The 115,343-nt window shown below is 39.8% G+C and carries 93 protein-coding genes, 4 pseudogenes, 1 CRISPR repeat array and 3 riboswitches; of the genes and pseudogenes, 76 read left to right on the top strand and 21 right to left on the bottom strand.

Annotation, left to right across the window (positions count from 1 at the left end):
- Positions 1-43: 43 nt before the first annotated feature.
- The 28 genes and pseudogenes from NSR00_RS11155 to NSR00_RS11020 all read left to right on the top strand — a co-directional run bounded on the left by NSR00_RS11155 (position 44) and on the right by NSR00_RS11020 (position 35,444).
- The gene (locus NSR00_RS11155; RefSeq protein ID WP_082829641.1) at positions 44-211 is read left to right on the top strand and encodes an aspartyl-phosphate phosphatase Spo0E family protein; all 168 of its coding nucleotides are present in this window, start codon (positions 44-46) and stop codon (positions 209-211) included.
- A gap of 273 nt (positions 212-484) precedes the next feature.
- A complete protein-coding gene (locus tag NSR00_RS11150; protein ID WP_340788782.1) occupies positions 485-1,201 on the top strand; it encodes a 5-formyltetrahydrofolate cyclo-ligase in 717 nt (238 codons plus the stop codon).
- Positions 1,202-1,451: 250 nt separating this feature from the next.
- A complete protein-coding gene (locus NSR00_RS11145) occupies positions 1,452-2,405 on the top strand; it encodes an AAA family ATPase (protein WP_063388834.1) in 954 nt (317 codons plus the stop codon).
- Between the two features lie 5 nt (positions 2,406-2,410).
- Positions 2,411-3,613, top strand: coding sequence for a DUF58 domain-containing protein (locus NSR00_RS11140; RefSeq protein ID WP_063388917.1), 1,203 nt, complete (start codon positions 2,411-2,413; stop codon positions 3,611-3,613).
- On the top strand, positions 3,613-5,778 hold the full coding sequence (locus NSR00_RS11135) for a DUF4129 domain-containing transglutaminase family protein (RefSeq protein WP_340788780.1): 2,166 nt from the start codon (positions 3,613-3,615) through the stop codon (positions 5,776-5,778). The genes NSR00_RS11140 and NSR00_RS11135 overlap by 1 nt, the downstream gene beginning before the upstream one ends.
- Before the next feature lie 33 nt (positions 5,779-5,811).
- A riboswitch (purine riboswitch) is annotated at positions 5,812-5,913 on the top strand.
- A gap of 115 nt (positions 5,914-6,028) precedes the next feature.
- The gene (guaA, locus tag NSR00_RS11130) at positions 6,029-7,549 is read left to right on the top strand and encodes a glutamine-hydrolyzing GMP synthase (RefSeq protein ID WP_340789228.1); all 1,521 of its coding nucleotides are present in this window, start codon (positions 6,029-6,031) and stop codon (positions 7,547-7,549) included.
- Positions 7,550-7,587: 38 nt separating this feature from the next.
- Positions 7,588-7,689, top strand: a riboswitch (purine riboswitch).
- Positions 7,690-7,826: 137 nt separating this feature from the next.
- Entirely contained in the window at positions 7,827-9,152 is a 1,326-nt protein-coding gene (locus NSR00_RS11125) for an NCS2 family permease (RefSeq protein WP_340788777.1), read from the top strand.
- Positions 9,153-9,975: 823 nt separating this feature from the next.
- Positions 9,976-10,077, top strand: a riboswitch (purine riboswitch).
- A 164-nt stretch (positions 10,078-10,241) separates the two neighbouring features.
- A complete protein-coding gene (gene purE, locus NSR00_RS11120) occupies positions 10,242-10,730 on the top strand; it encodes a 5-(carboxyamino)imidazole ribonucleotide mutase (RefSeq protein WP_066252098.1) in 489 nt (162 codons plus the stop codon).
- Positions 10,723-11,844, top strand: a complete 1,122-nt coding sequence (purK, locus tag NSR00_RS11115; protein ID WP_186439341.1) for a 5-(carboxyamino)imidazole ribonucleotide synthase — start codon at positions 10,723-10,725, stop codon at positions 11,842-11,844. The genes purE and purK overlap by 8 nt, the downstream gene beginning before the upstream one ends.
- A 47-nt stretch (positions 11,845-11,891) precedes the next feature.
- Positions 11,892-13,190 (top strand): adenylosuccinate lyase, encoded by a 1,299-nt coding sequence (gene purB / locus NSR00_RS11110; protein WP_340788774.1) that lies wholly within the window; start codon positions 11,892-11,894, stop codon positions 13,188-13,190.
- 90 nt (positions 13,191-13,280) lie between these two features.
- Positions 13,281-14,012 (top strand): phosphoribosylaminoimidazolesuccinocarboxamide synthase, encoded by a 732-nt coding sequence (gene purC / locus NSR00_RS11105; RefSeq protein WP_094244364.1) that lies wholly within the window; start codon positions 13,281-13,283, stop codon positions 14,010-14,012.
- The gene (gene purS, locus NSR00_RS11100; protein WP_063388826.1) at positions 14,000-14,254 is read left to right on the top strand and encodes a phosphoribosylformylglycinamidine synthase subunit PurS; all 255 of its coding nucleotides are present in this window, start codon (positions 14,000-14,002) and stop codon (positions 14,252-14,254) included. The genes purC and purS overlap by 13 nt, the downstream gene beginning before the upstream one ends.
- Complete coding sequence (purQ, locus tag NSR00_RS11095) at positions 14,251-14,934, top strand: phosphoribosylformylglycinamidine synthase subunit PurQ (RefSeq protein ID WP_063388825.1); 684 nt, start codon at positions 14,251-14,253, stop codon at positions 14,932-14,934. Before purS ends, purQ begins: the two co-directional genes overlap by 4 nt.
- Entirely contained in the window at positions 14,918-17,134 is a 2,217-nt protein-coding gene (gene purL, locus NSR00_RS11090; protein WP_340788771.1) for a phosphoribosylformylglycinamidine synthase subunit PurL, read from the top strand. The genes purQ and purL overlap by 17 nt, the downstream gene beginning before the upstream one ends.
- Entirely contained in the window at positions 17,119-18,528 is a 1,410-nt protein-coding gene (gene purF, locus NSR00_RS11085) for an amidophosphoribosyltransferase (RefSeq protein ID WP_340788770.1), read from the top strand. Before purL ends, purF begins: the two co-directional genes overlap by 16 nt.
- Before the next feature lie 26 nt (positions 18,529-18,554).
- Complete coding sequence (purM, locus tag NSR00_RS11080; RefSeq protein ID WP_339210487.1) at positions 18,555-19,595, top strand: phosphoribosylformylglycinamidine cyclo-ligase; 1,041 nt, start codon at positions 18,555-18,557, stop codon at positions 19,593-19,595.
- Complete coding sequence (gene purN, locus NSR00_RS11075; protein ID WP_340788768.1) at positions 19,592-20,173, top strand: phosphoribosylglycinamide formyltransferase; 582 nt, start codon at positions 19,592-19,594, stop codon at positions 20,171-20,173. The genes purM and purN overlap by 4 nt, the downstream gene beginning before the upstream one ends.
- Positions 20,170-21,708 (top strand): bifunctional phosphoribosylaminoimidazolecarboxamide formyltransferase/IMP cyclohydrolase, encoded by a 1,539-nt coding sequence (gene purH / locus NSR00_RS11070; RefSeq protein WP_340788764.1) that lies wholly within the window; start codon positions 20,170-20,172, stop codon positions 21,706-21,708. Before purN ends, purH begins: the two co-directional genes overlap by 4 nt.
- 18 nt (positions 21,709-21,726) lie before the next feature.
- Positions 21,727-22,977, top strand: a complete 1,251-nt coding sequence (purD, locus tag NSR00_RS11065; protein ID WP_340789226.1) for a phosphoribosylamine--glycine ligase — start codon at positions 21,727-21,729, stop codon at positions 22,975-22,977.
- A gap of 372 nt (positions 22,978-23,349) precedes the next feature.
- Positions 23,350-25,089: an adenine deaminase C-terminal domain-containing protein gene (locus NSR00_RS11060; protein ID WP_340788762.1), complete on the top strand. Its 1,740-nt coding sequence runs from the start codon at positions 23,350-23,352 to the stop codon at positions 25,087-25,089.
- 37 nt (positions 25,090-25,126) lie between these two features.
- Positions 25,127-26,164: a DUF3048 domain-containing protein gene (locus NSR00_RS11055; protein WP_340788759.1), complete on the top strand. Its 1,038-nt coding sequence runs from the start codon at positions 25,127-25,129 to the stop codon at positions 26,162-26,164.
- Between the two features lie 3 nt (positions 26,165-26,167).
- The gene (locus tag NSR00_RS11050; protein ID WP_063388817.1) at positions 26,168-26,473 is read left to right on the top strand and encodes a YerC/YecD family TrpR-related protein; all 306 of its coding nucleotides are present in this window, start codon (positions 26,168-26,170) and stop codon (positions 26,471-26,473) included.
- 205 nt (positions 26,474-26,678) lie between these two features.
- On the top strand, positions 26,679-27,365 hold the full coding sequence (locus NSR00_RS11045) for a heptaprenylglyceryl phosphate synthase (protein ID WP_340788756.1): 687 nt from the start codon (positions 26,679-26,681) through the stop codon (positions 27,363-27,365).
- A gap of 27 nt (positions 27,366-27,392) precedes the next feature.
- Positions 27,393-28,076 (top strand): annotated as a pseudogene (locus NSR00_RS11040) (UvrD-helicase domain-containing protein); the annotation flags it as partial.
- A 698-nt stretch (positions 28,077-28,774) separates the two neighbouring features.
- Positions 28,775-30,646 carry a group II intron reverse transcriptase/maturase gene (ltrA, locus tag NSR00_RS11035; RefSeq protein WP_445659579.1) on the top strand — a complete coding sequence of 624 codons (1,872 nt, stop codon included), beginning with the start codon at positions 28,775-28,777 and terminating at the stop codon, positions 30,644-30,646.
- A gap of 101 nt (positions 30,647-30,747) precedes the next feature.
- Positions 30,748-32,247 (top strand): annotated as a pseudogene (locus NSR00_RS11030) (3'-5' exonuclease); the annotation flags it as partial.
- A 26-nt stretch (positions 32,248-32,273) separates the two neighbouring features.
- Positions 32,274-34,277 carry an NAD-dependent DNA ligase LigA gene (gene ligA / locus NSR00_RS11025; RefSeq protein ID WP_340788750.1) on the top strand — a complete coding sequence of 668 codons (2,004 nt, stop codon included), beginning with the start codon at positions 32,274-32,276 and terminating at the stop codon, positions 34,275-34,277.
- Positions 34,278-34,292: 15 nt separating this feature from the next.
- Positions 34,293-35,444 carry a CamS family sex pheromone protein gene (locus NSR00_RS11020; protein WP_340788748.1) on the top strand — a complete coding sequence of 384 codons (1,152 nt, stop codon included), beginning with the start codon at positions 34,293-34,295 and terminating at the stop codon, positions 35,442-35,444.
- An 84-nt stretch (positions 35,445-35,528) separates the two neighbouring features.
- On the opposite strand, the gene NSR00_RS11015 is transcribed toward NSR00_RS11020, so the two are convergent.
- Positions 35,529-35,687 (bottom strand): YjcZ family sporulation protein, encoded by a 159-nt coding sequence (locus NSR00_RS11015; RefSeq protein WP_082829587.1) that lies wholly within the window; start codon positions 35,685-35,687, stop codon positions 35,529-35,531.
- A 273-nt stretch (positions 35,688-35,960) separates the two neighbouring features.
- Here NSR00_RS11015 and gatC point away from each other — a divergent pair, with 273 nt between their 5' ends.
- The 4 genes from gatC to NSR00_RS10995 all read left to right on the top strand — a co-directional run bounded on the left by gatC (position 35,961) and on the right by NSR00_RS10995 (position 40,368).
- Positions 35,961-36,251, top strand: a complete 291-nt coding sequence (gene gatC / locus NSR00_RS11010) for an Asp-tRNA(Asn)/Glu-tRNA(Gln) amidotransferase subunit GatC (protein WP_063388808.1) — start codon at positions 35,961-35,963, stop codon at positions 36,249-36,251.
- A 16-nt stretch (positions 36,252-36,267) separates the two neighbouring features.
- A complete protein-coding gene (gene gatA / locus NSR00_RS11005) occupies positions 36,268-37,725 on the top strand; it encodes an Asp-tRNA(Asn)/Glu-tRNA(Gln) amidotransferase subunit GatA (RefSeq protein ID WP_066250781.1) in 1,458 nt (485 codons plus the stop codon).
- A gap of 13 nt (positions 37,726-37,738) precedes the next feature.
- Positions 37,739-39,169: an Asp-tRNA(Asn)/Glu-tRNA(Gln) amidotransferase subunit GatB gene (gatB, locus tag NSR00_RS11000; protein WP_063388806.1), complete on the top strand. Its 1,431-nt coding sequence runs from the start codon at positions 37,739-37,741 to the stop codon at positions 39,167-39,169.
- A gap of 269 nt (positions 39,170-39,438) precedes the next feature.
- A complete protein-coding gene (locus NSR00_RS10995; RefSeq protein WP_063388805.1) occupies positions 39,439-40,368 on the top strand; it encodes a diacylglycerol kinase in 930 nt (309 codons plus the stop codon).
- 196 nt (positions 40,369-40,564) lie between these two features.
- On the opposite strand, the gene NSR00_RS10990 is transcribed toward NSR00_RS10995, so the two are convergent.
- A complete protein-coding gene (locus NSR00_RS10990; RefSeq protein WP_082829588.1) occupies positions 40,565-40,720 on the bottom strand; it encodes a Fur-regulated basic protein FbpA in 156 nt (51 codons plus the stop codon).
- Between the two features lie 180 nt (positions 40,721-40,900).
- On the opposite strand from NSR00_RS10990, the gene rlmD reads away from it, so the two are divergent.
- The 4 genes from rlmD to NSR00_RS10970 all read left to right on the top strand — a co-directional run bounded on the left by rlmD (position 40,901) and on the right by NSR00_RS10970 (position 45,071).
- Positions 40,901-42,274 carry a 23S rRNA (uracil(1939)-C(5))-methyltransferase RlmD gene (rlmD, locus tag NSR00_RS10985; RefSeq protein WP_340788745.1) on the top strand — a complete coding sequence of 458 codons (1,374 nt, stop codon included), beginning with the start codon at positions 40,901-40,903 and terminating at the stop codon, positions 42,272-42,274.
- A gap of 678 nt (positions 42,275-42,952) precedes the next feature.
- Positions 42,953-43,078: a hypothetical protein gene (locus tag NSR00_RS10980; protein ID WP_340788743.1), complete on the top strand. Its 126-nt coding sequence runs from the start codon at positions 42,953-42,955 to the stop codon at positions 43,076-43,078.
- A gap of 26 nt (positions 43,079-43,104) precedes the next feature.
- Positions 43,105-43,746: a hypothetical protein gene (locus NSR00_RS10975; RefSeq protein ID WP_340788741.1), complete on the top strand. Its 642-nt coding sequence runs from the start codon at positions 43,105-43,107 to the stop codon at positions 43,744-43,746.
- A 143-nt stretch (positions 43,747-43,889) separates the two neighbouring features.
- On the top strand, positions 43,890-45,071 hold the full coding sequence (locus tag NSR00_RS10970; protein WP_340786448.1) for an IS701 family transposase: 1,182 nt from the start codon (positions 43,890-43,892) through the stop codon (positions 45,069-45,071).
- Positions 45,072-45,104: 33 nt separating this feature from the next.
- Here the strand turns inward: NSR00_RS10970 and NSR00_RS10965 are convergent, their stop codons facing one another.
- The 3 genes from NSR00_RS10965 to NSR00_RS10955 form a co-directional block, all read right to left on the bottom strand.
- Positions 45,105-46,217 carry a recombinase family protein gene (locus NSR00_RS10965; RefSeq protein WP_340788739.1) on the bottom strand — a complete coding sequence of 371 codons (1,113 nt, stop codon included), beginning with the start codon at positions 46,215-46,217 and terminating at the stop codon, positions 45,105-45,107.
- A 249-nt stretch (positions 46,218-46,466) separates the two neighbouring features.
- Complete coding sequence (locus tag NSR00_RS10960; RefSeq protein WP_340786714.1) at positions 46,467-47,717, bottom strand: IS4 family transposase; 1,251 nt, start codon at positions 47,715-47,717, stop codon at positions 46,467-46,469.
- Positions 47,718-48,291: 574 nt separating this feature from the next.
- Positions 48,292-49,407 carry an IS4 family transposase gene (locus NSR00_RS10955; protein ID WP_340786703.1) on the bottom strand — a complete coding sequence of 372 codons (1,116 nt, stop codon included), beginning with the start codon at positions 49,405-49,407 and terminating at the stop codon, positions 48,292-48,294.
- A 261-nt stretch (positions 49,408-49,668) separates the two neighbouring features.
- Between NSR00_RS10955 and NSR00_RS10950 the strand changes: the two genes are divergently transcribed.
- The 11 genes and pseudogenes from NSR00_RS10950 to NSR00_RS10905 all read left to right on the top strand — a co-directional run.
- Entirely contained in the window at positions 49,669-50,868 is a 1,200-nt protein-coding gene (locus tag NSR00_RS10950; protein WP_327848416.1) for an NAD(P)/FAD-dependent oxidoreductase, read from the top strand.
- A gap of 27 nt (positions 50,869-50,895) precedes the next feature.
- On the top strand, positions 50,896-51,456 hold the full coding sequence (locus tag NSR00_RS10945) for a hypothetical protein (protein ID WP_327848414.1): 561 nt from the start codon (positions 50,896-50,898) through the stop codon (positions 51,454-51,456).
- 15 nt (positions 51,457-51,471) lie between these two features.
- Positions 51,472-52,878 carry an MBL fold metallo-hydrolase gene (locus tag NSR00_RS10940; RefSeq protein WP_327848413.1) on the top strand — a complete coding sequence of 469 codons (1,407 nt, stop codon included), beginning with the start codon at positions 51,472-51,474 and terminating at the stop codon, positions 52,876-52,878.
- 321 nt (positions 52,879-53,199) lie between these two features.
- A complete protein-coding gene (locus NSR00_RS10935) occupies positions 53,200-54,240 on the top strand; it encodes a sensor histidine kinase (protein WP_327848411.1) in 1,041 nt (346 codons plus the stop codon).
- Positions 54,221-54,853 carry a response regulator transcription factor gene (locus NSR00_RS10930; protein WP_327848409.1) on the top strand — a complete coding sequence of 211 codons (633 nt, stop codon included), beginning with the start codon at positions 54,221-54,223 and terminating at the stop codon, positions 54,851-54,853. Before NSR00_RS10935 ends, NSR00_RS10930 begins: the two co-directional genes overlap by 20 nt.
- Before the next feature lie 18 nt (positions 54,854-54,871).
- Positions 54,872-55,660, top strand: coding sequence for a sulfite exporter TauE/SafE family protein (locus NSR00_RS10925; RefSeq protein WP_340788730.1), 789 nt, complete (start codon positions 54,872-54,874; stop codon positions 55,658-55,660).
- Between the two features lie 1,360 nt (positions 55,661-57,020).
- The gene (locus NSR00_RS10920; protein WP_327848784.1) at positions 57,021-58,370 is read left to right on the top strand and encodes a cytochrome ubiquinol oxidase subunit I; all 1,350 of its coding nucleotides are present in this window, start codon (positions 57,021-57,023) and stop codon (positions 58,368-58,370) included.
- Positions 58,367-59,380, top strand: coding sequence for a cytochrome d ubiquinol oxidase subunit II (locus tag NSR00_RS10915; RefSeq protein WP_327848785.1), 1,014 nt, complete (start codon positions 58,367-58,369; stop codon positions 59,378-59,380). Before NSR00_RS10920 ends, NSR00_RS10915 begins: the two co-directional genes overlap by 4 nt.
- Before the next feature lie 12 nt (positions 59,381-59,392).
- On the top strand, positions 59,393-59,491 hold the full coding sequence (gene cydS, locus NSR00_RS18095; RefSeq protein WP_412674473.1) for a cytochrome bd oxidase small subunit CydS: 99 nt from the start codon (positions 59,393-59,395) through the stop codon (positions 59,489-59,491).
- A gap of 125 nt (positions 59,492-59,616) precedes the next feature.
- Positions 59,617-59,745 (top strand): hypothetical protein, encoded by a 129-nt coding sequence (locus NSR00_RS10910; RefSeq protein ID WP_327848786.1) that lies wholly within the window; start codon positions 59,617-59,619, stop codon positions 59,743-59,745.
- Positions 59,746-60,020: 275 nt separating this feature from the next.
- Positions 60,021-60,215 (top strand): annotated as a pseudogene (locus tag NSR00_RS10905) (IS1380 family transposase); the annotation flags it as partial.
- Between the two features lie 206 nt (positions 60,216-60,421).
- Here NSR00_RS10905 and NSR00_RS10900 read toward each other — a convergent pair.
- From NSR00_RS10900 to NSR00_RS10885, 4 genes are all read right to left on the bottom strand, one after another.
- Complete coding sequence (locus NSR00_RS10900) at positions 60,422-61,222, bottom strand: ExeA family protein (protein ID WP_340787332.1); 801 nt, start codon at positions 61,220-61,222, stop codon at positions 60,422-60,424.
- The gene (locus tag NSR00_RS10895) at positions 61,215-62,468 is read right to left on the bottom strand and encodes an IS481 family transposase (protein ID WP_021292743.1); all 1,254 of its coding nucleotides are present in this window, start codon (positions 62,466-62,468) and stop codon (positions 61,215-61,217) included. Before NSR00_RS10895 ends, NSR00_RS10900 begins: the two co-directional genes overlap by 8 nt.
- Before the next feature lie 138 nt (positions 62,469-62,606).
- Positions 62,607-63,164, bottom strand: a complete 558-nt coding sequence (locus NSR00_RS10890) for a DUF6431 domain-containing protein (RefSeq protein ID WP_014195999.1) — start codon at positions 63,162-63,164, stop codon at positions 62,607-62,609.
- A gap of 235 nt (positions 63,165-63,399) precedes the next feature.
- Positions 63,400-63,663, bottom strand: a complete 264-nt coding sequence (locus tag NSR00_RS10885) for a hypothetical protein (RefSeq protein ID WP_340788714.1) — start codon at positions 63,661-63,663, stop codon at positions 63,400-63,402.
- 733 nt (positions 63,664-64,396) lie between these two features.
- Here NSR00_RS10885 and NSR00_RS10880 point away from each other — a divergent pair.
- From NSR00_RS10880 to NSR00_RS10860, 6 genes are all read left to right on the top strand, one after another.
- The gene (locus tag NSR00_RS10880) at positions 64,397-64,573 is read left to right on the top strand and encodes a hypothetical protein (RefSeq protein ID WP_340788712.1); all 177 of its coding nucleotides are present in this window, start codon (positions 64,397-64,399) and stop codon (positions 64,571-64,573) included.
- A 551-nt stretch (positions 64,574-65,124) separates the two neighbouring features.
- Entirely contained in the window at positions 65,125-65,391 is a 267-nt protein-coding gene (locus NSR00_RS18090; protein WP_395994390.1) for a hypothetical protein, read from the top strand.
- Between the two features lie 49 nt (positions 65,392-65,440).
- A complete protein-coding gene (locus NSR00_RS10875; RefSeq protein WP_314736878.1) occupies positions 65,441-65,632 on the top strand; it encodes a cyclic-phosphate processing receiver domain-containing protein in 192 nt (63 codons plus the stop codon).
- A gap of 191 nt (positions 65,633-65,823) precedes the next feature.
- A complete protein-coding gene (locus tag NSR00_RS10870) occupies positions 65,824-66,213 on the top strand; it encodes a hypothetical protein (RefSeq protein WP_235600474.1) in 390 nt (129 codons plus the stop codon).
- Positions 66,200-66,571, top strand: a complete 372-nt coding sequence (locus NSR00_RS10865) for a hypothetical protein (protein WP_063388777.1) — start codon at positions 66,200-66,202, stop codon at positions 66,569-66,571. Before NSR00_RS10870 ends, NSR00_RS10865 begins: the two co-directional genes overlap by 14 nt.
- Before the next feature lie 931 nt (positions 66,572-67,502).
- The gene (locus tag NSR00_RS10860) at positions 67,503-67,685 is read left to right on the top strand and encodes a hypothetical protein (RefSeq protein ID WP_340788705.1); all 183 of its coding nucleotides are present in this window, start codon (positions 67,503-67,505) and stop codon (positions 67,683-67,685) included.
- Positions 67,686-67,795: 110 nt separating this feature from the next.
- Here the strand turns inward: NSR00_RS10860 and NSR00_RS10855 are convergent, their stop codons facing one another.
- On the bottom strand, positions 67,796-69,118 hold the full coding sequence (locus NSR00_RS10855) for a short-chain fatty acid transporter (protein WP_340788704.1): 1,323 nt from the start codon (positions 69,116-69,118) through the stop codon (positions 67,796-67,798).
- Between the two features lie 215 nt (positions 69,119-69,333).
- Between NSR00_RS10855 and NSR00_RS10850 the strand changes: the two are divergent.
- A pseudogene (locus NSR00_RS10850) lies at positions 69,334-70,211 on the top strand (LysR family transcriptional regulator).
- A gap of 545 nt (positions 70,212-70,756) precedes the next feature.
- Here the strand turns inward: NSR00_RS10850 and NSR00_RS10845 are convergent.
- A complete protein-coding gene (locus NSR00_RS10845) occupies positions 70,757-72,064 on the bottom strand; it encodes an MFS transporter (protein ID WP_144598291.1) in 1,308 nt (435 codons plus the stop codon).
- A gap of 170 nt (positions 72,065-72,234) precedes the next feature.
- Positions 72,235-73,794, bottom strand: coding sequence for an AMP-binding protein (locus NSR00_RS10840; RefSeq protein WP_340788701.1), 1,560 nt, complete (start codon positions 73,792-73,794; stop codon positions 72,235-72,237).
- Positions 73,795-73,983: 189 nt separating this feature from the next.
- Here NSR00_RS10840 and NSR00_RS10835 point away from each other — a divergent pair, with 189 nt between their 5' ends.
- From NSR00_RS10835 to NSR00_RS10825, 3 genes are all read left to right on the top strand, one after another.
- Positions 73,984-74,574, top strand: a complete 591-nt coding sequence (locus NSR00_RS10835) for a TetR/AcrR family transcriptional regulator (RefSeq protein ID WP_063388770.1) — start codon at positions 73,984-73,986, stop codon at positions 74,572-74,574.
- Between the two features lie 900 nt (positions 74,575-75,474).
- Entirely contained in the window at positions 75,475-77,004 is a 1,530-nt protein-coding gene (locus NSR00_RS10830; protein ID WP_340788698.1) for a malate:quinone oxidoreductase, read from the top strand.
- Positions 77,005-77,963: 959 nt separating this feature from the next.
- Complete coding sequence (locus tag NSR00_RS10825) at positions 77,964-78,296, top strand: antibiotic biosynthesis monooxygenase family protein (RefSeq protein WP_340788696.1); 333 nt, start codon at positions 77,964-77,966, stop codon at positions 78,294-78,296.
- Between the two features lie 458 nt (positions 78,297-78,754).
- Here the strand turns inward: NSR00_RS10825 and ald are convergent, their stop codons facing one another.
- The 3 genes from ald to NSR00_RS10810 all read right to left on the bottom strand — a co-directional run bounded on the left by ald (position 78,755) and on the right by NSR00_RS10810 (position 83,476).
- Positions 78,755-79,885 (bottom strand): alanine dehydrogenase, encoded by a 1,131-nt coding sequence (gene ald, locus NSR00_RS10820; protein ID WP_130157539.1) that lies wholly within the window; start codon positions 79,883-79,885, stop codon positions 78,755-78,757.
- A 112-nt stretch (positions 79,886-79,997) separates the two neighbouring features.
- Positions 79,998-81,248, bottom strand: a complete 1,251-nt coding sequence (locus NSR00_RS10815; RefSeq protein ID WP_340788694.1) for a PucR family transcriptional regulator — start codon at positions 81,246-81,248, stop codon at positions 79,998-80,000.
- 1,472 nt (positions 81,249-82,720) lie between these two features.
- Positions 82,721-83,476 carry an amino acid ABC transporter ATP-binding protein gene (locus tag NSR00_RS10810; protein ID WP_340788691.1) on the bottom strand — a complete coding sequence of 252 codons (756 nt, stop codon included), beginning with the start codon at positions 83,474-83,476 and terminating at the stop codon, positions 82,721-82,723.
- 1,462 nt (positions 83,477-84,938) lie between these two features.
- Between NSR00_RS10810 and isdC the strand changes: the two genes are divergently transcribed.
- From isdC to NSR00_RS10760, 10 genes are all read left to right on the top strand, one after another.
- On the top strand, positions 84,939-85,616 hold the full coding sequence (isdC, locus tag NSR00_RS10805) for a heme uptake protein IsdC (RefSeq protein WP_066250113.1): 678 nt from the start codon (positions 84,939-84,941) through the stop codon (positions 85,614-85,616).
- 15 nt (positions 85,617-85,631) lie between these two features.
- Positions 85,632-88,406: an NEAT domain-containing protein gene (locus NSR00_RS10800; protein ID WP_340788688.1), complete on the top strand. Its 2,775-nt coding sequence runs from the start codon at positions 85,632-85,634 to the stop codon at positions 88,404-88,406.
- 127 nt (positions 88,407-88,533) lie between these two features.
- Positions 88,534-89,415 carry a heme ABC transporter substrate-binding protein IsdE gene (isdE, locus tag NSR00_RS10795; RefSeq protein WP_340789224.1) on the top strand — a complete coding sequence of 294 codons (882 nt, stop codon included), beginning with the start codon at positions 88,534-88,536 and terminating at the stop codon, positions 89,413-89,415.
- A 29-nt stretch (positions 89,416-89,444) separates the two neighbouring features.
- Complete coding sequence (locus NSR00_RS10790) at positions 89,445-90,425, top strand: FecCD family ABC transporter permease (protein ID WP_063387712.1); 981 nt, start codon at positions 89,445-89,447, stop codon at positions 90,423-90,425.
- Positions 90,415-91,212 (top strand): ABC transporter ATP-binding protein, encoded by a 798-nt coding sequence (locus tag NSR00_RS10785; RefSeq protein WP_339197621.1) that lies wholly within the window; start codon positions 90,415-90,417, stop codon positions 91,210-91,212. Before NSR00_RS10790 ends, NSR00_RS10785 begins: the two co-directional genes overlap by 11 nt.
- Positions 91,209-91,976, top strand: a complete 768-nt coding sequence (gene srtB / locus NSR00_RS10780; RefSeq protein ID WP_340788686.1) for a class B sortase — start codon at positions 91,209-91,211, stop codon at positions 91,974-91,976. Before NSR00_RS10785 ends, srtB begins: the two co-directional genes overlap by 4 nt.
- 74 nt (positions 91,977-92,050) lie before the next feature.
- Complete coding sequence (locus NSR00_RS10775; RefSeq protein WP_340788684.1) at positions 92,051-92,998, top strand: ABC transporter substrate-binding protein; 948 nt, start codon at positions 92,051-92,053, stop codon at positions 92,996-92,998.
- Complete coding sequence (locus NSR00_RS10770; RefSeq protein ID WP_066250106.1) at positions 92,995-93,990, top strand: FecCD family ABC transporter permease; 996 nt, start codon at positions 92,995-92,997, stop codon at positions 93,988-93,990. The genes NSR00_RS10775 and NSR00_RS10770 overlap by 4 nt, the downstream gene beginning before the upstream one ends.
- Positions 93,977-94,792, top strand: a complete 816-nt coding sequence (locus NSR00_RS10765) for an ABC transporter ATP-binding protein (protein ID WP_340788681.1) — start codon at positions 93,977-93,979, stop codon at positions 94,790-94,792. Before NSR00_RS10770 ends, NSR00_RS10765 begins: the two co-directional genes overlap by 14 nt.
- The gene (locus NSR00_RS10760; RefSeq protein WP_063387718.1) at positions 94,762-95,094 is read left to right on the top strand and encodes an antibiotic biosynthesis monooxygenase; all 333 of its coding nucleotides are present in this window, start codon (positions 94,762-94,764) and stop codon (positions 95,092-95,094) included. The genes NSR00_RS10765 and NSR00_RS10760 overlap by 31 nt, the downstream gene beginning before the upstream one ends.
- 425 nt (positions 95,095-95,519) lie before the next feature.
- On the opposite strand, the gene NSR00_RS10755 is transcribed toward NSR00_RS10760, so the two are convergent.
- The 5 genes from NSR00_RS10755 to NSR00_RS10735 are packed head-to-tail and all read right to left on the bottom strand — an operon-like array spanning position 95,520 to position 98,856.
- Positions 95,520-95,948, bottom strand: coding sequence for an OsmC family protein (locus NSR00_RS10755; protein WP_063387719.1), 429 nt, complete (start codon positions 95,946-95,948; stop codon positions 95,520-95,522).
- Between the two features lie 19 nt (positions 95,949-95,967).
- The gene (locus NSR00_RS10750; RefSeq protein ID WP_339193389.1) at positions 95,968-96,714 is read right to left on the bottom strand and encodes an amino acid ABC transporter ATP-binding protein; all 747 of its coding nucleotides are present in this window, start codon (positions 96,712-96,714) and stop codon (positions 95,968-95,970) included.
- Between the two features lie 12 nt (positions 96,715-96,726).
- A complete protein-coding gene (locus NSR00_RS10745) occupies positions 96,727-97,368 on the bottom strand; it encodes an amino acid ABC transporter permease (protein WP_130157528.1) in 642 nt (213 codons plus the stop codon).
- An 18-nt stretch (positions 97,369-97,386) separates the two neighbouring features.
- Entirely contained in the window at positions 97,387-98,217 is an 831-nt protein-coding gene (locus tag NSR00_RS10740; RefSeq protein WP_063387722.1) for a substrate-binding periplasmic protein, read from the bottom strand.
- Positions 98,218-98,232: 15 nt separating this feature from the next.
- A complete protein-coding gene (locus NSR00_RS10735; RefSeq protein WP_232515597.1) occupies positions 98,233-98,856 on the bottom strand; it encodes a TetR/AcrR family transcriptional regulator in 624 nt (207 codons plus the stop codon).
- A gap of 879 nt (positions 98,857-99,735) precedes the next feature.
- Between NSR00_RS10735 and NSR00_RS10730 the strand changes: the two genes are divergently transcribed.
- The 9 genes from NSR00_RS10730 (at position 99,736) to NSR00_RS10690 (ending at position 114,382) form a co-directional block, all read left to right on the top strand.
- Positions 99,736-100,683, top strand: coding sequence for a helix-turn-helix transcriptional regulator (locus tag NSR00_RS10730; protein WP_327848719.1), 948 nt, complete (start codon positions 99,736-99,738; stop codon positions 100,681-100,683).
- Positions 100,684-100,866: 183 nt separating this feature from the next.
- Positions 100,867-103,293, top strand: a complete 2,427-nt coding sequence (gene cas3, locus NSR00_RS10725; RefSeq protein WP_340788679.1) for a CRISPR-associated helicase Cas3' — start codon at positions 100,867-100,869, stop codon at positions 103,291-103,293.
- A gap of 254 nt (positions 103,294-103,547) precedes the next feature.
- Entirely contained in the window at positions 103,548-104,264 is a 717-nt protein-coding gene (cas5c, locus tag NSR00_RS10720; RefSeq protein ID WP_340788677.1) for a type I-C CRISPR-associated protein Cas5c, read from the top strand.
- Positions 104,265-106,157: a type I-C CRISPR-associated protein Cas8c/Csd1 gene (cas8c, locus tag NSR00_RS10715; protein ID WP_340788674.1), complete on the top strand. Its 1,893-nt coding sequence runs from the start codon at positions 104,265-104,267 to the stop codon at positions 106,155-106,157.
- A gap of 1 nt (position 106,158) precedes the next feature.
- Complete coding sequence (cas7c, locus tag NSR00_RS10710; RefSeq protein WP_094244424.1) at positions 106,159-107,010, top strand: type I-C CRISPR-associated protein Cas7/Csd2; 852 nt, start codon at positions 106,159-106,161, stop codon at positions 107,008-107,010.
- A complete protein-coding gene (cas4, locus tag NSR00_RS10705; protein WP_130158742.1) occupies positions 107,000-107,659 on the top strand; it encodes a CRISPR-associated protein Cas4 in 660 nt (219 codons plus the stop codon). The genes cas7c and cas4 overlap by 11 nt, the downstream gene beginning before the upstream one ends.
- The gene (gene cas1c, locus NSR00_RS10700; protein WP_094244426.1) at positions 107,656-108,687 is read left to right on the top strand and encodes a type I-C CRISPR-associated endonuclease Cas1c; all 1,032 of its coding nucleotides are present in this window, start codon (positions 107,656-107,658) and stop codon (positions 108,685-108,687) included. The genes cas4 and cas1c overlap by 4 nt, the downstream gene beginning before the upstream one ends.
- Positions 108,688-108,696: 9 nt before the next feature.
- On the top strand, positions 108,697-108,987 hold the full coding sequence (cas2, locus tag NSR00_RS10695; protein ID WP_094244427.1) for a CRISPR-associated endonuclease Cas2: 291 nt from the start codon (positions 108,697-108,699) through the stop codon (positions 108,985-108,987).
- Between the two features lie 167 nt (positions 108,988-109,154).
- A CRISPR array of direct repeats spans positions 109,155-112,052; the repeat unit is 32 nt; unit sequence GTCGCATCCTTTATGGATGCGTGGATTGAAAT.
- A 626-nt stretch (positions 112,053-112,678) separates the two neighbouring features.
- Positions 112,679-114,382: a methyl-accepting chemotaxis protein gene (locus NSR00_RS10690; protein WP_340788669.1), complete on the top strand. Its 1,704-nt coding sequence runs from the start codon at positions 112,679-112,681 to the stop codon at positions 114,380-114,382.
- Positions 114,383-114,498: 116 nt separating this feature from the next.
- On the opposite strand, the gene NSR00_RS10685 is transcribed toward NSR00_RS10690, so the two are convergent.
- Entirely contained in the window at positions 114,499-114,828 is a 330-nt protein-coding gene (locus tag NSR00_RS10685) for a CHY zinc finger protein (RefSeq protein WP_340788667.1), read from the bottom strand.
- Positions 114,829-115,343 lie beyond the last annotated feature (515 nt).

Here is a 115,343-nt window from a genome sequence, read left to right as displayed (position 1 = left end):
TATTAATACTACTAAAACTCGTAAAAAATGGGGTTACTGAAAAATGAATAAAATGAATATTCTATCTATTAAAATAGAAAATGAACGAGCATATATGATTTCATTGGCTGAGAAATATGGATATACATCTGAGGTTGTGTTAAAAATCAGCCAGGAACTTGATAAGCTGATTCATCAATACCAAATCGAGCTCTTAAAAAAAACGAAGTGAACTTGGCAGTATATTGATAAAATGATCTCCCATCTTGAAATGGTATCTACCTTTCAGCTTTCAAATTGGGCAATCGTAAGAATGGCAGCTCTTTTGATTTTCCGACATATATTTTAGATTCCAGGAGTATACCGCTGTTCTTGTTCTATGAGCCCCAAGATAGAATATGAAAACATCATCTTTTCGTTTGTCAATTGGCTGTTTTTACAAAGTTTCACCACTGCTTTTTTATTTGTAAAGGTTAAATCACGGCGCAGGAAGAAGGTTTAGAAGATGGATAAACAGGCCGTCAGGGAAAAAATATGGACTCAGCTTGAAAAAGAGAAGCTTGGACGCTTTCCGTTTCCGCTGAAAAATAGAATTCCAAATTTCAAAGGAGCTGAACAAGCTGCAAAAATTGTTGCTTCGATGCCTGAATATAGATCGGCAAACGTCGTAAAGGTGAACCCTGATGCTCCGCAGCTTCCAATTCGGACGAAAGTGCTAATTGATGGAAAGACTCTTCTTATGCCAACTCCAAGATTAAAATCCGGTTTTATCATGGTGAAGCCTGAATGGGTGCCAAAAGGAGAAGAGAGAAAAGCCGCCAGCTTGAAACATATGAATACGTTCGGAAGGGAGATCTCTCTCGATCAGCTGCCAACTATTGATTTCATCGTGGTTGGATCGGTTGCAGTCCATAGGGACGGGCGCAGAATTGGAAAAGGCGAAGGATATGCCGATCGCGAATATGCCATTATTCGGGAGCTTGGGCAGCCTTCTGTTCCTGTCGTCACGACTGTTCATAGCATTCAGCTGGTAGAAGACGATTTTCCTATTGATCCGTATGATTTGACGGTTGATTGGATTGCTACAGAAAAAGAATTGATCAAAACGAACACTCCTTATTCAAAGCCGGAAGGAATCATTTGGGAACAAGTAAGTGAAGAAGAGAAAGAACAAATGCCTGTTTTAAAAGAAATTTGGGCAATGCTATACAAGCGTTCTTAACGATCATTCCCTTGCATTTACTTTATTTAGCATGACGTCATCCCATTTATTTAGAAGCAGGAAAACTAGGAATACTCCACATAAAATTTGTGAAAATTCTAAAATTTATATTCCTGCTTCTTTTCTCAGAAGAAAACGGAACAATGTACAATAAATTTTAAACAGTTTGAAAACGAATCGTTTTTTTCTGCTATTAGGCAATTGTATAATAGAGTTAGAAGTGCAGATATGATGATTGGGAGGCCTATAAATGCAAGGGGAGACGATGCATCCAAAATTAGAAAAAATTGTCGAAAATGTTGAAAAAGTTATTGTAGGAAAGAGTGAACTGGTCATTTTAAGTTTGTCGGCATTGCTTGCTGGAGGGCATGTGCTTCTCGAAGATGTACCCGGAGTTGGAAAAACGATGATGGTGAAGGCATTGGCAAAGTCTGTTGGGGCTGATTTTAAAAGAATTCAGTTTACACCTGATTTACTGCCTTCAGACGTTACTGGAGTATCGATATATAATCCGAAAACGATTGAATTTGAATACCGACCAGGACCGATTATGGCTAATATTATTTTGGCCGATGAAATAAATCGAAGCTCACCAAAGACCCAATCCGCCTTGCTTGAAGGCATGGAGGAAGGGAGTGTCACCATTGATGGCGTGACAATGCCGCTTGAAAAACCTTTTTTCGTTATGGCGACACAAAATCCCGTTGAGTATGAAGGAACTTATCCGTTGCCGGAGGCTCAATTGGATCGATTTTTGCTAAAACTGAAAATGGGCTATCCTTCCGTTACAGAAGAAGTAGAAGTGTTGACAAGAGCCGAAAAAGGACAGCCGCTTGATGAACTAACGTCAGTCATCACCAAAGACGAACTAACGGCACTTCAGGAAGAAATCAAACAAGTATATGTAGATGATACGATTAAACATTATATTGTAGACATCGTAAATAAGACGCGGAACCATGATTCCGTCTATTTAGGAGTCAGTCCCCGTGGTTCTGTTGCGCTTATGAAGGCATCTCAGGCGTATGCGTTTATTCATGCCCGAGATTATGTGATCCCCGATGATGTTCAGTATTTATCCGTGCATGTCCTGCCCCATCGCATTATTTTGACATCTGAAGCGCGTTATGAAGGGAAAACAGCTGAACAAATCATTGAAGATATTCTTGCCGAAATCCCTGTGCCTGTAGTGAGGTCGCTGTGAAATCAATGAAAGGCTTGCTAAAAGGCACACGGCTGGCGTGGAGCCTTGCTTTTTTAATATTGCTCGTGGCGGCTTCCTTTGCATATGCCATGTTTCAAGGAGGATTTGTAAGCTGGTTTTTATTGTATTCATTGCTGCCGTTTGTTGTTTATTCTGTTGCGTTGGCTCTTTATCCGCTGAAGAAGCTGCGAGTTCGGCGCAAATTAAATAAAACGGAATTTCAAGCAGGCGAACCGCTTGTTTGTACTATCGAAATTGAACAGCCGTTTCCCTTCCCTTTTTTCTTTGGAATCGTTGAGGATGTCCTTCCTGAAAAGCTGAAAAATTCGGGATCAGCGAAGATTGTATTGTTTCCTTGGTGGAAAAAACGTTTTTCATTCCAATATTCGTTATCTAATCTTCCGAGGGGATCCCATCATTTTGAAACAGTGCGATTTAAAACAGGAGATTTGTTTGGAATCATTGAAAGAGAAAACATTTATTCGGCAAAAAATAACATTGTGGTCTATCCGCCATTTTTTGAGTTTCAGTACCGTCCCCAACAACTTTCACTTGAAAAGGATGCAGGTTTTGCAAGAACACGATATATAAAAGATGTTTCGATTGTTGCTGGGGTAAGGGAATATGAACCAGGAGACAAATTATCTTGGATAGACTGGAAGGCGACAGCGAGACGCCATTCGATCATGACAAAGGAATTTGAGCAGCTGAATAGCCAACAAATTGTTTGCTTCATCGATCGAACAAAGTCATCGTCATTTGAAGAGCTTATCTCATTTACAGCTTCGTTCTCTAAAGCAGTGCTCAAAAACGGTTCCAAACTCGGGGTAGTTTCGGTTGGGAAAACGAAGAAAGTTTTTCCTATATCAAATCATGAGCATCATTGGAAGCATATCCTGTATCATTTAGCAGTAGCGGATTGCGATGGTGAGGACGAGTTTATCAACCAGCTTTTAGAGGAATTGAACAAATGGGGACAGCATTCATCTATCATGATTATGACAAGTCATTTACACCCTTCCTTGATTGACAAGCTTCTAGCGTTTCCGAAGCCGCGTCATGTCACCATTTGGCATGTGACAAAAGCGGTTGAAAAGCCGAGAAGAGATCAAGAACTAATAGATAAATTGCGGCGGCATTCGATAACTGTCCGCACTGTTGACGCCGGCATGTTCCGAGATGCAGCGCAAAGGGTGGGAAGCCGATAATGAAACAGCAAATCGTTAACTTTTGTTTATATTTGCTATCGTTTATTTTGCTGTGGGAATGGCTGCGGCCGCTTGAATATTCGACTGATTCTATCTATACCGTTATTTTCGTTATATTTATCGGAATTTCTCTCTTTTTTACATTTATGCAGCTAAAATGGTATATCTCGTATCCGGTTAAATTATGTTATATTTTCTTTTTTATTCATCAGCTGTTTTACAACGGCTCTGTTTTTGAAATAGGATGGATATTAGAATTTATTCATGATCTTCGCTATAACTTAAACTTGATCACCGAAAGGTATTTCGGCGGAATGACTCCTCCATTCCGGACGTTTCTTTTCTTTGTATTATTGTGGCTGCTTGTCTATTTATTAAACTATTGGATTATTCAGAGAAAAAGAATTTTATTATTTTTAATTTTAACTATTACGTATGTGGCAGTATTAGATACGTTTTCGCCATATGATGCAACTTATGCGATTATACGGTTAGCGGTGGTTGGATTTTTCCTTTTAGGTCTTCTTTATTTTGAAAGGATGATTTTTTCGGAGAAAATTCCGTTTAGGTCTATTTTGTATTGGAAATGGATTGTGCCGCTTTTGGCAATGATTGTTGTTTCCGCTGCGATCGGGTGGCTCGCTCCGAAAGCGGCCCCCCAATGGCCAGACCCTTTGCCGTATTTTTCGAAGTATAAACAGGACGGAGAAGGGGAGCATTTGTCAAATTCGGTTGTCAAAAAAATCGGTTATGGTACCAATGATGAGCAATTGGGCGGTCCGTTCATTCCAAACGATGCACCTGCTTTTCGGGCGTATGTAGAAAGACAGCATTATTGGCGAGTTGAAACAAAAGATGTTTATACAGGAAAAGGCTGGATGACAAGCGACAGACAATTTTCCATTGCGAATGGATTTATCGGTCCGTATTTAAACTTGACGAGTAGTCAGGTTCAAACGGAACAGCTTGTTTCGACTGTAGAAATTGAGCGCGAATATCCATATCAGCATATTATTTATCCGCTTGGATTGCAGGAAATTTCCAGTGATGCTGATCAATACCGCATCGAACATGTTACGGAGAATATATTCCCAATGTTTAATGAATCGGGGGAACGGCTTTCCAGTTATTCTTTGAAATATTCTTATCCCTTGTTTGAAATGGAAAAATTGCAGGCTGTTCACTCGAATGAAGGTGCTCCAAAAGAATTGGTCGAACGATATACGCAGCTTCCCGCAAGCCTTCCGGAACGCGTGAAAAATCTCGCTGTGGAGATTACAAAAGATAAAAACAACTTTTATGATAAAGCCAAGGCGGTTGAACAGTATTTTTTGAAAGAACCGTTTGTATATGAAACGAATGATGTGGCTGTCCCGGAATTGGATGAAGATTATGTCGATCAGTTTTTATTTGAAACGAAGAAAGGATATTGCGACAATTTTTCGACATCTATGGTTGTTCTTCTTCGGTCTGTCGGAATTCCGGCGCGCTGGGTAAAGGGATATACCCCAGGGCAGTTTGTGGAAACGACAAGCGAAGGATTGGAAGTGTATGAAGTAACTAGCAACAATGCCCATTCGTGGGTAGAGGTTTATTTTTCTGGAATTGGCTGGGTCCCTTTTGAACCGACGATCAGTTTTTCCAATCCGCAGGAATTTGCACATCAATCAGATGAAAATCAACAAGAATCATCCGCTGCCGAACAAGAACAAAGTCAGCCGCTTGAGGAAGAAAGTCAAGAACAAATCGATACGGATGATACTAAGCAGCCAAAGAAATTCCCTTTTTCGCTATCACCAGCTGTTATTGTCTCCATCGGTTTCATCTTGTTTATAGCGGCATGTGTGTTAATACTTTTCAAAACGAGAAATAAATGGATGACCAGTTGGATGACTAGCTTCTATAAACGGAATCATGATGAGAAAGATTTTTTGAAAGCATACAGACTTTTGCTTAAATCTCTGGAAAGATGCGGCTACAAACGGGAAAACGGGCAAACGTTAAGAGAATATGCAAAACAGATTGATCAAATGTTTGGAACAAATAGTATGTCGCAATTAACTTACATTTATGAGCGGGCGCTGTATCGGGGCGATGATCCAAGCAAGGAATGGGAGCAATCGAAAGAATTATGGGAAGATTTAATCAAAAAAACAACTTCTTGACCGGGTCTTGATCACTTGGTATGATAAGAAAAAATTCATAGCGGGAAGCTCCTTCGTATATCCTCGATAATATGGTTCGAGAGTCTCTACCGGGTTACCGTAAATAACCCGACTATGAAGGCAGAAGTTAGTAGATGTACTAGAATTCTGCCTTTTTTTCGGTAGAATTCTATTTTTTTGAAGTCAGATGTGAAACAATATATTGATCCATCAAAATAATGAGGTGAACACGTTGGAGAACATCCAAGACATGATCTTAGTGTTAGATTTCGGCAGCCAATACAATCAATTAATTACGCGCAGAATTCGCGAATTTGGTGTTTACAGCGAGCTTCATCCGCATACGCTGTCGATAGAAGATATCAAAAAAATGAATCCGAAAGGAATTATTTTGTCAGGGGGTCCAAACAGCGTATATGACGAAAAGTCTTTTCGCTGCGACGAGCGGATTTTTGAACTCGGGGTTCCAGTGCTCGGAATTTGCTATGGCATGCAATTAATGACCTATTTGCTCGGGGGAAAAGTGGAAAAGGCGAAGCACCGGGAATATGGGAAAGCAGCTTTACAAGTAAAGGAAAAATCGCCGTTGTTTGAAGGCTTGCCTGATGATCAAATCGTTTGGATGAGTCACGGGGATCTTGTGGCCGATATTCCGAACGGCTTTAAAGTAGACGCCACTAGCCCATCATGTCCATTTGCCGCAATCAGCAATGATGAGCGGAACATGTACGGGGTTCAATTTCATCCCGAAGTGCGCCATACAGAATTTGGAAACGACCTATTGAAAAATTTCGTTTTCCGCATTTGCGGGTGCACAAATTCGTGGACGATGGAAAACTTTATTGAAATGCAAATAGAGAACATCCGCAAAACTGTCGGAAATAAGAAAGTGCTGTGCGCGCTAAGCGGCGGGGTGGACTCATCTGTTGTAGCCGTTTTAATCCATAAAGCGATCGGCAATCAATTAACGTGCATTTTTGTTGACCACGGACTCCTTCGCAAAGGGGAAGCGGAAAGCGTCATGAAGACGTTTAGCGAAGGGTTTAACATGAATGTCATTAAAGTAGATGCAAAAGACCGCTTTTTAGAAAAATTGAAGGGTGTTACTGACCCGGAAAAGAAAAGAAAAATCATCGGCAACGAGTTTATCTATGTTTTTGATGATGAAGCGGCAAAATTGGAGGGCATTGAGTTTCTTGCTCAAGGAACACTTTATACAGACATTATCGAAAGCGGTACGCAGACGGCGCAAACGATCAAATCGCATCACAATGTCGGCGGACTTCCGGAGGATATGAAATTTCAACTGATTGAACCATTGAATACACTCTTTAAAGACGAAGTTCGCGCACTTGGAACAGAGCTTGGTATTCCAGATGAAATCGTTTGGCGCCAGCCGTTCCCGGGACCAGGATTAGCGATTCGGGTTTTAGGAGAAGTAACGGAAGAAAAGCTAGAGATTGTTCGGGAATCCGATGCTATTTTACGAGAAGAAATTAAAAAATCCGGATTAGAGCGGGACATTTGGCAATATTTCACCGTTTTGCCTAACATCCGCAGCGTAGGTGTGATGGGCGATGCCCGCACGTACGATCATACAATTGGAATCCGTGCTGTCACTTCAATTGACGGCATGACTTCAGATTGGGCTCGTATTCCGTGGGAAGTGCTGGAAGTGATCTCTACGCGGATTGTCAATGAAGTGCCGCACGTGAACCGAGTTGTCTACGATATTACAAGCAAGCCGCCGGCAACAATTGAATGGGAATAAATCTGACCAACTTGTATAAATCGGAATTATCATTTTTATATAATAAATATAAACATTCTCGTATAATTTCGGGAATATGGCCCGAAAGTTTCTACCAAGCTACCGTAAATAGCTTGACTACGAGGTGTTGACGGTTCGATGGCTGGAGGAGGAGAGGATTCTTTTCCTTTCTCACATTGGGCTTTCAGCAACCTCATGGTCAAGCGCATCCTTGGAATGGAGCGCTTATTTTTTTGCTTAAAGTTTTTTATACAGCCAATGGTAGGAGGACTTTATAATGAAAAAATATTTTCAATTTGATGAGCTTGGCACTAATTACCGCAGGGAAATTATTGGCGGAATTACAACTTTTCTTTCAATGGCCTATATTTTGTTTGTCAATCCAGCAACGCTTTCATTAAGCTCTGTCGCTGATTTTCCCAATGAATTGAGAATGGATCAAGGAGCTGTCTTCACTGCGACCGCGTTGGCTGCAGCCATCGGGACGCTCATCATGGGTATTGTGGCACGGTATCCGGTTGCTCTTGCTCCCGGTATGGGATTGAACGCGTTCTTTGCTTTTACTGTTGTTTTGACGTACGGCATCCCTTGGCAAACAGCCCTTTCAGGTGTTCTTGTTTCAGGTCTCTTTCTTGTCTTGCTGACGCTTAGCGGATTGCGGGAAAAAATTATTGATTCCATTCCGTCGGAGCTGAAGCATGCAGTCGGTGCGGGAATCGGATTGTTTATCACATTTATCGGTTTTCAAAATGCAGGCATAATTGTTAATGATGACGCTGTTCTTGTCGGCTTGGGAGACTTGCGGAATGGAAATACTCTTCTATCTATTTTTGGATTAACTATTACGATTATTTTAATGGTTCGGCAAGTGAAAGGCGGCGTGTTTTACGGCATGGTGATTACGGCCGTTGTCGGAATGATTTTTGGCCTCGTACCAAAACCGGATAAAATTATTGGGGAAATTCCGAGCTTGGCTCCGACGTTTGGAGTAGCTTTAGGACATTTAGGAGATATTTTTTCTTTACAAATGCTTGTCGTAATCTTAACGTTTATGTTTGTTGACTTTTTTGATACGGCAGGAACGCTGGTTGCGGTTGCCAATCAAGCAGGGTTATTGAAAAACAATAAACTTCCGCGAATCGGTAGAGCTTTAGTATCTGATTCAATGGGAACAGTTGTCGGAGCGATTTTAGGAACATCTTCAACCACTTCTTATGTAGAATCATCAGCGGGGGTTGCGGCAGGCGCGCGAACAGGTTTTGCTTCCATTATAACGGCAGGATGTTTCCTATTAGCTTTATTTTTCTCGCCGCTATTGAGCGTTATTACATCTTCTGTTACGGCTCCAGCGCTCATTATTGTCGGAGTTTTAATGGTATCATCTTTAGGGCATATAAAATGGGATCAGTTTGAAATTGCTGTTCCGGCGTTTTTAATCTTGATTACAATGCCATTAACGTACAGCATCGCAACCGGCATTGCTATCGGCTTTATTTTCTATCCGATCACGATGATTCTAAAAGGAAGAGGAAAAGAGATTCATCCGATTTTGTATGGTTTATCGATTGTATTTCTGCTTTATTTCATCTTTCTTGTCAATTAATAAGAAGTCGAAGGATCAGACTGAAATGCTGTCTGATCCTTTTCTTGTGCGCCCGGCATGGGTGTAATCTATAGGGTGAAAGTCCCGAGCTGCGAAGGCAGAAGTAGCAGTTAGCTTAACGCAAGGGTGTCCGTGGTGACGCGGAATCTGAAGGAAGCTGGAGGCAAAACACCGGTCCGAGGAACACGAACCTCATATAAGGCTAGGTATGATTGAGTGAGTTTGCAAGACAAAACAAAGCCCTTTCTGCCGAAGGTGATACAGAGTAAATGAAGCAGATGGATGGAAGGAAAGATTACACTTTTATCCGGGGAGGTCTGGCTGGCACGCCAAGTAACCTTGGTAACCTATCTAGTGATAGATAGCTGAACAGTCAGAAGTCAGCAGAGGTCATAGTATTAGTTGGTCTAGAACAACTAAGAAGGACCGAACAATTAAGAGAGAATAGCCCTTGGCATTCAGTGAGTCATGATGAACACAGAAAACGTAGTACCTCACTTGAGGGAGGAAGCGGTGAATCCCGTGGGAGATCTCTTGGAGGGTGGAGTGACCACTGGCATAAAGAGAACAGCTATTCACGGAAGTTATAAAGACTTGCGTCAATTATCTTAATGGAACCGCCGTATACGGAACCGTACGTACGGTGGTGTGAGAGGACGGGAGTTAATCGCTCCCTCCTACTCGATTGTTTCAAAAGGCAGCAAAACGGCACAGATCATGATCAAGGTTCATCAAAATCCGAACATTCGGTGTTTAAAGAAAAATAATGTTCGATTTTATCGTTGACATAATGATTTTTCATTGTTAAGATGGAGTCGAAAACAGCATATGAAAACTAAAACCTCATATAATCTTGGGAATATGGCCCAAAAGTTTCTACCCAACAACCGTAAATTGTTGGACTATGAGGGAAAGTAATCGACAAGATTTTTCAACTGAGCATACATATTGCTTATGCCCGGTTTGTGTTACTTTCCCTTACTGATAGGGAAAATGCAGAAGCGGGCTTTTTTTATGCCTTTCAATTATTGTCAAGATTTTTAACGAAGGTGGCAACCTATAATTAAAAATAAAGAGGGGAGCATCGCCATGAATCCTGTCGTTGGAGTGATAATGGGAAGCACTTCAGATTGGGAAACGATGAAGCATGCCTGTGAAATATTAGATGAGCTGAATATTCCTTATGAAAAAAAGGTTGTTTCTGCCCATCGCACACCTGATTGGATGTTTCAATATGCAAGCACTGCCAGGGATCGCGGAATTCAAGTGATCATTGCAGGCGCAGGCGGAGCAGCACACTTGCCGGGAATGGTTGCAGCGAAAACAACTCTCCCTGTCATCGGAGTTCCGGTTAAAACAAACGCGTTAAACGGACTGGATTCGCTGCTCTCGATCGTGCAAATGCCCGGCGGCGTGCCTGTTGCAACAGTGGCGATAGGAAAAGCGGGCGCGGTGAACGCTGGTCTGTTAGCGGCGCAAATTTTGTCAATCAATGATGCTGATGTTCAGCAAAAGCTTGAACAACGGCGAGAATATATAAGAAAAAACGTCATGGAAAGCAGTGATCAGCTTGTATAAAAAACTTTTGCCTCAAAGTACAATTGGAATCATTGGAGGCGGTCAACTAGGCAAATTTATGGCTATCGCTGCCAAAAATATGGGATATCGTGTGGCGGTGCTTGATCCAACACCGAATTCTCCATGCGGCCAAGTGAGCGACATGGAAATCACAGCCCGTTACGATGATTTGGATGCAATCAAAGAGCTTGCGAAGGTGAGCGATTGTATAACGTATGAATTTGAAAATATTGATTACGAGGCGTTAACTTGGCTTGAGCAAAACGCCTACTTGCCACAAGGAAGCAGACTGCTCGCCATTACACAAGATCGCCAGACGGAAAAGGAAGCTGTGGCGAACGCTGGTGTGAAAGTTGCGCCGTATGAAGTCGTTGAATCAGAAGATGATTTTTATCAAGCCGTATCCAACATAGGCATCCCGAGTGTTTTAAAGACATGCCGCGGAGGATATGATGGGAAAGGCCAATTTGTACTAAAGCAAGAAGAAGATATAGAAGAAGCAAAAGCTTTGTTGAAGAACGGACGCTGTGTATTGGAAAAATGGATCGCGTTCGACAAAGAAATTTCGGTTATTGTCACTAGAAGCGTGACAGGTGAAGTCAGCACATTGCCTGTTGCCGAAAACATTCATGTTAACAATATTTTGCACGAAAGCATTGTACCTGCAAGAATTTCTGATTCGTTGAAGGAACAGGCGGAGGAAACAGCAAAAACATTGGCGGCGAAGCTTGGGCTGATTGGAACGCTGGCAGTTGAAATGTTTGTGGCAAACGATGAAATTTATATAAATGAGCTCGCCCCCCGGCCTCATAATTCAGGTCATTATTCATTAAATTTATGTGAAACATCGCAGTTTGAACAGCATATTCGCGCGATTTGCGGATTGCCTCTCGGAAACACGAAGCTCATTCATCAAGGAATTATGGTGAATATACTGGGCCAGCATCTAGAGCCTGTGTTGAAAAACGAAGAGCTGCTGAAAAAAGGGAAATTATTTTTATATGGAAAAGCGGAGGCAAAAATCAACAGAAAAATGGGACATATTACGTTCTTCAGTGATGAAATTGAGGAACTATTGACATATATCGAATCCACTCAAATTTGGAATGTTTGACAAGCTATTCATAAACAAGACGGAGAGATCAATAGGAGGTTGCAGGAATGATTGAACGATACACACGTCCTGAAATGGGCGCGATTTGGACGGAAGAAAACCGCTTTAAAGCTTGGCTTGAAGTGGAGATTTTAGCATGTGAAGCGTGGGCGAAGCTTGGTGTGATCCCGAAGGAAGATGTAAAAAAACTGCGTGAACGTGCTTCATTTGATGTGAACCGAATTAAGCAAATTGAAGAGGAAACAAGGCACGACGTAGTGGCGTTTACCCGTGCTGTATCAGAAACGCTTGGCGACGAACGAAAATGGGTGCATTACGGATTGACCTCCACTGATGTCGTGGATACCGCTTTATCTTATTTGCTAAAGCAAGCGAACGAAATTTTACAAAAAGACTTGGAAAATTTCATCGCTATTTTAAGAGATAAAGCGTTGGAGCATAAATACACCGTCATGATGGGGCGTACGCACGGGGTGCATGCAGAACCGACAACGTTTGGTTTGAAATTGGCGCTATGGTATGAAGAAATGAAGCGAAATCTAGAGCGGTTTAAACGCGCAAGAGAAGAGATTGAAGTCGGCAAAATTTCCGGAGCAGTCGGCACTTATGCCAACATTGATCCGTTTGTGGAGCAGTATGTGTGTGAAAAACTCGGTTTAAAGCCGGCGCCGATTTCGACGCAAACATTGCAGCGTGATCGACATGCCGAGTACATGGCTACGCTTGCTTTAATTGCTACATCGATTGAAAAGTTTGCAGTTGAGATTCGCGGCTTGCAAAAGAGCGAAACCCGCGAGGTGGAGGAGTTTTTTGCCAAAGGACAGAAAGGTTCATCTGCGATGCCGCATAAGCGCAATCCGATCGGATCGGAAAACATGACAGGAATGGCAAGGGTCATTCGCGGAATGATGCTGACGGCTTACGAAAATGTTCCATTGTGGCATGAGCGCGACATCTCTCATTCTTCGGCAGAGCGCATCATTTTGCCAGATGCTACGATCGCGTTGAACTACATGTTAAATCGATTTGGCAATATTGTGAAAAACTTGACGGTCTTCCCTGAAAATATGAAGCGCAATATGGAGAAAACGCTGGGATTGATCTACTCACAGCGGGTTTTGCTTGCGCTAATCAATAAAGGTATGACACGTGAAGAAGCATACGATTTAGTTCAACCGAAAGCGATGGAAGCGTGGGAGCGCCAAGTTCCGTTTAGAGAGCTGATCGAAGCGGAAAAACAAATTACAACAAAGCTTTCGAAAGAAGAAATCGATGACTGCTTCGATTACAATTACCATTTGAAAAATGTGGATTACATTTTTAAACGCTGCGGGTTAGAACAGTAGATGTCCAAATGGGGCGCGGCAAATCGCAAAAACTGCCCTGCCCCTTGACATAAAATGGAAGGCCAATATTCCGCATTAGGAGGCATGATCATGACCGTTCAAAAGCGCTCATTGCTGTACGAAGGAAAAGCGAAAAAAATTTATGAAACAGACGATCCCAACATTTTTCTTGTTTATTATAAAGATTCCGCTACCGCGTTTAATGGGGAGAAAAAAGCTGAGATTGTAGGCAAAGGACAGCTAAACAATGAAATTTCAAGTTTGCTGTTTGAAAAGTTAAATGAACACGGCATTCCGACCCACTTTGTTCAAAAAATTTCGTCAAATGAACAGCTTGTCAAACGGGTGACAATCATTCCGATTGAAGTAGTTGTACGAAATATTGTGGCAGGAAGCTTGTCCAAAAGATTGGGCATTGCCGAAGGAACTGAGATTAAAAAGCCGATCATTGAGTTCTACTATAAAAATGATGACCTGGGAGACCCTTTAATTAACAGTTTCCATATTGAACTACTAGAGCTTGCGGATAAAGAGCAGCTGGATGAAATAAAAACATTAGCTTTCAAAGTAAACGATATTTTATTGAAGCATTTTCATGAAAGAAACGTGAGACTAGTAGATTTTAAGCTTGAATTTGGCTTGCTAAACGACGGAACGCTTGTTGTTGCAGATGAAATTTCCCCTGATACGTGCCGACTTTGGGACAAACATACAAATGAAAAGCTTGATAAAGATGTGTTCCGCCGGGATATCGGCAATTTGACAGATGCTTATAAAGAAATTTTAAAACGTTTAGGAGGTACAGTTCCATGTACAGAGTAAAAGTATATGTTACATTGCGTGAAAGTGTGCTTGATCCTCAAGGAAATGCGGTGAAAAATGCCCTGCATTCAATGAATTTCAACGAAGTGGAAGATGTTCGTATCGGGAAGTACATGGAGCTAGCAATCGGAAAAACGGATCGAAATGTCGAAGAGATTGTCGACGAAATGTGTAAAAAGCTTTTAGCAAATCCTGTGATTGAAGACTACCGTTATGAAATAGAGGAGGTAGCCGTCAAGTGAAATTTGCCGTGATCGTTTTTCCGGGTTCCAATTGTGACGTTGACATGTACCATGCCATTAAAGACGAACTGGGAGAGGAAGTCGAATACGTTTGGCATGACGCTCAAGATTTAAGTGGCTTCGATGGCATTCTCCTTCCCGGCGGCTTCTCATACGGCGATTATTTGCGCAGCGGAGCCATTGCCCGTTTTGCCAATGTCATGAAGGAAGTTGTGAAAGCTGCAGATGAAGGGAAGCCTGTACTTGGCGTTTGCAACGGGTTTCAGATTTTGCTAGAGGCTGGTCTTCTTCCGGGTGCCATGAGACGGAACGAGAAGCTGAAATTTATTTGCCGCCCTGTGAAATTAAAGGTGGAAAACAACGAAACGATGTTTTCGAACAAATATGATAAAGGCGAAATTATCACCATTCCGATCGCACATGGGGAAGGAAATTATTATTGTGATGAAAAAACTCTTGAAGAGTTAATCGCAAACAAGCAAATTGTTTTTACGTATCAAGATAATCCGAACGGAAGCTTAAATAACATTGCAGGCATCGTAAATAAACGCGGCAATGTCCTTGGAATGATGCCGCATCCGGAACGGGCAGTCAGCGAACTTTTAGGAAATACAGACGGGTTGAAATTGTTTCAATCGATTGTAAGAAGTTGGAGGGAAGCTCATGTCACAAATTCTTGAACCAAGTCCAGAAATGATAAAAAACGACAAAATTTATAAGCAAATGGGAGTTAGTGATGAGGAGTTTGCCCTCATTGAAAAAATATTAGGACGATTGCCGAATTACACAGAAATTGGAATTTTTTCTGTTATGTGGTCAGAGCATTGCAGTTACAAAAATTCAAAACCAGTATTAAAAAAGTTTCCAACAAAAGGAGAACGTGTGCTGCAAGGACCTGGTGAAGGAGCAGGGATTGTTGATATCGGCGACAATCAAGCCGTCGTCTTTAAAATAGAAAGCCATAACCACCCTTCTGCAATCGAACCGTATCAAGGTGCAGCAACAGGAGTCGGTGGCATTATTCGCGATGTTTTCTCGATGGGAGCCAGACCAATCGCTCTCCTTAACTCTCTTCGCTTTGGGGAACTTACAAGCCCGCGTGTCAAATATTTGTTTGAAGAAGTTGTCGCTGGCATTGCCGGATACGGTAACTGTATCGGAATTCCAACCGTTGGAGGAGAAGTGCAGTTTGACGCTTCCTATGAAGGAAATCCGCTGGTCAATGCGATGTGTGTCGGACTCATAAACCATGAAGATATCAAAAAAGGGCAAGCAACTGGTGTCGGCAATACAGTGATGTACGTCGGAGCCAAAACCGGAAGAGACGGCATTCACGGTGCAACATTTGCTTCCGAAGAATTGTCGGAAGCTTCCGAAGAAAAGCGTCCGGCTGTTCAAGTTGGAGATCCTTTCATGGAAAAACTGCTTTTGGAAGCTTGCCTTGAAGTAATCAAATCTGATGCACTTGTCGGCATTCAAGATATGGGGGCAGCGGGGCTTACAAGCTCATCGGCAGAAATGGCGAGCAAGGCGGGCTCAGGAATAGAAATGAACTTGGATCTTGTTCCTCAGCGGGAAGCAGGAATGACTCCTTATGAGATGATGTTATCCGAATCACAGGAAAGAATGCTTCTCGTAATTAAAAAAGGGCGGGAGCAGGAAATCATTGATCTGTTTAAAAAATATGATCTGGAGGCTGCACCGATTGGAAAAGTTACAGATGACAAGATGCTGCGCCTTATTCATAAAGGAGAAATCGTTGCGGAAATTCCTGTTGATGCGCTTGCGGAAGATGCGCCTGTTTACTATAAACCGTCTAAAGAACCTGAATATTATCGCCAGTTTCAAAGCATGCCGCCCTATGTTCCAAAAGTTGACGATTACAAAGAAACCCTTCTTGCATTGCTGAAACAGCCAACGATAGCCAGCAAGGAGTGGGTATATGACCAATACGATTATATGGTGCGGACGAACACTGTCGTGGCGCCCGGTTCTGATGCGGCTGTCCTAAGAATCAGAGGGACGAAAAAAGCTTTGGCGATGACAACCGATTGCAACTCACGCTATTTATATTTAGATCCAGAAGTCGGCGGAAAAATTGCAGTTAGTGAAGCAGCAAGAAACATCGTATGTTCAGGAGCGGTGCCGCTCGCTATTACAGACTGTTTAAACTTCGGCAGTCCGGAAAAACCGGAGATTTTTTGGCAGCTTGAAAAAGCGGTGGACGGCATGAGCGAAGCGTGCTTAGCTTTAAATACACCTGTCATTGGCGGAAATGTTTCCTTGTACAATGAAACGAACGGAACAGCTATTTATCCAACTCCGGTTGTCGGGATGGTCGGACTTATTGAAGATACAGATCATATTACAACGCAATCATTTAAAGAGGCGGGCAGCATCGTTTATTTGCTCGGTGAGACAAAGCTGGAATTTTCCGGAAGTGAACTGCAAAAAATGCTTGAAGGCAAGATCTTTGGCAAAGCGCCGGAAATTGACCTGGAAGAAGAGAAGCAACGTTTAGATCAGCTGTTAGCTGCCATTCGCGAAGGGCTTGTCCAGTCGGCTCATGACGTTGCCGAAGGAGGCCTGGCCGTTGCGCTAAGTGAATGCTTAATCGGAACGGGCCTTGGGGCGGAAATAACGATCAACGGTGATGCATTGGCAGGGCTGTTCAGCGAATCCCAGTCCCGCATCGTCGTTTCCGTAAAAACGGAAAACAAAGAGGCGTTTGAAAAGATTGTTCAAGCTGAAGCTATCGGAACGGTCACAAACAGCGGAATTCTTAAAATTGTCAACGGCAATGGAGAAACATTGATTCAAGCATCAGTGGAAGAGTTAGAACAAGCTTGGAAAGGAGCTATCCCATGCTTGCTGAAATAAAGGGGCTAAATGAAGAATGCGGTGTATTCGGCATATGGGGTCATAAGGACGCTGCTCAAATCACTTATTACGGTCTGCACAGCCTTCAGCATCGCGGACAAGAGGGGGCAGGGATTGTCGTAACAGACGGCGAAAAACTGACAGGGTTTAAAGGGGAAGGACTTGTCACAGAAGTGTTTGCCAATGGGGTAGACAATTTAAAAGGAACAGGAGCTATTGGCCATGTTCGCTATGCGACGGCTGGAGGAGGCGGTTATGAAAACGTCCAGCCGTTCCTTTTTCGATCGGAGCAAGGCGGTCTCGCATTAGCTCACAACGGAAATTTAGTGAATGCTTCCGGATTGAAGCATCAGCTTGAAAATCAAGGAAGCATCTTTCAAACAACGTCAGATACAGAAGTTCTTGCTCATTTAATTAAAAGAAGCGGCTATTTAGAGCTAAAAGATAAAGTGAAAAACGCGCTTACGATGATTAAAGGGGCATACGCCTTTTTAATCATGACGGAAACAGAGCTGATGATTGCCCTTGATCCGAACGGACTCCGTCCTTTATCTATCGGACGTCTCGGTGATGCATATGTTGTCGCTTCGGAAACCTGCGCTTTTGATGCTGTTGGAGCACAGCTAGAAAGGAACGTTGAGCCTGGCGAGCTTATCATCATCAATGGTGAAGGACTGAAAAGCGAACGTTTTTCCAAAACGATTAACCGTGCGATTTGTACGATGGAATACGTTTATTTTTCACGCCCTGACAGTAATGTGGAAGGAATAAATGTTCATACTGCAAGAAAAAATCTTGGCAAACGGCTTGCGATAGAAGCGCCTGTAGAGGCGGACGTAGTGACTGGAGTTCCGGATTCCAGCATATCTGCGGCGATCGGCTATGCCGAGGCATCCGGTATACCGTACGAGCTCGGTTTAATTAAAAACCGATATGTCGGCCGTACGTTTATTCAGCCGTCCCAATCATTGCGGGAGCAAGGGGTGAAAATGAAGCTTTCCCCTGTCCGCGGGGTAGTGGAAGGCAAACGGGTTGTCATGGTGGATGACTCAATCGTAAGAGGAACGACATCGAAGCGTATTGTCAAGATGCTGCGGGAAGCAGGGGCAACGGAAGTGCATGTCCGCATCAGTTCACCGCCGATTGCCAACCCTTGCTATTACGGTATTGACACCTCCACTCATGAGGAGCTGATCGCTTCTTCTCATACTGTAGAAGAAATTCGCAGCATCATTGGTGCCGATAGTCTTGCTTTCTTAAGCACAGAAGGGATGCTGGATGCGATCGGAAGGAAATATGAAGGTGAATTTCGCGGGCAATGTATGGCATGTTTTACAGGAAAATATCCGACAGACATTTATGAAGATACGATTCTTCCTCATGAGAAAGGCTAATATGACAGACCGAAGGAGGATAATTCATGTCCAAAGCGTATAGAGAAGCAGGTGTGGACATTCATGCGGGCTATGAAGCAGTTCGCCGCATGAAAAAGCATGTGGAAAAAACGAAGCGTCCCGGTGTTTTAGGAGGGATCGGCAGTTTTGGCGGAATGTTTGATCTGGCAAGCTTAGGATATAAAGAGCCGGTGCTTGTTTCTGGAACAGACGGAGTGGGAACGAAGCTGAAGCTTGCCTTTATGGCGGATAAACATGATACGATTGGAATAGACGCTGTGGCTATGTGTGTAAACGACATTTTGGCACAAGGTGCGGAGCCGCTTTTTTTCCTGGACTATTTGGGGCTCGGGAAAGCAGACCCTGAAAAAATTGAAAAAATTGTTAAAGGTGTTGCCGATGGCTGCCTGCAGGCGGGTTGTGCGCTCATCGGTGGTGAAACAGCGGAAATGCCCGGCGTATATGATGAAGATGAATACGACATTGCCGGCTTTGCTGTCGGTGTTGTCGAGAAAGAAAACATTGTCACAGGCGAACGGATCAAGCCTGGGCACTTTCTCATCGGCCTTTCATCAAACGGCATCCATTCAAACGGTTATTCACTCGTTCGCAAAGTGCTTTTGGAAGAAAATAAGCTTGATTTACATGAAATATACGAGCCTCTAACCGAAACGCTCGGAGAAGAATTGCTAAAGCCGACAAAAATTTATGTTTCTTCTGTCCTGCCGCTTGTGAAAGCATATAAAGTTGACGGCATGGCCCATATTACCGGAGGAGGGTTTATTGAAAACATCCCGAGAATGCTTCCGGAAGGGCTTGGAGCAGAAATCGATTTCGGTTCATGGCCGATTCATCCGATTTTTACCTTTATTCAACAGCAAGGAAATATCGATTTGTCTGAAATGTTTGAAGTGTTCAATATGGGAATCGGCTTTGTTCTGGCGGTCGAAGAAGATGTTGTTCAGCAGTGCCTCAATAAGCTTGAAAAGCTGGGAGAAAAGGCTTTTCTCATCGGCCGGGTAAAAGAAGGAAGCGGAATTCGGCTGAAAGGAGGGCCTTTTTCATGAAGCGGATCGCGGTGTTTGCATCCGGGAGCGGCTCTAATTTCCAAGCGATTGTAGACCATGTAAAGAGCGGGAAGCTAAAAGCAAATGTGATGCTTTTAGTTTGTGATAAACCCGGTGCTAAAGTAGTGGAGCGGGCAGAAAAGGAGCAGATTCCTGCTTTTGTTTTTGATCCGAAGCAATATGAGTCGAAGGAACAGTTTGAAGAAGATATTTTACAGCAATTGAGGCACTATCAAGTGGACTTTATCGTGCTGGCCGGCTACATGCGTTTAATCGGCCACACTCTTCTTGACGCTTTTGCGGGGAGAATTGTGAATATACATCCTTCCTTGCTTCCTGCATTTCCGGGAAAACATGCAATTGAACAAGCGCTCCGTGCCGGCGTAAAAATTACGGGTGTCACCATCCATTATGTTGATGAAGGAATGGATACAGGCCTGATCATCGCTCAGCGTGCGGTTGAAATCAGCGAAGATGATGATGCTAATACACTTGCAGAGAAAATCCATAAAATCGAGCATTCATTTTATCCTGAAACAATAGGAAAAATTTTAGAAAAATTAGAGGTGAAAGCATGACAATCAGACGGGCAATTGTCAGTGTATCTAATAAAGCAAACATCATTCCGTTTGTGCAAGAGCTTGTCAATCTTGGGATCGAAGTAATCTCCACTGGCGGAACGAAAAAGCTTCTTGAGGAAAATGGAATAGATGTCATTGGAATTCAGGAAGTAACCGGTTTTCCGGAAATTATGGACGGAAGAGTTAAAACGCTGCATCCTGTTATTCACGGGGGGCTGCTAGCGGTTCGCAGCAATGATATCCATATGAAGCAGATGGAGGAAAACGGTATTCAACCGATTGACTTAGTCGTTGTGAATTTATATCCGTTTAAAGAGACAATTGCCAAAGATGGCGTGACTTTTGAGGAAGCGATCGAGAACATTGACATCGGCGGGCCGACGATGCTTCGGGCTGCTGCAAAAAATCACCAAGATGTAGTGGTTGTCGTTGATCCTGAAGATTATCCCGTCATTTTAACCGAACTGAAAGAGAACGGAGAAGTAAGCATAGAAACAAAACGGAAGCTGGCTGCCAAAGTATTCCGGCATACTGCTGCATACGATGCACTGATTGCGGAATATTTAACAGAGCAGGCAGGAGAAGAAGAGCCTGAATCGATTACTGTGACATTTGAAAGGAAGCAATCCCTTCGTTATGGGGAAAATCCTCACCAACAGGCAACGTTCTATAAAAAGCCGATCACGCCTCCATCATCTATTGCCGAAGCCATCCAGCTCCATGGAAAGGAATTGTCGTATAACAACATTAAAGATGCGGATGCGGCACTTAGCATTGTCAAAGAATTTGATGGACCGGCAGCGGTCGCTGTTAAGCATATGAATCCGTGCGGCGTCGGCGCAGGTGAAACCATTTTTGAAGCTTATAATCGGGCATATGAGGCGGACCCGACTTCAATTTTCGGCGGCATTGTTGCACTGAATCGTGAAGTTGATCAGAAAACGGCTGAAAAAATGAGCGAAATTTTTTTGGAAATTATCATTGCCCCTTCGTTTAGCCAAGAAGCTCTTGAAATATTAACGAAAAAGAAAAATATTCGATTGTTAACGATCGACTTTTCGAAAAAATTCCAACCGGAGAAGGAGCTGACATCTGTTTACGGCGGCCTTCTTGTTCAAGATCAAGATATTTATACGCTCGATGACGCGAACATTTCAATCCCAACAAAAAGACAACCGACTGAACAAGAATGGAAGGACTTAAAGCTTGGTTGGAAAGTCGTGAAGCACGTCAAGTCAAATGCGATTGTTTTGGCAAAAGATGAAATGACCGTTGGTGTTGGTGCAGGCCAAATGAACCGGGTTGGTGCTGCAAAAATTGCGATTGCACAGGCTGGCGAGAAAGCGAAAGGCAGTGCACTTGCATCAGATGCGTTCTTCCCAATGCCTGACACCGTTGAAGAAGCAGCGAAAGCAGGGGTTACAGCAATCATACAACCAGGCGGATCCATTCGCGATGAAGATTCGATAAAAAAAGCGGATGAATACGGAATTGCAATGGTCTTTACTGGAGTCCGTCATTTCAAACATTAAGAAAGGGGATGACTGATGATGAAAGTACTTGTTATTGGAAAAGGGGGCCGTGAGCATGCGATCGCTTGGAAAGCGGCCAAAAGCCCTCTCGTTGAAAAAGTGTATGTCGCGCCTGGCAATGATGGTATGAAAGACGTTGCAATAAGAGTTCCGATTTCAGAAGAACAAACAGACGAATTGATCCAATTTGCCAAAACAAACAACATTGATTTAACCATTGTTGGTCCTGAAATTCCTTTAATGAACGGTATTGTCAACGAATTTGAAGACGCTGGATTAACTGTATTCGGACCGAGGAAAGAAGCGGCAATTATTGAAGGAAGCAAATCATTTGCAAAAAATTTAATGAAAAAATATAACATTCCGACTGCCAATTATGAAACGTTCTCTGATTTTGCCAAAGCGAAGCAATATGTAGAAGAAAAAGGCGCCCCGATTGTGATTAAAGCGGATGGGCTTGCGGCGGGAAAAGGTGTCGTTGTTGCGATGACAAATGAAGAAGCAATTGACACGCTGTCCGGCTATTTAAAGGAAAATAAGCTGGGAGAAGCAGGAAAATCCGTTGTAATTGAAGAATTTTTGACAGGTGAAGAGTTTTCCCTTATGGCTTTCGTAAACGGGGAAAACATTTACCCGATGGTGATTGCGCAGGATCATAAGCGGGCCTTTGACGGAGACAAAGGACCGAATACAGGTGGAATGGGGGCTTATTCTCCTGTCCCGCAGATTTCTGATGATGTTGTTCAAGAGTCTGTAGAGAAAATTTTAAAGCCGGTAGCGAAAGCTTTGAAAAATGAAGGAGCGGCATTTACCGGTATTCTTTATGCCGGCCTCATGCTGACAAAAGACGGTCCGAAGGTGATTGAATTCAATGCGCGTTTTGGAGATCCAGAAACACAGGTAGTTCTTCCTCGGCTCAAATCAGACCTTATCGATGTGATGTTGAAAGTGTTAAAAGGAGAACCGGTTGAACTTGAATGGACAGATCAAGCGGTGTTGGGAGTCGTTGTGGCGGCGGAAGGCTATCCGGGCAGCTATAAGAAAGGAACACCGATCGGTTTGTTAAAGGTTGGTACGGATGCCCTTTTATTCCATGCCGGAACAAAAGAGGAAGGCGGCCAATTTGTAACAGACGGGGGTCGTGTATACCTTGTGGCGTCATTTGGAGATAATTTAAAAAATGCGCAAGAAAAAGTGTACAAGCAATTAAAAGAGCTTGAGACGGAAGGTTTGTTTTATCGTAAAGACATCGGCTATCGCGCACTATAACGAATTTGGCTTTCAATATTCCGAACCGATGAATACTAATAAATAAAAGACATATCTACCACATATTTTATAAACCTTTCCAATGGGACAGGAGGTTGTTCCTGTCCTTTTCATTTTATAAAGGAATGTAATCGGCATTTTTGACATAGCTTCTTCTTAAACAACTTCCTATTTTGACCGCTCATTATGAAAAATAAACCAGCGTTTCTTCTATTAGGAAACGATCAATCAAGAAAGCCTCTGCACCGTTATCCCAAGTTCAAAATTTTGTAAGAAACTTTAGTGCTTTAATATTTTTCATATGTTAATATATAAAGTAACAGAGTCACTATTTTGAGTAATTACTTTTAATTGAGGAGGACTGAGCAGATCATGCGATCTGGTGCTTTTTGGAAAGCCCATGAAATTCGTGAACATATAGATGTCGTTTCAAATAGATTAGCACCAACCTTGTGGTTGAAAAATGCAGTATTTTTACATCCATATTTAAACCAGTGGGTGAAGTCAAATATTTGGATTTATAAAGACCGCATTATTTATGTCGGCAATGAGGAGCCGGAAAAAACAGCAAATACGGAAATATTTGATTGCAAAGGACTTTATTTAGTTCCTGGCTATATTGAACCGCACGCCCATCCGTTTCAATTATATAATCCTCATTCGCTTGCACAACATGTATCGCAAACGGGAACTACAACACTAATATGCGATAACCTATTTTTGCTATTACAATTCCCAAAAAAGAAAGCGTTTTCTTTTGTTGAAGATATGCAATCTTCTCCAGTTCAGTTTTTTTGGTGGGCCCGCTATGACTTGCAAACGGAATGCAGAGAAGAAGATCAACTTATTCCGCCAGATGTCGTGAAACAATGGATCGAGCATCCAGCCGTTATTCAAGGAGGAGAATTGACAGGCTGGCCAAAGCTTCTTTTAGGGGATGACTTGTTTTTACACTGGATTCATGAGACAAAAAAGGTCGGGAAGCGTGTAGAAGGCCATTTTCCAGGGGCTTCTCGAAAAACATTGACAAAAATGAAATTATTTGGTGTCGATTCCGATCACGAATCTATTAGCGGAGAAGAAGTATATAATCGATTGTTATGCGGATACAGCGTGCCGCTCCGCTATTCTTCAATACGGCCGGATTTGCCGAAATTGTTGGAAGAGCTGCTTGCATTTGGAGTTAATCGTTTTGACGAAATGTTTTTTACAACGGATGGTTCAACGCCTGCTTTTTATGAAAATGGAATGATTAATCAGACCATTCAAATAGCGCTGGAGGCCGGAATTCCAGAGTTTGAGGCTTATAAAATGGCAACGTACAATGTTGCTAGATATTATATGCTTGATTCAAAATTGGGAGTAATCGGTCCTGGCAGGTTAGCCTCCATAAATTTTCTGGAAGCGAAAAATAACCCGAACCCAGTGGCTGTTTTGGCGAAAGGGAAATGGATTTATAAGGACGGTCAGGTGTTTGATCATTTCCCTCAAGTAGACTGGAACAAATATGAAGTTGCACCGCTTGAACTTGATTGGGATTTGACAATGGATGATCTTCAATTTTCTATGCCGATGGGATTAAAAATGAGAAACACGGTTATTATTGAGCCGTATTCCATCACTATTGACAACTTCGTTGATGAACTTCCGCTAGATCATGACGAAAGCTTCCTCGCTGTCATCGATAAAAAAGGGAAGTGGCGGATCAATACAATGTTAAAAGGCTTCGCAAAGGGGATAAAAGGCTTTGCAAGCACTTATTCAACGACTGGAGATGTGGTGTTGATAGGGAAAAACAAACAAGATATGATGCATGCATTTTCCAGATTGAAAGAAATCGGCGGTGGAATAGTATTAACGGAAAATGGCCAAGTGATTTATGAAATGCCTCTTAACATTAACGGCGCTGCGTCATCGAAAGAATTTAAAGAGGTCATTAAGGAAGAAAATGGTTTGGTCCAGATTATGAGAGAAAAGGGCTATAAATTTTTAGACCCGATTCACAGCCTGCTCTTTTTATCTTCCACACATTTACCATATATTCGGATTACACAGGAAGGAATTTATGATGTTATGAAAAAAACAATACTCTTTCCGACAATAATACGTTAAAATATAAAAGGGATAAATTAGTTAAGGTTGTGGATGAATGAAAAGAACATTGATTTTATTTACGATGCTTTTCTTTGTCTTTATAACAGCTTGCACAAATGAAAAAGAAAAAGAGAAAACAAATGACGAACCGTCATCATCTGAAAATCAGCCAGTTGAAAAAGAAACAGCCGTAAGCCCTTTGACAGGAAATGCTGCGACCGGAAACATTGACAGCCGCCCAATTGCTGTCACGATTAACAACCATCCGAAAGCGAGGCCTCAATCAGGATTAAATAAAGCGGATATTGTTTACGAGGCTTTAGCTGAAGGCACGATCACGCGCTTTTTAGCCATTTATCAAAGCGAGAAGCCAAAAATTATCGGTCCAGTCAGAAGTGCGCGGGAATATTTTGTCGATTTGAGTAAAGGGTATGAAGCAATTTATATCAGTCACGGCTGGAGTCCCACTGCTAAAGAAATGCTGGAGTCAGAGCATCTAGACTATTTAAACGGTCTGTTTTATGATGGTACGCTGTTTTGGCGGGATTCAACTCGGAAAGCTCCTCATAACTCGTATATTTCTTTTGAAAATGTCGTAAAAGGAGCAAAAGAAAACGGGTATTCAATGACGAAGGAAGTTGCCCCGTTGCCTTTTCTTTCAGATGAGGAAATAAGCGGCATTTCTGGAGAAGAAATGTTAGAAGCTGTTGTTTCCTATGGTTCTAAACCGGAATGGCGCATTAAATATGTATTCGATCAGCAGCTAGGCCGGTATAAGCGGTATTCCGGGGACGAACTGACAGTCGATCGCGAAACGGAAGAACCTGTTCTTTTAGACAACATTTTTATTGTCCAAACGGATCATCGTTTTCTTGATGATTACGGTCGCAGAACGATTGATTTAAACTCTGGGGGCGAGGGAATTCTTTTGCAAAAAGGTATGATGAAAAGGGTCGATTGGAAAAATGTGAACGGACGCATCCTTCCTTATGAAAATGAAGAACAAGTAAAATTAGTTCCCGGCCATACTTGGATCAATATCGTGCCAGATTTGGATAAGGCTTTTCAAAATTCAGCTGAGAAAGGAGAATGATGCATGCAAATTGACAAGCTGCGGGGGAGAGAGCTAGACCAATTGTTCCGGGCTATCCTTTCTTTAAGAGATTTGGAGGAATGCTACCGTTTTTTTGATGACCTTTGCACCGTCAATGAAATCCAATCGCTTGCCCAACGGTTTGAAGTTGCAAGAATGCTTCAGGAAGGCTATACGTATCATAAAATTGAAACAGAAACAGGTGCATCGACAGCGACAATCTCCCGGGTAAAGCGGTGCTTGAATTACGGAAATGATGCTTATGCAATGGCGCTTGAAAGAATTAAAGATGACAACGCTTCGTCATAAATTTGGGCTGCTGGGTGAAATAAGCAGCTCTTTTTTAGTTTAGAACTTTTAAAACTCTGAAAGGCTTCTTCAATTTAGCTTGAAAATCCCCTCCCATTAAAAAAACTCTTTCTAAACATCTACAGACTTTCATTGATTCCCCATTTTTTTGTCCTATTATAATTTGATATAATAAGGAAATGGTATATGAAATGGAGGATTATGTATGTATGATGTGAACGAGTGGAGGCATGTGTTTAAGCTCGATCCGAATAAAGCCATTTCCGATGAACAGCTTGAAAAAATTTGTGAATCAAAAACGGACGCTGTTATCATTGGAGGAAGCGACAATGTAACGGAAGATAATGTTCTTTCTTTGCTTTCGCGGGTGCGGCGTTTTCTCGTTCCATGCGTGCTGGAAGTATCGAATTTAGAATCGATTGTTCCAGGATTTGATTTGTATTTTATTCCGACGGTTTTAAACAGCCGAAATACTACATGGATTACGGAGCTGCATCACCAAGCAATGAAAGAGTTTGGTGACATTATGAACTGGAATGATATTTTAATGGAAGGTTATTGCATTTTAAATGGAGAGTGCAAAGCGGCAAAATTGACCGAAGCAAAGACGGAGCTTGATTTGGATGATATTAAAGCGTATGCGAGAATGGCGGAGAACATGTTTCATCTTCCGCTCTTTTATTTAGAATATAGCGGAACGTACGGCAATGTTGAAGCAGTAAAAGCAGCGAAATCGGTTTTAACGAATACTAGGCTTATTTATGGGGGCGGCATTCAAAATGCTGCGCAAGCAAAAGAAATGGCCGAGCACGCTGACATCATCGTTGTCGGGAATGCCATTTATGAAAATTTACAATCAGCGCTTGAAACCGTCCGCGCTGTCAAAGGGTAAAGAAAGTGAAAATGAGGTGAGTGTTGAATGCATTTTTTGACTGAGCAGCTCCTCTCAGGTTTGAATGAACAGCAGCAAAAAGCGACGAAGCATACGGAAGGTCCTCTTTTAATCATGGCGGGTGCAGGCAGCGGCAAGACAAGGGTTCTCACCCACCGGATCGCTTATTTAATGGCAGAAAAAGGAGTAGCACCTTGGAATATTCTTGCTATTACCTTCACAAATAAAGCAGCGAGGGAAATGAAAGACCGGATTGAACAACTGCTTGGCCCTGGTGCTGAGGAAATATGGATTTCCACTTTTCACTCGATGTGCGTGCGAATCCTTCGCCGAGATATTGACCGGATCGGCGTCAATCGCAATTTTACGATATTGGATACATCAGACCAATTGTCTGTCATCAAAGGGATTTTAAAAGAACGAAACATTGATCCTAAAAAATATGATCCTCGAGCTATTCTCGGCACTATCAGCAGCGCGAAAAACGATCTCATTTCCCCGGAGGAATTTGCTCGTCAAGCAGGAGATGTGTGGGAGCAAATTGTCAGCGATATCTATATCGACTACCAAAAAAAATTGTTGAAAAACCAAGCTCTTGATTTTGATGACCTCATTATGTCAACGATACTGCTTTTTCAACGTGTTCCAGAAGTACTCGAATATTATCAGCGGAAATTTCAATACATTCATGTTGATGAATATCAAGATAGTGCGACACGTTCCTAACTGAAAAGGTTAGGCACTAGCTTTGAAGCTAGGAGAACTGATGGTTCGAAGAGTCGAATGAGAGGGTAACGCCTCGAAAGGCTCTCCCTAATACTCCGAATAGCGACAAGATGGGTAAGCATCTTGTGGTTATAAGCTCGGTGAAGTCGGCTGAACGCTGCCGTAACAAGTAAGGTTGACGAAAGCTCTCCAGAGGTGGAGGGTGCAGCGGATAGGCCGGGGGTCTATAAAGCACTCATGGTGAGAATGTTGGTGCACAAAAACCAACTGACGAAAATCCGAATGTACGGCTCTAGAGGTATAGGTACCAGAAATGGTATCGCCACGGTTTGTGGTGCTGGTGAGGTGGAGTAAGAATTGTCTTTATGAAACACCTTACAGCGTTACAGGCGCTGTCCAGCCAGCAGGGCCAGAGGATTCACCTAAAAGTGCATATGTACAGATAGAACCATCGGAACGTGGAAAGCTGGCAACGTGGAGGTCTTACCCACCAATGAAACGGTGATGAGGAAAGGCGGAAAGCTATAACTCATCTTTATGCCAGTGAGAGCGGTGGCACAGTACCGAAGAAGTGATGGAAACATCATGGAGGGATAGCCACTAGTCAATCGGTTGCCATAGCTACATTCATCGTCTTATCAGGTTCGAGTATGACTAAGAGAAACGAAACCTACCATTTTATCATGAATGGTGGTGATTCGTTGACTGATAACAACCAACGTAGGAAGAAGAAACAGAAACTAAGGAACAATGAATATTATGACTTTCAAGAAGTATTAGATACTTTGTATGCCCGAAGTAAAAGCGGTTATCGATTTCACCGTTTATACGAACTCATCATTGACGAAAGGAACATAAAGTTAGCTTATCGAAATATCAAGAAAAACCATGGAAGTAAAACGAGTGGAACAAATGGAAATACCATTCTTGATATGGCAGAAAGGAATCCACAACATCTTATTAACTACGTAAGATATAGACTAGCTAACTTTCAACCACATTCCATTCGTCGTGTGGAAATTCCAAAACAAGATGGTTCGATGAGACCTCTAGGAATACCAACCATCGAAGACCGAATCATACAACAATGCATAAAGCAAATTTTAGAGCCAATTTGCGAAGCAAAGTTTCATAAACATAGTTACGGTTTTCGTCCTAACAGAAGTGCAAGTCATGCATTATCAAGAGCCGTTAGCCTAGTGAATAAAAACAAACTACATTACGTTGTTGATATTGATATTAAAGGCTTCTTTGACAATGTGAATCATGGAAAACTGCTCAAGCAGATGTGGACACTAGGTATACGGGATAAGAGAGTATTAAGTATCATATCAAAAATGCTTAAAGCAGAAATTAAGGGTGTTGGTATTCCACAAAGAGGAACTCCACAAGGCGGAATTATCTCGCCATTGTTATCTAATATCGTTCTAAACGAATTGGATTGGTGGATTAGTAGTCAATGGGAGACTTTCAAGACAAAAAAGAACTATAACCGTGAGAGGCTCATTGGTGGAAGGTTAGTCTACGACCAAAGCGCAAAATACAGGGCACTAAAACAGACAAAACTAAAAGAAATGTTTATTGTAAGATATGCCGATGATTTTAAAATCTTCTGCCGAAATCATAAGGACGCCTTTTTGATATTCGAAGCCGTTAAGAAATGGTTAAAAGAACGACTAGGTCTTGAAATTAACCATGAAAAATCAAAAGTCATCAACTTACGAAAAAGACACTCAGAATTTCTCGGTTTTAAAATAAAAGCAATAGCCAAGAAGAAAAAATTTGTCGCCAAAACCAACATAAGCGACAAAGCGAAAAAGAAAGCCGTTCAAAAACTGCGGGAACAAATCAAGAAATTAGAACATGGGCAAAACGAAGTATCTAAACTCAATGCCATGATTGTCGGTATTCAAAATTACTACCAATACGCAACGCATGTTCAGCTAGATTTTAGACAAATCGGTTTCTCGGTCAGAAGAACCTTATATAACCGAACAAAAACCATCCTGAGCTATAAAGGTACAAAATCAACCACTTTTAAAAGATTATATCCTAAATACACAGGAAAAGTGGTTTTTATACATGGAATTAATGTATTTCCTATTGACCATATAAGAACAAAGCCACCGTCGAATTTTAGTCAAAATATTTGTCCTTATACGTCAGAAGGAAGAAAGCAAGTTCATGATGCATTAAAAGGATATAATCAGACCGTTATGTACCATCTCATACGCAACCCTGTACCTAATCAAAGTATGGAATACAACGACAATCGAATTTCGTTGTACGTGGGGCAGTATGGGCGATGTGGAGTAACAAATGTACCATTAGAAATTGGAGATATGGAGGTTCACCATAAAATCCCGAAAAAACTAGGCGGGAGCGATGAATACAACAATCTAATCTTTGTGAGGAAAGATGTTCACAAGTTGATTCACGCAGTAGAAGAACAAACCATTCAGACATATCTCCAAAAATTGAATTTAGATAAGGATGGTTTAGATAAAATCAACAAACTTCGCAAATTGGTTGGAAACGATGAAATAGTAGCTTAGATGACAACCGATTGATGGAACGCCGTATGAGGGGAAACTCTCACGTACGGTGTGAATGGGGGGAAAAGCTGGAGATAACTTCAAAGGCTTACCTATCCATATCCAACCGCGCACAATACACGCTTGTAAAGATGCTAGCATCCCGTTTTCAAAATATTTGTGTTGTCGGCGATTCGGATCAATCGATTTATCGCTGGCGAGGGGCGGACATCGGAAACATTTTATCGTTTGAAAAAGATTATCCGAACGCTAAAGTGATTTTGCTTGAACAAAATTATCGTTCTACTAAGCGTATTTTGCATGCGGCTAATGAAGTCATTAAAAATAATATGAACAGAAAGCCGAAAAATTTATGGACGGAAAACCCTGAGGGGAAAAAAATTATTTACTACCGGGCTGATCACGAAATTGGGGAGGCCCAGTTTGTCGCCAAGCAAATTCAAGAGCTCGTCCAATCAGGCAAAAGAAAACTTTCCGATATTGCTGTATTGTACCGTACAAATGCACAGTCCCGTGTCATAGAGGAAGTGCTGTTAAAATCGAATATTGATTATAAAATTGTCGGCGGCATAAAGTTCTATGACCGGAAAGAAATCAAGGATATTCTTGCATACATGCGTCTAGTGGCAAACCAGAATGATGATATTAGTTTGGTGCGAATCATCAATGTTCCGAAACGGGGCATCGGTGCATCAACCGTTGAAAAAATAATGAATTATGCAGCCCAGCAAGGCATCTCGATGTTTGCTGCTTTAGAAGAAATGGAACATATCGGGGTCAGCACTCGTGCTATGAAAGTGTTGACGGAATTCCGTGAATTGATCCAGCAGCTGTCACAAATGCAAGACTATGTGTCTGTTACTGAGCTTGTGGAAGAGATTCTTGACAGAACCGGCTACAGGGAGATGCTTAAGCAGGAAAAAACATTGGAAGCCCAAGGTCGTTTAGAGAACATTGATGAATTTTTATCTGTAACTCAAAACTTTGAAAAGCAAAATGAGGACAAAAGCCTTGTCGCCTTTTTAACGGATTTGGCCTTGATTGCGGACATTGACCGCATTGATGAAGAGCAATCGGAGCAGAAAGATTCCGTGTTATTGATGACGATCCATTCGGCAAAAGGTTTAGAGTTTCCGGTTGTATTTATGATCGGGATGGAAGAAGGTGTATTTCCTCACAGCCGAGCCTTGATGGAAGAGGCGGAAATGGAGGAAGAGCGCCGGCTGGCATACGTCGGGATAACGCGGGCAGAGGAAGAATTGTATGTAACAAATGCGAAAATGAGAACCCTTTTTGGAAGAACAAACATGAACCCGGAATCTCGTTTTATTGAAGAGATGCCGAAAGAGGTTTTAGAAGACTTAAATGAAAAGAAATCTCCAAAGCCGAAACTAAATAGAACAATCGGAGCGAAATCAACGGGAGGAGATGTAAAGGCTTGGTCAGTAGGTGATAAAGCCGTGCACGGAAAATGGGGTGTCGGTGTTGTCGTCCGAGTGAAAGGCGATGGGGAGGATCAAGAACTTGACGTGGCATTTCCAAGTCCTGTCGGCATAAAACGGTTGCTTGCTAAATTTGCACCAATTGAAAAAGTACATTAACTATTTGAAGGAAGGAATTGACACATATGGACAAACGTACGGCAGAAAACCGTGTAAAAGAATTGCACAAGCTTTTGAATCAATATAATTATGAATATCACGTTCTTGACAATCCGTCTGTTCCTGACGCAAAGTATGACCGCCTCATGAGAGAACTAATAGAACTTGAAGAAAAATATCCAGAGCTGAAAACCCCTGATTCTCCCTCCCAGCGGGTGGGGGGCGCTGTTTTAGATGCTTTCCGAAAAGTGGCGCACCGCGTGCCGATGCTAAGTTTGGCAAACGCTTTTAATGAGCAGGACTTGCGTGACTTTGACAGGCGAGTCCGCCAAGCAGTTGGGGATGTCGAATATGTAGTGGAGCTGAAAATTGACGGGCTTGCGGTTTCCCTTCGATATGAAAACGGCCTGTTTGTACAAGGATCAACACGAGGAGACGGCACGACGGGGGAAGATATCACGGAAAATTTAAAAACGATCCGCTCGATCCCTTTGAGACTAAAGAAAAATTTATCGATGGAAGTGCGCGGGGAAGCATTTATGCCGAAAGCATCATTTGAGAAATTAAATGAGGAGCGGATTGCAAAAGGGGAAGTTCCGTTTGCCAATCCGAGAAACGCTGCGGCTGGTTCCTTGCGCCAGCTAGACCCAAAAATTGCCGCGAAACGAAATTTAGATATTTTCGTCTATAACATAGCAGAGCTTGGCGATACCGGAGTGTCTTCTCATAGTGAAGCATTGGACTTGCTTGATGAACTCGGCTTTAAAACAAATCGTGAACGCAGAAAATGCAAAAACATCGACGAAGTGATCGAGCTGCTTGATCAATTGTTGGAAAAGCGCTCTCAGCTTCCGTATGATATTGACGGAGTTGTAATTAAGGTTGATAGTTTGCGTCAGCAGGAAGCGCTTGGGGCAACTGCGAAAAGCCCGAGATGGGCGATTGCCTATAAGTTTCCGGCAGAAGAGGTGGTGACGAAGCTGCTGGATATTGAACTCGCTGTCGGACGCACCGGCGTCATTACCCCAACAGCGATCTTAGAGCCTGTAAAGGTTGCCGGGACAACCGTCAAACGAGCTTCCCTTCATAATGAAGATTTGATTCGGGAAAAAGATATTAAGCTTGGGGACTTCGTCGTCGTGAAAAAAGCCGGGGACATCATTCCTGAAATTGTAAATGTTCTTGTTGACAGAAGAACAGGCAATGAACAGGATTTTCGGATGCCTTCGCACTGTCCAGAATGCAATAGCGAGCTGGTCCGGTTGGAAGGAGAAGTTGCGCTTAGATGCATTAATCCAAAATGTCCGGCGCAAATTCGCGAAGGTCTCATCCATTTTGTTTCCCGAAATGCGATGAATATTGAAGGACTAGGGGAGCGCGTCATCACCCAATTGTTTAAAGAAGGCTTGATTCAAGATGTAGCGGATTTATACAAATTAACAAAACCCCAATTGCTTCAGCTTGAACGGATGGGTGAAAAATCAACGGATAATTTGTTGCACGCGATTGAACGGTCGAAGGAAAATTCGCTGGAGCGCCTTTTATTCGGTTTAGGCATTCGCTATGTCGGCGAAAAAGCCGCCAAGATTTTAGCAGAGCATTTTGAAACAATGGAGCGGCTGCAAAGCGCGACAAGAGAACAATTAATCAACATACCGGAAATCGGAGAAAAAATGGCTGATTCCATCGCTACTTTTTTTGAACAGCCTGAAGTAAAAGAATTGATTGAAGAATTAAAGTCGTTCGGCGTCAATATGACGTATAAAGGTCCGAAACGGACAAATTCAGATGAAGGGGATTCGTATTTTGCCGGTAAGACAATCGTTTTAACAGGGAAGCTTGCTGAAATGTCCCGCAATGAAGCAAAAGAACAAATTGAAGCAAGAGGCGGAAAAGTTACTGGCAGTGTGAGCAAAAAAACAGATCTTGTAATCGCTGGTGAAGATGCCGGCAGCAAGCTTGCAAAAGCTCGCGAATTAAACATAGAGGTTTGGGATGAGTCTCGTTTACTTGAAGAACTAAGGAAATAGGAGAGGGAAGGTACCTTGAAAAAACTTTTGATCATAGCGGCAGCGTGCATGGCTGTGCTCAGTGCATGCTCGCAGGACATTGGAGAACCGGAGCAAATTGTACAAGAGACGGAAGAATCAACGGAAGAAAAAGCAATTATTCCGAAATACAGAATTTCGGAAGATTATTATAAGATGCTCGTGCCTTTTAAAACGAGTGAAGCGCGAGGGCTTGTGGCAAGCAATCTCAATACAAGATTTGATGTTGATGAATTTGAAACTGGTCTTATGCGGATGGCCAGCGACAAGTTTCCAACGGATAAATATGTGTTTCAAGAAGGACAATATTTAGACAAAAAAACTGTCCAAAACTGGCTTAGCCGCAAGCTGGAAGGAAAAGATTTGGAAGAAGCGAAAAAAAAGGATAAATCTTTCAAAAATGAAGGTTTAAATCCGCCAGAAAGCTCCGAAAAAAGCCCCATTTATGTAACGCATATACTTGAACATAATTACCTTGTAAAAAAAGATGAAAAAACACTTGAGCTTGGCGGAGTGTCGATCGGTTTGGCCTTGAATTCTGTTTATTATTATCGCACGGAAGACGGTATCCAAAAAGAAAATAAAATAGACAAGGCCACCATTGAAAAGAAAGGGAAGGAAATCGCACAAGTGGTTGTGAAGAGGCTTCGAGATATAGAAGGATTAGAAAAAGTGCCGATTGTCGTTTCCCTTTACGAACAAGCGCCTAAATCTTCGATTGTTCCAGGGCACTTTTTTGCAAGAACAATCGTTGATGGCGGAAGCGAAAATATCGGAAAGTGGGAAAATATTAACGAAGAGTATTACTTTTTCCCATCTGAAGAGGGAACAAAGAAAAAACCGGATGATGCCAACACATTTAAACGTTTAAAAGGAGATATTGTAGACTTTTTCCCTAACTACACAGGCGTCATTGGGAAGGCTTTTTATCAAGACGGTGAAATGAAGCAAATGAAAATAGAAATACCGGTTCAGTTTTACGGAAAAACAGAGGTCATAGCCTTTACGCAATTTTTAACTGGGAAAGTTGTGGAATATTACAAAGACTATATTTCTCTGGAAGTGACCATCAACTCTTCAAGAGGTCCGGAAGCGCTCATCGTTAGAGAGCCAGGGCAGGACAAACCGACAGTTCATGTTTTTCAATAAGAAAACAGGTGATTTCAAAAAGGGGGGATTTTGAAATCACCTTTATATTGATCGTTTTTTGGCGGGCATTTGGTTAAACGGTGTTTACCACTTTACAAAAGCAGTACCGACAATGATCAACAAAATGAACAATACTACTATAAGGGCAAATCCGCCGCCGTGTCCGAATCCACCACCGTACCCGAATCCGCCGTCATATCCTCCGTAACCGTAGCCTTGACAAGAACCGAATCCAAAACTCATGTTTTTCACCTCCGAATAATGTACCGTACAATATTTTTATATTCACGAATGAATAAAACGTTTGGACGAATGTACCTATATTTGAATTTTTGATTGAAGTCCTTCGACGTTTTGAAAATTACATGTGAAAAGAAAATCATCTGTAAGAGGGGCTTTTTTCAGCCTGCCTTCGTGCAATATTGTTTCAACATTTCGGGGGTGTTGCTTTATCTGGCTAAAATTTGATATTATCAGAGTATTGCAGTGTGTTCGAAAAAGTGGAGGTGAATTGGAATGTCACGCATTTCGAAAGAACAAGTAAAACATGTTGCGCATCTTGCCCGCTTGGCAATTACGGAAGAGGAAGCAGAGATGTTTACCAATCAGCTTGACGCGATTATAACGTTTGCTGAGCAGTTAAATGAATTGGATACGGAGAACGTTCAACCAACTTCCCACGTTTTGGATATGAAAAATGTCATGCGCGAAGATCAACCTGAGCCGGGTCTTCCACGGGAAGTTGCGTTGAAAAATGCTCCTGACCAAAAAGACGGACAATTCCGCGTACCAGCCATTCTTGAGTAAGGAGGACGAAGCGAACATGGCTCTGTTTGATCATAAAATATCTGAATTAAAACAAATGCTGCACCGAAAAGAAATTTCCGTCTCCGATCTTGTCGACGAGTCTTACAAGCGCATTCAAGAAGTCGACGGAAAGGTAGAAGCTTTCTTAACCCTCGATGAAGAACGAGCCCGGGAAAAAGCAAAACAACTGGATAATGAAATAGGAAAAAAAGATACATACGGTTTATTGTTTGGCATGCCGATAGGGATTAAAGATAACATTGTGACAAAGGATTTACGCACAACCTGTGCAAGCAAAATTCTTGAAAACTTTGACCCAATTTATGATGCAACGGTTATGCGCAAGCTGGAAGAAGCTGAAGCGATTACGATCGGCAAATTAAACATGGATGAGTTTGCGATGGGATCATCCACTGAAACGTCCGCATTTAAAAAGACGAAAAACCCATGGAATTTAGAAGCGGTTCCAGGCGGTTCCAGCGGCGGCAGCGCAGCGGCTGTCAGCGCAGGAGAAGTTCCGTTTGCACTAGGCTCTGATACAGGCGGCTCGATTCGCCAGCCGGCAGCATTCTGCGGGGTTGTTGGCTTGAAGCCTACATATGGTCGAGTCTCCCGTTTCGGATTAGTCGCATTCGCGTCTTCATTAGATCAAATCGGACCGATAACAAGAACTGTTGAAGACAACGCTTACCTTCTTCAAGTCATTTCAGGTCTTGATCCAATGGATTCCACAAGTGCAAATGTGGAAGTTCCTGATTATATATCCGCTTTAACTGGAGATATTAAAGGGCTGAAAATTGCGGTTCCGAAAGAGTATTTAGGTGAAGGGGTAAGCCGTGAGTCGCGCGAGTCCGTACTGGCTGCTTTAAAAGTACTCGAAGGATTGGGCGCAGAATGGGAAGAAGTATCTTTGCCGCATTCCAAATACGGTATTGCTACATATTATTTGCTTGCCTCATCCGAAGCATCTGCGAATCTCGCCCGTTTTGACGGAGTCCGCTACGGCTATCGCTCCGACAACGCTGAAACCTTGATCGATATGTATAAACAAACACGCGCGGAAGGCTTTGGAAATGAAGTAAAACGCCGCATTATGCTCGGTACATTTGCATTAAGCTCTGGATATTATGATGCATATTACAAAAAAGCGCAGCAAGTGCGCACGCTTATTAAAAAAGATTTTGAAGACGTTTTTGAAAAATATGACGTCATCATCGGACCGACAACCCCGACTCCAGCATTTAAAATCGGCGAAAAAATTGACGATCCACTCACGATGTATGCGAACGATATTTTAACAATCAATGTGAACCTTGCTGGAGTTCCTGCTATTTCCGTACCTTGCGGATTTGCCAACGGCCTGCCGCTGGGATTGCAAATCATCGGCAAGCATTTTGACGAGAGCACCGTTTATCGCGTTGCCCATGCATACGAACAAGCAACAGACTTCCATAAACAAAAACCGGAACTGTAAGGGGTGAGAACTAATGAACTTTGAAACGGTCATCGGACTTGAAGTACATGTGGAATTGAAAACGAAATCGAAAATCTTTTCCAGTGCACCAAACGCTTTCGGTGCTGAACCAAATACAAACACAACGGTCATTGACCTCGGATACCCGGGAGTTTTGCCCGTTTTAAATAAAGAAGCCGTTGAATTCGCAATGAAAGCTGCGATGGCATTGAACTGCGAAGTGGCTACTTATACAAAGTTTGACCGGAAAAACTATTTTTATCCGGACAACCCGAAAGCATATCAAATTTCCCAATATGATCAGCCGATCGGTCAAAACGGCTGGATTGAAATTGAAGTGAACGGAAAGAAAAAGAAAATCGGCATTACGCGCCTTCATTTAGAAGAGGATGCTGGCAAATTGACGCATACTGGCGACGGCTATTCTCTTGTAGACTTTAACCGTCAAGGAACACCGCTGATTGAAATTGTATCAGAGCCGGACATCCGCTCACCTGAAGAAGCCTATGCATATTTGGAAAAATTAAAATCAATTATTCAATATACTGGCGTATCCGACTGTAAAATGGAAGAAGGATCTCTTCGCTGTGACGCAAACATTTCGCTCCGCCCGATCGGACAAAAAGAATTTGGCACAAAAACAGAATTGAAAAACTTAAACTCATTTAACTTTGTGCGCAAAGGGCTCGAATATGAAGAAAAACGTCAGGCGGAAGTGCTTTTATCCGGCGGCGTCATTCAACAAGAAACACGCCGTTTTGATGAGGCTACAGGGAAAACGATTTTAATGCGCGTTAAAGAAGGATCAGACGATTATCGTTATTTTCCTGAACCTGATTTAGTCACTCTTTACATTGATGATGAGTGGAAAGAAAGAGTCCGGTCATCGATTCCGGAGCTGCCGGATGCGCGCCAAAAACGATATGTTGAAGAGCTTGGACTCCCAGCGTATGATGCTAAAGTGCTGACAATGACGAAAGAAATGTCTGATTTCTTTGAAGCAACAGTTAAAGCCGGAGCTGATGCGAAACAAGCTTCTAACTGGCTGATGGGAGAAGTATCAGCATATTTAAATGCAGAGCAAAAAGAGTTGTCTGAAGTGGCGCTCACCCCGGAAAGTCTTGCAGGAATGATCAAGCTGATCGAAAATGGAACCATCTCCTCCAAAATCGCGAAAAAAGTGTTCAAAGAGCTGATTGAAAAAGGTGGAGACCCTGAAAAAATCGTGAAAGAAAAAGGGCTTGTTCAAATTTCTGATGAAGGTGCCATCTTAAAGCTTGTAATCGAAACATTGGATGAAAATGAGCAATCGGTTACCGACTTTAAAAACGGAAAAGATAAAGCGATTGGCTTTCTAGTCGGTCAAATTATGAAAAAAACGAAGGGGCAAGCCAACCCGCAATTAGTAAACAAATTGTTATTACAAGAAATAAAGAAACGATAATTTTGATAGACGCTCAGCTTAGCAGCTGGGTGTTTTATTTATAGTAAAATGGAAATAAAACCCATCCGTGAATTTTTGAAGCTGGAATTTGAAAAAAGTGTTTAAATGGCGAACAGTTTTATCAAAATAAAAATAGAATAAACGTTTATTGACAAAAATAGTATAAATGAACACAAATGATAGAAAAAACTTGTTTGTTTTGGCAAAAAGGAATAATCTATTAATGATTCTATTTTTACAATAGAAATGGATAGTATAGGATGATGTGAATGAAACGCGCAAGAATCATTTATAACCCCACATCTGGTCGAGAGGCTTTCAAAAAACAGCTCCCTGAAGTTCTTGCTAAATTTGAAGAGGCCGGCTATGAAACATCGTGCCATGCTACTACCGGTGAAGGAGATGCGACAAATGCAGCGAAACAGGCTGCTGAACGCGGGTTTGACCTCATTATCGCTGCGGGTGGAGACGGTACGGTGAACGAAGTTGTGAATGGGCTCGCAGTCATGGAAAATCGTCCGACGCTCGGAATCATCCCCGTCGGAACTACAAACGATTTTGCCCGTGCAATCGGCATTCCCCGCGACAATATTTTGCATGCAGTCGATACGCTGCTGAACGGCGTAAAAAGGAAAATAGACATTGGAAAAGTGAATAACCAATATTTTATTAATATTGCCGGCGGCGGAAAATTAACAGAGCTTACTTATGACGTTCCGAGCAAATTAAAGACCGTTTTAGGGCAGCTTGCTTATTATTTAAAGGGCATTGAAATGCTCCCTTCCATCCATCCGACAGAGGTGGAAATTGAATATGATGGCAAGCTGTTTCAAGGAGAGATCATGCTGTTTTTAATCAGCTTGACAAATTCGGTCGGAGGGTTTGAAAAATTGGCTCCAGACTCAATTTTAAATGATGGTATGTTTGATTTACTGATTTTGAAAAAAGTCAGCCTCGCGGAGTTTATTCGCCTTGCCAGCTTGGCATTAAAAGGCGAGCATATTCACAGTGAAAATGTAATTTATACAAAAGCCAATCGGATAAAAGTAAAGACAGAAGACAAAATGCAGTTAAACTTGGACGGCGAATACGGAGGACTCCTGCCTGCTGAATTTGAAAACCTGTATCAATATATTGAGATCATCATGTCGAAAGAAAAAGCAGAAAAAAACGCGCCAATTGAAAAGAGCAGCGAATAGGCTGCTCTTTACCGTTTTTGAATAGATGAAATGCGGCTCCCCGCGCTAATTTCAACGATTTATATGACTTGTCTGCAACATTTTGCTTAAAAAAACCACTGCAAAAGCTTTGCTGGCAGCTTGTTAAACAAAATGTAATGAAAGAAAGGTGCAGCTGTTTTTACAGCCTTGCTTTCAAGCTGGAAAAACGAAATTTTTATTTTCCATAATGGTAATGATCGCTTTCAATTTTATTGACAAGTTTTAACAACTCAATGACGTTCAATTCATATAATTGTTGTCCATCTTCCCCTTTGTAAACACCGTTGGCAATAAGCTGTTCGATGAGTGACTCTTTAAAACTTTGATCCATGTAAATTCACTCCTTCAGCTAATATAGACGATTTTTCATGAACCAATGTTACGTGCCGCCCTTTTATATTTTCATTACAATAGTATTTCCTATTATGACAATAATAAAATCACTTGGGTCATTTTTACGGTTGTGATACAATTTTTTCAGTTCATTCTGATCAAAAAGGAAGAAAACAACATGGAAGCACCAGTGAAGAAAAATGATTATTACGATGTATTGTTTGAAGATTTAACACATGACGGGGCAGGAGTAGCCAAAATCAACGGCTTTCCTTTATTTGTCCCGAATGCTTTGCCTGGAGAAAAGGGAACAGTCAAAGTTGTCAAAGTAAAAAAAGGCTATGGATACGGACGTCTCATGAAATTATCGGAAACAAGCCCGGATCGGGTAGATGCGCTTTGTCCCATATACAAACAATGCGGAGGCTGCCAGCTTCAGCATGTAAGCTATGACGGCCAACTGCGCCATAAGCAAAAAATAGTAAAAGAAACGCTTGCCCGCATCGGAAAAGTGGATGTAGAAAAAGTCACGGTTCATCCAACGATCGGAATGAGCGATCCTTGGAATTATCGAAATAAAGCACAGGTTCCAATCGGGGAGCGGGAAGGCGCCCTGATTGCAGGCTTTTATCAGCAAAGAACGCACGAAATTATCGATATGGAGAGATGTCTCATTCAGCAGACGGAAAACGATCGAATTGTCCGAGAAGTTAAAGCGATATTGAACCGCTATCATATCCGGGCTTACAACGAACAAACCCATCAAGGATGGCTGCGCCATATCGTTGTCCGCTACGGGTATCAAACAAAGCAAGCGATGCTTGTTTTCGTTACCCGAACAGCTGATTTTCCACATAAAAAGAAAATATTAGCTGAAATTACCGCTAAATTTCCAAACATTCGATCGATTGTCCAAAACATAAACCCGAAACGGACAAACGTCATATTTGGCGAAGAAACAAAGCTGCTTTCGGGTTTGGAATATATATATGATTATATCGGATCAATTAAGTTTGCCATTTCCGCACGATCTTTTTACCAAGTGAACCCTGAACAGACGAAGGTGCTTTATGAAAAAGCGTTAGAATACGCCGAACTTACAGGAGAAGAAACGGTCATCGACGCCTATTGCGGGATCGGAACGATTTCACTCTTCCTTGCGCAAAAAGCTAAAAAAGTGTACGGCGTGGAAATTGTGCCCGATGCCATTGAAGATGCCAAACGAAATGCAAAACTAAACGGCATCGAGAACGTTGAATTTGCCGTCGGTGAAGCAGAGGAGATCATGCCCAAATGGCATGAACAAGGAATTCGCGCAGACGTCATCGTCGTGGATCCTCCTCGAAAAGGCTGCGATCATTCACTGCTTCAAACAATTATAGCAATGAAACCAAAAAAAGTCGTCTACGTCTCCTGCAACCCGGCGACATTAGCGCGCGACATTGCCATCCTAGAACAAGGCGGCTACGAAACAAAAGAAGTCCAGCCAGTCGACATGTTCCCGCATACGGCGCATGTGGAGTGCTGTGCGTTGCTTATAAAAAAATTGTAGAGCATAAATAAACTCTTGCCATTCACAATAAACTCTTGCAAAAATCAAAACAAAGTTGTGAAAAAGGGCAGGAGCAAGGCAGGGGAAAGGAAAGAGCGAAAAGGGAAAATCCTTTATCCTCAAGCCTTTACCCTGTCTTTCTATCACGACTTTATTTTCAAACATAATAAAGTTCTGCGAGAAAAAGTCGAAGAAAAAATCGGGAAAACGAGCGATTCGTGAACGACTTTATTATGAATGGAAAAATATAGGGAGCGTAGGAATGAGGGATGAAGGGGTGTGGTGTAGCAAGGGTTTATTATTACTGAACATTGATGTTGTAGATAAAAAATAAACATTTGCGATTAAAAATAAACTCTTGCGAAAATGAAAATAAAGTTGTGCGAAAAAATCGGGCAAAAAATTGAATCAAAAATCGAGAAAATGCGGGATTTGTAGCAAGACTTTATTTTAACTGTGAGCGAAAGAATGCGGGTTGGAGCGTGGAATTTTAGCAAAAGTTTATTTTGACTGAACATAGTTAGGATGAAAATAAGGGGGTAGGGAAAAGGAAAGAGACAAAGAAGTATGAAAGAAATATAAATATAGCAAGGAGTTTAAGGTCAGTTCTTTCTCCCTCTTTCCCTTTATATGGAATATAATACCTATTAAGGATGGAGAACATGGAAGAAAGACCAGTTGAGATTTGATCGGAAGGACTATGAGATTGATAAATATCCGCATGAAGCATACAGAAGATTGGAATGGGTAGATAATTTTGAACAAATTAGACCATACATCGATTTAGCGTATCACTTGCGATAATAAAAAGCTAAGAAAGAGGATGAATAATGATGTTGGAAAAACAATATTTCAATCTGATGCAATTTTTTGAGGGCTATGTACGAAATTACCGAAGAATGAACTTATCACATTTACATAATCGATCCATGTTCACCAAAAGAGAAATCGATTATTTTGCTAATTTAGGGGAAATGCTTGGTTTTGATGTATTCATAGAAGATTCTAAATTTGATAAATTGAAAGGGCGTTCCAGACCGATGGATTTATCTTGGTGGAAGTGGGATGCACGAATTGATGATGAAAACTTCTTGTACCTTGCCCTTCATTTAGAACGAGAAAACGTCTGGAATAAAGATGTTGATACGATTGAAAAACTTTTCTCCTTAACAGAAGAAGGTTATGTTCCTCATAATGTGATAGGTATACAAAACATAGAATCGCCTGAAAGAATTGATTTTCTTAACGATTTAGTTATTCAAAAGAATGCGGTTCAAAAGTCGAATGCTTTAATGATTTATCGTTACTATGATAACGAACTGGATTTAGAACGAGTTTGTGCCTATTATTTTACGCTAACGGGATTAAATGAAGTAAGAACTGCTATTTGCACACAAGATGAGTCGGGCTACTGGTTTATGTGTTTTGATGAGGAGTACGCTCCATTTCAGGAAAAAAGGGGAGGTCACTAAATCGAAAGTGATTGATTAATTTAACTGTAGATGAGCAAATTCACTAACATAAATTTACATCCGAACAAAAAAGGAGACATGAACCCGATTCCTTGATTAGAATAGATGTGTCACCAAACCATTCTCAAGGAGGTTCATGTCTCATGAATAGACTACCACATCACCAAGGAATCGACAAGTTTTTCGCAATGTTGGGGCTGGCCCTTTATTTCTCTAAGCCGGTCATGAAGCATCTCGTTCATATTATCGATGCGCTGACAACGAAAGGATTTGTGGGAACCTTGACCGATCTGCATCATGAGAGCTTTCATCCCAACCATCGAACGACACTGAGCCATTTTTTCACGAAAAGCCCTTGGGATGAAGAAATCTTGCTTCGCAAACTCCAGCAGTGGATGCTTCGTCATGTGGAACGAACGGCCAAGCGAGAGAATCACCCCATTTTTGTTTCGATCGATGATACGATCTGCCGAAAAACGAAGCCTTCGTCACAGGCGAAACACGCTATTGAAGGGTGTAATTGGCATTATTCTCACGCGGACAAAAAGTCGATTTGGGGACACTCTCTCGTCTGGCTCATGGTTCATACGATGACGCAAGCCTTTCCCTTTGCGTTTCGCCTCTACGACAAGGCGGATGGGAAAAGCAAGGGTCAATGGGCCATCGAGATGCTTTCTTCTTTGGATGTGCACGGTTCTGTTTATGTGCTGATGGATTCTTGGTACCCATCGAAAACACTCGTGGAAGCCTGCCTGAAAAAAGGATTCCACGTCATTGCGATGCTCAAGACGAATCGGGTTCTTTATCCAAAAGGCATCGCCATCCAAGCCAAACAGTTTGCCCGCTATATCGAACCGAACGACACCCATCTCGTCACGGTGGGAGAAGAGCGTTATCGCGTGTATCGCTACGAGGGAGCGCTGAAAGGTCTCGATGATGCCGTTGTGTTGTTGGCTTGGAAAGCCGATCAGCCGATGACACCTGAACATCTTCACTGCGTCTTGAGCACCGACCGGGAGCTAAGCGATGAAGAGATCTTGCGCTACTATGCCCAGCGTTGGTCGATCGAATGCTTTTTTCGACAAGCGAAAGACCAGCTGAAGCTCGATGGGTACCGCGTTCGCGGGCGTCGGGCGGTGAAACGGTATTGGATCTTGGTGCAACTCGCTTATGTGTACAGTATGGTCGAATCCAACAGCGATTTCTCTACCGGGCTTGACTTCCTTCGAAAGAAGAAAGGACATAGCCTCGTGGAGTTTATTTACGATGCAGCGAAACAAGATATTCCCATTGATGTCGTTAAAAAACAGCTTCATGTGGCATAAGGGGTACTCCGTTTGTCTCTTTTTACATGGTAATTATTGTAATGAAAATTGCTCAACTACAGTTAAATAATATTCCTTATCAATTTGCTGCATGAGAGACTGGATGTCATGAATGATGGTTTGTTTAAGCACTTCCTCTTTGATGACATGGCTGCTGCAAGCTTTTTTGCCGAATCTGGCATATCCACCGCACACATAACCTTTGCGATTTGAGCGATACCACATGCCTTTGCCGCAATCAGCGCAATAGGCGATATTCGTAAATAGGTGCCGTTTTGGAGCAGGAATGGTTTTTGAACGTAATTTCATCTGATGTTGTACAGCTTCAAATACGTCTCTTGGAATAATCGGCTCATGAGCGTTTGGAATAATAATTAGCTCCTCATCAGACGCCTTTTTCCGTTTGTTGTTTGTAACACTCACAGTCGTTGTACGTCCTTGGACCAAATCGCCTGTATAGTGCGGGTTGGTTAAAATGAGTTTGATGGTGGAATCGTTCCATTTGTCGCCCGCATTCTTTTTTCCAGCCACTTCAGCTGGTGTTGGTATCCCTTCGTTATAGAGTCTTCTTGCTATTGAATCGCGTCCATAGCCTGCCAGATATTCATTGAAAATTCTGCGAACAATGTTTGGGGTTTCATCATCTCGTATGTGCAATTTTCCATCTTTGATTGTATATCCGTAAGGGGGCGTACTTCCTTTAAAAAGCCCTTTTTTAGCACGGGTCTTGAGAGTTTCTTTTACTCGTTCACTGGTGCGTTGAGCTTCTTGTTCATACATCCAAGCATAAAGACCGAACATGTGTGTATTTCCTTGTAAGGTGTTAATAGCTCCATCTAGCGTAATGATGTGAACCCCGTGATTTTCACAAAGATTTTTGATTTGATAAGATAGTTCTCCGTTTCTCGCTAAACGCGAAAGCTCTTTGGCTAAAATAACATCGATTTTTTTGTTCATTGCATCGTCAATTAATCGCTGCAGATTTTTGCGCTTTGCTGTAGTTCCTGATTCAACATCGATGTAAACTTCATACAAATCCCAGCCTTTATCTGCGATGTAGTTGTAGAACAATTCTTTTTGATACTGTAAAGAAGCTTGTTGTTCTAACTTATCAGAAGAAACTCGTACATAAACGCCACATCTCATTTCGCATTCAATCCTTCCTTGCTAAATTGAGATGTAGCAGTGTTCACCTTTTTAGCATTATTGACAATTTCGTCAATTTTATTATTAATAATCAGTAGCGTTGCATAAAAAAATTTAATGTTTGTCAAGCTCAATAAAAATTCCAGTTATTTCATGTAACTGAATATTCAGACATACAATCTTTCTAAGCAAGCTTAAAAGGACAATGACGTCTTAATCGGCAGTCCATTTCCACAATTTGGTAATATATTACAGAAACATTGGATCATAAACTAAATCGTCTAGGTGTTCCACCTCCCCTTCTTCAAATTGGTACACGATGGTTTCAAAATCTTTTTCCCAATGGTATTTTTTCCGACCGTTGGACGTTCGAATTGGCTTTTTAAAAAGGGAGCGAACAAAACAGTCAAAACCTTTAAAAAGCAGATTCTGTAAAGTTCGCTTGATCTCTAATAAAGGACCATCGTGATTCACTTTTAATTGGAGCATGGCCTGTAAGCAATAGGTGATTAGGGCGATCCAAATTTGATTGTAAACGGCATTTTGACTTTTTCCATAAAATCTTTTTATCTTAAGGTGCTGTTTCATCCATTTAAAGAAGGTCTCTATCTTCCAGCGATATCGGTATAAATCTGCAATCTCTTCCGCAGAAAGATCAAAGCAATTGGTTATGATGATCACGGGATTCCCTTCGCTGTCGACCGTTTCGATCAATCGGAGAGGATGAGTCATTTTGGTATGATTACGGTCATTTCCTAAAATGACAATCTGATCCCTATAAATCAAACGTTCTGGATTGGGAATCCGTTCCGATAAAACTTCAATCTCTGCGTTCTTTTTAAGCCGGGTAATGAATCGCACCCCTTCTCGGCATAAGCGGTCGAACTGTTTGTAATCGACATACCCTCGATCAAACAAGTAAATCGCATTTGGATCGATTTCAATGAGTTCGTCCATCTGTGTGCGATCGGCATGTTTCGCGGGTAAGATAATCCCTTGATCCGGAACAGTGATATCCTTCGTTACAACAACCTTTAAATGGAGTCGAACACCAGCCTTTGTCTTACGAAAAGTTGCCCATGGATATTGGCTCAAACTCATGCTCATCGTGGTAGAATCAATGACCAGAAGACGACCAATGTTTCGGATGATCGGGGCATTTTTCATTTGCCCTTGGATCTTTAAGACCAGATATTTAAATACTTTTTCAAACAGTTGAGGGGATAATTGGCCTAATTTGCGAGAAAGTTGCGAAGTACTAATTGCATCAAATTCCAGATATGTCTGCAACTCTTCCTTGTCTTTCAAATGTTTGGCCAATTTTGTTAAGCTTTCCAATTCATTTATCTGAGCGATGATACAAAGTTGTAAAAACTTATACACCGTTAATTTTTTAATGTATTTGTCAACGTCAATCACATTAATTAGTTTTGAAAAAGTTATTGGATCGATCTCTTTAAATAGTTCATTTATTGTGGATTCTGTGGTATTCTTATCCATAATGGTTTCTCCTTATTCTTAGGATTTGGATAGGACTGCCAATCCTAATTATAAGGAGTTTTTTTATATCCAAAAAGATGAAATTTAACATAAAATTGGGCTTGACAAATTAAAATTAACTTAATGCAATGCTACTGATTAATAATGGATTTAATAAGTTCAGAAAAGGTTACTTTAGGGTCACTGTAAATGCGTTCTATAGAATTTAATTGTTTCTTCATGATAGTTGGCTCCTTTCATTTAAAGGTAAGTCTAAAAATAAAAACCGCAGAGTACCCAGCCACATCCACATACATTAAGTGGCTTAGTAACCTCTGCGGTTTTCGCTTTTTGTCGGGTTACGGAGTCAGTATTTAATTTTTTGTTTGGAGATCTTTTTAAGGATTAATTTTGAATACATTATATCTTTGTTTTTTTATATTTTAAGGCATTAGCATTGCATAAATATAGTTAGAATTTTCTGTTAATTATTTTTTGTGAATTTGTGCCAAAAAGACAAAACCTAAAGAAAGGTGGCACTGCCCATTTGGTAAATATATACAGTTAAATCAGAGCGACAACGACAAAAGGGAGATTATGGACTGGCTCGCCCATCAAATTTTCGCAACCAAACATAAGCTGGTTTCCACAGAGCTCTCTTTAACCAACGAGTAATTCGAAGTAGGGATTTCTTACTTTTCATCTCCAATTGAATGAGAACATGTAAGCAATACGTGATAAGGGCTAAGAAAATTTGATTTTGAATAGCTGTTTCACTCATTCCATAAAAGTGCTTAATTTCTACGTGTTGCTTAAGCCATTTGAAAAAGAGTTCAATAGCCCAGCGAGATCGGTAAATATCACTTATCTCTTCTGCTTTTAAATCAAATCGGTTGGTAATTAAACGAAGTAAGTTCCCTTTTGTGTCCATAACTTCTAGTAGACGATAGACATTTTCAGTACGATTTTGTGTGGTACCAATGTAGACCATTTTATCGGATAGAACGTGACAATCATCAGGAAGTGAAAATGTATAGACTTCACGAATGACTGCGTTTTTCTTCAGTCTTGAAACGAAGAAATAGCCATCATCTGTCATCCGGTCAAAACGTTCATAGTCCACATAACCGCGGTCAAACACATACATGGCTTCTTTATCATCCACTAGGACTTCGAGTTGATTTCGGTCATGTTCTTTTGCTGTCGTAATCACTGCTTTTTCAGGATAGACGGTGTCTTTATCCATGAAAACGAGCCGTAAGTGTAGCTTTACACCAGCTTTTGTTTTACGGAATTTTGCCCATTTATAATTGGTCAAATTCAACGGGAGTGTACTCGAATCAATGATTTTCAGTGGCATATTCTTTCCGTTTTTATAATGGTACCGTTGAATTTTCCAAACAAGATCCAAGAACAAATTTGCAAGAATTAGTGGGTTGATCTGATTGTTTTTTCGGGATAGCTGAGAGGCACTTATCGATTCAAATCCGAGTGCTTTTTGAAGATCTTCGTCTACAAGTGCATCACTCATTTCCTCTAAGCTCTTAAATTCGAGCAGTTGGGCTACCAATAAAAGTTTAATATAGGCTTCTGTTGTCAGCTTTTTTGTGTAATAGTCCTGTTTCAATTCTTTGACTTGTTCGCTAAGTTTTTGAATATTTATGGGTGAAACCCATTTACCAAATGATGAAATTAGTGTATTCTTGTCCATAATAGTTATCCTTTACGATTGGATTTGGACAGGAACCACCTGTACTTCCATTGTAAAGGATTTTTTTGTTTCGAAATCAATAAAAAATTGAACATTCTTAGTATTTTGAATCATCAGATTTAATTACTGCAATGCTAGTGACTTTTAATAATGTGAAAATATAAGGGGATTCCCCTATAGGTATTTTATTTAAAAGCGAATACAATGAAATTGAGCCTCAATTTTACCAATGTAAGCGAATACAAAAAGGAGGGGACATTCATGGCTACAATGTTTCAAACAACTGTTGCGGTTGTCGGAGCTGGTTCAGCCGGCATTTCCATTGCGGCTCGATTAGTAAGAAAAGCTCCTTCGCTTAAAGATAAAGTTGTAATTATCGATCCATCAGATAAACACTATTATCAGCCTTTATGGACCTTAGTTGGCGGTGGGGCTGCGGATGTTGAAGACTCTGTCAGAGATCAAGAAACATTAATTCCTGAAGGAGTCAAGTGGTTAAAAGAGTCAGCAGAGAAGTTTTTACCGGAAAAAAACACAGTGATGACAAAAGAAGGTACTCGCATTCTTTACGAGTATTTAGTCGTTGCGACTGGTGTAGAAATTTATTGGGACAAAATTAAAGGACTTAAAGAAACGATTGGCAAAAATGGTGTCTGCAGCAACTACTCGTATCAATATGTACAAAGCACATGGGAAAATATCCGCAACTTTAACGGGGGAACGGCCATTTTTACACAGCCAAGCACACAGGTGAAGTGCGGCGGTGCGCCACAAAAAATTATGTATTTAGCAGATGATTATTTCAGACAATCCGGTGTTCGCGACAACACAAAAATCATTTTTGCCTCTGGACTGCCAAACATTTTTGCGGTTAAACGCTATGCCGACACACTGGAAAAAGTCATTGAAAGAAAAGGAATTGAAACTAAATATCGTGTCGATCTTGTTGAAATCGACGGCAACAGGAAAAAGGCAGCATTCCAGCATTTAGATACAAATGAAACATTTACGCTCAATTACGACATGATTCATGTTACACCACCGATGGGGCCGCATGAGTTTATCGCGAAAAGCCCAATTGCTGATCAAGACGGCTGGGTGGATGTAGACCAATACACATTAAGACATAAAAAATATAAAAATATTTTTGGTGCCGGAGATTGTACAAACCTGCCAACTTCGAAAACAGGGGCAGCAATCCGTAAACAAGCACCGGTTGTCGTGGAAAATTTACTTGCTTTAATGAATGGCAAAGAGATGAGGGCGAAATATGACGGATACACGTCTTGTCCGTTAGTCACAGGTTACAACAAGCTCGTTCTTGCGGAGTTTGATTATAATAAAAACCCACAAGAATCATTCCCGATCGATCAATCTAAAGAAAGAATGAGCATGTATTTAATGAAAAAGAACTTATTGCCAATTATGTACTGGAACGGAATGCTAAAAGGCTTAATGTAATCGGAAATAGAAAGGGGGAGAATTATGATGACACTTAAAAAGGATTCTGAAATCGAGGCGGTTCTTCAAGAGCTGGAAAAGCCCGAACAAATAGAATCCATGCACTATCTTGTAAAAAAACTCCCTGAGTTAACAGCGGCTATCCAATCTGTCGAAGAAAAGATTGAATTTATTAGCTATACGCTCCATGATAAAAAGTCATTAACAAATCTAGTAAATCAAGTAGAGGAAAAGGTAGAAAGTCTGCATCTGACAAAAGAACATCTTGAAACCATCATTACGATGATGCAAATGCTGCCAAGACTTGTGCAGCTTTTAGGAAAAGCAGAAGAATTGCTTCTTTTTGTGCAAAATGTAATAACGGATTCGCAATCTGTGGAATATGCGCTTAAATGCTTTAAAGATATCGTTCCTATGGAAAAAGGGTTGCACATTATTAAAGAAACAAATGAACGATTTAAAAATGAAAAAGATACATCTCATGTATCGTTACTCCGCATGTATCGTTTGTTAAAAAATCCAGCAGTGCAAAACGGTTTTAAATATTTAGAAGCATTGCTGGAAGTTATAAATAAACAAAGTAAATAGGGAGAGGGATAAGCGATGTTATTTCGTTCATTTTTCGATGAATACTTGGCACACATGTCTTATTTAGTCGGCTGCCAAAGAACGGGGGAGGCTATTGTTATTGATCCAGCGCGCAATGTAGAGCAATACATCCGTACAGCGGAAAAAGAAGGGCTTAAAATTACGGCAGCTACAGAAACACATATTCATGCTGATTTCGTTTCAGGAGCAAAAGAATTAGCAAAACAATGCGGTGCTACGTTATACCTTTCAGATGAAGGGGATGAAAACTGGAAATACCAATATATAGATGAAGTCAATTATGTTCTTGTAAAAGAAGGCAGCACATTTACAGTTGGCAATGTAGAGTTTAAGGTCATTCACACACCTGGTCATACACCTGAAAGCATCTCATTCATTTTGACAGATAAAGGCGGGGGCTCCATAGAACCAATGGGAATCTTTACAGGCGATTTTGTTTTCGTAGGAGACATCGGCCGGCCAGACTTGCTTGAAAAAGCAGCAGGAGTAGTAGGTACTGCGGATATTGGTGCAAGACAGATGTTCCAGTCATTGAAAAAATTCAAAGAGCTCCCTGACTATTTGCAAGTGTGGCCAGCTCATGGTGCAGGAAGTGCTTGCGGTAAAGCGCTTGGAGCTGTCCCTGTGTCTACGGTAGGATATGAGAAATTAAACAACTGGGCACTTCGCATTGAAGATGAAGAAGAGTTTGTGAAAACATTGCTGCAAGGTCAGCCTGAACCGCCAAAATATTTTGCAATGATGAAAAAAGTGAATAAAATCGGACCTGCTTATTTAAATTATGCGCCTGTTCCTGCTTTAACAAGCGCAGCCGATTTAGAAACATACGGTGAGGGCACAGTCATTTTAGATACTCGTCCATCTGATCAGTTTGCGCAAGCTCACTATAAAGGTTCGATAAATATTCCGTTCAATAAATCTTTTACAAACTGGGCTGGATGGCTCATTACTTATGACCAAGACATTGTACTCATTGCAGAAGAAAAAGATATCATGGATATTCGAAAAGCACTAGCTTCTATCGGTCTTGATCGTGTCGTTGCAACGATTGAACCATCTGTTGCTTTAGCGGATCAGGAAAAGCTTGAAAACTACGAAGAAATTGATGTTCATCAATTACAAAACTATTTAAAAGATGACAATTACTGCCTCATCGATGTTCGTAACCAAACTGAGTGGGATGAAGGAAGAATTGAATCTGCTCAACATATTATGCTTGGCACGCTATTAGACCGCTTACACGAGCTTCCAAAAGGTAAGACTTACATTGTACAGTGCCGTTCCGGTGCTCGTTCCGCTATTGCGGCAAGCTTACTGCAAGCTAATGGATTCAAGAATGTCCTTAATTTAAAAGGCGGATATTTAGCTTGGACAAGAGAGAAGTTACCAGTATTGAAGTAGTTTGAATAAGAATTGCAGCTGGCGCATAAGTGATTTTACTTATGCACAATGTACATCATATAGTGTTCTAACTTATATTACGTTTCAATTTTTGTAGTTGTGAAGTTGTCTCATAAGGGTCTGACCTCACGTATGTCTCACAATATATCGTTCATTTATCCCATATGATGTCCTATGTATTGTGTTGTGAGGTCTGACCCTTAGCTTTCCATTCCTGTTTTCTCCCTTCATCCAATGTTCCCCACATTCTATCTGCATAAATTTTCATATATCGTTTAAGATCGTATACATAGTGGAGTATTTAGTAGGGAGAGACCATTGATGAGAAAGGATAAGCATGAATTTTTAGATAAAATTTTCCATTATATTCAAGACGGAATCATTGTAATGAATCAGGCTAGGGAGATTATTGAAATGAATCCGGCTGCGAAGCGGTTAACGGGCTGGAATATTCATGACAAAGTCCCTTATTGTTCGTTTTGTCAACAGCGGGAAGTGGCAGAAGGCGAGGAACGATGTTATTTAATTTCAACAGAAGAAGTTCCTTACTTTTTATCAGAAATGCCAACTTATCATGGAAATTTGATTGATGTGGAGATGAGTACCGCCCTCATCTTAGAAGATGAGGAAACAGATGAGAAATATTACTTGCTTGTGCTTCGTGATCAAACGTTAAAAAAGAAAGAAGAAGAAGCGCGTATGTCCAAACTGATGCTGAAGCAGTTAACGGAAGCGAAAGAAATCGAGCATAAAAGGCTTGCACAAGAACTGCATGATGGTGTCGGACAATCACTGTACAGCATTGCAATTGCCTTGGACAATATTATCCAACGGGTGAAAGACGAAAAATTGCATGAGTATATTCATGAAGTACGCCAAGAGTTGGGAAAGGTAATGGAAGATGTTAAATTGTATTCGCAACAATTGCGGCCGAAAAGTTTAGATGAATTAGGGTTAATTCCGACGATTGAATCATTAATTCAGTCGCTCCAAACGAAAATGCCAAACACGAAGTTTTCCTTTTACACGAATGTTGAAGAACGATTGCCTCCAACAATTGAGATTAATGTGTATCGCGTTATTCAAGAAGCATTGCACAATTTGATGAAATATTCAAAAGCGAAGCATGTCAACGTAAGAATCGAAAAAAAAGAGGACTTTTTGTATATCAAGGTGATGGATGACGGTGTAGGCTTTGATATGGAAGAAAAAAAGGAAGGATTAGGCTTAAGGCATATACAAGAGCGAATTTCCCAAGTGGGCGGAACGACGGAAATTTACTCAAAAATCAACTATGGTACCATCATTGCCATTGAAATACCGATTGGAGCGGGGTTTAAAGATGAAGGTATTAATCGTTGACGATCATGTACTAATTCGTAAAGGCATCAGACTCTTATTAGAAGAATTTCCTGACGTTGAGGTCGTGGCAGAGGCTAGTGATGGCTCAGAAGCGATTATGCTGGCGATTAAGCATGAACCGGACATTATTTTAATGGATTTATCAATGCCTGACGGTTTGGATGGATTTACAGCGTCCAAGACGCTTCTCTCTGAAGTTAAAAATAGCAAAATCATTTTACTGACGATGCATGATGAAGAGATTTATGTGAGAAAAGCGCTGCAGCATCAGATACATGGATATTTGCTGAAGAATAGCCAGGCCAATGAATTATATGAAGCGATGCAGGCTGTATTAAGAGGGAAACTCTTTTACCGAACGAAAATACCGGAAAGTCAGCTGCAGAGACTTTCGAAAGAAGAGGAACCGAAATCGGTATTGACAAAGCGGGAGCAAGAAATTGTCCGGTTAACTTCTCTCGGGTATACCAATGTGCAAATTGCCAAACAGTTGAACATCAGTCCGAAAACAGTAGAAAATCACAAAGCCAATATTATGCAAAAGTTAGATTTAAAAGATAAACACGAACTAATTAAGTATGCGATTAAAAATAATTTTATTGACTTACTGTAGCGGGGGAGGCTATTCATCATGGAATACTCGATTTCGTTTATCATCCTTTTGTTTTTTATCGGAGCGATTGGCTCTATTTTGTCAGGGATGGTAGGAATTGGAGGATCGATTATTAAATACCCGATGTTATTATATATCCCTCCTTTACTTGGATTTGCGGCTTTTACGGCACAAGAGGTATCTGCCATCAGTGCCATTCAAGTATTTTTTGCAACATTTGCCGCAATGTTTGTATTTAAGAAAGGAGGGTATATTTCTTTCCCGCTCGTTCTTTATATGGGAACTTCCATTGTGATTGGGAGTTTTATCGGGGGATACGGTTCGAAATTTTTAAGCGATGACATAATTAATTTTGTTTACGCCATATTGGCTTTATTAGCAGCGATTTTAATGTTATTTCCCAAGCCGGCGTCCAATTGTGATATCCCGGCTAGTGAATTAAAGTTTAATAGATTTTATGCGATCTTTTTTGCTTTTATTATCGGCGTTGCTTCGGGAATTGTCGGGGCAGCGGGTGCTTTTATTATTGTGCCGGTCATGCTTGTCATTTTAAAAATTCCTACGCGCATTGCGATCGGCTCATCGTTGGCGATTACATTTATTTCTTCCATTGGAGCCACCATTGGAAAGATGTTTGGTGGTCATATGCTGCTCGTTCCGTCGATGGTTATGGTTGTTGCCAGTCTCATTGCTGCGCCTTTAGGAGCGCAGTTAAGTAAAAAAATGAACACGAAAATACTTGAAATGGTGTTGCTTGTCCTCATTGCAGGAACGGTTGTTAAAATATGGTATGAGATTTTTCAGTAAAAAGAATAGACTGATAGAAAGAGAGGGACTGGTCTGATTTTACCGATTCATGCATATATTGATCGATGTGGCGGCTGACCTTTATGGAGGTCAGCCCCGTTTTTTATGTGCGCCCGGCATGTACATGAACTATAGGGTGTAAGTCCCGAACCCCGAAGACAGAAGTAGAGGTTAGCCAAGAGCAAGGGTGTCCGTGGTGACGCGGAATCTGAAGGAAGCTGGAGGCAAAACACCGGTCCGAGGAACACGAACCTCATATAAGGCTAGGTATAATTGAGTGAGTTTGCATAACAAAACAAAGCTCTTTCTGTCGAAGGTCATATCGAGTAAATGAGGCGGATAGATGGTGTGAAAGTGCATGTACTTACCCGGGGAGGTCTGGCGGATATGTGAAGTACTCTTCATAACCTACTTAGTGATAAGTAGCTGAACCGTCAGAAGTCAGCAGAGGTCATAGTATTAGTTGGTCTAGAACAACTAAGAAGGACCGAACAATTAAGAGAGAATAGCCCTTGGCATTCAGTGAGTCATGATGAACACAGAAAACGTAGTACCTCACTTGAGGGAGGAAGCGGTGAATCCCGTGGGAGACCTCTTGGAGGGTGGAGTGACCACTGGCATAAAGAGAACAGCTATTCACGGAAGTTATAAAGACTTGCGTCAATTATCTTAATTGAACCGCCGTATACGGAACCGTACGTACGGTGGTGTGAGAGGACGGGAGTTAATCGCTCCCTCCTACTCGATTTTGTATTTCGTCTGTAAGAAAAACAGCACATGATGAAATGCCATGCTTGCATTATTTTATGGCTTCTTCAGAATAAGAAAACTCTAAAGTGCGAAGAATGATTTAACCGTGCTTCATACCCTTTTTTGTTCATAAAATTGTTGAAAAATACATCATCTGTTCCATGTTGTTTGCTGAAACTATTGCTTCTTTCTTATGCTGCTCGGCCATCTAATAACGGATGGGCAAAGGATAGTTATCTTTATATATTGGGCTTGTCTTCCTTACGAAAAGTATAAACATCATTTCCACTGTCACAAAGTGTTCATAAACTTGCTTTGGATAGGGGGAATACCCCATGTAGTAACGAAGGGCACATTTTCTACAATAATTATTGAGAGAATTGGATGTTAGAATCTTTCAACATATCATTTACTGGCATAATTATGTCAAACTCCGCTCATTATTTATACACATGTGGTTGTTAACATGATGAGTAGTAAAAAGATGGAGGAGGCATCAACGATGTGGAAACTCCATGAAAAAAGGTTAGTTGTTTTAAGCTTTGTTGTTGCGTTTATTATGTTTCTTTCGCTTATAGGGAGAATTTTTTCTTAGAAGGAGGAATCCGTCATGTGGAATTATGATCCGGTTTTTTTTAGCAGGCTGTTAACAGAGTTAACACTCGTTTTTCATATTATTTACGCCACGATCGGTGTCGGCGTTCCATTGATGATTGCAATTGCCCAATGGATTGGGATTCGCAAAAATGATGAACATTACATTTTACTGGCGAGAAGATGGACAAGAGGTTTTGTCATTACTGTTGCTGTTGGGGTTGTCACTGGTACGGCAATTGGCTTGCAGCTGTCTCTGCTTTGGCCGAACTTTATGGAAGTGGCTGGTCAGGTCATAGCTCTCCCGCTCTTTATGGAAACATTTGCGTTCTTTTTTGAAGCGATTTTCTTGGGTATTTATTTATATACATGGGACCGGTTTAAAGACCAAAAGAAACATTTCTTATTATTAATTCCTGTCGCTATTGGTTCATCGGCATCGGCGTTCTTTATTACGGTAGTCAATGCATTTATGAATACGCCTCAAGGTTTTGAAATGAAAGATGGAATGATTACCAATATTCAGCCGCTTGTAGCGATGTTTAACCCGGCGATGCCGACAAAAGTTGCTCATGTTCTCACGACAGCTTATATGACATCTGCTTTTGTTCTCGCATCTATCGCGGCATACCATTTGCTAAAAGGCAATCAACATCTTTATCATAAAAAAGCATTGTATTTAACGATGAAAGCCGCCTTTATCTTTTCGCTGGCGACGATGGTGGCTGGCGATTTATCAGGAAAGTTTCTTGCCGAATATCAGCCGGAAAAACTGGCTGCGGCGGAATGGCACTTTGAGACAGATACACACGCTCCATTAATCTTATTCGGAACGTTAAATGAAAAAAATGAAGTGGAAAATGGCATTAAAATTCCTTATGCCCTCAGTATTTTGGCGCACAATACACCAAGCGCAGAAGTAATTGGATTAAATGACATTCCGGAAGATGAGCGGCCGCCGCTTTATATTCACTATTTATTCGACTTGATGGTCGTCATTGGTGTGTGGCTTACCATCATTTCAGGATTGTACTGGTTTGCCGTGAAAAAGGGGTGGAGTTTTGCAGCGAATAAGTGGTTCATGAATCTTGTTATTTTATCGGGGCCTTTAGCTATGATTGCGATTGAAATTGGCTGGTTCTTTGCGGAAATGGGAAGACAGCCGTGGATTTTACGAGGATATATGAAAACGGCAGATGCGGCGACATCGGCTGGTTATGTTGATGTATTGCTTATTGTTTTTTCAGCCGTTTATATCGTTTTAGCTCTGGTCAGTGTCACCGTCTTAATCAAAATGTTTAAGCAAAATCCCGTCGAAAGAGAATTGGAAGATCTTTCGCTGGAGAAGAAGGTGAAGTACTTATGACGTTAGAGATTCTCGGAATATCCGTCTTATGGTTATTCTTGTTCGGTTATATTATTGTTGCCTCGATTGATTTTGGTGCCGGTTTCTTTAGTGCCTACAGCGATATGGCAAGGAAAAAGCATATGGTTCACAAAATTATTCAGCGTTATCTTTCTCCCGTATGGGAAGTGACGAATGTGTTTCTTGTTTTCTTTTTTGTCGGTATTGTCGGCTTTTTCCCGAAAACGGCGTATTATTACGGGACAATTCTATTAGTTCCGGCAAGTATTTCGATTATTCTCCTTGCGATTCGCGGTTCGTACTACGCGTTTGGCACATATGGTCTAAAAGACAATAAGTTTTATACATTTCTATATGGAGTCACCGGCCTTTTCATTCCAGCTTCTTTATCGATTGTGCTGGCGATTTCTGAAGGCGGTTTTGTCGATATGGTGAATAATCAGCCTGTTCTTTTGTATAAAAAATTATTGATAAGTCCGTTCACATGGAGCATTGTGCTCTTAAGCATTGTTAGTGTTCTTTATATTTCGGCTAACTTTTTAACCTACTACGCTAATGAAGCTGGTGATGAACAGGCAAGGGATTTATTAAGAAAGTATGCACTTATGTGGAGCGGCCCGACCATTTTATCGGCAGTTGTGATTATTTTTCAATTAAAATATCACAATGCGGAACATTTTGCGAAAATGCTCGATTTATCATGGATGCTGGTCGTATCTTTCGGCTTTTTCCTTGTATCACTGCATCTATTAATTCAAAAGCGATATTTTGGCTGGTCATTCATTAGTTTGGTGCTGCAATATGCGTTTGCGTTTTACGCATATGGTTTCTCACACTATCCTTATTTACTCTATCCGTACTTGACCATCTATGACAGCTTTACGAACAAAACAATGGCGATTGCTTTGGTCATTGCCTTTATCGTAGGATTGTTCCTGCTTATTCCATCGCTGTATCTGTTAATGAAACTATTTTTATTCAACAAAAAATATGTGAAAGGACAAATGTAGGGAGGAATTACGATGCAAACATTTTTAATCATGTACGCACCGATCTTAGTCGTATTATTATCCATCGTTGCTGCGTTTTGGAGCGGCTTAAAGGACGGACAAGTGAAATAATTTATTGTATATGCCCGATGCATTTAGTCTAATCAATAAAACCTTAATATGAAGTGACCCAATAAAATCGGACACCTCCTAAATCGAATGTATAACTCCATTCGATTGATGGAGGTGTTTGTCGTATGGAGACAAGCAATCATTACCCGCAGAAGATAAAAGCGGAAAACCACCGGGCTGAAATAAGCAAGGCTGCCGACCGGAAAATTATGGAGACGCCAGAGATAGAAAATAAGACAAAAGTCATTCCCTGACTGGGATATAGTATTCATCGTTTTTTCAGACTGCAGGGAAGCAATATATGGGCAAAGTAAATAAATGAACCTCTCCCACCTACACTTCGCTTAGAGGTGGGAGACTTGGTGAACATGTTAAAAAATAGAATACATAGTCTTATACATCCAACATGAGTGATTTCTTATGGTAAAATTATCCTGAATCCGTGACAAAACATCTTTACAATGGTCGCAAACCGTTGATACGATAAGGGAAAACGACGTTGACGATTCTTCATCAAGTAGGTGATGTGATGAAAGATTTCCCGATTCGGTTTGTATTGACAGATGAAGCGATTACCCCAAGTGCTGGGCTTGCTCTCGTTGGCTACTTACTCCATCGAACGAAACTGGATAAACGGGTAAACGCACTTCGGCTTCCAACGGTTCGTCGAGAAGTGCACATTTCCCATAGCGATGTCATTCGCTCGATGATTGGCTTGCTTGCTGTAAACTAGCACATTATTTCAGAATCCCTTTTTCAAATTATTTCAGGCGGATTCGGAAATAATGTGCAAAATTTTTGCGGATTGTTCCGGATTTTGCACATTCTTTCGGAACGTTTGCACGCTCTTTCAGATGAAGATTTCCAGCGCGCCTGATGGACCGATGGAAAAGAGAAAGCACAAAAGAGGCCGATTCGGCCCCTTTCGTGCTAATACCCCATTTCCTCTGCGGCCATGCGCACCACTTCTTCGTCAATGGCGTCCTTTTTCAGCTGATACCCGTATAACAGGCACGTCGTGGCTAACGTGTTGATCACCCGAGGCCATCCCCGCGACTGCAGGGCAATCGCCTCTAACGCCGATGGGGTGAAGATCGGGTGCTTCGCCCCGGCCTGTTTCATCCGATGCTTGATGTAGCCCGCCACCTCTTCCTTCTCCAGCGGCCCCATCCGGTATCGCATGATGATCCGCTGGTCGAGAGGGCGGTGCTGATTGAGCCGCAGCTTCCCCTGTAAATGGGGCAGCCCGGCCAAAATCAAGACAAATGGGTTGGTCGAATCCATCTCAAAGTTGAACAAGATCGCGATGTCCTGTAAAAATGCATCCTTCGCTAAATGCATCTCGTCCAAAATGAACACCGGCGTGATCCGCCGTTCATGATACAATCGCTCGATCGCCTGCTGGATTTGGCGGAAGAGGTCTACCTTGCGGTACTTCGGTTCCTCTCCTAATCCCAAGGCCAAACCACGGTAAAAATCCATCACGCCTCCGGTGGATAACGGAAAGTAGACGACATGATACAATGATGGATTCAATGATTCTTTCAGCGCCCGAAGGGCGAACGTCTTGCCCGCCCCCGGCTCTCCGATCAACAGCCCGATCCCCCGGGTTCGTTTCACGTACTCCATCGCCCGCAACGCTTCCTGAAACGACGCCCCTTGATACGCCTCGGACGGGTCTGTTTCTTTCGCAAACGGCTCCCGCGAAAGGGAGTAAAACGATTTATACACCGTGTTCTCCCTCCTTCGCCGGAATCGCCGCAAACGGGGACCGATGGCGTTTTACATAGGCGTTGTCCTCCAAACGAACCCGAACGGCCTCCGCCACCTTCCTTCCATCTTCGTACACATAGACGCCCCGTTCGTCATAGCGGAGTTCAATCGATTGCCCAATGAACCGGGGCGGCACTTCATACAGCTGCTTGTTCAAGGTGATCGTTCCATCGGCTTTGACCTTGCGGTGCTCCCGCTTCAGAAAAATCGCATCCAGCCAATCGCTATCTTCGATGAACGACACGAGATGCACTTGCGATTGAAACACCTCATGCGGCGTTTTTCCGTCCAGCGAGGCGTGCGGTTTTCGATGATACTCCTCTTCAAGCCACCTCCAAAAGCGCTCGTTCAGCTCTTCGAGCGACTTCGGGGGATCCAACTCCAGCAGCGGATAAAACCGCGTCTGTACGGTGCGGAAGAACCGTTCGATTTTCCCTTTGCTTTGCGGGTCATACGGCTGGGTGTGGATGAGCGTAATTCCCATCTCGGCGCACGCATACTGCAGCACCTCGGATCGATAAATTTTCCCGTTGTCCGAGTAAATGCGCTTCGGCTTCCCGCAACGAAGCACCGCTTCCTTCGTGACGATCCGCAGCCCGTCAAACTTCTCCGAAGGGAAAAACTGCGCGTACGGCACAAACCGCGAGCAGTCATCGATATAGGCGATCAAAAACGTTTTCTGGGCTTTCCCATTGACTCGAATCGTTGGTCCATGGGATAAGTCCCCTTGCCAAAGCTCATTGATCTGGTCATACGCAAAGCGCTTTCGCTCCGGCATGGGCAAGATTTCTTTCCCGACAAGGTTGTGTTTTTTCAACAATCGGTATATAGTAAAGTAAGAGGTATGATTTTCTGGGATTTCCCCCTGCTCGATCAGGTGTTCGTAGAACACCGTCACGGGCATGGTGGGATGTTCTTTTCTTAGGGCTAAAATATGATCCTCATCATCGGGCGACAGACGCCTTGAGTGGCCGCGGTCCGAACGGCGCTTCGGCTTTAAGGCGTCAAAGCCCCCTTTTTTGTATCGGGTGCACCAATCGAGGATCGTCTTGGCTGCGATTCGTTTGTCGCCCTGGTGGGGAACATGGTGCACTCGCTCGCTCACCTCTTTCAGATACGTCTTCGGTTCCACCTGCCCATTCACCAACGGAGCGATTAGCCCGTACCGAAACAGGGCAATGTCGTGTCTCATCGACTCATCCATTCGAATCTCCTCCTTGTCTCACTTGGAATCAGGACCGTTCCGGTCCGTCTGCCCTTATCGTACCGGATCGCTTTTTCTCCGTCGATAGGAAAGGTTTGTGAACCTCAACTATTTCCAATTTAGGATATGTATGTAAAATCAGGATCCCATTTGATTCGCAAAAGGGTGTCGGAATCCGTCCTCCCACATGTCTCTGATGACCGAATCAAGACCGTGTTTCTCCAACGTCCGGATCCACCAGGAAGCCCGTTCCTTTTCTTTTTTCACGATAGGGCCTATGATCCTCCACCGCCTCGCAAAAAAGCTGTGAAGGCTTGATAGGTTTCGGCAGAACCGTCGGACATAAAAGATGATGCCGTCCTTTGTCGGGAGAAACGGAGCCCGGTTCGTCCCCTCGGTCAATCCCAACTGCTCTTTCACGACTTGCCATATGGCGGACAACGTATACTGAAAATACGGGAGGAGAAAGGAAGGCAGCACACTCACCGTCTTCAAGCATTCCCGACAGCGATACCGGACAATCCAAATGCGATAATCACCATGTGGGGTCAATGCGTTTCGCTCATAGTAACCGTGGCGGTGCAACGGGCGCTTGGCCCGGCAATGCGGACACTTTTTCAGAAGAGGGAAGTCGTTTTCTTTTCCACGCTCTGCATACGTTTGGACGTCAATGCCAAAGTCATGAAATTGAATCACGTCCTCCTCCCCCTCCTATGAACCGATGGATTTTCTCTTCCGAAATAATTCACAAAAAATTTAGCACATTCTTTCAGAAAAGGGGAGAGGGCTTTCTGAAGGAATGTGCAAAAAAATGGCTCTTTTGTTCCGAAATAAAGTGATAATTTACAATTTGTTTAGCAGAAAATATATGTTTATTAAATATTTAATACTACTCATGAGATAAACCTATCTTTAGTTTGAAAACCTCTTATTACCACCAGAATGGGAAAAAAGATAAGGCAACAATCGCTGAGAGTGCTATTCCGGTGACAAATCCTGCAACAAATCCCCAGCCTGGATTGTAACCATATCCAAATCCAGCTCTAAAATCAGGAGTTTGGAAACCTCGAATATAAACATGAGTTGGAGTTACCCTTGTAATAATTCCGCGATATACTCGCCCATCATTTGTTCGAATGGAACATGGACGCCCAATTCCTCTCATACAACGATGATAATTCGGATGATATGCCAAAACCTTCACCTCACTCTAAAAAATCTATATTACTTTATGTATGGAATCACCCAATTGCTTGGACAAATGTTGATAAATCATTAGTTAGATTCAAGAGCTTTAGAAATTTATGAAGAAATATGAAATCAAATTGGATATGAAAACATATTCCGTAAATGAGGCGGGTGATCGTATTTAAATCGGAGTGAGCAAGAAGTCTGGTTGATGCCAATGGGTTATTTAATGGATTTTTGGGAATGCCACAAGCAGTTTACTGGAATTGCTAAGCCAAAACAGGAAATCTTCATCGATGACGTGATTCCGGTAGGGATTTAAAAATAATTTTTTTCAGAGATAAAAGTGCTCTTAACCATTGATAAATCAAGCTTTTTTATTATCACAACACACATCACAATACAAGGTCACAATCTTGACTTACAAAAAAGTATTTGTGATACAATCCTAAAAAAGAAAGACCTGCGGTGTTATGTCAAGTGAAAAATAAATAATTATTTTGTTATTTTAATTGATGCACTTAGAAATTTTTCTAATATTAGCTTCTATGAATATTCCGGGAAGAAGTATGCAGAGAAAGGGAAAAAGGGATGCACCAATACGCACATTGAAGATAAAGTACTCTACAAAATTTTTATTAATGTTTTTAATACCATAATAGAAAACAGCGAGTATTTTATACAAAAGCGGGAAGAAAAAGGCGAGAACCAACTCGAAAAATATAAGGCAAAGCAGTTTAGTGAAATCATTACAAGGGCCAAACCACATTGTTTCTGGTAAAAAGAAAGCGGACGCCCTTGCAAGGCTATTGGGTAACAGTGATATTTCTGAAGAGTTTCCGGCTTCAATTTTAAGACAGCATAATGATGTGACAGTGATCGCAGATGAAGAGGCCTTGAAAAAAATTAATGAATAATATTTATTGTCTATTTTTAAGCTCCTTTTTTGCGAAAATAAATTCAGGGGTAGACTGTGACTTTTGGGTTTCGAATCAAGGCGTAAGAGAAAAGATGTAATTGAAAAAAACTGCCGAAAATACGGCTTTACGTATAAACATTTTGTTCGTGTATTTACATGTAATTCTTTGTAAGGCTCTTTATTGAATAAGCAATCGATAAACAATGGAAAGCATTCATCGTCCAATAGCGATGGGTGCTTTTTTCCCTTTTGAGCTATCCATGACAATATTTGCAAATACATGATATTTCCAATTTCTTGATTCTTACCAAGCTGTTGATCATAATGGATTGCCTTTTTACTGATCGAATACTCTAGCTACAATAAGATTTTTTTCTTCGCGGATTCGTATAAAAGTAAAAAAAGAAAAAGGGGATGGATTATCTTGAAGCTATATATTCAAATGAGGAAAGCAGATTGAAGACATATTTGCAAGACTATGAAGTAAACGAGTAAATACAAGGCCAAAGTCTTGTTGTATTGGGAGGTATTCATGAATAAACTAAATTTTTGCTTGCAAGCTGTTATTCCAAAAGTGGATGGATTAACCGAAAAGATAAAATCGGAAAAACCCCTCTATCCACGGCATGCTATTTCGGATATGTGGATATATCGAGGGTTTTGTTGAATAACGGTGCAAAAATAAATGAAATATGTATGGATCAAGCATATAACGGATGGGATGGTCATATACAGATTGGTACATTGAACCTCTCCGAGAGTATGGTTGGATCAATCTATATTTGGATGATTTATCGGACATTCCGATTGGCTTAATAGGTGTGGGAACAATGAATAAGCCATTTCATAAATCAAGAAACAACATGTGCATATTCTTTCGTTGGATCATGATTTGGGAACAGATGAAAAAGGAAATTTGCGAAGAATCGGTTATAATTTGGTTAAATATATTTGTGAAAAAGGTATAAGACCTGAAAACAGAATTTACATTAAATGTCGTGGAAAAGGAAAACATGTATCAAACCTTACTGGCCGCACAAAGAAGAGGGTTCATTGACAAGGATATTGAAATTTATCATTATCAGTTTGTTAGGAACAGGACTCGCGAAGAGAATGAAAGATATTTTATGTTGCTTTGTATATTTTAAGCATATAAATGTGTTGTTTTTTGTGTAGAATTACGTGTATAATATAGATTAATAATGCATATATTAAAGGAAAGGGGGATGGAAGGTGGGTGTTCATACATTGAAAAAAGAACAACATCCTATTGCTAACACGAATACATTGCATTTTTTGAAAACAAATGTTTTAAGCGTAACGGACATTTCGAGAACAAAAAAATTATCAGAAATACTGGACCTTTTTTCCAATGGTTTCACAGATGAAGTATTTGTTATTCAAAATGCAAAAAAGAAAAATGCACAAGCTGTAGTCGTCAATATAGATTATTTTGAAACATTGCTTCAAATGAAAGAAGTTTTAGAAGAAGCGCTTGATCAAGTCGTTATGGAAGAAGCCTATGCACGTAAAGATAAACCTGCAAATCAAACCTTATCAGATATTTTTGATGAAGACGATATGAATGTAAATGAATTAATGAAATTATTAGAGGAAGATGGATGTGAAGACACTTGAAGATTTGCAGGCATTGGTTTTAGAAAAATATAATGTCGATCTGAGATTTGTTGAAGATGTTAAACAAGATATTAAAGCGATTAACAAAGGACATAGGCAAACCGTTTTATTAGAAATATTAAAAAGAGCTAAGCAAGGCCCCCTATTTAAGCCTGACGGAGTTGCTGAATCTTTACATGGGGACTTACATGGTTTTGCAAGGATTAAATCAAAGTCATTAAATATTAGGGTTATTTATCGGCCAGTTGAAGGACGGCCGATAAGAATGGAAGTTATTGCAATTGGTCCTCGTGATAGGAAAAAGGCATATCGAATGGCTGCTGAACGTTTACAAAAATTCTTTATGGAAATGGATTAGCAGTTTTCTACCGCGGTGGAACCTCACACCACTCACTAAAGTGGCGTGCTTCTCCATGTTTCTATGAGAATTTCCTGCTTCATCACCTCGCAGCCTATCTCTACAGGCTTCGATCCACTCCTGCATTGATTGCGTAAAATATGCTTCGAGAATTCTCTACTGGCTGTACAATCTTTTTTAGAAAAATACTCTGTCAAACAATGACAAAAACAATTCCTGCTCCTATGAGTCAGGAGTTTCTTTGTTGTATTTTCTCCCTTTTTGTGACAAAAAACGGATTTACCGAAACATAGCCCCTATATATGAAAGTTAGTGTTTTTTTTCGACATAGGGTGAAAAACCACGTCAGAAATGACAGACATCACACCACTTCTGGCGAGAAAACCAAACAAAGGTACAAATCCAAAAAACAATTAGAACTGTTTGTTAAAATTATCTATTTTGTATTTTGGGAGGCAGATTATTGAAAAAAAGGCACATCGTTTAACTGATATGTCTTTTGCGAATAGGTTTCTATAAAATGCAATAGGCTTTCCCTGTTGCGATCCTCTCTTATTTTTCTTCTCCTCTATGAAAAAAGAGATGGTGATTTTTTCTGGTTTACGGTTTTTGAGTGATAGAACCGATCTTTTTATCTATTATTAACGTTTTCAATAGAAAATTGAAATTGGAATTATCCAATAGTTTAGAAGGAGAAGAAAATGATGAATGAGGAAAAAATGAAAATGATTGAGTTGGCTGTGAAAGATTTGGTTTTGTAATGCACAAATTCAGGACACAAAACGGTCTGCTTTAATTGGATTATGTCAAAAATTATTTGAATAAAGCTCATCGGCCGGGATTCGATTCATCCTCAGTATCTAACGGGGGAGATAGTAACCTTCTGCACAGCACAGCAAGCACGGCAACATTTTTTAGGAGAAACAGCAAAGTGGGAGTATTTTTTACAAGAAAATATGCATCCAGTCCCATCATTAGACAAGAATGCTGGAACGATCATGTTCCTAATTGGAACAATAAAAAGGGAACCATTTTCAAAACACCCGGGATACCGTCAATCCCGTCAAACGGAGAAGGAACAAAAAAAGGATTAAAAGCAAATGATAGTTTTTGATAAACTTTAAAAAATCCATCCCAAGAATGCTGGCGTCATAACAGCATTCTTGGGTTTGTTTGCAAAACATAGAATATTGGGAAAATTTTTGTTGTGGGACAACTGAAGCTTTAAAACAGCAGAAATCCGATGGAGATCGGGATAAAACTGAAAATTAGAATCATGACGCAAAATCCCATAATATCTCGGATGTGAAGGCCTGCGATCGCTAAAATGGGAAGCGCCCAAAAAGGCTGGATCATATTTGTCCAAGCATCTCCCCAGGCTACCCCCATTGCTGTTTTGGCCGGATCTGCTCCCAATTCCATTGCTGCCTGAATCATAATCGGTCCTTGAACCGCCCATTGCCCGCCCCCGGATGGAACAAAGATATTGATTAAGCCAGCACTAAGAAAGGAGAGGTAAGGCAAGGTTTGTTCGGTCGAAACACTGACGAACCATAATGCGATTTGCTCAGACAATCCTGAATGAATCATCATTCCCATAATTCCAGCATAAAAGGGAAACTGGATGATAATCCCACTGGCGTTTTTAACGCCGTTCGCTACCGTATCCAGAAACCTTTTCGGTGTTTGATGAAGCAAAATTCCAAGAAAAAGGAAAATAAAATTGACGATATTAATGTTTAGGTTAAATCCGTTTACAGCAAAATGATAAACAATAAATGCAATTCCCATAATGCCGATGATCAGGGATATTGTCCGACTGTTTTCCAATTTTTCTGCTGGTGTCATAGGTGTCACATGTTCTACTGCTGCTGCTTCTTCATTTGGAATCACCCATTTCGTTCGATCTTCGAGCTGGCTCTCTGCATTTTTTAACAAATAACGGTTAAACAGCGGCAAGGTGATCAAAAGGGCAATAACAATAAATAAATTTGTCGGGCTAAAAAGGGTTTTCGTCACTGGGATCACGCCCATGGATTCCTCCAAAAAGTGGCCCGGGGTTGCAATGGTAAGTGGGATCGAACCGGAAAATCCCCCGTGCCAAATGAGGAATCCGCTGTATGCACTGGCAATTAAAATACGGTAGTCGACGGATGGAACATGCTTGGCAACATGTATGGCAAACAAAGCGCCGATCACCAGCCCGAAACCGTAATTAATCAGGCAGGCGATTAATGAAACAATGGTTACAAGCATGACGGCATGGACAGGGGTGCGTGCAAAGGTGCTTACTTTCGCCAAAAGCCTTTTAATGACGGGGGTGTTTGCTAATATATAGCCGGTTACAACCACAAGGGTCATCTGCATGGTAAATTCCAGTAAATCCCAAAAACCTAAACCCCAATGGGTGACCATGTCCACTGGACTGTTGTCTGTAAAGAAAACACCTAATAAATATACTAAAAACGTTAAAATAATGGCGAACAGCAAGGCATCAGGCAAATAACGCTGCACCACGCGGTTGAAAAAGGATGTAAGTGTCTTCAATGGTTTCTCCTCCCTTTAGCAAATAATAAATTCTGTTTGATTTTTCCACTGGTACCGTTAAAAAATAAGAACAAGTAAATGAGCGCATGATGGAATCGCTTTCAAAATTCCTTTTTGCATCCGCTTACATAAAAGTTTACACAGGGACAAACGGTAAAGTAAAATAAATAAAATGAATCTTATTTATTACATTTGGGAATAAAAAGGGGGATTCGATGGAACTTCGGGACATTCAATCCTTTATTGAGGTGGCCAATCATCAGAGTTTTACAAAAGCTGCGGAGCACTCCTATTTATCCCAGCCGTCATTAAGTAAAGCCGTGAAAAAGCTGGAAGAGGAATTTCATATGGAACTATTGGAACGGTCCACGAGGCATATTCAATTGACGGATGCAGGAAAAGTTGTTTATGAACAGGGAAAAAAGTTAATGAGTATTTTGGAAGAAACGAAAATGCTGCTGGATGAACTGGCAAACGTCGCCATTGGAGAAATTAAAATCGGCATTCCTCCCCTTATTGGAACGTTGTTTTTCCCTTCCATTGCCGGGAACTTCCATCAACAATACCCGAATGTCAAATTGGAGTTGGTGGAGGTTGGCGCAAGGGTAGTAGAGCAGCTGGTGGAAGAGGGGGAAATTGATGTCGGCATTGTGGTTCTGCCGGTGGATGAATCCATTTTTCACATTTCTTCTTTTTTACGGATGAATTTGTCCTTTTTATCCACAAGGATCATTCTCTGGCCTGCAAACAAAGGGTGTCCGTCAAAGAATTGGAGAAGGAAAGCTTTATATTATTTGCAAAAAACTTTACGTTGCATGAATTTATTATTAACACCTGCAAAAATTCTGGTTTTACCCCGAATATCGCCTATGAAAGTTCCCAATGGGATTTAATTTTGGAGCTTGTTTCATCAAAAATGGGGATCACATTGCTGCCGAAAGTGATAGGCGGAAAACAAAATAATCCGGATATTGTTATTATTCCCTTGAAAGAAAAGGTTCTTTGGCATCTTGGTATTATCACGAAAAAGGGTCGGTACCGCTCCTTTGCTTTGAAAAAATTGCTGGAGATGCTTACGGAACAAGAGAAGTGATATCTATACATTCCATTTCGAGTAACATTGTATTTCAATGAATAAATAAACCGTTTCCTAATGATGGAAAGTACCTTGGGACGGAAATTCCTTGGCTGCATTCTTTCATTTTTTGTACAAAAGATATAATAAACGTATAAATTGTTGGTGAATGAAAAAGTTATCCGTACGACGAACATTGATAACCGTCTTTAAACGATTCTCTGTCAGGGGGACCAGCCGATTCAGCGGCACTAACTGTATCCACTCTGAGCCGCCAACTCAAGAGCGGATTACTTTTTTAAAAAAGACAGTATTGGTCCATCCACCCCCAGAGGAAATAGCGAGCATGAGAGATTCAAATAATGTCAAGGCATCCCCTTTCCTTCAGGGAGTGGCTCCACCCTTGAGTTTTTCGTTTCTAGCAACTGCGTAAGAGGCATTCACACCATAATTAGGCCCCACACATAGATATACCAAAGGAGTTTTATTTAAAAATGAAAACAGGGTAACCTCATTCAATAATTTTATGGTACCCTGTGGAAGGATAGAAATCTTATTTTCCCTTACATTTTTATGCTGAAATTATTTTCAGCTGTTTCAATATGATGATCGTATAACGAACGTTTTCTCGTATCCGGAACTAACAGACTTAAAATAAGGGATAATATAATGCCTCCCATCATAAATCCGCCAAAGACCCATGGGGAAGGACCGAAGGATTCGGCCATTGTTGTCCAAATCATCGGACCGAAACCAACAATGGCGGCTGCCACTTGATACCCGAAGGATAAACCTGTGTAGCGAACCTTTGCCGGAAATAATTCGGAGAATAAGGTGCCCTGTGTTGCGAAAATCGATGCCCAGATGATTCCCAGCATCACGCCTTGCATGATGTATAACCAGGAAGCGCCCTCGTCAACCAATGAAAAATAAGGGATAGATAAGATAAACAATAAAATTAATCCGACAATATAAATGAGTTTTCGGCCAATATAATCAGACAAGTATCCTACAACCGGAATGGTGATAATCATAGTCGCGCAGCCAATGGTAAGGGCTGTTAGTGCCACTTGGTTGGAATACCCCAAGTACACCGTAGAATAAGAAAGAATAAATGACATTAAGAATACATTGAAAAATCCGTCCCCAATTTTTAAACCGATAGCATGCAAAACACTTTTCCAATTCGTTTTGAACGTTTCCAAAAATGGTATTTTCGCAATTGCTCCAGCTTCCTTTTGTTGTTTGAAGGCAGGAGTCTCTTCAATTCCGCTTCGGATCCAGAGCGCGAGTCCAATCAGAACAACGCTAAATAAAAACGGAATCCTCCATCCCCATGCCAAAAATTGTGTATCAGAAGTAAAATAACTAATAACCGTTAAGCTTAATGAACCGAGAACTAAACCGATGGGTACACCTAGCTGGGGAATGGAGCCATACAGTCCGCGAAGGCCTTTCGGGGCATATTCGGTTGCCAACAGAACAGCTCCACCCCATTCACCCCCAAGGGAAATACCTTGGATGAGCCTTAAAAGGACGAGTATAATCGGCGCCCAAATACCAATTTGCTCATAAGTAGGAAGAAGACCAATCAAAAATGAACTTCCGCCCATTCCAATAAGTGTAAATATTAAAGCGGCCTTTCTTCCCATCTTATCACCAAAATGACCGAAGATAATGCTGCCGATAGGTCTGGCTGCATAGCCAATGCCAAAGGTTGCAAAAGAAAGTAATAGTCCTACAGCCGGATCATGACTTGGAAAGAATAGAAATGAAAACACAAGTCCCGTAGCAGTACCATATAGGTAAAAATCATACCATTCAATGACAGACCCTGATAAGCTGGCAAACAAGATACGGATTTTGTTCATAAAAATACACCCCTCATCTCACATATCTAATAATCAAATTCAAATTCTCTTTTTGAGGGAATTCACGGTTATTTCATTATCGCTTGCACTGGAACGGCGGAATTCCATTAATGACATTCCGAGGTTTAAAATATTGGAAAAGCAGGTTCATAAAAGTAAATTGAATGATTTTAAAGTAAATTTTCGGATTTCCTCAACAAATGTTTTTGAATTTTTCCGACAGACGTTCTAGGAAAGTCCTTCACAAACTCGATGGTATTCGGTATTTTAAATTTTGAAAGACGGTTCCGACAATGTTCAACCAGCTCCTGTTCCGTCGTTTGTCTTCCTTCTTTTAAAATTACAAACGCTTTAATGGCCTCATCCCGCATCTCATCAGGCACACCGATGACAGCAGCTTCATACACGTCCGGATGTTCCATGATTACATTTTCTACTTCCATTGCCGCTACGTTTTCTCCAGCACGTTTGATCATATCCTTTTTCCGATCAACGAAGTAAAAATAACCGTTTTCTGTCATAATGGCGTTGTCCCCTGTATACAGCCAGCCGTCTTGAATAGTTTCGTTGGTTGCCTTTTCATTTTTGAAATACCCTTTCATAATAGTGCGCCCCGGAATGCCTTTTACAATGATCTGACCGGGTTTGTTGACCGGTACTTCTTTTCCCGCTTCATCCACAAGTTTGACTTCGGCGCTGAGGATGGGCTTTCCGATTCCAGTATTATCCTTTTGCCCGTATAATGGATTCATTAATGGCGGTGCTACAGTTTCTGTCATTCCGTATAGCTGCAACAGCGGTACATTGTATTTTTGTTCAAATTCCTGCAGTTGTTCAGGCGTGACTGATTGGGCAAAGATGATTAAGCGGAGAGGATTTTCTTTGTCTGCCTCATCAAAACGCTGTGCTAAAATCATGCGGATGGGAGCTGCAAACAATGAACCGACCGTTGCATGCAATCTCTTTGCCTGCTTAAAATATTGGGAAGCACTGAACCGTTCCGTGATGGCAACACTTGCTCCAACGGTTAAGGCAGGCATAAACAGATAGTATTGGCCATTGCCATGAAAAAGAGGAAGTACGATCAAAGCCCTGTCTTCTGGGGTAAAGTTCAGGGTCTTCGAAACAGCCTCGCCAGTATAAAGATAATTGGCATGAGTAATCATGCATCCCTTCGGCTTAGAAGTTGTTCCCGAAGTATACATGATGGAGACAATATCATCGCTTTTGAGGGATATAGGAGGAATGTCTCCCTCTGCTTTTTCAATTAAATGATCCATGCTTATTTCTTTGTATAGATCATTTTTGCAGCGGCTTAACAATATTTTTTTAAGATTTGGCAATTTGCTTTGAATTGATTGAAATTTTTCTAAATACTCCTCTTCTGTAATTAGGAGAACCGATTCCGAGTGGGCTATTGTATATTCCATTTCATTTGCAGTCGAGAGGATGTTTGTTGGTACCATAACCGCACCGACTTTAGCCAATGAAAACCAGCAGACAATGAAGTCAGAACCATTTGGAAGATGGAGAGTAACCCGGTCGCCTTTTTGAATCCCTAAATCCAAAAGTACTCGGCTGAATTTATTTACTTTTTGCAAAAACGTCTGATAAGTATACATGGTGGTTTTTTTGTTATTATCTTCAAAGACAAGAAATGGTTTATCTCCGTGTAACCTGCATTTTTCATGAAGCAAATCGATTATCGTTCTTTCTCCAATAATATCCATCGATTTCACCCCCTATAGTAAACGCTTACATAAAAAATAGACTGTAGTCTTTATAGACCATAGTTTATTTCAATACATTTGATTTGTCAATAATATTTTGTTAATTTAGAATATTTTGTATAATAGGTTTTCCAAGACCGTTAGATATAATAAAAGACAAGTTGAGTTAGGAAAAAAGGGGATTTTTTTATGACATTAAATGCAAAGCAAAAAAAAGCGCTTAAAACCAAAAAAAGAATTTTGGAAACAGCTTTGGAGCTGTTTAGTCAAAAAGGATATAACCAAGTCACTGTGGATGAAATCGTCGAGAAAAGCAAAACGTCGAAGGGAGCCTTTTACGGGCATTTTGCTTCGAAGTCAGAAATTTTTTTGGAAAAGTTTAAGGAAATTGATAACTTTTATGATGAATTTTGCAAAACATTGCCGAATGATTTATCTGCTAAGGAAAAGATTATACGTCTTTCCATCACACAAATGAAGTATTTGAAAAACGATTTAGGGAAAGAGTTAATGCAAACGATTTATATGAATCCCCAAAGCGCAAAATTTCTGGCGGATACGAATCGAAGATTATATCACATTCTTGAAAATTACTTACAAGAGGGACAGGAAAAAGGGGAGTTCACCGAAGATTTTTCAATACAAGAGCTGGCCATGATCATTTCCAGGTGCATGCGGGGAACTTTATATGATTGGTTTATTTTCGAAAAGGAACTAGATCCGGTCATCGAGATTGAAAAGATGCTTCAAGCGGTTTTTCAAGGAATTGAAAAATATTGATTCAAAAAATTACTAGAGCTTCAGGATCATAGGAAATTACTTATCCTTGATATGAAATTGAGCCATACTGATCATCCTTTTCTTCCTCTCTTATGTTTGAATGTTCTGACACTTCCAAGCATAAGAGAGGTTTTGAAAATTGGGAAATCAAGTGGCTCATTTTTTTATGTGGTCGATCCTCTGTAAAGTGACTTAATATTAAATGATCAAATTCAAACATACATCATATATGTAAAAATTTGTGTTTTTTTTGCATAGAGTGAAAATCCACGCCAAAAATGACAGAACATCATCGCTGCTGGCAAGATAAGCAAACAAAGGGATAAATCCTAAAAAACAATTGGAACTGTTTGTTAAAATTATCTATTTTGGGAGGCAGAATAAGTGACTGATTTTATAATTGAGTGACATGTTCATCATCTGTTGTTTGAAGAGATGATTTATCTGTTTTATTTTGTGTAACTGTTCGCGTTTCATCGATATCCCCCTTTAACCAAGATATATCTCATAAAGAGCTCTCTTTGGCTGCTTATGGATTTTTTTTGATCTTCTTTATCGGTAGAAACTCTTATTTAAACAGCACATCTCATTCGTTCAGGTGATATCTGATGATTGGTGAATAATAGGATATGTTGGTGGAGTAAAATGATTCATTTTCAAGAAAAAATTAATTTTAGCGGTCTGGTTGTATAAAGTTGATATAGAATCTGTAAATCTATAAATAATCGTGATGGACTTTAATTAGAAATACTAATAATGAACTATACTTAAATAATGATATACTATAATTAAGATATAATTGTTGTAGAAAAGGCGTGTGGCGAAAGCCATGTAGAGCTTTGAATTAGGCAGGTCGCCTGCATCCTTTCTACAAATATTGGGGGATAAGGATGGGGAAAAATGAGTAGCAGACAAACTAACACAGACGTTATTTTAATTGGTGCCGGAATTATGAGTGCGACTTTAGGGACACTGTTGAAAGAATTAGCGCCGGAATGGGAAATTAAAGTGTTTGAAAAGCTCGACAAACCAGGAGAAGAAAGCTCTAATGAATGGAATAATGCAGGAACGGGGCATGCTGCACTATGCGAGCTTAACTACACACCCGAGAAACCGGATGGATCTATTGATATTAGCAAAGCTATAAAAATTAATGAACAGTTCCAAGTTTCCAGACAGTTTTGGTCTTACCTTGTAAAAAACAATCTAATACAAAATCCGCAGGAATTCATCAGACCGCTGCCCCACATGAGTTTAGTCCAAGGGGAAAATAATGTGAGATATTTAAAGAAACGTTTTGAAGCGCTATCAAACAATCCATTATTCCAAGGAATGGAATTTTCTGATGACCCGGAAAAACTGAAAGAATGGATTCCGCTTATAATGGAAGGACGTACATCGAATGAACCGATCGCAGCAACCAAAATCGACTCAGGTACGGATGTTAACTTTGGAGCTTTAACACGCATGTTATTTGACTACTTAAAAGAGAAAGATGTCGAAATATACTACAAGCATAGTGTTAAGGATATTAAACGCACAAGAGACGGTTTGTGGGAATTGAAAGTGAAGGATCTCAATAGCGGTTCAGTTGAAATCCATAAGGCTAAATTCGTATTTATTGGAGCCGGCGGGGGAAGTCTGCACTTGCTTCAAAAATCTGGTATTCCAGAAGGTAAACATATTGGTGGTTTTCCTGTAAGCGGATTATTTATGGTATGTAATAATCCAGAAGTTGTAGAGCAGCATCATGCAAAAGTTTACAGTAAGGCTAAAATTGGTGCACCTCCTATGTCAGTTCCGCACCTTGATACACGGTATATCGACAACAAAAAAACATTGCTCTTTGGACCGTTTGCAGGCTTCTCGCCTAAGTTCTTAAAAACTGGTTCAAATTTGGATTTGTTTGCTTCCGTAAAACCGCACAATTTCGTAACTTTGTTGGCATCAGCCTTTAAAAACTTTTCTTTGGAAAAATACTTGATCGAGCAGCTTCTGTTAACGAAAGAAAAGCGCATGAATGAGTTGCGTGAATTTATCCCGACGGCTAAATCAGAGGATTGGGATATAGTCGTCGCAGGCCAACGTGTGCAAATTATCAAAGATACTGAAGCTGGCGGTAAAGGAACGATTCAATTTGGTACAGAAGTTGTTACGGCTGCAGATGGCTCGATCGCTGCATTGCTCGGTGCTTCTCCTGGAGCTTCTACTGCCGTACACGTAATGCTTGAAGTAATTAAAAAATGCTTTCCTCAACATTTGAATAAATGGGAACCGAAAATTAAAGAAATGATTCCTTCTTATGGTGTGTCACTAGTGGAAAACCCGGATCTTTTCCATGAACTTCATACTTTCACAGCAGAGACGCTCGGTCTAAACGGACAAGAACCGATCTCTGGTGTAAACGAAAAAGAACCGGTTTATAGCTAATTTCTTGGATGAGAAACAAAGGTGTGGAATGAATAAAGTTTAAAACAGCCACTTTTCATCAGTGGATAATTGTTTCTATAATAAAGAAAAGAGACTGATAAGTCAATGATTTTAAAGCAGAGCTAATATAAAAAAATTGCAGAATAATAGAATATAATTGAAAATAATCCGTTTTTAAAAATTTTTTGTCACGACGAAAAAAAGAGGGATGTCTAATAAGTCGTTTTTTCGACTTATAGACCTCCCCTTTAATGTTTTCGTAACGTTTATATATTGATGTTTATGTGTTTTTTGTTTTAATGACGTTTTGATTTTTGATATGCCTCCCCATTAGGTAGACAGATTAAAAAATAAAAATCTGTTTATCTTCATGGGGAGTTTTATTATGATAACCAAAAGAGTTTATCCTTACGGTGTTACACACATGCGGAATTTGAATGGAAAGCCATTTTGACAATAAAGAGCTTGCTCTGCCGCAGCCTTAAAAGCATTGTAAAACTTGTGTTCGTAAAGAGACACCTGTCTTGGATAAGATTTAAACTTATTTATCAAGATTGACAACAATATTGCCACGTAAAAAACATGTTAGGAGTTGATTTCGTTTGACTTCATAAACGTGTGTTTTTTGTTGCGAACTTATATTAAAATAGTTTTTTAAAATAATGAATGAATATTATCTTGGCTAATGGAGTATCTGATACGAAAGCCGGACAGGTAGAGAAACAATTAAATAGTGATAGTGTGCCGGCAATTCAATTTTTCATCTGGTGGGGACAGCGGAGCTATATCGTCATATGTTGTGCTGTGGATCAGGCGCTTTGCTATTGGCCATCATCTTTTTAAATGAATTGATAGAGAAGCGTTTTGAAAAAAGATGAATATTTCTTGCGGGTATTATTGAAAATGATAATTGTTATCAAATATAATAATGTATAATCACTATGAAAGGAGCAATGTGAGTGTTTGTTCAAATAAATACTATTTTAGTGACAGAAGGACATGCCGATCGAATTGTTGACCGCTTCACTTCACAGGGAATAATCGAACAGCAGCCGGGTTTTATCGATTTAAGCGTGCTTAAGAAAAGGCAGAGAAAAGGGAATGAAGAAGTACTCGTTATGATTCGCTGGGAATCAGAAGAGGCTTGGAAAGCCTGGGAGAAGAGCGAGGCTCACCTTGCTGGTCACCGGGCGAACCGAGGCAAGCCTGCTCCCTCCTACATTTTGGAGAGTCGTCAAGATGTCTTCTATGTGCTGGGTCAGAAGGGCTATGTAGAGTCCTCTACTCGATAAAATAAAGCAGCCTCCAGTCCAAAAGTAGGTTTTTCCTGAACATATGCTCTAAAAATTTTTAAATGCCCATTCATTTATAGATGATGGTCTATTGTGAATGGGTGTTTTTTATTGCTTAAGAATCTATTCATGCGTGGGGGTTCTGGATCCAATTGAACGTCAAAAAGGATTAGAAGAACTTAAATCATTACTATTAGAAGAATAGTAGATACATAAGAAGGGGAGATCATTGCTGGACGCGATCTCCCCTTCTTGATTTTATGGTATGCAAAGTCCGTACACGGTGGCATTAAGACACACATCTAATTTTCAGTTGCTGAGTGTTGTTGAGAATTATTATTCAATAATTGGCATGATGTGTCGGAAAAAAGTGAAAAAATGCAAATGGACGTTCGACCATTTAAAGAATCCTAAAAACACCCTTCACAGCTAAGCATGAAGGGCGTTTCATCAGCGTTTTAAGAATACAATCGTTCGGAGATAACGTCATCGACTGGAACATAGTCATAGCCAAGGTCATGTGCTACTGCTTTAAAGGTTATATTCCCATTCATGACGTTCACGCCTGTTTTAATCGCTTCACTTTCTTTAATTGCTTGAACTACACCTTTGGAAGCAATTTGCACAGCATATGGAATCGTGACATTTGTTAGGGCAATTGTTGCTGTACGTGGAACCGCACCTGGAATGTTGGCGACTGCATAATGCAGCACTCCATATTTTTCGATAATAGGATTGTCATGAGTTGTTGCATAATTAATCGTTTCAAAGTTTCCGCCTTGATCAATAGCAACGTCGATTATGACTGACCCGGGCTGCATAGATTTTACCATTTCTTCCGTTACAAGCTTAGGTGCTTTTGCACCGGGAATCAGCACCGAACCGATAACTAAATCGGAGTCTTTGACAGATTCTGCAATATTATAAGGATTTGACATTAACGTCTGCACAGTTGAACCAAAAATGTCTTCTAATTGACGCAGGCGAGCAGGATTTAAGTCAATAATTGTTACATCTGCACCAAGGCCTTGTGCAATTTTTGCTGCATTCGTTCCGACTACACCGCCGCCAATAATCGTGACTTTCCCGCGTTTGACACCAGGAACACCGCTTAGCAGTATTCCCTTTCCTCCTTTAGATTTTTCTAAATATTGCGCCCCGAGTTGAGCTGCCATGCGGCCGGCAACTTCGCTCATTGGTGTCAATAATGGCAATGTATTATTGACGGTAATTGTTTCATAAGCAATAGCGGTCACTTCATTTTCCACTAAAGCTTTGGCCAATTCCGGTTCATTTGCCAAATGGAGATAGGTAAATAAAATTAACCCTTTTCGGAAATATACATATTCAGCCGGGAGGGGCTCTTTTACTTTCAGAATCATTTCTGCTATTTCCCAAACCTCTGAAGCTCTTTCAACAATCTCGGCACCAGCCTGTTTATACTCTTCATCGGTAAAACCGCTTCCGATTCCAGCGTTTGCTTCAATAACAACTTTATGTCCTGCATTTATTAATTGCACAACCCCTGCAGGTGTGATAGCTACACGATTTTCATTATTTTTAATTTCTTTCGGTACCCCGATGATCATCCTCACCATCTCCTTAAAATAACATCTGCACCACTATCATATCTCTTTTAGTTGAACCTTACTTTATGAAAAAATCAGAAAACCGCAAAAGTAATTTGTGTAAATATACAAATTACTCGACATTCATGCTTTCAAGTTTTAAATCCAGAAATAATGTTATTTTCTGGTTAGGGTCTTTCAGGTTTACTCCTGTTATTTCTACTACTCTTTTTAAACGGTAATTTAACGTATTCGGATGAACATGTAATAATTGCGCTGCTTGATAAACATTGCAGTCACATTCTAAATAACTTTTAAGCGTAAGCAATAAATCGGTGTGATGCTTGAGGTCATACTCTCTTAATTTTTTGATTGCCTCACTTTGATAGTGGTCACGAACTCGGATTTGATAAAGTTCATCTAAAAACTGATAGATGCCGATCTCCTGAAAACTATACTTTTGCTGTAATTCATCGGGGAATTTTTCCTTAAGCCTTAATACTTTCAATGCTTGTTTATAGCTGCAATGAACATGCTCCGGAGTATGATAAACGGAGCCGAAAGCACCAGTTATATTTCGTATTTGTAAACGCATACTCATTTTGTTGATAAAATCTTTAATAAAACCGGAAAGAGCGTTCATCGCCTCTTTTTCTGTTCTGAGCCGGGTAAGCAATATTAGTTGATTTTGATCAAATAATTTGCTGACTACTTGAACTTGGTGCAATGTTTCAGCTAAATAATAGGCATGTTTTTCAATAGCTTGTGTTATATCATTTTCAAAGTTAATGATAGCAACAGCAAGATTTCCATCCAGATTAACCCCAACTCGTTTAGCCTGGTGTTTAATCTTAGACACATCGTTCAGATGACCTGTTAATAGCTTCCATAGAAATTCTTGATGACTCTCTTCTTCTTTTCGTTTTCTTATTCGCTGAAGGAGGAGCTGGTTTTTCACAAGCTTTGCAGCTTCCTTGAGCAAATGCAATTGATCATCGTCCATTGTTTTATCATTGATTTGTGCCCATATAAAACCTAAAACCTCATTATGTTTTCGAATCGAAACAGCGACACGGTTGCCTAGTCCAACTTCTTTGATTGCAGGGACAATAACAGGTTCATCGCTTTCGAACAGTTTTGCCATAATCCCATTTTTCCAAAGGCTGTTAATGATTTTATCTGGCACTTTTCTACTCATAATCGTGGCCATTCTTGCTTCATCTACATTTTCTTTATGTCTGCTGTAGGAAATGATCTGATGATTGGAATCCTCTATCGTAATTGGACATTCAAGCATTTCACCAATACGGTCTGCCAAAAGGTCTAGGGAATCGTCTTGCCGCAACTGCGAAAGTAATTGTGGATAGCCTAATGAATTCCTCATTAATTCTTGCCCCCTTTTGCATTTTTACAGTCTTAAACCAATAATGAAGGGTCAATTGAAATGAACAAGAATCACCCGTTTTGTCGATCATTATTGAAAAAAATTTCTGAACAATTAGAAGAGCCTATACAAGATTCGTACCAAAATATCCTGTGCAAGAAGCTCATACCGCCGAAGGTAACATAAAGAGTCATATGGCGAAAAAAGAATCTCTACATGGTCAGCCAAACACCGAGAATTACAGATTACATTTTGTTTGCTTCTATAAATGCAGCCAATTATCCAAGGATTTACAGTTATGAAGAAAACTAAATATTTGCTTTTCCTTTTTCATTTACGTGTTTTGCTAATTTCGTGATATTGATTTTTCCTAAATCCGGCCTGGCTTTCCTTTTGATTGATCGATTCTTTGCCGATCATTTATCCTGCAAAAGGGATGTAATACGAAAAATTACTAATAGGAAACGCGATTTTTGCTAAGTAGAAAAACACGGGGTCAGCATATATAAAAATCTCTGTTAGTTCATAGTTATTTTTAATTAATCTTGCCGATTGTTCAGCAGTTTCACAAATCAAAGGTGTCGTCATCAATTCATTACATTCGGCAGCGATCTTACCAATTTCATGGTATTAGGCTCAAGCACAACATCTGCAATCATTAATTGAATGATTCCATCTTAAAATGGTTTTAATAATCTATAATGAAAATATTCCGTCTTTATTAAAAGCAGCATCCCATTTAAACTGTCTTTAAATAGATTATTTTTTTAAAATGTAGCATTCTCAATATTATCGTCAGGAAATCTGACAAATTATAAAAAGTAAACGTTTTCAAAATTGCCTATTTTAGAAAACGTTGGCGAACGTATAGGATAAAATCTGGGTAAAACCGATGAACTGCTTGTTCATTGCATAGACGACGATGCTTACATTTGCCGGGTTCCAAAAGAATAGGACATTTTTGCCGGAAACATATGGATAGATATTCAGCTTTGTATAATTGCCACTTGATCGAAATCTTCCTTGAAAAACTTCTTCGTATAACGGGTGAGAATTTGCATTACTGTTGGATCAATAAAGTGCTTGTACTCATGCATTTCGAAAGAATACTACGCTGCTGAACAGTGCTATGCTGATGCTATTATTTTACCACGTTCTTGAGAAACTTGCTTTTGCTTGTCGTGTCGTTAAAATATTTGGCTTAGATGGGTATTTAATACTTTAATGGGAAATTACGGATCATTTCGAAGGTTTTTTATTTTTACGGGAGCTTCCACATCCTGATATGTTCATTCCGTAGGATGCCCAGTGGAAACAGCTTGAATAGTGGTGCTCGTAAAGGATATTGAAGGAAATCAATCAATATTCGGCAAAAGCCCTAAACAATTCGTATTTGAATCGTTTAGGGCTAGGAATTCTGTGTTTAGGTCTGTATTTACAGTGATGTGAAAGGACAGAGGCTGTTCAATTGTTTAAATATAGTAAGTAAAATCCTCGGGTATTACCCGCTTTAAGAACTGTTTTGTTCTTTCTTCTTTTGGATTTGTGAAAATTTCTTTAGGTGATCCTTCTTCTACAATGACTCCGCCATCCATAAAAATCACCCGATTGGCAACATCTTTCGCAAAAGACATTTCATGAGTTACAACCAACATTGTTGTTCCTTCTTTGGCAATTTGCTTCATAACTGTTAAAACTTCACCAACTAATTCCGGATCCAGTGCGGAAGTTGGTTCATCAAATAAAATGATGTCTGGATTTAAAGCAATCGCTCTTGCAATGCCAACCCTTTGCTGCTGCCCGCCCGATAATTCACTAGGGTAAGCATTGTATTTGTGGGACAGTCCTACTTTATCCAATGCTTTTTTTCCAATTTCATTCGCTTTTTCTTTTGGAATCTTCCTGCCAATAATAAGCCCCTCTGTTACATTTTCTAATGCTGTTTTATTATTAAACAAATTGTAATTTTGAAATACAAATGCAGTCTTTTGTCTTATTGCATGAATTTGTTTTCTAGTTGCTTTATGAAGATCAACCTGAATATCCCCAAAAATTGCCTGGCCTTGATCTGCTTTTTCAAGAAAATTTATGCATCTTAGCAATGTTGTCTTTCCTGATCCGCTCGGTCCAAGAATGACGACAACATCCCCTTTATCTATTTTTAAATCAACTCCGTTTAAAACTTTGTTTTTCCCAAATGATTTATGTACATTTTTAATTTCCAGCATGTTATCCACCTCTTGCCTTCAAGCTTAAGTCTGGTAGTTTTATAAATATTCTCCAAAACTACATATCAATATAAAATTCAAAAAATTGCGACCTGCTTAGGCTCTTAATATTATTTCATGCAATGGCACCCTATGACTTAATGATGTGCTTTAATAAAATTGACAGTGGCTGTACAAAAATTTGAAAGTGCTGCAGCCGGCGTTTGAGGAATGAGCATTATAAATTGCATGAACATTTATTAATCCAACTGACTGTGCAGTCATAAGTTATATATGATTGCATTTGCATAAGGATAGGCTCTGTCATATGCAAGCTTTTGAATCACTATCTTTGCAGTGTCAAATGATGAACGAGAGGATGTATTGATCCACACCCTGTTAGTAGATGAGTAATGCTAAATCTGTACCTACCGCTTCGTCGTCTGCACCTTTTATCCATTCAAAAATCTGTACCATCTAATTGAGTCGTTCTAAATTTAAATCATACTATTTAGCTAGGTTTAATTTTCTATAATAATAGATCTTAATAATTTGAAAGTCAACAGTTGATTGTACAGATCGGACAAATTGATAAAAAGACATGAGAGTTACTAGTATTCTGAGCTTGTTTTGAAGTTTCATTGTAGGTGCAGCGAAAATATTATTGTTTGAAGAAATGCTCATATGTATTTTCAATACTTTATTCCTAGTTGTAAACTCATATAGAATAGCTGGCGAATATTATTTAAAAAAATTATTCAAAAATAATTAATTCCGTTTTACACTCCATTTCGTATTCACACTTTTTAAAAAAGTTCATGTCCAATTTTTACCATTTTTGCATCTGCTCTATATTACTTACTAAACTTATTTTTTGGAGTTCATATTGCGTTATCGATACATAAAGAAGAAAGTGCTGGTACAAACATTAAATTTTCTTAATAAAGTTTAATCAATGAAAAAGCATTTTTTAAAAATACTCCAAGTCTTCCATTTCATTTTCCCCCTTGGCCTTAACATCACACTACCTCATGTCCGAAAAAAGGGAACTGATCTAATTTGTTTCATCTCCATTTTTTTTCTATTCATTTTGTTAATCGATAGCCTATATTCACATGAATAATACACTGTCCGAATAATTTTTCAGACATAAGGCGAATCCATCATTCTGATAAATACAAATTATTATTTTATGGATGAAATTCAATTAAACAAGATTTTTCTATTTTCCTGTAAAAAATTCGACTAAAGTCTTCTAATACGGAGTATCCAACTAAATAAAAAACTACTAAATGAAAAATTTCTATAATTATGGAAAACTGGAAGATTCATAAAAATTTATTGACAATGAGAATCGTTATTAATAAAATGACTCTTGAGATTGAGAATCATTATTAATAAGTGACCGAAAGGGGGAAAGCTATTTAATTCTGGAATATAACAATCTATTAATCAAATTTTAAAGGAGGGTACGGATCAAAAAATGAAAAAAATTTTTTCAGTCGTCTTTTTACTATTTGTAGTTTTTTATGCTTCATTGCCGGCATCGGCGAATAATTCCTTGGCTGATGGAACATATACCATCAACTATAAAGTTTTAAAAGCAGATAATGATTCGGTATCCATGGCCAATGATTATTGGGAAAAGCCTGCAAAACTAATTGTGAAAAATGGCAAATACTTCGTTCAAGTAAGATTAAATCATAGTTCGTGGATTAAAGAATTTAAAGTTTCTAATGTGGATACAAAAGTGATAAGCACAGATACTTCTGCAAATAAAAGAGTTGCGCAATTTGAAGTAGATCAAGTTCCCGACATTGTAACCTCTCAAATACATGTTTATATTCCAGAAGACGAATTTCCTGGAGAGGGTGTTTATGACAGCCATTACACAATAAGACTAAAGTTTGATCAAAATAGCATTAAAGCTGTTAGCTCAGATTCTAATAGTTCAAACGAATCATCTACCTCTGCTTCTACAAAAACAAGCAATGAAAAAAGTAGTCAAAATAAAACAAACAATCAAAATGAAACAGACAAGCAGACAGAAAATAATCCGGAAACTAGTGACAGCACGTCACTTTATGTTTTCGTCGGTTTATTTTTATTATCTGCAGCATTTCTAATTTTTAAATTCAAATCTAGATTTAAAGTTTCGTAGAAGGGGAGGCTTCTTGTGAAGAAAAGGATTAGAAAGTTTTTTGCCATTTTTATGGTTTTCCTGCTATTATTGCCGACCGTCAAAATACAGCCTGTTTTTGCTGAATCGGCTTTAGCAGACGGAGAATACACGATTGGCTTTAGGGTCTTGAAAAACGGAACAGAAGATACCTCGACAATGGACGGCTATACCGTGAAGCCGGCCGGCTTAACAGTGCAGAACGGCAAAACATATGTATCAGTGACATTAAAAAGCAGCGAATGGATTAAAACCTTTCAAGTAGAACGAAATGGTGAATACGTCGATGCGGAGGTTGTATCGACGAATGAAGCAGAAAACACGAGAGTCGTCAAGTTTGAAGTGGATGATTTGACGAAAAAACTGAATGTTCAAACAAGAGTCGCCGTACCAGGCGTATATGATACAGTTCATACGGTTCAATTCCAATTTGATGTAAACAGCATTACACCAGTGCAGGCGGAGCAGCCGGAAGAGGGCGGGCAAGAGCCTGAAAATCCGGGTCAAGAAGATGGGGAAGAGCCGAAAGATCCAACTCCTGGAGATACTGAGCCAAATCCGCAGCCGGGAGAAGATGGCAATCAAGATGAGCAGCCTGCGGAACAGCTTCAAGACGGCGAATATACGATTGGCTTTAGGGTCTTGAAAAACGGAACAGAAGATACCTCAACAATGGACGGCTATACTGTGAAGCCAGCTGGTTTAACAGTGCAGAACGGCAAAAAATACGTCTCAGTGACGTTAAAAAGCAGCGAATGGATTAAAACCTTTCAAGTAGAACGAAACGGTGAATATGTCGATGCGGAGGTTGTATCGACGAATGAGACAGAAAATACGAGAGTCGTCAAATTTGAAGTAGATGATTTAACGAAAAAACTGAATGTTCAAACAAGAGTTGCCGTACCAGGTGTATATGATACGGTTCATACTGTTCAATTCCTGTTTGATGTAGACAGCATTACACCAGTGCAGGATGGACAGCCGGATGAAGGCGGCCAAGAGCCTGAAAATCCAGGACAAGAAGATGGCGAGGAACCGAATGATCCAGCTCCTGGAGAAGATGGCGATCAAGATGAACAGCCTGCTGAAGAGCTTCAAGACGGAGAATACACGATTGACTTGACAGTGTTCAAAAACGGGACAGATGATATCTCATCAATGGATAACTATACAGAGAAGCCGGCCCGTTTAACAGTGCAGGACGGTAAAAAATACGTCTTATTGACGTTAAAAAGCAGTTCATTAATTAAAAGCTTTAAGGTAGAGCGAAATGGCGAATATGTCGATGCAGAGGTTGTATCGACGAATGTAGAAAAAAATACAAGAGTCGTCAAGTTTGAAGTAGACGATTTAACAAAAAAATTGAATGCTCAATTGACTGTTTCGGTTCCGAACATGTATGAAATGACGCATACCGTCCAATTCAAGTTTGACGTAGACAGTATTACACCAGTGCAGGATGGACAGCCGGATGAAGGCGGCCAAGAGCCTGAAAATCCAGGACAAGAAGATGGCGAGGAACCGAAAGATCCAGCTCCTGGAGATAATGAGCCAAATCCGCAGCCGGGAGAAGATGGCGATCAGGATGAACAGCCTGGAGAACAGCTTCAAGACGGTGAATATACGATTGACTTTAAGTTCTTGAAAGACAAGACAGAAGATATCTCGATGATGGATGGCTATACTGTGAAACCGGCTCGCTTATCGGTGAAGGATGGCAAAAAATACGTCTCCGTGACGTTAAAAAACAGCGGATGGATTAAAAGCTTTCAAGTAGAGCGAAACGGTCAATATGTCGATGCGGAGGTTGTATCGACGAATGACGTAGAAGACACAAGAGTCGTCAAGTTTGAAGTGGACGATTTAACGAAAAAACTGAATGTTCAAACAAGAGTTGTTATACCGCAATATGGTTATGATGGATCTTATACGGTTCAAATCCAGTTTGATGTAGACAGCATCAAACCAGTAAAGAAGGATCAGCCAGATGAGGATGGACAAAAACCAGAAGATCCTGGGAAAGATCCGGGTACAAATAAGCCTGGAGACAATCCATCGAACAATAACAATCAAAATTCTGGAAATAACAATGGCGGACAAACAAGAAATGAGTTGGCTGACGGTCTATATACCGTGGAATTTACTGTATTAAAAAATGGTACAGAAGAACCGTCAATGGTCAATGATTATGTTGTCAGCCCGGCACTATTAACTGTAAAAAATGGACAATTAGATGTTGCGTTCACATTGCTAAAAAGCTCATGGATCACGAAATTACAAGTGGAAAGAAACGGCCAATATCAAGATGTGGAAGTGCGAAGCAAAAATGAAAAAGAAGATACAAGAGTAGTAGGTTTCCCGATCGAAGATTTATCTAAAAAAGTGAATGCTAAGATCAAGGTGGATATTCCAGATCTTCAATATCACAATACGTATGATATCCAAATTGCTTTTGATCCAGATAGTGTAAAACCATATGATGGAACAGATGTTCCAACGAGGAATACGAATTCCAGCGATCAAGATCAAAACCAAAATCAGGATCAAAATCAACAAAATAGCAATAGCGATGACGATTCACTAACCTTTAACCGAGATGCAGATCAACAGTCGACAGACGATGACGCTTCCAATAACTCAAATAATTCAACCGTGAATGCCAAAACGGCTGATCTTTCCCAAATTGGTTTGTATTTGGCATTGCTGCTAGGATCTCTTGCCATCATAGTTTGGAAGAATCGCTCAAGGCTCCTTATTCATTTGAAAAAATAACCTGACTGTTGTCTTGATGCGGACATGCGCATCAAGACAACATTTTCTTATTTAAAAAAATATGACAACGACTTTTTAGGTCGGTCGAAAGCGGGGAGGCTTTGTTTAAGTGTGTAAACAAAGAAGAATGGGATGGCTGATCCTTTTGATAATGCTGCTGGTTGTCGTCGCCGGTTGTTCTTCATCTGCTGCTGAATCAACGGAACAAAAAAAGCCGAAAAAACAGGATCATCGAGTTGTCTCATTATCTGTTGCCGTTACGGAAATTTTTGATGCGTTAGATATTGATTTAGTTGGCGTCCCCACAAGCAGCAAAAAACTGCCGGAGCGGTATAAGAATGCGAAAAGAGTGGGGTATGCTAAAAATCCTGATATGGAAGTTTTGATGTCTTTAAAACCTACTGATGTATGCTCTGTTTCAACTATTCAATATGATTTAGAGCCAGTGTTTGAAAAACATAACGTTCAAGTAGATTTTTTGGATTTAACCAGTCTTCAATCAATGGAAAAGGAAATTCTTGCACTCGGAGAAAAATATGAACGACAAAAACAAGCGAAGAAGATCGTTGATAGATTCGAAAAAAAAGTAAAAGAAATCCAGAAAAAAACTCGTAACTTGGAAAAACCAAATGTTTTAATCTTACTCGGAGTTCCCGGAAGTTACTTAGTGGCAACAGAGCATTCCTATATTGGCGATCTAGTGAAATTGGCGGGTGGAAACAACGTGATTCAAGGAGAGAAAGTGGAGTATTTAGAATCTAACACAGAATATTTATATGAATCCAATCCCGATGTCATATTAAGGCTTGCTCACGGCATGCCGGAGGAAGTAGTCAAAATGTTCGATGAAGAATTTAAGAAGAACGATATATGGAAGCATTTTGATGCTGTCAAAAATGGCAGGGTGTATGATCTGGAAGAAGAATTGTTCCCGACTACCGCAACCATTCGAGCGGATGAAGCTTTAGATGAATTGGTGAAATATTTGTATCCTGAGTTTCATGAATAAGCGGACAAAAAAGAAAAGGGTGCTGATCCATGAAGAAAACGTGGCTAACTTTTGCAGTGGTGACCACAATGCTGGTTGTTGTCACTTTTTTCTCTATTGTGAACGGAAGCTTGGAAATTGGCGTTGCCGAGTTGATCAGAGGCCTTTTGTTTGGTGGAAATGAAGATGTAGAAGTCATAAAGGATATGAGATTTCCACGGATCATTGTGTCCCTTTTTGCTGGAGCAAATTTGGCGGTATCGGGATTATTATTGCAGGCAGTCATGAGAAATCCTTTGGCGGAAGCTGGGATCATCGGGATTTCTTCAGGAGCCAATTTTGTTGCATTAACTATGATCAGCTTCTTTCCTACGTTGTTTTTTTGGATGCCGCTGTTTGCTTTTCTTGGAGGGATACTTGCCTGTTTTCTTGTCTATTCCTTTTCATGGAAATCAGGACTCAGCCCCCTTCGATTAATTTTAGTTGGGGTGGCAGTCAATGCGGTGTTTACTGCATTATATGAATCCTTTAACTACAGAGGCTATACGACAACCAGTTCTGCGAAAGCTACTGCATCAACATTATCTCAACAAACGTGGGACGATGTTCAAACAATTGTTATATATGGTTCCATCGGTTTAATATTGTCCTTGCTCGTTTATTCTTGGTGCAACATGCTGGCTTTACAAGATAAAACGGCGCGAAATCTGGGGCTTCACGTGACAAGAGCTCGGGTTATTATATCTGCGATTGCAGTTTATTTGGCAAGCGTCACAACCGCAACTGTTGGGGTCATTGCATTTGTCGGTTTGCTAATTCCCCATATTGGACGGCTATTAGTCGGTTCAGATTATAAAATATTAACACCATTCTCCATTTTATCAGGAGCTTTGCTTATTTTAACGGCCGACACAATCGGAAGGGTGTTTTTAGCGCCGACGGAACTTCCTGCATCCATTATTATGTCATTAATCGGCGGTCCCTTTTTGATTATATTGATTAGAAGGAGTGATCGCATCTATGGAGGTTAAAAATGTTTCATTTTCATATAATCAAAAAGAGGATCAGTTAAAATCAATTAACCTTGCTGTTGAACCTGGTAAAATTACGACGATTATCGGTCCGAATGGATGCGGAAAGTCCACATTATTAGAAGTTATGTCTAGCCACAATGCACCGCAAAAAGGCCAGATTATTTTGGACGGAAAATTGATTCAACAATATAAGCCGAAGGAATTGGCGAAGAAACTATCGGTTGTTCATCAAAAAAATGAAATTCCTTTTGATATCAATGTCGAAAACCTGGTGAGCTACGGCCGCATGCCGTATAAAAGTTTTTTTCATCATTATAACTCAGAAGAGGATGAAGAAGTGATTGATTGGGCGCTTTCCATTACTAATTTACAATCAAAACGAAAAGAAAAAGTAGAACAGCTGTCTGGGGGAGAAAGACAGCGAGTTTGGATAGCGATGGCATTGGCGCAAAAAACTCCTATTTTGTTTTTGGATGAACCGACAACATATTTGGATGTTTATTATCAATTCGAAATTTTAGAGCTCATCAAGAAGTTAAACAGGGAGTATAACATTACGATTGTGATGGTGCTGCATGATATGAATCAAGCCATTCGTTATAGTGATTGGATTATTGTGATGAAAAACGGCGAAATTGTGACGGAAGGTTCTCCAAAAGAAGTGATCACGGAAGGAATGATTGAAAGCATTTATGGGGTAAGAGCCATAGTCAATCATAATGATCAAAGCGGATTTTATGTTGTGCCAATGGGAGTTGCTAGAAGGAATGACAATGCGACATGAATGATCGGGGATTGAGAAAGATCATTGGGAAACTCGTTAGCATTGTTTGCATTGGGATTTTGTTTTTTTCAGCGTATCAAATTATAAGTATCCTTTACGATTACTATACAAACCGGCAAGTTTTAGCTGAAATTCAAGAGGTTTATCAAGAAAATCGTACCGAGAGAACTTCTCACGAAGGCAAGGACTTTGAAAGAATTCGTTCGTCTTTTATTGAATTGCAGCGCATTAACCAAGATATTGTTGGTTGGATTGAAATTCCCGACACATACATTTCGTATCCGATTCTTCAAGCGAAAAACAATGAGTTTTATTTAACAAGAAATTATAAAAAAGAGAAATCAAGGGCTGGAAGCATTTTTATGGATTATCGAAATGATGTGAAAGGCCTAAATCAAAATGTTATCCTTTACGGACATCGTATGAAAGATGACACGATGTTTGGACAATTAGATAAATATCTGGATGAATCGTTTTTCCAGCATCACCGCACCATTTATTTTGATACGTTATATGAAAGCTACGATGCTGAAATCTTTTCAGTATATAAAACGACTACAGATTTTTATTATATCGATACTGAATTTTCCTCTGATGACGAATTTTTATCATTTGTCAATCAGTTAAAAGATCGTTCCATTTATAAGACCGATATTGATATCGAACCGAATGATCAAATTTTAACTTTATCTACTTGTGATTACACGTTTCCTGGAGGAGAAGGGAGACTTGTCATACATGCAAAATTAAAGGAGAACAAGTAAATGGTAGAAAATTTTGAAAATAACAATTGACAATGATAATCATTTTTAATTAAAATGGTAAAGGAAGGATACTTTTGAAAACAAAACTTTTCCAATTCACCCTCACGTTTTTCTTATTGCTCTTATTTACCGGATGCGGGGTAAAAGGAACTGAATCAACAGGAGGGACAAAAGTAACAGAAAGCAAAGTGAAAGTGACCGATGCATCAGGTCGTGAAGTTGCTTTTGACACTCATCCGAAAAAATTTGCTTCATTAACGATCGGTGATATGGATATCATTCATCAATTAGGAGGGGAAATTGTCGGCAGGCCTAGTACGAAGGTAGAGATACCGGAAGAATTAGAAAAAGTAGAAGAAATCGGAAATACACACCAGCCGAATATAGAGAAGATCGTAAGTTTGAAGCCAGATGTGTTAATTGCCAATGTTGGTTTTGATAAAAACATCCCCGCATTGGAGAATCAAGGAATACAAACTATCATGACGGAAGCGAATTCCATTGAAGATATAAAGAAAAACATCGAAACATATGGAACTCTTCTCGGTAAAGAATCGAAAGCTCAAGAGTTGATTAAACAAATCGAGCAAGTCGTTGAGAAGCAAACGGAAGCTTCCGAAGCTCAAGCATTGCTTGTTTATGGAGCACCTGGATCATTTTTAGCAGCTCTTCCAACGTCATTGGCAGGAGATATTTTAGAAAAATCGGGCGGAATCAATGTAGCATCGAACTTTCCAAAGTTAAAAGAATATCCGCAATACGCTCAATTAGCGGTAGAACGTGTGGTGGAAGCTGATCCAGATATCATTTACTTAATCACACACGGTGATCCTAGCGGGGTAGAAAAAGCTTTTAAACAAGAAATGGAAAAAAATGCAGCTTGGAAAAACTTAGATGCAGTAAAAAAAGGAAACATTGTGGTGCTGCCATCGAATTTGTTTGGCACTAATCCGGGGACAAAGATCACAGAAGCAGTGGAATATATGCGTCAAAGCTTGAAAGATATAGGAAAGGATTCATGATGAATCGAAAGAAACGAATATGGCTTATCATCATTCTGATCATCTTATTGTTTCTAAGCGTATTCTATAGCCTGACAGCAGGCAGTATCTCTATTTCATTTAAGGAATTTTTTGCGGATATGGGCGATAAGGAATCGTTAGTGTACCGTGTTGTTTGGGATTTGCGGCTCCCAAGGATTCTCGTTGGGCTGCTTGTCGGCATGTGTTTAGCGGTTTCGGGTGCGATTTTACAAGGTGTAATGAAAAACCCGCTTGCGGATCCCGGTATTATTGGCGTGACGTCTGGGGCAGGACTGGCAGCGACGGTGATCATGGTGCTGTATCCCGATCAACTGCACATTTTGCCTTTAGCAGCCTTTCTTGGCGCTTTTCTTACGGCTATGCTCATTTATTTGCTAGCTTGGCAAGATGGAACTTCCATTGTTCGAATTATGCTGGTCGGGATTTCAATCAACGCCTTTTTAGGTGCGATCATGTCATGTATTATGATTTTACATAGCGACAAAGTTCAAGCGGTTCTGCCGTGGCTAAATGGCGGGATTAGCGGCGTAAGCTGGGTGCATGTAGAGATGATTGTTTATTATGCCATTTTTGCACTGGCATTAGCGTTTTTTTCCATCAAACATATCCGCATGTTGATGCTGGGGGATGAGGTGGCCACTTTATTAGGCCATCAAGTGGAAAGAAGCAGATTTTTCTTAATTTTTGTCAGTGCTCTTTTAGCTGGAATAGCCGTCAGTGTGGCCGGACTGGTAGGATTTGTAGGGCTTATCGTTCCGCATATCATTCGATTGCTCGTCGGAAACGATTATCGTTATTTGCTGCCATTATCCTGTGTAGGCGGCGGCATACTCGTTGTGTTCGCAGATGCTGCGGCAAGAAGCTGGTTTGATCCTATTGAACTGCCGGTAGGGATCCTGCTGTCTTTTCTAGGCGGTCCGTTTTTCCTATATTTGGTCTTTAAAGGGGGAGTGAAGCATGCTCACCGTTAAAGATCTGACTTACCACCATTCCAAACGATTCGGCATCAACGAAATGAATCTGGAATTGCCAAAGGGTGAAGTGATTAGCATTATCGGCCCTAATGGATCAGGAAAATCCACCTTGCTGCGGCTCATCGCTGCCTTATTACAGCCCCAAAATGGCGAGATCATTCTCGATGGAAAAAATATCGTTTCTGCGAATCGAAAAGATATTGCAAAACAATTAACTATGCTGCCGCAAACACATGATGTTACGCTCGATTTTACCGTACGTGAATTAGTAGAGTTCGGCAGGAACCCTTATAAACGCAAATTTGCCCCATTCAGTCAAGAAGATAAAGAAATCGTTGATTGGGCGTTAGCTCTTGCCAATGTGAAACAATATGAACATCAACACTTGTCTTCCTTATCAGGAGGCGAGAGGCAAAGAGCATGGATTGCGATGGTTCTTGCCCAGAGTACTGAATATTTATTATTGGATGAACCGACCACGTTTTTAGATATTGTACATCAATTGGAAATTTTGGAGGTTGTCCAAACGATCAATCAACAGTATAACAGGACGGTCATCATGATTCTTCACGATCTGAATCAAGCCGCACAGTATAGTGACCGCTTAATCGTGATGAAAGGAGGAACGATTTATCAACAAGGCAGTCCAGAGGAAGTATTTTCGGAAAAAATGTTTGAAGAGGTATTTGGTATTTCTGTCTCCATCCATGATATGGATGGAAAACCAATGTTTATTCCAAAACGATTCAAAAGAAAGGGGAAAAAAGAATGTACATCGTTACCAATTCCATTCGCGTGAAAAAAGGATATTCCGGAAAGTTAGTGGAGCGTTTTAAAATTAGAAAGGGAATTGAGAAATTTCCTGGGTTCATTCGTTTAGATCTCTTAGTAACGGACGGATTAAAAGATTATGACGAAGTTCGTGTATACACAACATGGGAGAACAAAGAAAGCTTCGAAGGCTGGTTCCACAGCGATGTGTTCCAAAAAGCGCATGAAAATCGAAAACAACATGATTATGTTATTGGAAATCAAGTGTCCTTCCATGAGCTAGCATATTCCTATGTAAAAGAAGATGAGCGTGCTGTCGAAAATTTATAAATAAAAAATGGCAGAACGATTTTTGTGAAGAAGGTTACAAAAATTGATTGGAAAAAGAATAGATATCCGAATTGCGGCCTTTTCCAAATGAATTGCGGGAAAAGGTCGTTTATTTTTTTCAGCAAAAACAAAAAATGTGGCACGGGGCTGTCCAGAAAGTCAAATCCCTATTGAAAACCAAAAATCATTAACATCGATATTTCATAAAAGGGGGCCGTCAATAAGCCGAAAAAACGACTTATTAGACAGCCCCAATCAAGAAAATAGTTAGTTAAAACCGCAAACACTCCGGCTTGGACAGCGGAACAGCTGTTAGAAACAAGAAAAAGGTAGTTAAAGGCAGCTGCTAAAACAAAATTTGTATAAAAAAATGATTGCAAAAGATTTTTCAATATCCTTTGCAATCAAAACTTTACTTCGTTTTTTCACTCTTTTTCAGCAGGAATTTCTTTGCCGTTCAATATTAGTTTGAACGTAACGTCACCCTTTAAAGATGCGGAAACCGCACAATATTTTTGTTTGCCTAATTGGATGGCGCGCCAAACTTTTTTCGGCGTTATATCCCCATTGACTGTAAATGTGATGGTATAAGCGGTGAAAGAAGAGGGCAATTCTTCGCGACGCGTGCCGTCGACTGTAATATCAATTGCCTCAATATGATCTAATTCATGTCTTAAAATCATCGTTACATCAATTCCAATGCAGCCGGCAAGAGCCGCTAGGAGCATTTCTGTTGGGGTTGCGGCACTTCCTTCTCCACCGTAGTTTTCCGTGGCATCCATTGCCATTTTGTATCCGGATGGACCGACTGCTTCAAAAGCACGGCCGCCCTGCCATGTTGCTTTAATTTGCATATTGTTCAATTCCTCTCTTTTAAAACTCTGTAACTTGTTGCAAAAATTTTTGTGCCCGCGCTGTTTGCGGATGTTCAAAAAATGCTGCTGGCTTCGCATCTTCTACGATAACGCCGTCTGCCATAAATAAAATGCGGTCAGCGGCACTCCGGGCAAATTTCATCTCATGCGTTACAATAATCATCGTCATGCCGTCTTCTGCTAATTCTTTCATTACTTTTAATACTTCTCCTACAAGCTCCGGATCAAGTGCAGAAGTCGGTTCATCAAATAGCATCAACTTCGGTTCCATCGCAAGAGCTCTTGCGATCGCTACACGCTGTTGCTGCCCGCCTGACAGCTGAGACGGATAAGCATCTTCTTTTGCTGCAAGCCCGACTTTTTCTAACAAATTGGCTGCGATGCTGTATGCTTTTTTCTTCGGCATTTTTTTCACTACTAATAAAGCTTCCATTACATTTTGGACGGCCGTTTTATGCGGGTATAAATTAAATTGTTGAAACACCATCCCTGTTTTTCGACGAATGGCATAAATTTCTTTTTGTTGTGCTTTTTTTGAAGCATTTGCATCAATCACGTGACCGTCGACTGTAATGGTGCCGCCTGTAATTGTTTCAAGTCCGTTGATGCATCTTAAAAACGTACTTTTTCCTGAACCGCTTGGACCAATGACTGCCACTACTTGATGGGCTGGAATGGATAATGAAATATTTTTTAATATTTCATGCTGTCCAAAATTTTTCTGTAAATTTTTAATCTCTATCATGCTGTCACCACCTTAATAAACAGACAGCCGTTTTTCGATTTTATTTAATAAAAATGTAAAGAATGTACTCATAATCCAATACATCGCTGCAATGGCTGCATAAAACGGCATGTAAACATAATATTGCGCCACTAATAATTGAGCAGAGCGCATTAATTCTGTGACCGCAATAACGGATACGAGCGATGTTTCTTTTAACATTCCGACAAATGTATTGCCAAGTGGGGGGATAGCGTAGCGAATCGCTTGAGGGATGATAATTCGGCGCATCGCCTGGCGTTCCGTCATACCAGTTGCGAGCGCTGCTTCTGTTTGCCCTTTTGGTATGGATTGAATCGCACCGCGAAACGCTTCTGAAACATAAGCGCCGATGTTAATACTTAGTGCAATATACGCAGCAGTTAATGGGCCTAATTCAATCCCATAATCAACTAAGCCATAATAAACGATGACGATTTGCACCAATGCCGGTGTCCCCCGAATAATGGACACATAGGCTCTTGCTATACCACGCAGAATGCGATTGCCCTTAAGCCGGGCAATCGCAATGATTAAACCAATGATTAAACCGAAGAACATGGAAACTACAGTAATGAGTAATGTATAATATGCCCCTTTTAACAAAAAAGGCAAGTTTTCAATGACTAAGTCCATTTTGGCAACCTACTTTCATCATTCTTCGGTCGGCTCTTCGTCAAACCATTTTACATAAATTTCTTTATATGTTCCGTCTTCTTTCATTTCTTTCAATGCTTTATTTAAAGCATCCACTAATTCTTTATTGCCTTTTTTCACAGCAACGCCAGCTTGGTCCTCCTTAATTGGATCGCCGACGGCTTTAATTTTATAGCCGTTTTCTTCAATGACTGGTTTTAATGCATAGACATTGTTGATCGTTGCATCAATTCTGCCAGCATCCAAGTCTTTTAATGTTGTAATCACGTCATCATATGTGTTGATTTTAAAATCGCCCACTTTTGGCAATAATTCATTTCGCAAATATGCTTCATCATTCGTACCAAGTCCAACTCCGATTGTTTTTCCTTTAAAATCATTAACAGATTTGATGTCATTATTGTCTTCCCGAACGATCACTTTGACTTTATTTGTAATATATGGTTCTGTAAAATCGATTTGTTTTTTCCGTTCATCTGTGATTGTCACTTGGCTTACTAAAATATCAAATTTACCTTTTTGAAGCCCAGGAATTAAACCAGAAAATTCTTGTGCAACAAAATTTGCTTTAACTCCTAGACGTTTTGCCAATTCTTTCGCAATGTCAACGTCAAAGCCGTCGTATTCTTTGTTTTCATTCATAAAATTATAAGGTGCATAAGTACCCATAATGCCGACAGTGATTTCGCCTTTATCTTTGATTTCCTGTAATGCGTTTTTCTCTTGATCTTGAGTTTGTTTTTCTTTTTGATCATTGTTATTGCCGCATGCTGAAAGTATTAGAGCTGCTATTGCAATGAGTGAAATGAACCATCTTATTTTTTTCATGTTTATCCTCCTTCATTAGACACCAAAGATTCCAAAAAATTCAAAGTGTACAGTTTCTTCAATGAGCTGTTGAAGTGTTTTTTGCTGTAATGCATCTTTTGATGATGGCGATTGAAATAGCCATCTGGCTAAAACTCCTTCCAGGAGGCTCATGATGAATACTGCCAGTAATTTTGGATCTACTTCACGCGAGATCATTTTCAGTTCTTTGGCCTGTGCAATATTTTCCGCAAAAGCTGTTTCCATGTCTGCTTTAATCTCTTCCACTTTTTCTTGTATCTTTGGCTGAGAATGAATGCCTTTTAGCAATATGTTCATGAAATACTTATTGTTTTCAGCGAAATGAAAAATACGTTCAAACATTTGTGTCGTGGAAGCAACGGAATCTTGCAAGTCCACTTTTTTTGTGCGGTACCCTAGTTTGATTGCATCTAAAAGTTGGGCACGACCTATTTCCAGCATCTCAAGCGCGATCGCTTCTTTGCTTTTAAAATACCAATAAAATGTCCCTTGGGACACATTGCCTTTTGCGACGATATCTGAGACTTTCGTTTTTTCATAGCCAACTGTCGCAAATAATTCTAATGCAATTTGCAATAATTGCTGTTTTCTTTCCTGTCTTCGAGCTTCAGCCTGCACTATACCACCCCTGACTGACTAATTAGTCAATTAAATCCTATAAGATTACTATAAATTAGTCAACACTTTTGCTTCATTTTTTTCAAAAAGCATGCTGCAAATTTAGAAATGGTTCGGCTGAAAAGAATAACAGAGCGAATCACCGTTATTTTATGGAAATCTGCATTACGTTATTCGTCCCGCTTTCACACACTGTCCTCTGTTTTCGTACATGACATAGCAAGAGAAGAAATCAAAGAAACAATGCTTTTCATGTGGAAAAAATAAATCTGCCGATGTCTGCAGCTGTTTTGCTGTTAACGAGATCAACTATCAACGTTTTCTTCATTTTTTTCAACTGTATATCCTAGCAATTGATTTAGCTGACTTAGGAAATCAGTGAAAAGGAGATAAAGATGGATTCATTGTGACTTTGACCCTTTAGGATTTTATTAGCAAAAAACAATGACGCCGTTTGCGAGCACTGATCCTTCTGCAAAGAGCCTTGCTTTTTGTGCGAAAAAAGAGCAGGAATGAGGATAAAATTTTGACACGTAATCAAGTTGTCTTGCATTTAGTTGTGGATAAAGCCAATTCACCTATATTTTCAAAATGATCCTATCTTCTTTAAGTTTTCCTTCAAAAATATCTTCCTCAATTTCTGCTCGATGGTTTTTTATGAAATGTCCTTGCCTTTGTTCACCTAACGTGTGCTAAAGATACCTTTACTATGAAAAGCCGATGGCAAGAGCATCTTCTGTGGTTGAAGCGATCACACTCTGTTTTAATAGACCTAATTTCAAAAGTTTTATAAATTTTCAATACAGATTGTCTATAGGATTAATTTACTATGGTAAAATATTACACGTAAATGTTGTTAGGTATTTTGGAGGTATCATTATGTCGAAAATTGTCAATGCTTTTCGAATGCTCCTTTTATTGAAATCACGAGGACGAATGCAAATTAAAGAATTAGCAGAAGAACTTGAATTAAGTGAAAGGGTTATTCGAGTTTATCGAGATCAATTAGAAATGGCTGGATTCCATATTCAGACAGCTAGAGGAAGATATGGAGGTTATGTTCTGCCGAAAAGTAATATTTTTGAATACTTGTCGCTTTCACCAAAAGAATTAGAAGCATTAGTAAAGGCAAGTGAATATTTAAAAAATCATCCTACCTTTTTGCAATTCGATGATTTTGAAAGTGCCGTCATGAAGATTCAAAGTATTTCCAAGCAGCAGATTCAGTCTTCGTCTGAATGGCAGCCAATTATTTTAGAGGAAAAAGCAAATGTCGATTGGAATCATGAAAAAGATAAGTATGAACAATTAAATTTTGCAATCGCGGCTCGCAGAAAAGTGAAGATTGTTTATGAGGCTTTAAATTCAGACCGCACTGAACGCATCATTCATCCTTACAAACTGATTCCGTATAAAAAATTTTGGTATTGCATTGCTTATTGTGAGCTGAGAAATGATTATCGTGATTTTAAATTAACTAGAATTCAAGATTATCAAATATATGAAGAAAGGTTTCAGCGTGATGAATCATTTCGGCTTGAAGACTATATTGGTAAAACGAGTATTTATGCTGATACCTATTTTGTTGAATTGCATGTAAAACCACCATTTTCCAAGATTTTAAGTGAAAAGATCTATTCAGAGGATCAAGAAATAGAGCAACAACAAGATGGATCCATCATTTTTCGGGCGACGATGTCCGGGTTGCCGGAATTAACTAGTTTTGTATTAAGCATGGGATCTTCAGTTCAGGTGCTCGGTCCGAGTGAACTTCGCCAAAGCGTCAAGGAAGAAGTAGAAAAAATGTCAAAAAATTTTTTAAACTGACATATTAAGTTCCGGAATAGATGATAGGATGATGATAGAAAAGCTTGGAGGGAAAAGAAATGAGACTTCGATGCCAATTTGAGGTTGAAAGGCTTCCCGTTGCCTTATCGAATATTAATATGAAATTTTAGTGTATCTAGAGTAGGTGCAAATATTTAAAAATATCGCAGGGAGCGGGATTAAATGAAGTTTATTGCCCATATACGCGAAAGTGATAATAAAATACAAACTGTTAAAGATCATTTGTTAGAAGTAAGAGATTTAGCTGAATCCTATGGGGAAAAGCTAGGTGTAAAACATTTAACTGGTCTTGCGGGTGTGCTTCATGATCTTGGAAAATGCACAAATGAATTTAGAGAATACATATTAGAAGCAGTAAATAATCCTGATGCACCGCCTAGAAGAGGAAGTGTTGACCATTCAACTGCAGGTGGGAAACTTCTCTATGAGATTTTTCATACAAGCGAGAAGTTAGATCCTCATAAAGGTCTCTTAGCAGAAGTGGTGGGAAATGCGATAATTTCTCATCACTCGTATCTTCAAGATTTTTTAAATCCAGATTTAGAATCAAATTACTTAAAAAGAGTTCGTGATAAAGAATTGCCTGAATTTGATAGGATAAAGCAATATTTTTTTAAATATGTTATGAATGAGAGAGATTTTCATAATTATGTTGACAAAGCAGCTGAAGAGTTAAAACAATTTTTAGCAAAAGAGTCATCAGGAAATTATGAAAAGCAACTAATGTTTTTAACCAAATTTGTATTTAGTGCTTTAATTGATGCTGATAGAACGAATACAAGATTATTTGAAGAAAATAAAACCAATGACCCTATAAACAATCATGAAGAGTTATTTGATATATACTACGAAAGGCTCATGAGAAAAATCAATTCATTTAGTAAACAAAAGGATGCCTGTACAACTATTAATCTTCTAAGAAAAGAAATGTCTGATCAGTGTGATAAATTTGCTGAGAGAGCATCAGGAATATATACGTTATCTATCCCAACTGGTGGAGGGAAAACATTAGCAAGTTTAAGATATGCTCTTAAACACGCGAAACTTTATAACAAAAAACACATCATTTTTGTAGTCCCCTATACAACTATTATTGAACAAAACGCAGAAGAAGTTAGAAAAATATTAAAAGATGATGCCAATATATTAGAGCATCATTCAAACGTTATTGAAGATATAGATGATGATGAAAATCAAGATGGCTTGATTAGTGTGCAACAAAAATTAAAATTAGCCAAAGATAATTGGGATTCACCAATTATTTTTACAACGATTGTACAATTTTTGAACGTTTTTTACGCAAATGGGAGTAGAAATATTAGGAGGCTACATAATTTAAGTCATTCAGTGATTATTTTTGATGAAGTGCAAAAAGTTCCTATTTCATGTGTATCTCTATTTAATCAGGCACTAAACTTTTTAAAAACTTATGGTTGCTCCAGCATCGTGCTTTGCACTGCAACTCAACCAGCATTAGACTTCGTTGAGCATAAATTAGAAATAAATACGGATGCGGAAATGGTCAAAAACCTAGATTATGTAATTAATGCATTTAAACGGGTGGAAATCATTGATAAAGCAACAAATGAAACATTTAATAATGAAAAACTATCCATTTTTATTGAGGCAAAAATAAGAGAAGTACAAAGTGTGTTAGTTATTTTAAATACGAAATCAGTTGTGAAAGATCTGTATACTCAATTGAAAATGAAGAAGATAAATTTACCAATTTATCATTTGAGTACATCAATGTGTGCTGCTCATCGTAATAAAATTTTAGGTGAAATAAAAGATCATCTGAAAGAGGGTAATAAAGTAATTTGTGTAAGCACCCAACTGATTGAAGCGGGGGTAGATGTTAGTTTCGATTGTGTGATTCGCTCATTAGCAGGATTAGATTCCATTGCACAAGCTGCAGGCAGATGCAATCGGCACGGTGAAAAGGACATACAAAATGTTTATGTTATAAACCATGAAGAAGAAAAGTTAAATCGTTTAAAAGAAATAGCTGTTGGAAAAGAAGTTGCGAAAAGAATTTTGATTGATATAAGCCGCGATCAGGCCAATCATGGTGGCAGCATCTTGTCTATGCGAGCGATGGAAAGATATTTTAAAGAGTATTATACGGAATTCAAGCAGAGTTTGAATTATTTTATACCGAAATTGAAAAAAGAAATGGTAGAGCTATTGATAGCCGATAGAAGAAAAAACTCTTATAGCCTAGCATATTTTCAAAAAAATGGTGCGCTTCCTCCATTATTTTTAGTAAGCAGCTATAAAACAGCGGCTGAACATTTTCGAGTGATCGATGATATGACATCTTCTGTGATTGTCCCGTATGGTGATGGGAAAGAAATTATCGCTGAATTCAATAGCAATAAAAGCATTTATGAATTTTCCCAGCTTTTGCGAAAAGCTCAGCAATATACGATCAACATCTTCGATTATGAGCGCGAACAATTAATCAAAAACGATGGGTTAGTGCGTTATTTAGACGGCAAAGTCCTAGCCTTAAAAGAGGGAGCATATGATAAGGAATTCGGCCTCAACCTTGAAAATGACAGCCATTTGGATGCAAGTATATTTTAAAAGATGCTTACTTAAGAGGGGTCTGGGTCTTAAATAAAATAAAGTACAATCAAAAGGGTGCCAATTACTTTTGGTGCACCCTCTTTCAAATAATATAATATATTTTTCAATCCACGCTTTTAAAAGCGACAATTTATTATACCATAATCAAGATTCAAACATTATATTTCATATAATATATAATTTTAATTGAATATTTTCTGAAAAAATATTATTATTAAATTATTAAAAAATTCAAAAAGGAGGTGTCTGTATTGAGAAACGCTATTGAATTTGAAGTTTATGGTGATTACGCCTTATTCACGGATCCTTTGACAAAAATGGGAGGTGAAAAGCTGTCCTATCAAGTGCCAACCTACCAGGCGTTGAAAGGAATTCTTGAGTCGATTTATTGGAAGCCCACCATACTTTTTATCATTGATGAAGTTCGAGTGATGAATCCGATTCGAATGGAATCCAAAGGCATTCGACCAATTGAATATGGTGGGGGAAATACACTGGCTCATTATACGTATTTAAAAGACGTAAGATATCAAGTGCGTGCACATTTTGTTTTTAATCCGCACCGTCCTGATCTTGCTTTTGATCGCAACGAACATAAGCATCACAACATACTAAAACGTTCACTGAAAGCTGGAGGGCGAAGAGATATCTTTTTAGGCACTAGAGAATGTCAAGGGTATGTTGAACCGTGTGTATTTGGTGAAGGTGAAGGATTTTATGATGATTATGGCGATATTCATCTAGGTACCATGGTTCATGGGATTAATTACCCAGATGAAACCGGTAGAAACGAAATGGAAGTACGTCTATGGAATCCAGTTATGAAGAATGGCATTATTCAGTTTATTAGACCAGATCAATGTACACATGTTCGAAAAATCAAAAAAATGAATCCGAAGCATTTCGATAAAACAAATATTGAATCTGCTGATGAACTGCTAAATCAATTAGGAGGGGGAGGTGAATAAATGAGCTGGTTATTAAATTTATATGAGACATATGAAGCCAATTTAGATCGTGTAGGTGTAATGGAAAAAAAGCATAATGAACAAGAGTATACTTTGTTGCCGATTTCTCATACGACTCAAACCGCGCATATTGAAGTGAATATCACAGAAGACGGGCAATTTCATTCGGCAACAGTCATTAAGGAAGTGACTGTCATCCCTTGCACAGAAGATTCTGCCAATCGAGCAGGTTCAAAAATAGCTCCTTACCCGCTTCACGATAAATTAAGCTATGTAGCAGGTGATTTTGTTACATATGGTGGGGAAATAAAAAAAGAAGAACCCTTTAGCTATTATATTCAACAGTTGAAAGATTGGGCAGAATCCCCTTATGCAACAAAGAAAGTAAAAAGTATTTATCACTATTTAAGCCAAAAGCGGCTTATTAAAGATTTAGTGGCTGCAAACATTTTGTATCTAGATCCGAATGGGCGTTTAATTGATAAATGGAATAAAAAACACGAAGCTTTATATGGAAGCAAACCACCTATTTTTTCGGTCATTAGCGGTGGAGTGGAGAGTGCTTTTGTTCGTTTCAATGTTTATTCACCTCAAACTATATTGACAAAGGTTTGGAACGATTCTGAAATGTACGATTCATTTATTTCTTACTACAAAGACCTCTTAAAGAACAACGACGAAGATTTTTGTTATGTAACAGGGAAAAAGTTGCCAGTCACTGATAAACACGCAAACAAAATTAGAAATGCTGGCGATAAAGCGAAACTAATTTCAGCCAATGACACGAGTGGTTTTACATTTAGGGGACGTTTCGATAAAAGTAATGAGGTAGCCACCATTAGTTATGATGTTTCCCAAAAGGCGCATAATGCACTGAAATGGTTGATTAACAGGCAGGGAAAAATCATTGACCAACGCGTGTTTCTCGTATGGGGAAATGATGAAATTACTCTACCAGATCCGACAGAAGATACTTTTGCTATCCATCCCATACCATTAGAAAAAAAAGAAAGAAAATCATTTACGAATCAGGAATTTGCTAATGGAATAGCCAAAGCTTTGGAAGGGTATAAAGCGAATCTGACAACAAAGTCCGAGGTGAATATTTTAATCCTTGATTCTGCTACTACGGGCCGTCTTGCTGTGCTTTATTATCGAAATATGAATAGGGAACTGTATTTACAACGACTGGTTGAATGGCACTCAACTTGCGCGTGGCTTCACCGTTATCGAAAAGATGAACAAAAGAAAGCGGTTCAATTTTATGGAGCTCCCGCGACTAAAGATATTGCGTTTGCTGCTTATGGGCCGAATGCAAACGATAAAGTAGTGAAAGGACTGATGGAGCGCATCTTGCCTTGTATTGTCGATGGTAAAAAAATTCCATTGGATATTATCAGAAGCGCTTTTTATCGCGCTTCAAATCCAGTAGCAATGGAAAACTGGGAATGGGAAAAAACGTTAAGTATTGCCTGCGCTTTAATTAATAAACAGGAGGGATTAAATGTGGCGCTAGATACAGAAAATAACGACCGCGATTATTTATTTGGCCGTTTATTAGCAATTGCGGATGTGTTGGAAAGACGCGCTTTAGATTCTGATGAAACGCGAGCTACTAACGCCATCAGATATATGAACGCTTTTTCCAAACACCCCGCAAGAACATGGAAGATCATTCAGGAAAGTATTCAACCTTATCAAATGAGGCTCGGGACAAGAGGGCTATATTTGTCCAAACTAATTGATGAAGTGGCTTCTAGAATGAAATTTGAAGATTTTAATAACAAACCGTTATCTGGTAAATACCTATTAGGTTTTTATAGCCAACGACATGCATTATATCAAAAATCAGAAAAAAATACTGAACCATCTAATGAAGTAGGAGGAATGTAATATGTCAATCTTAGATCATAAAATTGATTTTGCTGTTGTATTATCGGTTAAAAAAGCCAATCCGAATGGAGATCCATTGAATGGAAACCGTCCGAGACAAAATTATGACGGACATGGAGAGATTTCGGATGTGGCCATTAAACGGAAAATCAGAAATCGACTGCAGGATATGGGAGAGTCCATTTTTGTTCAATCGAATGATCGAAAAGTCGATGATTTTAAAAGTTTAAAAGAGCGTGCAGAAGCACACCCGGAATTAAAGAAAATTATGAGTTCTAAAAACGGCTCAAGTGAAGAGTTTGCGAAGATAGCTTGCCAGTTATGGATAGATGTCCGGGCCTTTGGTCAAGTTTTTGCCTTTAAAGGATCCGATTTATCTGTCGGTGTTCGTGGTCCTGTTTCAATCCATACGGCAACAAGTGTCGACCCTGTTGATATTGTCAGCATGCAGATTACAAAAAGTGTAAATTCTGTAACAAATGAAAAACGCAGCTCTGACACTATGGGAATGAAGCATCGTGTTGATTTTGGTGTGTATGTCTTTTACGGCAGTATGAATACGCAATTGGCAGAAAAAACAGGATTTACAAATGAAGATGCGCTAAAAATCCAACAAGCTCTTGTTACATTGTTTGAGAATGACGCATCTGCTGCGAGACCTGAAGGAAGCATGGAAGTGCACAAAGTTTATTGGTGGGAGCACAATTCAAAACTGGGACAATATTCTTCCGCTAAAGTTCATCGTTTATTAAAAATTGAAAAAAATGTGGAAGAACCAAAATCGATTGATGATTATACGATCACTTTAAATGAGCTAGATGGTTTAAAAGCTGTGGTCATCGATGGTAAATAATGAGGAAGAAATTTATTTAATGTTGTCCGGTATTCAGCATTTTCAATTTTGTAGACGCCAATGGGCTCTCATTCATATTGAACAGCAATGGGAAGAAAATGTAAGAACGATTGAAGGACAATATCTTCATCGAAAAGCTGACAAGCCATTTATACGAGAGAAGCGTGGCAATAAACTGATTGTTCGAGCAATGCCTGTAAAGTCAAATGAACTGAAAATTACCGGTGTTTGTGATGTTGTTGAATTTGTTAAAGATAATAATGGTGTAGAAATAGTGGGTGCTGAAGGAAAATATGTTGCCTATCCTATAGAATATAAACGTGGAAAGCCGAAAATAAATGATTCAGATATATTGCAATTAACAGCACAAGTTATGTGTTTAGAGGAGATGTTACTTTGCAAAATAAACACAGGATATATGTTTTATAACGAGATAAAACGGAGAGTAGAAATACCTATAACATTAGAAAATAAAAATAAAGTAAGGTCAATTGTCTTAGAAATGCATGATCATTATAAGCGCAAGTATACGCCTAAAGTGAAAACTGGATCTTTTTGCAAAAACTGTTCCCTCCAAAATATTTGTTTGCCAAATTTAATGAATAAGCGGACTGTAAAAAGTTATATTGAAGGAAAGATAAAAGAATGAAAAAACTGCTTAACACATTATTTATCACTCAATCAGATGTTTATTTATCATTAGACGGCGATAATATTGTCCTTTTAAAAGAGAATGAGAAGATAGGTAGATTACCGCTTCATAATTTAGAATCAATCGTATCCTTTGGCTATACTGGTGCAAGTCCTGCATTAATGGGATATTGTGCAGAAAAAAATATTTCATTAGTTTTTTTAACTAAGAACGGTCGATTTCTGGCAAGAGTGATCGGAAAAAGCAAGGGTAACGTCATCCTTAGAAAGAAACAATATCGTGTGTCTGAAGATGAAGTTATGTCGGTAAAAATTGCACGTAACTTTATTATTGGAAAGATTTATAACAATAAATGGATAATAGAAAGAATGACTAGAGATTATCCATTACGAGTGGATGTAGCTCTTTTTAAAGAAATCTCTCAACATTTATCATCTATCATTCATGATGTGCGAGAGTGTGAAGATTTAGAAAGATTAAGAGGTTTGGAAGGACAAGCTGCTATAAGTTACAATAAACTGTTTAATCAGATGATATTACAGCAAAAAGAGGATTTTTATTTCCACTCGCGATCACGAAGACCGCCATTAGATAACGTGAATGCAATGCTTTCATTTGCTTATACGTTATTGGCAAATGATATGGCATCAGCGTTGGAGGGGGTTGGTCTCGATGCATATGTTGGTTTTTTGCATCGAGATCGACCAGGAAGAGCATCTTTAGCTTTAGATGTAATGGAAGAATTGCGGGGTGTTTACGCAGATAAGTTTGTCTTAACATTGATTAATAAAAAAATTGTTAACAAAGAGGATTTTATAAAAAAAGAAAATGGAGCTGTAATTATGACAGATGAAGCTAGAAAGAAATTCTTATCTGCATGGCAAAATAGAAAACAAGACAAGATAACACATCCATATTTAGGCGAGAAAATAACTTGGGGATTAGTTCCACATGCACAAGCTTTACTATTGGCCCGTCATTTACGTGATGATTTGGATGAGTATCCACCATTTTTATGGAAGTAGGTGTAAATTTTGTTAGTTTTAATAACTTATGATGTTAGTACTGTAAGCAGTGCAGGACAAAAAAGATTAAGGAAAGTGTCAAAAGTATGCCAAAATTATGGCCAACGAGTCCAAAATTCAGTTTTTGAATGTAACGTCGATGCAGCCCAATTTACAGCTTTAAAATTAGAACTTACCAATATTATTGATGAAAATAAAGATAGTCTCAGGTTCTATCAACTAGGAAACAATTATAAGTCTAGAGTAGAGCATATAGGTGTGAAAGCATCACTTGATTTAGAGGATCCTATAATTTTTTAGTGCGAATGTATAGTGAGCTTGAAATTCTTGATACATTCGCACCTGATTTTTTTGAAATTATTGCCATATTTTATTTTTTTTTGAAAAAAGTTCTTTATTTTTATAAAGAAAATGGCGGTTTTTTGTCAAAATTACATCAATTTAAGTAATTTTGAGGAAAAATCGCTGTCGCATCCTTTATGGATGCGTGGATTGAAATAATCTGTACCAGAATTGCAAGGTGCATTAAACAGTCGCATCCTTTATGGATGCGTGGATTGAAATTCCACGGAAGAGAGATTGTAAAATATTCCGTATTGTCGCATCCTTTATGGATGCGTGGATTGAAATGGCTTCAAAAAGGGCATTTATGTCCATTTTATCGGGTCGCATCCTTTATGGATGCGTGGATTGAAATCTTGATGATTTCGGTTATTTTCGGATTGTTCTCTGTCGCATCCTTTATGGATGCGTGGATTGAAATAACCTTGTTAAACAAGGATTAGTAGAAGACGTTCGGTCGCATCCTTTATGGATGCGTGGATTGAAATATGGCTTTTGTATTTTCGGCTGTAGCTTTAGCTGTGTCGCATCCTTTATGGATGCGTGGATTGAAATACAAATGCATCAGTTGCTGGTACTGCACCAACTAATGTCGCATCCTTTATGGATGCGTGGATTGAAATTTGATGGTATGAGTATTAAAGCAATATCAAAACATGTCGCATCCTTTATGGATGCGTGGATTGAAATAAATTCATATCTATTCATATTTTCAATACCTGGAGGTCGCATCCTTTATGGATGCGTGGATTGAAATTTATAAGGCTTTAAGTCCTTTTTAGCATTTTCTGGTCGCATCCTTTATGGATGCGTGGATTGAAATATTAGGAGTTACTAAAGGCTCACCTATCGTGATATGTCGCATCCTTTATGGATGCGTGGATTGAAATACCTTCTATTTGTTGCTTTTCGGTCCACATCATATGTCGCATCCTTTATGGATGCGTGGATTGAAATACGGATGCAGCGCATTATCTCGGTGTCTACGATCCGTCGCATCCTTTATGGATGCGTGGATTGAAATAATGCCAATTTCGTCTAAACGAGCTTTGATCTCCTTGTCGCATCCTTTATGGATGCGTGGATTGAAATACAGCTTCAAACATCAGCTCGATGCCTTTCTTGAGTCGCATCCTTTATGGATGCGTGGATTGAAATCTATAGCCGGAACCGCAGCCGGTGCAATTGGTGGGTCGCATCCTTTATGGATGCGTGGATTGAAATCGTTATTTTTAAACCATTTTTGTAGATGAAACACGTCGCATCCTTTATGGATGCGTGGATTGAAATGATGATGAAATAGGTATCGCTGAATATATGGATAAGTCGCATCCTTTATGGATGCGTGGATTGAAATACTTCTGCAACTTGCAAGGTCTTTTTCAAATCAGCGTCGCATCCTTTATGGATGCGTGGATTGAAATTGCAACGCTCGAATTACCATACTGCCTTTGTTGCCGTCGCATCCTTTATGGATGCGTGGATTGAAATTGTTTATTACAACGCAAGAGCCTATAACATCTCTAGGTCGCATCCTTTATGGATGCGTGGATTGAAATTCTTTTGATGTGATTTCTAAAGCTGTATGTATCTTGTCGCATCCTTTATGGATGCGTGGATTGAAATAATCGGTTGATGATGGAACAAGTATTGCCATTATATGTCGCATCCTTTATGGATGCGTGGATTGAAATTTAACTCTTACCGTCAAAAATACGACCTCTGAGAGTCGCATCCTTTATGGATGCGTGGATTGAAATTTTTGTCCTTTCCGAGCAATCTCCCAAGCAAGCGGTCGCATCCTTTATGGATGCGTGGATTGAAATAAATATTCGTCTGGCACTTCGAGATTTAACGCTCGGTCGCATCCTTTATGGATGCGTGGATTGAAATGACTTTATCAATCGGAGTGTTGGCGGATATATTAGGTCGCATCCTTTATGGATGCGTGGATTGAAATTTGCGAAAGGAAATCACGAGCATACCGGAGAGTTGAGTCGCATCCTTTATGGATGCGTGGATTGAAATCAACTATCGTACTCAACATTGCCGATACTCGACGCGTCGCATCCTTTATGGATGCGTGGATTGAAATTCTATCGTTCATATCTAGCGCAATGTCGATCAATGTCGCATCCTTTATGGATGCGTGGATTGAAATTAACGATAAGATTTCAAACACACAATTTCCCTGACGTCGCATCCTTTATGGATGCGTGGATTGAAATTCTATCGTTCATATCTAGCGCAATGTCGATCAATGTCGCATCCTTTATGGATGCGTGGATTGAAATTAACGATAAGATTTCAAACACACAATTTCCCTGACGTCGCATCCTTTATGGATGCGTGGATTGAAATGCAGGTATCACGAACATGGCGGTGATGAAATGTTGTCGCATCCTTTATGGATGCGTGGATTGAAATTCTATCGTCACGAACGATCATTCCGTTAATAGTGTCGCATCCTTTATGGATGCGTGGATTGAAATACCTCCTTTCTTTTAATTAATTTATTCGCTACTTGTCGCATCCTTTATGGATGCGTGGATTGAAATAAGAGGTTAAATTTTGTCATTTTATGTATGTTGAGTCGCATCCTTTATGGATGCGTGGATTGAAATCGTCAATAATCCCTTGTATCGTCGGCATTGCCGCGTCGCATCCTTTATGGATGCGTGGATTGAAATAATTCTACGTTTCAAGTCAGTTGTAAAAAAAATCAGTCGCATCCTTTATGGATGCGTGGATTGAAATATTTATAAGATCGAAAAACAATCTTACATCTTGATGTCGCATCCTTTATGGATGCGTGGATTGAAATCCATCAACCGGCGTACCGAGATATTTTTGTAACTGTCGCATCCTTTATGGATGCGTGGATTGAAATCGTCAAGGACACTTTTTTTGCGATCTCCGCTTGTAGTCGCATCCTTTATGGATGCGTGGATTGAAATCTTTATATCCCACTTAGTTTAGATAAAACATTGAGTCGCATCCAATACGGATGCGTGGGTTAAAATACTCCATATCCCCCTTTGCTTTATACATGTCTGAATTGTCACATCTTTTTAGATATGTGAAGAGATTGAAATTTCACAATAATTTGTGTTGAGTGCCTTATTGCCCAAGTTTGTTGTAATCCTTAAGTTTTTTAATGAAAATATTTTTGTAAAGGTTTAAAATGAAACATATACTAGTGCTTTTGTCATAATGCAAGAGAAATTAGCATTGCATGAATCAGAGGCTGGTTTAGGGGGAGTTTCCAATGGCTTGTAAAAGAGGTGAGACGATAATGAATATAAGCTTCTAAAGGTAAAATATTTTATCTATTTGGTTAGCATTCGGCTTGCTTCTTATTCGTGATGCCATTCGGAAAGATTTTATATTGCATTTTTCCCGAAATGGTTGTTTTTATATTTTAGTCGGTGCTAAAAATAGAAAGATTTTTGGCTATGCGGCAGCTTAAGTGCTTTCTGGTTTACCTGTTTTCTTTTTAGTATTTTCCGGCTCTTTTGCAACGGCTATATTCAAATAGCTTCCTGCTTTGCCGCTTTCATTTTAGTGATTCCATACGTTCTTTGCCGATGTGTAACCTCCAACTAGAAAAAGAAAAAAAGTTACATAAGAAGGTACGAGGGGGATTATTATGATACGGATGTATAAAAATTTAAATATTGGCTGGAAATATTCAATTGGTTTGATCGTAACAGTGGGATTATTTATTATAGCGTCTATTATTATAGGAAACCAATTTTTTCAAATAAAAAACAACATTGAACAAATTGACCGTAGAGGAGAAAAGGCTGTACATATAACGGAAATGGCTTCGCTTTTCAGGGCTGCTGATATTCGAGTTAGCGATTATATGAATACAATGGATGAAAAAAACTTGCAAGAGTTTAATGATCGTATGCAGGAGTATGAAGACAAAAAGAAGGGAATAGAGTCTCAACTGGAGACTAAAAATCAACGGGATTTATTAGCAAAGATTGAAACAAACAAGGAAATGATTAATGATCTGTTTTTAAACCAGCTAGTTCCGGCTTTGAAGGGTGGAAACAAGGAAGAAATCGGCAAGTTAAGAGAACAAATCGCTGAATTGCGTACAGAAACAGTTGCTCAGCTAGATCAATTGACAAAGGTCGTAGAGGAAGAACGCATTGTAGCTGTCAATCAAACATTCAATGTTATGCAGCACAGCCTACTCATATTGGTTTTATCTGTCCTTTTATCAATCGTTCTTGGGGTAACAGTGGTTTTCCTTATTACACGGACGATAAGGAAAAATTTACTTGTAGCAGTAAAAATGGCGAATCAAATCGCAGACGGGAACCTGCAAGGTCATGCAGTCATTTATGACGGTAAAGACGAAATCGGCCAATTAATCAATGCTATGAATAAAATGAAAGGAAACTTGCATCAGATTATTGGACATATGACAAATGTTTCAGGCAATTTAAGCAAACAAAGCAGAACGCTGTCACAATATTCCGAAGAGGTTCAGCAAGGCAGCCAACAGATTGCTTCTACCATGCAGGAATTATCAAGCGGTGCTGAAGAACAAGCGAACTCTGCATCAGAGCTATTAGAACAGATGAATGAATTTGAATCGATCGTAACAAATGTATTAAAAAATCAACAAGAAGTGCAGACATTTTCAGACTCCATGCTTACTCTGACGGAGGATGGCAGTCAGGCAATGATAAAATCAATCGAAAAAATGGAATCAATTGATGCGAAAATTCAAGGTTCACTCGCTATGGTAAAAGGGTTAGATACAAAAACAAACGATATTGCCAAATTAATTAACGTCATCCAAGAAATTGCCGATCAAACCAACCTTTTAGCGTTGAATGCTGCGATTGAGGCTGCGAGAGCAGGAGAACATGGAAAGGGTTTTGCAGTTGTCGCTGATGAAGTGCGCAAGCTTGCAGAACAGGTAGCTTCCTCTGTTTCGGAAATTACTTCTATCATTCAAGGCATTCAAACTGAATCTAAAAATGTTGTTATTTCATTGGAGGATGGCTATAGAAACGTAGCAGAAGGTACGGAAACTATTTCCAAAACAGGTGATATCTTTAATGAGCTAAAAGAGACCATTAAAAAAGTCTCGCATAAAATTCGCGGTATGTCAGAATCGATTAACAGTGTTCTTGACAATACGAAAAAAATGGGAGAATCCATTGAAAGTATTGCATCTGTATCAGAAGAATCTGCAGCTGGAATAGAAGAGGTGACAGCTACTGTTGAACAGTCTAATTCTTCTATGAAGGAAGTAGCAAATTCAGCAAAACATTTGGATAAAGAAGCAATGGATTTTGATCGATTAATACAGCAGTTTAAAATTTAGTTAGTTTTTGAGATTGTATGTAACACACGTCTATTTTAAAAAATGAGGGCCATTTCAAACTTTAGATAAATGTAAGTTTGAAATGGCTTTTTGTAATGCGTTTTGAAATGAATTTTTTAAGTTTCAAAATAATAATGACGGTGAAGTCCACAGCCTGGATTAAACTGCGCATTGCAGTTCGGGCATTGATAGGCACTGTGTAAATACTCATTAATAGTCAATTCTTTCCCGCAATGGCCGCATAAAATCGTCTTCTCATCAAACAAGGCTTTGGGCCAAACTTGTGGATTTCCGCATCCCTCTTCCTCATGGCATTTATGACATGGATAATAAGTCTGGCAGCAATAAAATTTGATTGCAATAATATCCACATCTTTATGGTAATGCTTGCAACGAGATTGTCTGTCGACAACTTTACCTTTCACTTCTATTCCATTTATGTGCATTGGCTTTTCACCCCAGTCCAAAACGTCTTTATCATGTGCCACAAACAGAATGAAAAATAGTCATTTTTTTTATATAAAAGTATAGCATAACTGTTTCTTTCAATTGTGCTTGGTTGTGATGACTTTGGGGGCTGTCTTAGAAAGTCAAATCGCCATTGAAAACAAAAAATCATAAACACCGATATATCAACGCTTCTAAAACATTAATGGGGGCGTCAATAAGCCGACTTTCTAAAAATAGATCAGTCTTTTCTTGATGATTTTGTGATATTGAGCAAAAACGATTATTTTAATGGCGCACAATATGGGCTTAGGGCATGCCGCAAAAGGACAAAGGTGCAACTCGAAATTTGGGAAGCGATGAGGTTCAAGCGAAATTCATAAAAGTGCAAGATAAAAAGCAGGTACCTAAATTGTTTCCTATGAAATGGAATAAAGAAAATACTGTATGCAAAATTGTTTAAAGAAGGCTTGAAACGGGCAGGATTACATATTAAAATTCCTCTTTTTTAGGA

Source organism: Aeribacillus sp. FSL K6-8394 (assembly GCF_038008865.1).
GTDB lineage: Bacteria > Bacillota > Bacilli > Bacillales > Aeribacillaceae > Aeribacillus > Aeribacillus composti.
The sequence above is the reverse complement of the archived record's forward strand: the minus strand, read 5'-3'. Positions and strand labels throughout refer to the sequence as shown.

Excerpts from the sequence above, each read along its gene's own strand:
- NSR00_RS10690 (WP_340788669.1), top strand. The coding sequence starts at position 112,679 with ATGATACGGATGTATAAAAATTTAAATATTGGCTGGAAATATTCAATT.
- srtB (WP_340788686.1), top strand. The coding sequence starts at position 91,209 with ATGAATGATCGGGGATTGAGAAAGATCATTGGGAAACTCGTTAGCATT.
- NSR00_RS11055 (WP_340788759.1), top strand. The coding sequence starts at position 25,127 with ATGAAAAGAACATTGATTTTATTTACGATGCTTTTCTTTGTCTTTATA.
- NSR00_RS11125 (WP_340788777.1), top strand. The coding sequence starts at position 7,827 with ATGAAAAAATATTTTCAATTTGATGAGCTTGGCACTAATTACCGCAGG.
- rlmD (WP_340788745.1), top strand. The coding sequence starts at position 40,901 with ATGGAAGCACCAGTGAAGAAAAATGATTATTACGATGTATTGTTTGAA.
- isdE (WP_340789224.1), top strand. The coding sequence starts at position 88,534 with ATGGGATGGCTGATCCTTTTGATAATGCTGCTGGTTGTCGTCGCCGGT.
- NSR00_RS11045 (WP_340788756.1), top strand. The coding sequence starts at position 26,679 with ATGTATGATGTGAACGAGTGGAGGCATGTGTTTAAGCTCGATCCGAAT.
- NSR00_RS10955 (WP_340786703.1), bottom strand. The coding sequence starts at position 49,407 with ATGGACAAGAATACACTAATTTCATCATTTGGTAAATGGGTTTCACCC.
- NSR00_RS10755 (WP_063387719.1), bottom strand. The coding sequence starts at position 95,948 with ATGCAAATTAAAGCAACATGGCAGGGCGGCCGTGCTTTTGAAGCAGTC.
- purC (WP_094244364.1), top strand. The coding sequence starts at position 13,281 with ATGACCGTTCAAAAGCGCTCATTGCTGTACGAAGGAAAAGCGAAAAAA.
- purB (WP_340788774.1), top strand. The coding sequence starts at position 11,892 with ATGATTGAACGATACACACGTCCTGAAATGGGCGCGATTTGGACGGAA.
- NSR00_RS10740 (WP_063387722.1), bottom strand. The coding sequence starts at position 98,217 with ATGAAAAAAATAAGATGGTTCATTTCACTCATTGCAATAGCAGCTCTA.
- NSR00_RS10950 (WP_327848416.1), top strand. The coding sequence starts at position 49,669 with ATGGCTACAATGTTTCAAACAACTGTTGCGGTTGTCGGAGCTGGTTCA.
- NSR00_RS10760 (WP_063387718.1), top strand. The coding sequence starts at position 94,762 with ATGTACATCGTTACCAATTCCATTCGCGTGAAAAAAGGATATTCCGGA.
- NSR00_RS10730 (WP_327848719.1), top strand. The coding sequence starts at position 99,736 with ATGTCGAAAATTGTCAATGCTTTTCGAATGCTCCTTTTATTGAAATCA.
- NSR00_RS11015 (WP_082829587.1), bottom strand. The coding sequence starts at position 35,687 with ATGAGTTTTGGATTCGGTTCTTGTCAAGGCTACGGTTACGGAGGATAT.
- NSR00_RS10835 (WP_063388770.1), top strand. The coding sequence starts at position 73,984 with ATGACATTAAATGCAAAGCAAAAAAAAGCGCTTAAAACCAAAAAAAGA.
- NSR00_RS10810 (WP_340788691.1), bottom strand. The coding sequence starts at position 83,476 with ATGCTGGAAATTAAAAATGTACATAAATCATTTGGGAAAAACAAAGTT.
- cas1c (WP_094244426.1), top strand. The coding sequence starts at position 107,656 with ATGAAAAAACTGCTTAACACATTATTTATCACTCAATCAGATGTTTAT.
- NSR00_RS10750 (WP_339193389.1), bottom strand. The coding sequence starts at position 96,714 with ATGATAGAGATTAAAAATTTACAGAAAAATTTTGGACAGCATGAAATA.
- ligA (WP_340788750.1), top strand. The coding sequence starts at position 32,274 with ATGGACAAACGTACGGCAGAAAACCGTGTAAAAGAATTGCACAAGCTT.
- NSR00_RS10915 (WP_327848785.1), top strand. The coding sequence starts at position 58,367 with ATGACGTTAGAGATTCTCGGAATATCCGTCTTATGGTTATTCTTGTTC.
- NSR00_RS11060 (WP_340788762.1), top strand. The coding sequence starts at position 23,350 with ATGCGATCTGGTGCTTTTTGGAAAGCCCATGAAATTCGTGAACATATA.
- NSR00_RS10945 (WP_327848414.1), top strand. The coding sequence starts at position 50,896 with ATGACACTTAAAAAGGATTCTGAAATCGAGGCGGTTCTTCAAGAGCTG.
- NSR00_RS10925 (WP_340788730.1), top strand. The coding sequence starts at position 54,872 with ATGGAATACTCGATTTCGTTTATCATCCTTTTGTTTTTTATCGGAGCG.
- NSR00_RS11135 (WP_340788780.1), top strand. The coding sequence starts at position 3,613 with ATGAAACAGCAAATCGTTAACTTTTGTTTATATTTGCTATCGTTTATT.
- NSR00_RS10995 (WP_063388805.1), top strand. The coding sequence starts at position 39,439 with ATGAAACGCGCAAGAATCATTTATAACCCCACATCTGGTCGAGAGGCT.
- gatC (WP_063388808.1), top strand. The coding sequence starts at position 35,961 with ATGTCACGCATTTCGAAAGAACAAGTAAAACATGTTGCGCATCTTGCC.
- NSR00_RS11140 (WP_063388917.1), top strand. The coding sequence starts at position 2,411 with ATGAAAGGCTTGCTAAAAGGCACACGGCTGGCGTGGAGCCTTGCTTTT.
- NSR00_RS10685 (WP_340788667.1), bottom strand. The coding sequence starts at position 114,828 with ATGCACATAAATGGAATAGAAGTGAAAGGTAAAGTTGTCGACAGACAA.
- NSR00_RS10845 (WP_144598291.1), bottom strand. The coding sequence starts at position 72,064 with ATGAACAAAATCCGTATCTTGTTTGCCAGCTTATCAGGGTCTGTCATT.
- NSR00_RS11050 (WP_063388817.1), top strand. The coding sequence starts at position 26,168 with ATGCAAATTGACAAGCTGCGGGGGAGAGAGCTAGACCAATTGTTCCGG.
- NSR00_RS10975 (WP_340788741.1), top strand. The coding sequence starts at position 43,105 with ATGATGTTGGAAAAACAATATTTCAATCTGATGCAATTTTTTGAGGGC.
- guaA (WP_340789228.1), top strand. The coding sequence starts at position 6,029 with ATGATCTTAGTGTTAGATTTCGGCAGCCAATACAATCAATTAATTACG.
- NSR00_RS10940 (WP_327848413.1), top strand. The coding sequence starts at position 51,472 with ATGTTATTTCGTTCATTTTTCGATGAATACTTGGCACACATGTCTTAT.
- NSR00_RS11150 (WP_340788782.1), top strand. The coding sequence starts at position 485 with ATGGATAAACAGGCCGTCAGGGAAAAAATATGGACTCAGCTTGAAAAA.
- cas3 (WP_340788679.1), top strand. The coding sequence starts at position 100,867 with ATGAAGTTTATTGCCCATATACGCGAAAGTGATAATAAAATACAAACT.
- purM (WP_339210487.1), top strand. The coding sequence starts at position 18,555 with ATGTCCAAAGCGTATAGAGAAGCAGGTGTGGACATTCATGCGGGCTAT.
- NSR00_RS10920 (WP_327848784.1), top strand. The coding sequence starts at position 57,021 with ATGTGGAATTATGATCCGGTTTTTTTTAGCAGGCTGTTAACAGAGTTA.
- NSR00_RS10935 (WP_327848411.1), top strand. The coding sequence starts at position 53,200 with ATGAGAAAGGATAAGCATGAATTTTTAGATAAAATTTTCCATTATATT.
- NSR00_RS10785 (WP_339197621.1), top strand. The coding sequence starts at position 90,415 with ATGGAGGTTAAAAATGTTTCATTTTCATATAATCAAAAAGAGGATCAG.
- cas7c (WP_094244424.1), top strand. The coding sequence starts at position 106,159 with ATGTCAATCTTAGATCATAAAATTGATTTTGCTGTTGTATTATCGGTT.
- NSR00_RS10895 (WP_021292743.1), bottom strand. The coding sequence starts at position 62,468 with ATGGATGAGTCGATGAGACACGACATTGCCCTGTTTCGGTACGGGCTA.
- purH (WP_340788764.1), top strand. The coding sequence starts at position 20,170 with ATGACAATCAGACGGGCAATTGTCAGTGTATCTAATAAAGCAAACATC.
- gatA (WP_066250781.1), top strand. The coding sequence starts at position 36,268 with ATGGCTCTGTTTGATCATAAAATATCTGAATTAAAACAAATGCTGCAC.
- NSR00_RS10930 (WP_327848409.1), top strand. The coding sequence starts at position 54,221 with ATGAAGGTATTAATCGTTGACGATCATGTACTAATTCGTAAAGGCATC.
- NSR00_RS10840 (WP_340788701.1), bottom strand. The coding sequence starts at position 73,794 with ATGGATATTATTGGAGAAAGAACGATAATCGATTTGCTTCATGAAAAA.
- NSR00_RS10970 (WP_340786448.1), top strand. The coding sequence starts at position 43,890 with ATGAATAGACTACCACATCACCAAGGAATCGACAAGTTTTTCGCAATG.
- purD (WP_340789226.1), top strand. The coding sequence starts at position 21,727 with ATGAAAGTACTTGTTATTGGAAAAGGGGGCCGTGAGCATGCGATCGCT.
- purS (WP_063388826.1), top strand. The coding sequence starts at position 14,000 with ATGTACAGAGTAAAAGTATATGTTACATTGCGTGAAAGTGTGCTTGAT.
- purN (WP_340788768.1), top strand. The coding sequence starts at position 19,592 with ATGAAGCGGATCGCGGTGTTTGCATCCGGGAGCGGCTCTAATTTCCAA.
- NSR00_RS11145 (WP_063388834.1), top strand. The coding sequence starts at position 1,452 with ATGCAAGGGGAGACGATGCATCCAAAATTAGAAAAAATTGTCGAAAAT.
- NSR00_RS10765 (WP_340788681.1), top strand. The coding sequence starts at position 93,977 with ATGCTCACCGTTAAAGATCTGACTTACCACCATTCCAAACGATTCGGC.
- cydS (WP_412674473.1), top strand. The coding sequence starts at position 59,393 with ATGCAAACATTTTTAATCATGTACGCACCGATCTTAGTCGTATTATTA.
- NSR00_RS10910 (WP_327848786.1), top strand. The coding sequence starts at position 59,617 with ATGGAGACAAGCAATCATTACCCGCAGAAGATAAAAGCGGAAAACCAC.
- NSR00_RS10990 (WP_082829588.1), bottom strand. The coding sequence starts at position 40,720 with ATGGATCAAAGTTTTAAAGAGTCACTCATCGAACAGCTTATTGCCAAC.
- gatB (WP_063388806.1), top strand. The coding sequence starts at position 37,739 with ATGAACTTTGAAACGGTCATCGGACTTGAAGTACATGTGGAATTGAAA.
- NSR00_RS10965 (WP_340788739.1), bottom strand. The coding sequence starts at position 46,217 with ATGAGATGTGGCGTTTATGTACGAGTTTCTTCTGATAAGTTAGAACAA.
- isdC (WP_066250113.1), top strand. The coding sequence starts at position 84,939 with ATGAAAAAAATTTTTTCAGTCGTCTTTTTACTATTTGTAGTTTTTTAT.
- ald (WP_130157539.1), bottom strand. The coding sequence starts at position 79,885 with ATGATCATCGGGGTACCGAAAGAAATTAAAAATAATGAAAATCGTGTA.
- NSR00_RS10830 (WP_340788698.1), top strand. The coding sequence starts at position 75,475 with ATGAGTAGCAGACAAACTAACACAGACGTTATTTTAATTGGTGCCGGA.
- NSR00_RS11155 (WP_082829641.1), top strand. The coding sequence starts at position 44 with ATGAATAAAATGAATATTCTATCTATTAAAATAGAAAATGAACGAGCA.
- NSR00_RS10790 (WP_063387712.1), top strand. The coding sequence starts at position 89,445 with ATGAAGAAAACGTGGCTAACTTTTGCAGTGGTGACCACAATGCTGGTT.
- purF (WP_340788770.1), top strand. The coding sequence starts at position 17,119 with ATGCTTGCTGAAATAAAGGGGCTAAATGAAGAATGCGGTGTATTCGGC.
- purL (WP_340788771.1), top strand. The coding sequence starts at position 14,918 with ATGTCACAAATTCTTGAACCAAGTCCAGAAATGATAAAAAACGACAAA.
- NSR00_RS10815 (WP_340788694.1), bottom strand. The coding sequence starts at position 81,248 with ATGAGGAATTCATTAGGCTATCCACAATTACTTTCGCAGTTGCGGCAA.
- NSR00_RS10745 (WP_130157528.1), bottom strand. The coding sequence starts at position 97,368 with ATGGACTTAGTCATTGAAAACTTGCCTTTTTTGTTAAAAGGGGCATAT.
- purE (WP_066252098.1), top strand. The coding sequence starts at position 10,242 with ATGAATCCTGTCGTTGGAGTGATAATGGGAAGCACTTCAGATTGGGAA.
- cas4 (WP_130158742.1), top strand. The coding sequence starts at position 107,000 with ATGGTAAATAATGAGGAAGAAATTTATTTAATGTTGTCCGGTATTCAG.
- cas8c (WP_340788674.1), top strand. The coding sequence starts at position 104,265 with ATGAGCTGGTTATTAAATTTATATGAGACATATGAAGCCAATTTAGAT.
- NSR00_RS10960 (WP_340786714.1), bottom strand. The coding sequence starts at position 47,717 with ATGGATAAGAATACCACAGAATCCACAATAAATGAACTATTTAAAGAG.
- NSR00_RS10770 (WP_066250106.1), top strand. The coding sequence starts at position 92,995 with ATGATGAATCGAAAGAAACGAATATGGCTTATCATCATTCTGATCATC.
- ltrA (WP_445659579.1), top strand. The coding sequence starts at position 28,775 with ATGAATGGTGGTGATTCGTTGACTGATAACAACCAACGTAGGAAGAAG.